This window comes from Flavobacterium sp. NRK1 (assembly GCF_024054175.1).
GTDB lineage: Bacteria > Bacteroidota > Bacteroidia > Flavobacteriales > Flavobacteriaceae > Flavobacterium.
On the sequence record NZ_JAMXLA010000001.1, the window covers coordinates 3,209,666 to 3,318,095 of the forward strand.

The 108,430-nt window shown below is 34.6% G+C and carries 114 protein-coding genes, 2 tRNA genes and 1 pseudogene (1 of these 117 only partly in view); 67 read left to right on the forward strand and 50 right to left on the reverse strand.

What is annotated here, in order from left to right:
• Together NHE85_RS14770 and NHE85_RS14775 are read left to right on the forward strand one after the other, a co-directional pair.
• A protein-coding gene (locus tag NHE85_RS14770) for a DNA mismatch repair protein MutS (RefSeq protein WP_252812915.1) crosses the window boundary here: on the forward strand, positions 1-1,542 show its 3' portion. The gene continues 633 nt to the left of window position 1, outside the view; 1,542 of the gene's 2,175 nt are visible here — the last part of the coding sequence; the start codon falls outside the window, past its left edge; it ends in the stop codon at positions 1,540-1,542.
• Between the two features lie 7 nt (positions 1,543-1,549).
• Positions 1,550-1,963, forward strand: coding sequence for a thiol-disulfide oxidoreductase DCC family protein (locus NHE85_RS14775; protein ID WP_252812916.1), 414 nt, complete (start codon positions 1,550-1,552; stop codon positions 1,961-1,963).
• Between the two features lie 53 nt (positions 1,964-2,016).
• Here NHE85_RS14775 and NHE85_RS14780 read toward each other — a convergent pair whose 3' ends face one another.
• From NHE85_RS14780 to aroC, 3 genes are all read right to left on the reverse strand, one after another.
• Positions 2,017-3,522: a T9SS-dependent choice-of-anchor J family protein gene (locus NHE85_RS14780; protein ID WP_252812917.1), complete on the reverse strand. Its 1,506-nt coding sequence runs from the start codon at positions 3,520-3,522 to the stop codon at positions 2,017-2,019.
• A 124-nt stretch (positions 3,523-3,646) separates the two neighbouring features.
• On the reverse strand, positions 3,647-4,501 hold the full coding sequence (locus NHE85_RS14785) for a T9SS-dependent choice-of-anchor J family protein (protein ID WP_252812918.1): 855 nt from the start codon (positions 4,499-4,501) through the stop codon (positions 3,647-3,649).
• Positions 4,502-4,645: 144 nt separating this feature from the next.
• Positions 4,646-5,701, reverse strand: coding sequence for a chorismate synthase (gene aroC / locus NHE85_RS14790; RefSeq protein ID WP_252812919.1), 1,056 nt, complete (start codon positions 5,699-5,701; stop codon positions 4,646-4,648).
• A 151-nt stretch (positions 5,702-5,852) separates the two neighbouring features.
• Here aroC and NHE85_RS14795 point away from each other — a divergent pair, with 151 nt between their 5' ends.
• The 4 genes from NHE85_RS14795 (at position 5,853) to NHE85_RS14810 (ending at position 8,579) form a co-directional block, all read left to right on the forward strand.
• Positions 5,853-6,680, forward strand: coding sequence for a UDP-2,3-diacylglucosamine diphosphatase (locus NHE85_RS14795; protein ID WP_252812920.1), 828 nt, complete (start codon positions 5,853-5,855; stop codon positions 6,678-6,680).
• 43 nt (positions 6,681-6,723) lie between these two features.
• Positions 6,724-7,518: a hypothetical protein gene (locus tag NHE85_RS14800; RefSeq protein WP_252812921.1), complete on the forward strand. Its 795-nt coding sequence runs from the start codon at positions 6,724-6,726 to the stop codon at positions 7,516-7,518.
• A 99-nt stretch (positions 7,519-7,617) separates the two neighbouring features.
• Positions 7,618-8,118, forward strand: coding sequence for a porin family protein (locus tag NHE85_RS14805; RefSeq protein ID WP_252812922.1), 501 nt, complete (start codon positions 7,618-7,620; stop codon positions 8,116-8,118).
• Positions 8,119-8,180: 62 nt separating this feature from the next.
• A complete protein-coding gene (locus tag NHE85_RS14810; protein ID WP_252812923.1) occupies positions 8,181-8,579 on the forward strand; it encodes a glyoxalase in 399 nt (132 codons plus the stop codon).
• Between the two features lie 22 nt (positions 8,580-8,601).
• Here NHE85_RS14810 and NHE85_RS14815 read toward each other — a convergent pair whose 3' ends face one another.
• The 4 genes from NHE85_RS14815 to fabG form a co-directional block, all read right to left on the reverse strand.
• Positions 8,602-9,210, reverse strand: coding sequence for a DUF2461 domain-containing protein (locus NHE85_RS14815; RefSeq protein WP_308219362.1), 609 nt, complete (start codon positions 9,208-9,210; stop codon positions 8,602-8,604).
• Between the two features lie 58 nt (positions 9,211-9,268).
• Positions 9,269-9,700, reverse strand: a complete 432-nt coding sequence (locus tag NHE85_RS14820; protein ID WP_252812924.1) for an META domain-containing protein — start codon at positions 9,698-9,700, stop codon at positions 9,269-9,271.
• A gap of 80 nt (positions 9,701-9,780) precedes the next feature.
• Positions 9,781-11,808, reverse strand: a complete 2,028-nt coding sequence (locus NHE85_RS14825; RefSeq protein WP_252812925.1) for a hypothetical protein — start codon at positions 11,806-11,808, stop codon at positions 9,781-9,783.
• Between the two features lie 43 nt (positions 11,809-11,851).
• Positions 11,852-12,598 (reverse strand): 3-oxoacyl-[acyl-carrier-protein] reductase, encoded by a 747-nt coding sequence (gene fabG, locus NHE85_RS14830; RefSeq protein ID WP_252812926.1) that lies wholly within the window; start codon positions 12,596-12,598, stop codon positions 11,852-11,854.
• A 133-nt stretch (positions 12,599-12,731) separates the two neighbouring features.
• On the opposite strand from fabG, the gene NHE85_RS14835 reads away from it, so the two are divergent.
• From NHE85_RS14835 to NHE85_RS14860, 6 genes are all read left to right on the forward strand, one after another.
• Entirely contained in the window at positions 12,732-13,094 is a 363-nt protein-coding gene (locus NHE85_RS14835; RefSeq protein ID WP_252812927.1) for a VOC family protein, read from the forward strand.
• Positions 13,095-13,096: 2 nt separating this feature from the next.
• The gene (locus NHE85_RS14840; protein ID WP_252812928.1) at positions 13,097-13,639 is read left to right on the forward strand and encodes a GNAT family N-acetyltransferase; all 543 of its coding nucleotides are present in this window, start codon (positions 13,097-13,099) and stop codon (positions 13,637-13,639) included.
• 159 nt (positions 13,640-13,798) lie between these two features.
• Positions 13,799-14,026 carry a hypothetical protein gene (locus tag NHE85_RS14845; RefSeq protein ID WP_252812929.1) on the forward strand — a complete coding sequence of 76 codons (228 nt, stop codon included), beginning with the start codon at positions 13,799-13,801 and terminating at the stop codon, positions 14,024-14,026.
• 246 nt (positions 14,027-14,272) lie between these two features.
• Positions 14,273-14,557, forward strand: a complete 285-nt coding sequence (locus NHE85_RS14850; protein WP_252812930.1) for a hypothetical protein — start codon at positions 14,273-14,275, stop codon at positions 14,555-14,557.
• 82 nt (positions 14,558-14,639) lie between these two features.
• Complete coding sequence (locus NHE85_RS14855) at positions 14,640-15,077, forward strand: DUF6146 family protein (protein WP_252812931.1); 438 nt, start codon at positions 14,640-14,642, stop codon at positions 15,075-15,077.
• A 115-nt stretch (positions 15,078-15,192) separates the two neighbouring features.
• Positions 15,193-15,510: a DUF6787 family protein gene (locus NHE85_RS14860; RefSeq protein ID WP_252812932.1), complete on the forward strand. Its 318-nt coding sequence runs from the start codon at positions 15,193-15,195 to the stop codon at positions 15,508-15,510.
• A gap of 23 nt (positions 15,511-15,533) precedes the next feature.
• Here the strand turns inward: NHE85_RS14860 and msrA are convergent, their stop codons facing one another.
• Entirely contained in the window at positions 15,534-16,079 is a 546-nt protein-coding gene (msrA, locus tag NHE85_RS14865) for a peptide-methionine (S)-S-oxide reductase MsrA (RefSeq protein ID WP_252813317.1), read from the reverse strand.
• A 245-nt stretch (positions 16,080-16,324) separates the two neighbouring features.
• On the opposite strand from msrA, the gene NHE85_RS14870 reads away from it, so the two are divergent.
• Together NHE85_RS14870 and NHE85_RS14875 are read left to right on the forward strand one after the other, a co-directional pair.
• Positions 16,325-17,008 (forward strand): ABC transporter ATP-binding protein, encoded by a 684-nt coding sequence (locus NHE85_RS14870; RefSeq protein ID WP_252812933.1) that lies wholly within the window; start codon positions 16,325-16,327, stop codon positions 17,006-17,008.
• 62 nt (positions 17,009-17,070) lie between these two features.
• Entirely contained in the window at positions 17,071-17,835 is a 765-nt protein-coding gene (locus NHE85_RS14875) for a TIGR02757 family protein (protein ID WP_252813318.1), read from the forward strand.
• Here the strand turns inward: NHE85_RS14875 and NHE85_RS14880 are convergent, their stop codons facing one another.
• Complete coding sequence (locus NHE85_RS14880; protein ID WP_252812934.1) at positions 17,836-19,752, reverse strand: amino acid permease; 1,917 nt, start codon at positions 19,750-19,752, stop codon at positions 17,836-17,838.
• Between the two features lie 227 nt (positions 19,753-19,979).
• Here NHE85_RS14880 and NHE85_RS14885 point away from each other — a divergent pair, with 227 nt between their 5' ends.
• The 13 genes and pseudogenes from NHE85_RS14885 to NHE85_RS14945 all read left to right on the forward strand — a co-directional run bounded on the left by NHE85_RS14885 (position 19,980) and on the right by NHE85_RS14945 (position 31,036).
• Positions 19,980-20,618, forward strand: coding sequence for a peroxiredoxin (locus NHE85_RS14885; RefSeq protein ID WP_252812935.1), 639 nt, complete (start codon positions 19,980-19,982; stop codon positions 20,616-20,618).
• Between the two features lie 15 nt (positions 20,619-20,633).
• Entirely contained in the window at positions 20,634-20,948 is a 315-nt protein-coding gene (locus tag NHE85_RS14890) for a thioredoxin family protein (protein WP_252812936.1), read from the forward strand.
• Positions 20,929-21,189 carry a hypothetical protein gene (locus NHE85_RS14895; RefSeq protein WP_252812937.1) on the forward strand — a complete coding sequence of 87 codons (261 nt, stop codon included), beginning with the start codon at positions 20,929-20,931 and terminating at the stop codon, positions 21,187-21,189. Before NHE85_RS14890 ends, NHE85_RS14895 begins: the two co-directional genes overlap by 20 nt.
• Positions 21,190-21,272: 83 nt before the next feature.
• Positions 21,273-22,103 carry an alpha/beta hydrolase gene (locus tag NHE85_RS14900; RefSeq protein ID WP_252812938.1) on the forward strand — a complete coding sequence of 277 codons (831 nt, stop codon included), beginning with the start codon at positions 21,273-21,275 and terminating at the stop codon, positions 22,101-22,103.
• On the forward strand, positions 22,103-22,663 hold the full coding sequence (locus NHE85_RS14905; RefSeq protein WP_252812939.1) for an AraC family transcriptional regulator: 561 nt from the start codon (positions 22,103-22,105) through the stop codon (positions 22,661-22,663). The genes NHE85_RS14900 and NHE85_RS14905 overlap by 1 nt, the downstream gene beginning before the upstream one ends.
• An 86-nt stretch (positions 22,664-22,749) precedes the next feature.
• Complete coding sequence (locus tag NHE85_RS14910) at positions 22,750-23,496, forward strand: heavy-metal-associated domain-containing protein (RefSeq protein WP_252812940.1); 747 nt, start codon at positions 22,750-22,752, stop codon at positions 23,494-23,496.
• Between the two features lie 69 nt (positions 23,497-23,565).
• Positions 23,566-24,063 (forward strand): thiol peroxidase, encoded by a 498-nt coding sequence (gene tpx, locus NHE85_RS14915; RefSeq protein WP_252812941.1) that lies wholly within the window; start codon positions 23,566-23,568, stop codon positions 24,061-24,063.
• A gap of 21 nt (positions 24,064-24,084) precedes the next feature.
• On the forward strand, positions 24,085-24,459 hold the full coding sequence (locus NHE85_RS14920) for a diacylglycerol kinase (protein ID WP_252812942.1): 375 nt from the start codon (positions 24,085-24,087) through the stop codon (positions 24,457-24,459).
• A 38-nt stretch (positions 24,460-24,497) separates the two neighbouring features.
• Positions 24,498-26,990 carry a DNA translocase FtsK gene (locus NHE85_RS14925; protein ID WP_252812943.1) on the forward strand — a complete coding sequence of 831 codons (2,493 nt, stop codon included), beginning with the start codon at positions 24,498-24,500 and terminating at the stop codon, positions 26,988-26,990.
• Between the two features lies 1 nt (position 26,991).
• Positions 26,992-27,645 (forward strand): outer membrane lipoprotein carrier protein LolA, encoded by a 654-nt coding sequence (locus NHE85_RS14930; RefSeq protein ID WP_252812944.1) that lies wholly within the window; start codon positions 26,992-26,994, stop codon positions 27,643-27,645.
• 6 nt (positions 27,646-27,651) lie between these two features.
• Positions 27,652-29,094 (forward strand): annotated as a pseudogene (locus tag NHE85_RS14935) (LptF/LptG family permease); the annotation flags it as partial.
• Positions 29,095-29,666: 572 nt separating this feature from the next.
• A complete protein-coding gene (gene ribB / locus NHE85_RS14940; RefSeq protein ID WP_252812945.1) occupies positions 29,667-30,800 on the forward strand; it encodes a 3,4-dihydroxy-2-butanone-4-phosphate synthase in 1,134 nt (377 codons plus the stop codon).
• Positions 30,801-30,948: 148 nt separating this feature from the next.
• Positions 30,949-31,036, forward strand: a tRNA-Ser gene (locus NHE85_RS14945).
• Positions 31,037-31,304: 268 nt separating this feature from the next.
• Here the strand turns inward: NHE85_RS14945 and NHE85_RS14950 are convergent.
• The 4 genes from NHE85_RS14950 to NHE85_RS14965 form a co-directional block, all read right to left on the reverse strand.
• Positions 31,305-31,682 (reverse strand): hypothetical protein, encoded by a 378-nt coding sequence (locus NHE85_RS14950; RefSeq protein WP_252812946.1) that lies wholly within the window; start codon positions 31,680-31,682, stop codon positions 31,305-31,307.
• A gap of 985 nt (positions 31,683-32,667) precedes the next feature.
• Positions 32,668-32,742: transfer RNA gene (locus tag NHE85_RS14955), tRNA-Val, on the reverse strand.
• Positions 32,743-32,834: 92 nt separating this feature from the next.
• Positions 32,835-33,212, reverse strand: coding sequence for a DUF4258 domain-containing protein (locus tag NHE85_RS14960; RefSeq protein ID WP_252812947.1), 378 nt, complete (start codon positions 33,210-33,212; stop codon positions 32,835-32,837).
• Between the two features lie 17 nt (positions 33,213-33,229).
• Entirely contained in the window at positions 33,230-34,402 is a 1,173-nt protein-coding gene (locus NHE85_RS14965) for a proline dehydrogenase family protein (protein WP_252812948.1), read from the reverse strand.
• Between the two features lie 89 nt (positions 34,403-34,491).
• Between NHE85_RS14965 and aroB the strand changes: the two genes are divergently transcribed.
• From aroB to NHE85_RS14990, 5 genes are all read left to right on the forward strand, one after another.
• Positions 34,492-35,559, forward strand: a complete 1,068-nt coding sequence (aroB, locus tag NHE85_RS14970) for a 3-dehydroquinate synthase (protein WP_252812949.1) — start codon at positions 34,492-34,494, stop codon at positions 35,557-35,559.
• Positions 35,560-35,858: 299 nt separating this feature from the next.
• Positions 35,859-37,265, forward strand: coding sequence for an arginine decarboxylase (locus NHE85_RS14975; RefSeq protein ID WP_252812950.1), 1,407 nt, complete (start codon positions 35,859-35,861; stop codon positions 37,263-37,265).
• Positions 37,266-37,290: 25 nt separating this feature from the next.
• Positions 37,291-38,262: a deoxyhypusine synthase family protein gene (locus tag NHE85_RS14980; RefSeq protein ID WP_252812951.1), complete on the forward strand. Its 972-nt coding sequence runs from the start codon at positions 37,291-37,293 to the stop codon at positions 38,260-38,262.
• Between the two features lie 7 nt (positions 38,263-38,269).
• Entirely contained in the window at positions 38,270-38,686 is a 417-nt protein-coding gene (locus NHE85_RS14985) for a DNA primase (protein ID WP_252812952.1), read from the forward strand.
• An 83-nt stretch (positions 38,687-38,769) separates the two neighbouring features.
• On the forward strand, positions 38,770-39,240 hold the full coding sequence (locus tag NHE85_RS14990) for a hypothetical protein (protein ID WP_252812953.1): 471 nt from the start codon (positions 38,770-38,772) through the stop codon (positions 39,238-39,240).
• Between the two features lie 84 nt (positions 39,241-39,324).
• On the opposite strand, the gene NHE85_RS14995 is transcribed toward NHE85_RS14990, so the two are convergent.
• The 6 genes from NHE85_RS14995 to NHE85_RS15020 all read right to left on the reverse strand — a co-directional run bounded on the left by NHE85_RS14995 (position 39,325) and on the right by NHE85_RS15020 (position 43,873).
• Positions 39,325-39,783, reverse strand: a complete 459-nt coding sequence (locus NHE85_RS14995; protein ID WP_252812954.1) for a DUF5362 family protein — start codon at positions 39,781-39,783, stop codon at positions 39,325-39,327.
• A gap of 32 nt (positions 39,784-39,815) precedes the next feature.
• Positions 39,816-41,060: an ornithine--oxo-acid transaminase gene (rocD, locus tag NHE85_RS15000; protein ID WP_252812955.1), complete on the reverse strand. Its 1,245-nt coding sequence runs from the start codon at positions 41,058-41,060 to the stop codon at positions 39,816-39,818.
• A gap of 175 nt (positions 41,061-41,235) precedes the next feature.
• The gene (locus NHE85_RS15005) at positions 41,236-41,724 is read right to left on the reverse strand and encodes a DinB family protein (RefSeq protein WP_252812956.1); all 489 of its coding nucleotides are present in this window, start codon (positions 41,722-41,724) and stop codon (positions 41,236-41,238) included.
• Between the two features lie 57 nt (positions 41,725-41,781).
• Positions 41,782-42,744: a YafY family protein gene (locus tag NHE85_RS15010; RefSeq protein ID WP_252812957.1), complete on the reverse strand. Its 963-nt coding sequence runs from the start codon at positions 42,742-42,744 to the stop codon at positions 41,782-41,784.
• Between the two features lie 84 nt (positions 42,745-42,828).
• Complete coding sequence (locus NHE85_RS15015; protein ID WP_252812958.1) at positions 42,829-43,245, reverse strand: OsmC family protein; 417 nt, start codon at positions 43,243-43,245, stop codon at positions 42,829-42,831.
• A gap of 79 nt (positions 43,246-43,324) precedes the next feature.
• Positions 43,325-43,873 carry a DUF1697 domain-containing protein gene (locus tag NHE85_RS15020; protein ID WP_252812959.1) on the reverse strand — a complete coding sequence of 183 codons (549 nt, stop codon included), beginning with the start codon at positions 43,871-43,873 and terminating at the stop codon, positions 43,325-43,327.
• A gap of 67 nt (positions 43,874-43,940) precedes the next feature.
• On the opposite strand from NHE85_RS15020, the gene rlmD reads away from it, so the two are divergent.
• From rlmD to NHE85_RS15035, 3 genes are read left to right on the forward strand one after another with little or no spacing between them, the layout of a single operon-like run.
• A complete protein-coding gene (rlmD, locus tag NHE85_RS15025; RefSeq protein ID WP_252812960.1) occupies positions 43,941-45,359 on the forward strand; it encodes a 23S rRNA (uracil(1939)-C(5))-methyltransferase RlmD in 1,419 nt (472 codons plus the stop codon).
• Between the two features lie 15 nt (positions 45,360-45,374).
• Positions 45,375-45,908 (forward strand): DUF6452 family protein, encoded by a 534-nt coding sequence (locus NHE85_RS15030; protein WP_252812961.1) that lies wholly within the window; start codon positions 45,375-45,377, stop codon positions 45,906-45,908.
• Positions 45,880-46,611, forward strand: coding sequence for a DUF6048 family protein (locus tag NHE85_RS15035; protein WP_252812962.1), 732 nt, complete (start codon positions 45,880-45,882; stop codon positions 46,609-46,611). Before NHE85_RS15030 ends, NHE85_RS15035 begins: the two co-directional genes overlap by 29 nt.
• A gap of 34 nt (positions 46,612-46,645) precedes the next feature.
• Here the strand turns inward: NHE85_RS15035 and NHE85_RS15040 are convergent, their stop codons facing one another.
• Positions 46,646-47,311: a DUF4294 domain-containing protein gene (locus NHE85_RS15040; protein WP_252812963.1), complete on the reverse strand. Its 666-nt coding sequence runs from the start codon at positions 47,309-47,311 to the stop codon at positions 46,646-46,648.
• A gap of 80 nt (positions 47,312-47,391) precedes the next feature.
• Between NHE85_RS15040 and NHE85_RS15045 the strand changes: the two genes are divergently transcribed.
• Positions 47,392-48,483, forward strand: coding sequence for a M42 family metallopeptidase (locus NHE85_RS15045; protein ID WP_252812964.1), 1,092 nt, complete (start codon positions 47,392-47,394; stop codon positions 48,481-48,483).
• A gap of 52 nt (positions 48,484-48,535) precedes the next feature.
• On the opposite strand, the gene NHE85_RS15050 is transcribed toward NHE85_RS15045, so the two are convergent.
• From NHE85_RS15050 to NHE85_RS15065, 4 genes are all read right to left on the reverse strand, one after another.
• Complete coding sequence (locus tag NHE85_RS15050) at positions 48,536-48,925, reverse strand: ankyrin repeat domain-containing protein (RefSeq protein WP_252812965.1); 390 nt, start codon at positions 48,923-48,925, stop codon at positions 48,536-48,538.
• 203 nt (positions 48,926-49,128) lie between these two features.
• A complete protein-coding gene (locus NHE85_RS15055; RefSeq protein WP_252812966.1) occupies positions 49,129-50,076 on the reverse strand; it encodes a phosphoribosylaminoimidazolesuccinocarboxamide synthase in 948 nt (315 codons plus the stop codon).
• 162 nt (positions 50,077-50,238) lie between these two features.
• Positions 50,239-50,691, reverse strand: coding sequence for a DUF5063 domain-containing protein (locus NHE85_RS15060; protein ID WP_252812967.1), 453 nt, complete (start codon positions 50,689-50,691; stop codon positions 50,239-50,241).
• A gap of 44 nt (positions 50,692-50,735) precedes the next feature.
• Complete coding sequence (locus NHE85_RS15065; protein ID WP_252812968.1) at positions 50,736-51,683, reverse strand: PhoH family protein; 948 nt, start codon at positions 51,681-51,683, stop codon at positions 50,736-50,738.
• Positions 51,684-51,787: 104 nt separating this feature from the next.
• On the opposite strand from NHE85_RS15065, the gene NHE85_RS15070 reads away from it, so the two are divergent.
• The 5 genes from NHE85_RS15070 to dnaN all read left to right on the forward strand — a co-directional run bounded on the left by NHE85_RS15070 (position 51,788) and on the right by dnaN (position 56,642).
• Positions 51,788-52,615 carry an S-adenosyl-l-methionine hydroxide adenosyltransferase family protein gene (locus NHE85_RS15070; protein ID WP_252812969.1) on the forward strand — a complete coding sequence of 276 codons (828 nt, stop codon included), beginning with the start codon at positions 51,788-51,790 and terminating at the stop codon, positions 52,613-52,615.
• Positions 52,616-52,680: 65 nt separating this feature from the next.
• On the forward strand, positions 52,681-52,977 hold the full coding sequence (locus tag NHE85_RS15075; protein ID WP_252812970.1) for a putative quinol monooxygenase: 297 nt from the start codon (positions 52,681-52,683) through the stop codon (positions 52,975-52,977).
• Positions 52,978-53,023: 46 nt separating this feature from the next.
• Complete coding sequence (gldF, locus tag NHE85_RS15080) at positions 53,024-53,749, forward strand: gliding motility-associated ABC transporter permease subunit GldF (RefSeq protein WP_252812971.1); 726 nt, start codon at positions 53,024-53,026, stop codon at positions 53,747-53,749.
• Positions 53,749-55,428, forward strand: coding sequence for a gliding motility-associated ABC transporter substrate-binding protein GldG (gene gldG, locus NHE85_RS15085; protein WP_252812972.1), 1,680 nt, complete (start codon positions 53,749-53,751; stop codon positions 55,426-55,428). The genes gldF and gldG overlap by 1 nt, the downstream gene beginning before the upstream one ends.
• 95 nt (positions 55,429-55,523) lie before the next feature.
• Positions 55,524-56,642 (forward strand): DNA polymerase III subunit beta, encoded by a 1,119-nt coding sequence (gene dnaN / locus NHE85_RS15090; RefSeq protein ID WP_252812973.1) that lies wholly within the window; start codon positions 55,524-55,526, stop codon positions 56,640-56,642.
• Positions 56,643-56,731: 89 nt separating this feature from the next.
• Here the strand turns inward: dnaN and NHE85_RS15095 are convergent, their stop codons facing one another.
• Positions 56,732-58,969, reverse strand: a complete 2,238-nt coding sequence (locus NHE85_RS15095) for a bifunctional alpha,alpha-trehalose-phosphate synthase (UDP-forming)/trehalose-phosphatase (protein ID WP_252812974.1) — start codon at positions 58,967-58,969, stop codon at positions 56,732-56,734.
• 81 nt (positions 58,970-59,050) lie between these two features.
• Here NHE85_RS15095 and NHE85_RS15100 point away from each other — a divergent pair, with 81 nt between their 5' ends.
• Positions 59,051-60,850, forward strand: a complete 1,800-nt coding sequence (locus tag NHE85_RS15100) for a glycoside hydrolase family 15 protein (protein ID WP_252812975.1) — start codon at positions 59,051-59,053, stop codon at positions 60,848-60,850.
• A gap of 80 nt (positions 60,851-60,930) precedes the next feature.
• Here the strand turns inward: NHE85_RS15100 and NHE85_RS15105 are convergent, their stop codons facing one another.
• The 4 genes from NHE85_RS15105 to NHE85_RS15120 form a co-directional block, all read right to left on the reverse strand.
• Positions 60,931-61,779, reverse strand: coding sequence for an alpha/beta fold hydrolase (locus tag NHE85_RS15105; protein ID WP_252812976.1), 849 nt, complete (start codon positions 61,777-61,779; stop codon positions 60,931-60,933).
• 102 nt (positions 61,780-61,881) lie between these two features.
• On the reverse strand, positions 61,882-63,654 hold the full coding sequence (locus tag NHE85_RS15110) for a DNA mismatch repair protein (protein WP_252812977.1): 1,773 nt from the start codon (positions 63,652-63,654) through the stop codon (positions 61,882-61,884).
• Positions 63,655-63,711: 57 nt separating this feature from the next.
• On the reverse strand, positions 63,712-64,548 hold the full coding sequence (locus tag NHE85_RS15115; RefSeq protein ID WP_252812978.1) for a universal stress protein: 837 nt from the start codon (positions 64,546-64,548) through the stop codon (positions 63,712-63,714).
• A gap of 137 nt (positions 64,549-64,685) precedes the next feature.
• A complete protein-coding gene (locus NHE85_RS15120; protein ID WP_252812979.1) occupies positions 64,686-66,335 on the reverse strand; it encodes a hypothetical protein in 1,650 nt (549 codons plus the stop codon).
• A gap of 165 nt (positions 66,336-66,500) precedes the next feature.
• On the opposite strand from NHE85_RS15120, the gene mnmE reads away from it, so the two are divergent.
• The 3 genes from mnmE (at position 66,501) to NHE85_RS15140 (ending at position 68,854) form a co-directional block, all read left to right on the forward strand.
• Complete coding sequence (gene mnmE, locus NHE85_RS15125; protein ID WP_252813319.1) at positions 66,501-67,898, forward strand: tRNA uridine-5-carboxymethylaminomethyl(34) synthesis GTPase MnmE; 1,398 nt, start codon at positions 66,501-66,503, stop codon at positions 67,896-67,898.
• Between the two features lie 411 nt (positions 67,899-68,309).
• Complete coding sequence (locus NHE85_RS16770) at positions 68,310-68,693, forward strand: helix-turn-helix domain-containing protein (RefSeq protein ID WP_256474596.1); 384 nt, start codon at positions 68,310-68,312, stop codon at positions 68,691-68,693.
• The gene (locus tag NHE85_RS15140; protein ID WP_252812980.1) at positions 68,690-68,854 is read left to right on the forward strand and encodes a hypothetical protein; all 165 of its coding nucleotides are present in this window, start codon (positions 68,690-68,692) and stop codon (positions 68,852-68,854) included. The genes NHE85_RS16770 and NHE85_RS15140 overlap by 4 nt, the downstream gene beginning before the upstream one ends.
• A gap of 252 nt (positions 68,855-69,106) precedes the next feature.
• On the opposite strand, the gene NHE85_RS15145 is transcribed toward NHE85_RS15140, so the two are convergent.
• The 3 genes from NHE85_RS15145 to NHE85_RS15155 form a co-directional block, all read right to left on the reverse strand.
• Positions 69,107-70,060: a cation diffusion facilitator family transporter gene (locus NHE85_RS15145; RefSeq protein WP_252812981.1), complete on the reverse strand. Its 954-nt coding sequence runs from the start codon at positions 70,058-70,060 to the stop codon at positions 69,107-69,109.
• The gene (locus NHE85_RS15150) at positions 70,050-70,487 is read right to left on the reverse strand and encodes a transporter substrate-binding domain-containing protein (RefSeq protein WP_252812982.1); all 438 of its coding nucleotides are present in this window, start codon (positions 70,485-70,487) and stop codon (positions 70,050-70,052) included. The genes NHE85_RS15145 and NHE85_RS15150 overlap by 11 nt, the downstream gene beginning before the upstream one ends.
• Positions 70,488-70,645: 158 nt before the next feature.
• Complete coding sequence (locus tag NHE85_RS15155) at positions 70,646-71,119, reverse strand: DUF421 domain-containing protein (protein WP_252812983.1); 474 nt, start codon at positions 71,117-71,119, stop codon at positions 70,646-70,648.
• A gap of 326 nt (positions 71,120-71,445) precedes the next feature.
• Here NHE85_RS15155 and NHE85_RS15160 point away from each other — a divergent pair, with 326 nt between their 5' ends.
• Entirely contained in the window at positions 71,446-72,042 is a 597-nt protein-coding gene (locus tag NHE85_RS15160) for a ferritin-like domain-containing protein (protein WP_252812984.1), read from the forward strand.
• Between the two features lie 55 nt (positions 72,043-72,097).
• A complete protein-coding gene (locus NHE85_RS15165; protein ID WP_252812985.1) occupies positions 72,098-72,682 on the forward strand; it encodes a flavodoxin family protein in 585 nt (194 codons plus the stop codon).
• Between the two features lie 177 nt (positions 72,683-72,859).
• Here NHE85_RS15165 and NHE85_RS15170 read toward each other — a convergent pair whose 3' ends face one another.
• Positions 72,860-73,111, reverse strand: a complete 252-nt coding sequence (locus NHE85_RS15170) for a hypothetical protein (protein WP_252812986.1) — start codon at positions 73,109-73,111, stop codon at positions 72,860-72,862.
• A gap of 190 nt (positions 73,112-73,301) precedes the next feature.
• Between NHE85_RS15170 and NHE85_RS15175 the strand changes: the two genes are divergently transcribed.
• Entirely contained in the window at positions 73,302-73,556 is a 255-nt protein-coding gene (locus NHE85_RS15175) for a hypothetical protein (protein WP_252812987.1), read from the forward strand.
• 41 nt (positions 73,557-73,597) lie between these two features.
• Here NHE85_RS15175 and NHE85_RS15180 read toward each other — a convergent pair whose 3' ends face one another.
• Together NHE85_RS15180 and NHE85_RS15185 are read right to left on the reverse strand one after the other, a co-directional pair.
• Entirely contained in the window at positions 73,598-74,041 is a 444-nt protein-coding gene (locus NHE85_RS15180) for a response regulator (protein WP_252812988.1), read from the reverse strand.
• A 10-nt stretch (positions 74,042-74,051) separates the two neighbouring features.
• A complete protein-coding gene (locus NHE85_RS15185; protein WP_252812989.1) occupies positions 74,052-74,618 on the reverse strand; it encodes an AraC family transcriptional regulator in 567 nt (188 codons plus the stop codon).
• Between the two features lie 1,259 nt (positions 74,619-75,877).
• Here NHE85_RS15185 and NHE85_RS15190 point away from each other — a divergent pair.
• From NHE85_RS15190 to NHE85_RS15205, 4 genes are read left to right on the forward strand one after another with little or no spacing between them, the layout of a single operon-like run.
• Entirely contained in the window at positions 75,878-76,726 is an 849-nt protein-coding gene (locus NHE85_RS15190) for a DNA-formamidopyrimidine glycosylase family protein (RefSeq protein ID WP_308219364.1), read from the forward strand.
• Complete coding sequence (locus NHE85_RS15195) at positions 76,723-76,956, forward strand: DUF72 domain-containing protein (RefSeq protein ID WP_252812990.1); 234 nt, start codon at positions 76,723-76,725, stop codon at positions 76,954-76,956. The genes NHE85_RS15190 and NHE85_RS15195 overlap by 4 nt, the downstream gene beginning before the upstream one ends.
• 56 nt (positions 76,957-77,012) lie before the next feature.
• Positions 77,013-77,453, forward strand: a complete 441-nt coding sequence (locus NHE85_RS15200; RefSeq protein WP_252813321.1) for a DUF72 domain-containing protein — start codon at positions 77,013-77,015, stop codon at positions 77,451-77,453.
• Between the two features lie 3 nt (positions 77,454-77,456).
• Entirely contained in the window at positions 77,457-78,026 is a 570-nt protein-coding gene (locus NHE85_RS15205) for a 2'-5' RNA ligase family protein (RefSeq protein ID WP_252812991.1), read from the forward strand.
• On the opposite strand, the gene NHE85_RS15210 is transcribed toward NHE85_RS15205, so the two are convergent.
• Genes NHE85_RS15210 through NHE85_RS15240 form a run of 7 tightly spaced genes read right to left on the reverse strand, consistent with a single transcriptional unit; the run spans position 78,004 to position 85,158 of the window.
• Positions 78,004-80,226: a hypothetical protein gene (locus NHE85_RS15210; protein WP_252812992.1), complete on the reverse strand. Its 2,223-nt coding sequence runs from the start codon at positions 80,224-80,226 to the stop codon at positions 78,004-78,006. The two genes, NHE85_RS15205 and NHE85_RS15210, sit on opposite strands and share 23 nt — an antisense overlap.
• Positions 80,227-80,252: 26 nt before the next feature.
• Positions 80,253-81,002 (reverse strand): SDR family oxidoreductase, encoded by a 750-nt coding sequence (locus NHE85_RS15215; protein ID WP_252812993.1) that lies wholly within the window; start codon positions 81,000-81,002, stop codon positions 80,253-80,255.
• 10 nt (positions 81,003-81,012) lie between these two features.
• Positions 81,013-82,182 (reverse strand): zinc-dependent alcohol dehydrogenase, encoded by a 1,170-nt coding sequence (locus NHE85_RS15220; protein ID WP_252812994.1) that lies wholly within the window; start codon positions 82,180-82,182, stop codon positions 81,013-81,015.
• A gap of 14 nt (positions 82,183-82,196) precedes the next feature.
• Positions 82,197-82,427, reverse strand: coding sequence for a hypothetical protein (locus NHE85_RS15225; RefSeq protein ID WP_252812995.1), 231 nt, complete (start codon positions 82,425-82,427; stop codon positions 82,197-82,199).
• 18 nt (positions 82,428-82,445) lie between these two features.
• Entirely contained in the window at positions 82,446-84,017 is a 1,572-nt protein-coding gene (locus tag NHE85_RS15230; RefSeq protein WP_252812996.1) for an FAD-dependent oxidoreductase, read from the reverse strand.
• A gap of 15 nt (positions 84,018-84,032) precedes the next feature.
• Positions 84,033-84,917 (reverse strand): SDR family oxidoreductase, encoded by an 885-nt coding sequence (locus NHE85_RS15235; RefSeq protein ID WP_252812997.1) that lies wholly within the window; start codon positions 84,915-84,917, stop codon positions 84,033-84,035.
• A gap of 25 nt (positions 84,918-84,942) precedes the next feature.
• Positions 84,943-85,158 carry a hypothetical protein gene (locus tag NHE85_RS15240; protein ID WP_252812998.1) on the reverse strand — a complete coding sequence of 72 codons (216 nt, stop codon included), beginning with the start codon at positions 85,156-85,158 and terminating at the stop codon, positions 84,943-84,945.
• 899 nt (positions 85,159-86,057) lie between these two features.
• Here NHE85_RS15240 and NHE85_RS16845 point away from each other — a divergent pair.
• Positions 86,058-86,369: a PAS domain S-box protein gene (locus NHE85_RS16845; protein WP_374676579.1), complete on the forward strand. Its 312-nt coding sequence runs from the start codon at positions 86,058-86,060 to the stop codon at positions 86,367-86,369.
• Positions 86,370-87,250: 881 nt separating this feature from the next.
• Here the strand turns inward: NHE85_RS16845 and NHE85_RS15250 are convergent.
• Positions 87,251-87,640: a hypothetical protein gene (locus tag NHE85_RS15250; RefSeq protein ID WP_252813000.1), complete on the reverse strand. Its 390-nt coding sequence runs from the start codon at positions 87,638-87,640 to the stop codon at positions 87,251-87,253.
• Positions 87,641-87,910: 270 nt separating this feature from the next.
• A complete protein-coding gene (locus NHE85_RS15255; protein ID WP_252813001.1) occupies positions 87,911-88,738 on the reverse strand; it encodes a tetratricopeptide repeat protein in 828 nt (275 codons plus the stop codon).
• A 384-nt stretch (positions 88,739-89,122) separates the two neighbouring features.
• On the opposite strand from NHE85_RS15255, the gene NHE85_RS16850 reads away from it, so the two are divergent.
• The 4 genes from NHE85_RS16850 to NHE85_RS15270 all read left to right on the forward strand — a co-directional run bounded on the left by NHE85_RS16850 (position 89,123) and on the right by NHE85_RS15270 (position 90,966).
• Entirely contained in the window at positions 89,123-89,416 is a 294-nt protein-coding gene (locus tag NHE85_RS16850; RefSeq protein WP_374676580.1) for a hypothetical protein, read from the forward strand.
• The gene (locus NHE85_RS15260) at positions 89,304-89,576 is read left to right on the forward strand and encodes a hypothetical protein (protein WP_252813002.1); all 273 of its coding nucleotides are present in this window, start codon (positions 89,304-89,306) and stop codon (positions 89,574-89,576) included. The genes NHE85_RS16850 and NHE85_RS15260 overlap by 113 nt, the downstream gene beginning before the upstream one ends.
• 60 nt (positions 89,577-89,636) lie before the next feature.
• A complete protein-coding gene (locus NHE85_RS15265; RefSeq protein ID WP_252813003.1) occupies positions 89,637-90,413 on the forward strand; it encodes a sterol desaturase family protein in 777 nt (258 codons plus the stop codon).
• Between the two features lie 277 nt (positions 90,414-90,690).
• The gene (locus NHE85_RS15270) at positions 90,691-90,966 is read left to right on the forward strand and encodes a hypothetical protein (protein WP_252813004.1); all 276 of its coding nucleotides are present in this window, start codon (positions 90,691-90,693) and stop codon (positions 90,964-90,966) included.
• A 341-nt stretch (positions 90,967-91,307) separates the two neighbouring features.
• On the opposite strand, the gene NHE85_RS15275 is transcribed toward NHE85_RS15270, so the two are convergent.
• The gene (locus tag NHE85_RS15275) at positions 91,308-92,270 is read right to left on the reverse strand and encodes an aldo/keto reductase (RefSeq protein ID WP_252813005.1); all 963 of its coding nucleotides are present in this window, start codon (positions 92,268-92,270) and stop codon (positions 91,308-91,310) included.
• Between the two features lie 167 nt (positions 92,271-92,437).
• On the opposite strand from NHE85_RS15275, the gene NHE85_RS15280 reads away from it, so the two are divergent.
• The 4 genes from NHE85_RS15280 to NHE85_RS15295 all read left to right on the forward strand — a co-directional run bounded on the left by NHE85_RS15280 (position 92,438) and on the right by NHE85_RS15295 (position 95,144).
• Entirely contained in the window at positions 92,438-92,749 is a 312-nt protein-coding gene (locus tag NHE85_RS15280) for a helix-turn-helix domain-containing protein (RefSeq protein ID WP_252813006.1), read from the forward strand.
• Between the two features lie 57 nt (positions 92,750-92,806).
• Positions 92,807-93,661 (forward strand): AraC family transcriptional regulator, encoded by an 855-nt coding sequence (locus NHE85_RS15285; protein WP_252813007.1) that lies wholly within the window; start codon positions 92,807-92,809, stop codon positions 93,659-93,661.
• 173 nt (positions 93,662-93,834) lie between these two features.
• Positions 93,835-94,320, forward strand: a complete 486-nt coding sequence (locus tag NHE85_RS15290) for a hypothetical protein (RefSeq protein WP_252813008.1) — start codon at positions 93,835-93,837, stop codon at positions 94,318-94,320.
• Positions 94,321-94,892: 572 nt separating this feature from the next.
• Positions 94,893-95,144 carry a nuclear transport factor 2 family protein gene (locus NHE85_RS15295; protein WP_252813009.1) on the forward strand — a complete coding sequence of 84 codons (252 nt, stop codon included), beginning with the start codon at positions 94,893-94,895 and terminating at the stop codon, positions 95,142-95,144.
• Positions 95,145-95,454: 310 nt separating this feature from the next.
• On the opposite strand, the gene NHE85_RS15300 is transcribed toward NHE85_RS15295, so the two are convergent.
• Genes NHE85_RS15300 through NHE85_RS15310 form a run of 3 tightly spaced genes read right to left on the reverse strand, consistent with a single transcriptional unit; the run spans position 95,455 to position 99,249 of the window.
• Entirely contained in the window at positions 95,455-96,726 is a 1,272-nt protein-coding gene (locus tag NHE85_RS15300; RefSeq protein ID WP_252813010.1) for an MFS transporter, read from the reverse strand.
• Between the two features lie 26 nt (positions 96,727-96,752).
• Positions 96,753-98,321 carry an ABC transporter permease/substrate-binding protein gene (locus NHE85_RS15305; protein WP_252813011.1) on the reverse strand — a complete coding sequence of 523 codons (1,569 nt, stop codon included), beginning with the start codon at positions 98,319-98,321 and terminating at the stop codon, positions 96,753-96,755.
• Positions 98,314-99,249 carry an ABC transporter ATP-binding protein gene (locus NHE85_RS15310; RefSeq protein WP_256474582.1) on the reverse strand — a complete coding sequence of 312 codons (936 nt, stop codon included), beginning with the start codon at positions 99,247-99,249 and terminating at the stop codon, positions 98,314-98,316. Before NHE85_RS15310 ends, NHE85_RS15305 begins: the two co-directional genes overlap by 8 nt.
• Before the next feature lie 406 nt (positions 99,250-99,655).
• Between NHE85_RS15310 and NHE85_RS15315 the strand changes: the two genes are divergently transcribed.
• The 4 genes from NHE85_RS15315 to NHE85_RS15330 are packed head-to-tail and all read left to right on the forward strand — an operon-like array spanning position 99,656 to position 104,756.
• Positions 99,656-100,327, forward strand: a complete 672-nt coding sequence (locus tag NHE85_RS15315; RefSeq protein ID WP_252813013.1) for a TetR/AcrR family transcriptional regulator — start codon at positions 99,656-99,658, stop codon at positions 100,325-100,327.
• Between the two features lie 4 nt (positions 100,328-100,331).
• Positions 100,332-102,005 carry a peptidase domain-containing ABC transporter gene (locus tag NHE85_RS15320; protein ID WP_252813014.1) on the forward strand — a complete coding sequence of 558 codons (1,674 nt, stop codon included), beginning with the start codon at positions 100,332-100,334 and terminating at the stop codon, positions 102,003-102,005.
• On the forward strand, positions 101,998-103,362 hold the full coding sequence (locus NHE85_RS15325) for an HlyD family secretion protein (protein ID WP_252813015.1): 1,365 nt from the start codon (positions 101,998-102,000) through the stop codon (positions 103,360-103,362). Before NHE85_RS15320 ends, NHE85_RS15325 begins: the two co-directional genes overlap by 8 nt.
• Positions 103,363-103,364: 2 nt before the next feature.
• A complete protein-coding gene (locus NHE85_RS15330) occupies positions 103,365-104,756 on the forward strand; it encodes a TolC family protein (protein ID WP_252813016.1) in 1,392 nt (463 codons plus the stop codon).
• 67 nt (positions 104,757-104,823) lie between these two features.
• Here NHE85_RS15330 and NHE85_RS15335 read toward each other — a convergent pair whose 3' ends face one another.
• Positions 104,824-105,192 carry a helix-turn-helix domain-containing protein gene (locus NHE85_RS15335; protein WP_252813017.1) on the reverse strand — a complete coding sequence of 123 codons (369 nt, stop codon included), beginning with the start codon at positions 105,190-105,192 and terminating at the stop codon, positions 104,824-104,826.
• A gap of 111 nt (positions 105,193-105,303) precedes the next feature.
• Here NHE85_RS15335 and NHE85_RS15340 point away from each other — a divergent pair, with 111 nt between their 5' ends.
• Positions 105,304-105,915 carry an FMN-dependent NADH-azoreductase gene (locus tag NHE85_RS15340; protein ID WP_252813018.1) on the forward strand — a complete coding sequence of 204 codons (612 nt, stop codon included), beginning with the start codon at positions 105,304-105,306 and terminating at the stop codon, positions 105,913-105,915.
• 581 nt (positions 105,916-106,496) lie between these two features.
• The gene (locus tag NHE85_RS15345) at positions 106,497-107,243 is read left to right on the forward strand and encodes a hypothetical protein (RefSeq protein ID WP_252813019.1); all 747 of its coding nucleotides are present in this window, start codon (positions 106,497-106,499) and stop codon (positions 107,241-107,243) included.
• 330 nt (positions 107,244-107,573) lie between these two features.
• On the opposite strand, the gene NHE85_RS15350 is transcribed toward NHE85_RS15345, so the two are convergent.
• The gene (locus NHE85_RS15350) at positions 107,574-108,350 is read right to left on the reverse strand and encodes a zinc-dependent peptidase (protein WP_252813020.1); all 777 of its coding nucleotides are present in this window, start codon (positions 108,348-108,350) and stop codon (positions 107,574-107,576) included.
• Between the last annotated feature and the right edge of the window lie 80 nt (positions 108,351-108,430).

Here is a 108,430-nt window from a genome sequence, read left to right on the forward strand (position 1 = left end):
GGTTCAATATTAGGAAGCTCTAAAACAGGAAGTATTACCTACATAGAGCCTGAAGCAACATTAAATTATTCTCGTGAGCTCAATAATTTTGAGTATGAGGAAAAAGAAGAAATAAAACGTATTTTACTTCAATTGAGCAACATAATACGCCCTTATGTATCTCTTTTAAATGATTATCAGGAATTTTTAAGTGATATAGATGTTGTGGCGGCTAAAGCAAAATATGCAAAAAGGATAAACGGGCTTTTGCCTAATATAACTGAAGAAAAGCGTCTATATTTCAGAGAGGCTTTTCATCCTATTTTATATGTTAACAATAAAAGGAAAGGAGAAACTACTTATCCCCAAACTATAGAGCTAACTCAGGATAACAGAATTATAGTAATTTCCGGCCCTAATGCCGGCGGTAAAAGTATAACATTAAAGACAATAGGCCTTTTACAGCTAATGCTTGAAAGTGGGTTGCTTATTCCTGTACATGAACGTAGTGAAACGTTTTTATTTGATCGCATAATGACTGATATTGGAGATAATCAATCAATTGAAAATCATTTAAGTACTTATAGTTACCGACTTAAAAATATGAACTATTTTCTGAAGAAATGCAATCAGAAAACTTTGTTTTTAATTGATGAATTTGGTACGGGCTCCGATCCTGAATTAGGAGGTGCTTTGGCTGAAACTTTTCTTGAAGAATTTTATCACAGGGAAGCTTTTGGTATTATTACAACACATTATACTAATCTTAAAATATTAGCCAACGAGCTCCCCTATGCAACTAATGCAAATATGCTTTTTGATGAAAAGTCACTCGAACCAATGTATAAACTTATATTAGGGCAGGCAGGTAGTTCATTTACATTTGAAGTGGCCCAAAAAAATGGTATCCCTTATGGATTGATAAACAGAGCTAAAAAGAAAATTGAAGGAAGTAAAGTTCGCTTTGATAAAACTATTGCAACATTACAGAAAGAACGTTCTAAACTTGAAAAAACTTCGCAAAACCTTAAAGAAGAAGAAAGTAAAGCTCGTGAAGAAGGCAAAAAAATGGAAAGCATCAATACAAAAATTCAACAAAAGCTGGAAAGTTACCAGGAATTATATGATGCAAACCAACGCCTAATTTATATGGGACAAAAACTTGATGATATAAGCGAAAAATATTTTAGTAATAAAAACAAAAAAGAGCTTATAGGGGAATTCCTTAAAATGGTTGAAATAGAAAATTCTAAACGTAAAAAGGCAACACCAAAAGAAAAAAAGGAAAAAGAAGTTCAGCAAAAACAGATAATTGCAGAAGTAAAAGAAAAAGTTGAAGAAATTCGCAAAGAGAAGAAAGAGAAAAAACTTAAAGCATTAAAACTGGAAGCTGAAAAACCTAAAATACCACTTAAAATTGGTGACAGGGTGAGAATGATCGATGGTAAAGCTGTAGGTACTCTTGATGCAATTGAAAAAAAGAAAGCCACTGTAAATTATGGCCTTTTCACTTCTAAAGTTGATATTGAATCTCTCGAGCTAGTAGAAGCTAAAAAGAAATAAACTTAAAATGGAAAACCTACCAAAAGATAAAAAAATAATATTATTTGACGGTGTCTGCAATTTATGTGATGCTACTGTACAATATATTATCAAACATGATAAAGAAGATGTTTTCCGTTTTGTTGCTTTACAATCAGAATTAGGCCAGGAAATTATTAAGCATATTGGTGTTGATACTTCAAAAACAGACTCAATTATTTTATATGAACAGGGACATGCTTATTATTACAAAGCCGAAGCTGCTTTAAAAATTGCCGGTAAACTGGGAGGAATATATACTTTACTATCTGTATTTTCGATATTCCCTAACTGGATTTCTAATAAAATTTATGATTACGTAGCCAAAAATCGTTATAAATGGTACGGTAAAAAGGATGCGTGCATGATTCCTACTCCTGAAATTAAATCGAAGTTTTTATAAATCTATAAATAAGAAAAGCCCCATAAAGGGGCTTTTTTTTAAAAATATATGTCTTAATTTTTTATAACTTTCTTAATTACCTTACCATTATCGGAAGATATAGTCATCATGTAAACTCCTGAAGCAAGGTCTGAGATATTGATTTCTGCATTAGAAACACCATCTAAAGTAAATGATTTTACAGTGCGTCCATTTAGATCAGTAACAGCTATAGTATCGATCAAAATGTTTTCTGAATTATTAATATTCAAAACACCATCGGTAGGATTTGGAGAAACTTTCAATTTTGAAATTAATTCTTCGTTAAGTCCTGCTGAAACATCCACACTGAAATTATCGAGGGCAAGTACACCATAATTAGTTTCAATATGCGCCGGAGCTGTATAATTAAAAGCAATATAATAAACTCCGGTTTCAGGTACATCAAAAGTATGAGATTGCATAACATATTGTTCTTCTGAATAGTCATTTAATGTCGCAATGACGGTGCTTTGTCCTTCTACAGTAGCTTCAGTTCCAATAGTAACGGTTAAATTGTTAACATTTCCCGCGCCTTCTAAAGCAAACTTTTTAAGATAATAACTCACATTGTAATTTGTCCCTCCTGAAAGGTTTAATCCTCTTGAAAACAACCATGCGTCAGATGCCGCATCATACGCACCTGCAGTAGCATAAAAGTCACCTTCATAAGCATTCACAAATTCATCACTTCCTTCCACCGACCATGGACTGCCGCTAGCCGCATTGAATAATGACCATCCATCGCCTGTTTCGTCTTCAAACCCAAAGGCATATGGTATAGATGCAGGAGCTACCGGAGAAGTAAAATTAATAGGGCCTATCCATTCACTATAATTATCTTCATCACATACAGTTCTAACATAAAATGCATAATCAGTATTGCCTGTTAATGGTGATAATGTAACTTGTGGAGCAGTAAGATCTTGTATTAACGTTCCTTCTGTTTCAGGATCAAAAGCAGATTCACCCCATAATATTTCATAACCTTGAGGTGAATTTATTGCAGGATTCCATTCTATAGTAACTTCAGTAGATGTTGGTGTGCCCACAAAAGCGAATCCGCCAGTAACAGGAAAACAGCTAAGAGCAGTAAAACTCACTTCAACCTGAAAGCCTAAATCATTCCAGTTATTATCAAAAGCAATATAATATGTCTCTCCTGCTAAAACCTGAAATTCAAAATTTGTAAGATAGTTTCCTGTTTCAAAATCTACGTCATCAGAAAACATCCAACAAGTAAGTTCATCACAAGTTCCGGTATACACCGAAACCCTGGTATCATCACTATATGTTTCACCATCATTTGCAGCAAGATCGGTGTTTATCCTAACCGCACCATTTTCTGTTGCAGAAAAGTAGTACCAGTTTGCAGCATCTGCAGAATCGGGAGCAAAACAATTGTCGGTATAAGAACCTGTAATATCCCCTACAGTTGTTGTGCCAATTGAAATTTCTAAAGCAGTATCACAAGAAGATTGAGCTTTAACCGTTAAAAAGGAACCTAAAAAGAAAGCTCCTAAAAGTAGATTTTTTTTCATGATTTGTATTTTTTAGGTTTGCATTTACTCAAAGCTAGTAATAAAAAATACCAATCCGATTTACTTTAACAAAAAAAAAGCAGACCATAATGGTCTGCCTTAGTTATAATATCTTAAAAACTAATTAGTTTTTTACGATTTTTTTAGTTGTAGTACCTTTATCTGAAGCAATAGTCATCATATAAACTCCAGAAGCAAGATCAGATACATTTACCTGAGCTTCAGAAACACCGTTGAATTTTACAGCTTTAACTGTACGACCGTTAAGGTCAACAATAGTGATGTTATTAACAAGAGTGTCAGCAGTAATATTTACTAAACCATTATTAACTGGGTTAGGGAATACAGAAAGGTTAGCGATAGTGTTATCATTAACACCGGCAGTGTTACCAGTCGTCACTTCAACATCATCAAGTACTAAATATAATTCATCAGTAGATTGATAATGCCTAAAAACAACTCTTACAGACTCACCAACATTATCAGAAATAACGAAGTTTTTAGATACGGCATTAGGTCCAGCCAAAGTTTCTTCAATCTTTGCTTCTCCTAAACCATTTATTAAATCTGCTATTGTATTTCCTTCTGCAGAGAAAAATTCATCCGTTACAACATACACAGCATAATGCTCAGCGAAATACTCGTCATTAAGACCACCAACTTTGAAAGATACAGTAGCGCCTTCAGCAGGTACTTCAAAAGCTTGAGTTACAAACATGTTATCAGGAGTAAGTGCACCAGCATCATCACTATAGGACGCAGAAAAAGCAAATCCTCCATCAAAACCATATGCAGTAGATGCATCAACAGCAGTTGTCTGAACGCCCCAATTATCAGTATCTCCATCTGCGTCTATTAAATACCAATCTCCTAAAGTAGCCTCATCAGCAACGCTAAAGTCTACACTAAAAATTGTTTGTGCCTGTGCGGCGAAAAAAGAAGCCAATACAAAGGCTCCGGCAAGTAATTGTTTTTTCATGATGATAAATAGTTTTTAATTTTTTCCAAAAATAGGAAAAGTTTTCAGATTATAAACAAACAAAACCTACAAAATTTACAAAAAAGATATTTTTTTCTTTATTACACTATATTAAGTTATTGAAAATTAAGCTTTCAACTAAATTCAAATATCACTAAGTAAATATAGATCAGCAATTACTAATGCAGCCATTGCTTCAACTATTGGTACAGCTCTTGGTACTACGCAAGGGTCATGTCTTCCTTTTCCCTGCATTTCTACAATATGACCTTTATTATCTATAGTCAGTTGTTTTTGCATAATAGTAGCCACCGGCTTAAATGCGACTCTGAAATAAATATCCATTCCGTTGCTTATTCCGCCTTGTATTCCGCCGGAAAGATTAGATTTTGTTGAACCATCAGGATTAAATAAATCGTTATGTTCACTTCCTCTCATTTTGGCACCACAAAATCCACTGCCATACTCAAATCCTTTTACAGCGTTAATAGAAAGCATTGCCTTACCAAGTTCTGCATGCAATTTATCAAACACAGGTTCACCTAAACCAACAGGCACATTTTTAATTACGCAGGTTATAGTTCCTCCTACCGTATCACCTTCCTTACGAATCTGTTTTATATACTCTTCCATTTTTTTTGCAGTTGCAGGATCCGGGCAGCGAACGTCATTAGTTTCGATTAATGAAAAATCTAACGCCTGATAAGGCTTATCTATAAATATTTCTCCAACTGAAGACACAAAAGCATTAATGCTAATGTCAGGAATTACTTGTTTTGCTATGGCTCCTCCCACTACCCTGCTTATAGTTTCCCTTGCAGAACTCCTGCCACCGCCCCTGTAATCCCTAATACCATATTTTTTATCATATGTGTAATCTGCATGGGAGGGCCTGTAGGTGTCTTTTATATGAGAATAATCATCCGATTTCTGATTAGTGTTCGGAACTGTAAAGCCTATCGGAGTTCCTGTTGTAACACCTTCAAAAATACCTGAAAGAAATTCAACCTTGTCAGATTCTTTTCTCTGCGTAACAATAGCAGACTGCCCAGGCCTTCTTCTGTCAAGCTCTGTCTGTATAGCTTCCATATCTAGGGTTATACCCGGAGGGCAACCATCTATCACTCCACCTATGGCTGTTCCGTGTGATTCGCCAAAGGTTGTGAGTCTGAATATTTTTCCAAATGTATTTCCTGCCATCGAGAGTGTTTTTAACAAAAGTAAGATGTTCCTTTATATTAAGGAAATAAAACATATTAAAACAATCTACTCAACAGAATCATTTTAATAACATTGTCATAAACATACGTTTATATATAAGCTCTTAATTTGCAGAAGAAAAAACACTCTGATGAAAAAAAGGAATGTTGATCTTGTAGTCTTATCAGATATACATTTAGGGACATATGGCTGCCATGCTAAGGAAGTCCTTAACTATCTGTCTTCCATCAAGCCCAAAACTCTTATACTTAACGGTGATATTATTGATATATGGCAGTTCAGAAAATCTTATTTTCCTAAATCACATTTAAAAGTAGTTAAGAAATTACTTGATTTTGCTTCAAAAGGGACTAAGGTTTACTACATAACAGGAAATCACGATGAAATGCTGCGTAAATTCAGCGGTACCTCTATGGGGAATTTTTCTATAGTAGATAAAGTATTGTTAGAATTAGATGGCAAAAAAGCGTGGTTTTTTCATGGCGATGTTTTTGATAGTTCTGTACACCATGCTAAATGGATAGCGAAGTTAGGCGGAATTGGCTATGATTACCTAATACTCCTTAACAGATTTGTAAACTGGTTACTTAAAAAAATGGGCAAAGAACCGTACTCATTATCTAAAAAAATAAAATCAAGCGTAAAAAAAGCAGTTAAATTTATCTCTGACTTTGAAGAAACCGCTTCAGACCTTGCTATAGAAAACAATTATGATTATGTAATTTGCGGGCATATACATGAACCTATAATAACTACCAGGGAAAATAAAAAAGGTAGTGTTATGTATCTTAATTCTGGCGACTGGATAGAAAATCTTACGGCTTTAGAATACAATAAAAAGAAATGGAAGCTTTACAGGCATGAAGAAATAAACACTGTAGTTGAAGACGATTATTTTGAGCTTGAAACAAAACTAAGTGAACAGCTTGTTACTACAATGCTGTTTACAAATAAATAAGTTTGATTTAAAATTGTTAGATTAGCGCAAAATCCTAACTAACATGAAAAACAATTATTTATTATTAATTTTTAGCCTTTTAATTATTTCCTGTTCCAGTGATGACAGTAATGGAGATAATAATACTTCTACGGGTTCTTTTATACCGACAACACAAGGAAATTACTGGGTATATGATGTACAAAGTAATATTTTAAGCGGCAGAGATTCTTTGTATATGTCAAATGATACTATTATTAACAACTTGGTATATCAAAAATTAAAAACGAAACAATTACCTTACGGTTTTCTGTCTAATGCTCTTAATAATAATGGTATCAGGCAGGCTGATGGTAAAATTTATCTTTCAGGGTCTGCCGGATTAAACTTTTCTCAGGATTTACCTTTTAATCTTTCTGTAAATGACTTTGTGATTTTTGATGAAAATGCCTCAGACAATACTCAGCTTGCAACAATTTCCGGGACTATAAATCAGGAAATAGAAGGATATACGCTAACTTTAAATTACAATCTGACTTCTACTTCAAAACCTTCTATAGAAAACTTTATTTCAGGCAACAACCAATACAATATTGTAAAACCAGTTGAAATTACTCTTAATCTGGGAATTGATGTTACTGTTCAATTGCCCGAAATCCCCATTCCATTCACTTATCCTTTAATGCCGCAGCAAAATGTAGTTGTTTCAACACAATATTATGCCCAGGGTATCGGTGCAGTAAAAACAATTACAGACCTATTCTATAATCTGGCACAATTGCCTAATATTGAATTACCTATACCACAATCAGGAACAGAACACCAGGAAGAAATACTGGTTGACTACAGCGTAGAATAATTTCTTTAACATAATGATAACTGTTAAAAAATTAACGTTCAATTATCCTTACCAAAGAGAGATGTTAATTTTGAAAGCAAATAACCTAATAAATCATTTATGAAAAAAGTATTGTTATCAGCTTTCTTGCTAATAGGTTTAGCATTTAGCTCGCAGGCACAGGAAAAAAATGCTATAGGTCTTCGTTTAGGAGACAATGATGGCTTTGGAGGAGAAGTATCTTACCAGCGCAGACTAAGTACAGACAACAGATTAGAACTTGACTTAGGATGGCGTGATTCTGACTATTATGATGCTGTAAAAATTGCTGCCTTATATCAATGGGTATGGAATATTGAAGGTGGATTTAACTGGTATGCAGGTGTTGGTGGTGGTGTAGGAACATGGGATTTTAACGATCGTGTACCTAACTATTATCATGGAGATGATGATAGCGGAACTTTTCTTTTTGCTGCCGGTGATATAGGTATAGAATATAATTTTGATTTTCCTTTACAATTATCATTAGATTTCAGACCTGAACTTTATTTTGGAGATGATGATTTCCGTGAAAATAATTTCGGACCGGATATTGCACTTGGTGTCCGTTTCAGATTCTAAAATATTTTACTTTAAAAACCCTGTTTTCTTACAGGGTTTTTTCTTATCTTTAAAATAAAAACATGAACCAACGCGACCCAAAAATACTTTCCATCCGTGGTGAAGCATTAGGAGAAATCCACCCTCAATCCTCTCAGGAAGAAACCTTTCAAAACAAAACAATACGCCCCATATTAAAGCTTCAGAATGATTTGTTTGTAGAGTCATTCATTAATTATGTAAACAAATCAAAAAGCGATTTTTATTCTTTTAATATTGATAAGAAATTAAATTTTATAGACAATGCAGTACATAAAGATATAAAGTTTAGAAATGCGTTAAAAGGGATGGTAATTGCCTTTTTTACAATTGAGGAATTCAGGGAGTACATTCAAAACTCATCAAATCTTAATAAACGTATGATGAACCTGCTTATAGAAAGATTAAAAGATCAGGTTCAGCTTATGATTAAAACAGAATAAATAAAGAGGTGTGTAAACCTCTTTATTCTATAATGCTTTCTCCATTTAAATTCGTAGTGAGCACATCGCTCATATAATCAAAGTACGGACGCATAGCCACAAAAGTTGCAAGTATTTCATCTTTAAAACTTTTATCAAGTACTTGTTTATCTGAGAACCTTCTCACTATTAAAAACTGTTTTTTACGTATAAGATCTATCGCTTTATGGTTTTTATCAAAATCTTTAGGAGCGGTCTTTAATTCTTCACCCTTAATATCTCCAAAGTATTTTTTAAAATCAGAAGCGTTTATGATAGATCGTATCTCACTATCATCAAGTTCAAATTCTTTACGAATGCGCTTCAGATCATCCGGGTTAGGCTGCCAAAAACCTCCTTCTACAAAGCTGTTGCCGGGTTCTATATGCAAATAATAGCTTCCTCTATAAAAAGGTTTTGTACGGGAATACCATGCGCTTAAATATTTTTTATAAGGGGATTTATCTTTTGAAAAACGGATATCTCTATAAATTCTGTAAATCTGGATATTTTCTATTGAATCCTGTTTTTGAAGATCAGTACCAATCTCATTAAAAAAATTTTTAGTGATGCTTTCTATAGTCCTAAACTCTTCTTTATTATCAGCAAACATTCTCTATTATTGTTTTTATCAAGCTGTACTAAAAAATCCAATACCGGTTTTGTAATCATTACTCTCCTTTTTTGGGCATAAAAACCAAAAGTTCTTTATCACCATTCAATAAAATAAGTTTATTGTTTGAAATTTTTGCTTTGTTTACCTCTCCCAAAGCTTTCATATATTCACCTTCTCCATTCCCGGGACAAAACATTTTGGTAGAAATCATCATTCCAAAACTCAGATTACCCTTTTCATCCAGTGTATAGGGGCCACTATAGCTATTACATCCGCCATTACCGCTAATTCTGTTCTCTGTTGTAAAAGTAGCGTCAGGCACTCCTTTAGCATCATCAGAAGCTGTAATTTCTTTGCCCATAATATTTGTTAATTGCCAGGCTGAGGCAGTTATAGCTTCTTTAGATATTGCTGTTTGTGATGTTTTGCAACCGGACATAGTTACCATAATTAAAATAACACTAAAAGAATACAGTATTTTTTTCATACAATTTATTTTTTGAATTACATCAAATTTAAAGACTATTAGGCCTTTAAACTATTATTTATAAAAAATTTAAGGATAGATTAAAGTAAGCCGTTGTATTTTCTTGTAAACCACTCAAAAGCAAGCGATATAGATAAGATTATAAGAAGCCACATCCAGTCGATTAAAGGCGATTTCTTTGTAATCTCTTTTTGAACAGCTTTGTAATCTTCATTTTTAAGGAGAGTATCAATAAGTTTATCTGTATTATCTGCGTAGTAAACTGCACCATTTGTATTAGTAGCAACTTGCTGTAAGCGTTTCATATCAGGATTAACAAATTGTTTTTCTATTTCAAAATCTAAAACCTCAAACGAACCTGTATAGCTTGTTTTAGAGGCGTTTTCATTGACTACAATAGAATATACTCCCGGTTCAAGTCCATCGAGATTAACCTTATATTCTCCATTACCCTTTAAGAAATCATAAGTCTTTAATGAATTTGTCTTTTTATTTTTTAATTGGATTGTCAGCCTGGCATTTTCATCAAATTCATAATTCTTATTAAAATATTGTGCAGTAATGGGAATTACCTCTCCTGAATTATAAAAACTTTCATGATTGACAACAAGTGATTTACGCTTCGAATTTGATGCAAGATATTGTATGATCTTATCAATAAACACATCAAATTGTTCAAATGATTTATTGTTAAGATTACTTTCCATTCTCCATTTCCAAATATTCTCACCCAGGATGTATGCTTCACGAGTTGCTCCATTTTCGGTGAAAAATAATAAAGGACTATCTATTTTTACATTTCTTATACGTGCCTGAAGAAGTGTATTTATATTTGTTTTTACAGTAATAGTACCAAATGGATTTTGTAATGGTGGAAATTGCTCAAAACCAATATTATCTATAGCGAAAGAGTTAAACCCTGATTCGAAATCTGCAAGATAATCCTCTTTCTGAGATGTCATCTTAAAGTTTAAAATATTTTGAGTTTGGTTTAATACATTAAAATCAGTGCTTAGCCCTGTTATAGTTAAAGTATTTAATCCTGCATTTTTATTTTTCTCAAGCAGTGATTTAAATGAACTGTCCGGCTGGTACAAAATCAACACGTTATAGTCCTGAAGGTTTTTAACTTCATTGGGTTTAAGTATAGTAACCTTACGTTGTTGATTTGTTTCTATAGCACGCTTAATAGCCCCAAGGTCAGGATGGTTTATTGAAGAAATAAGGGCAACTTCAGAACGCTGATCTATAATTTCTACTGCAAAGTTTTTTAAATTGTTATATTTATTTTTCTCAGCTTCAGAAGAAGTTATTACAGCCCTGTAAGTTTGTACTCCTACCTTATCTGCGTTTAGCAGAACAGAAACAGATGCCGCCTTTTTATCTTTAGAAAAATTAATGTTTTGCTTATGCAGTACAGTATTCCCCTGCATGATATTAAATACTCCATTTACATTTTTATTTCCGCTATATTGTAGAAAAACTTCTACCGGAAATTTGTTTTTTAAGAAGGCATACTTATTTACATTTACCTGATTTACCCGGAGATCTGTAAATGTTGTTGTATCACCCAATATAATCGGATATACCGAAGTATTTTCACGGAAACTGTAAACATAGTCGTTACCTATAGTCTGATTGCCATCAGTAATCAATACAACAGGGTAATTAGTATTTCTGTATAATTGTTTAAGATTTTGGGCAACCTGATCGATATGAGTTTGTTTACCTTTAAATTCTAAAGTTCTAGCGCTTTCAAAACCATCAGAAAAACTATACAGCTGAACTTCATATTTATCTTTAAGCTCTTTATTTGAAGATATTTTTTCAGAAAGTTCTGTAGCTATTTTATCGACTCCTAATTCTCTTATTGATTGTGAATTATCTACAACAACAGGAAGTGGTGTTTTAACTGTATCTAAATCTTTTGTTGTAATTACAGGATTAATAAGCAACAAAAAAATAGAAAACAAAGTGATAAAACGAAGAAAAGCCAAAAAGAAGAATAACCTGCCCTTCTTTTTGGCTTTAAATAAATATTGATAATAAGATAACCCTAACGCTGCAAATGCAGATAATACTAACAATAAAATTGTAGATGCAGTCATTTTAAATTATCGGGTATTTATAATTATTATATTATTTCCTGGATTAAGTGAGCATACCTCCATCCACATTAAGTGTCTGGCCTGTTACATAGGCAGACATGTCTGATGCCAGGAAAAGACAGGCATTAGCCACGTCTTCTGTAGTACCGCCTCTCTTTAGAGGAATATTTTCCGCCCATCCTTTTACAACATCTTCAGGTAGCTTAGCTGTCATTTCAGTTTCAATGAAACCAGGAGCTATAGCATTGCAGCGGATATTTCTTGAACCTAATTCCAAAGCTATTGATTTAGTAAAACCAAGAACTCCGGCTTTAGATGCAGCATAGTTAGACTGTCCTGCATTTCCTTTAACTCCTACTACAGAACTCATATTTATAATTGAGCCTGAACGCTGTTTAAGCATTGGACGCTGAACAGCTTTTGTCATATTGAAAACTGATTTAAGATTTACTTCGATTACTTTATCGAAATCTTCTTCAGAAATACGCATTAAAAGATTGTCTTTGGTAATTCCTGCATTATTGATAAGGATATCAATTGTTCCAAAGGCAGCAAGAACATCATCTACAAGCTTTTGAGCTTCATTAAAATTGGCAGCGTCAGACTGGTAACCTTTAGCCTGTACACCATATTCTTTTAGCTCATTCTCAAGCGATTTTGCAGCCTCTGCAGAAGCGCTGTAAGTAAAAGCAACATTGGCACCATGTTTAGCAAAAACAACAGCAATGCCACGGCCTATACCTCTGCTCGCACCGGTAATAATAGCCGTTTTTCCTTCTAATAGTTTCATAGATTTGTTTCAGTTTGTTTCTTTACAAAGTGACAAATATAGTAAATTGTTTGGGGTTTAAAATGACACCTTTTTTGTTTTTGCCTTAATTATCTTAACTACTTTTGTAATATACAAACATAAACCCTTAAGCATGAAAACAATACTGGGACTAAGAACTGTTGGCTACAAAGTTAATGACATTAAAAAAGCAAAGGAATGGTATGCCAGAGCTTTTAATACAGAACCTTATTTTGATGAACCTTTTTATGTAGGTTTTAATGTTGCAGGTTATGAACTTGGTTTACAGCCTGATGATTCTGTCAAAGGAGATAACGTTGTAACTTACTGGGGTGTAGAAAATATAAATACTGAATATGAGAGGTTTCTTAATCTTGGTGCTACGCCACATGAGATGCCTCAAAATGTAGGAGGTGAAATAATGGTAGCTTCAGTAAAAGATCCCTGGGATAATATTATCGGACTAATTTATAATCCTGAATTTAAACTGCCTTAAAAATGAAAATACAGCCTGTAACACATTTTACAAAAGACGGTAAAGAGATTATTATCAGAGAGGCGACTGAAGATGACGCAAAATCTCTTATTGAATTAAAAAAGGGATATTTAAAAAATACTACAAGTATTCCGTTGTATGAGTGTGAATACAAAAACAATGTACAAATGGAAAAAGAATGGATACAGAAATTTATTACTGAATATAACAGCCTTTTATTGTTAGCTGAATATAACGACAGACTTATTGGAAATTTAGATCTTACAGGCAACCAGCGTAAAAAACTTTTTCATACCGGAATGATTGGTATGGGCATAGCTTATGAATGGCAGAACAAACAAATAGGCAGTTTATTATTAGAAAGTGCTATGAAATGGGCAATAAACAAGTCACAGTTAAGTATTATATGGCTGGAAGTATACAGTACAAATACAGCCGGACGAAAACTTTATGAAAAATTCGGATTTGAACAATGTGGTATTATCAAGAACTTTTTTGAAGAAGATAATCCGGCGGATAAAATAATTATGGTCAGGCACATTTAATGATTGTATTAATTTTAATAAGGATTATATAAAATTTCATACTTCTATTATAAATTTTTGTTTCAATAAAAGCCTTCAAAATTTCATTACAAGAAATCTCCTTTTCATTTCAAAAGAAGCTTTTATTTATTAAAATTTTGCTAAATAACCCTGGCAGAAATGTGGTTATTCGTAAATTCAGCCTACAAAACAATTGATAATTTAAAAGCCATGAAAAAAAACATTAATTTTAAAAGTAAGGACGACATGAAACTCTTTAAATTTTTATTAGCAGCTATGGCCGGATTCGGTTTAGTAAAAATCTTCGGATATATTACCGAAGCAGAATTAGATGAAGAAGGTGAATTTGATATGCATGATGAAGATGAATATCCATTATTTGTTTAATTGCCTGTTAAATTCTTAAAATACCTGCACCTCTCCCATAAGGTGCTTCAGCTGTTTATGCTTCTTATTACCCATACTATTTTTAACAAATTACTCCCTCTTCTCTCCTTTATAATTAATTAAAAGTTAAATCATAAAACTTTAAGAGAACCTTAGTAAACCTTCTGTTTATCAATGATTAACTTAGTAATGAAATAAAAAACGATTAAAATTAATCAATAATTAAATCATTAAAAAGTAAAAGCTATGAGTAACAAAAAAGTAATTTTAGGAGTTGCAGCAGGAGTTGCAGCCTTAGCAGTAGTAGGAATTATTCTTAAAAGAAGAGGCCATTTAGACGGTATTATTAGTAAGGCAGAAGAATTTGGTAGTGATATTGCAGATAAATACTCAAACATTAAGGAATCTGCACGCAAAAAATTCGATGAAGTAGTAGAAAAAGGTGGTGAAATTGCAGATAAAATGAAATCTCATAACGAAACTACTGCCCAAAAAGCTATAACAGGCACTAAACCTACAGCAACAGCTTAATTAATAGGTATTTATACATATAAAGGCGCTCACATTATTTGTCGGGCGCCTTTTATTGTTTAAATTTATAAGCAAAAAGTGTATGAAGACATATATTATAATAATCGCAGCAATGTTATGTATCATTGTTGGCTGTGGCAGGGCCTCTTCTCTACCTAACAATAATCAAGATAATAACAAGTTACTTGCAGTAAATGACACCGTACGTATTGCAAATGATTCACTTGAATATGAAATTATAATTATAGATCCAGGATTTAATAGCTGGCTGGTATCACGTGCCCGGCCGAGAGGTTATTACAATCAACCCTATCTTGAAAATAAAAACAGACTTTGGGTAATGGAATGGAATACACGCGTAATGAGCCCTCAACGATTTGGTGATATGTATCAAATGACAATTGATTACAGCCCCAGAATTGATTATGGTTATGAAGTAAATTACTTACTTTATAATTACCTTGTTTACTTTCAGGTAACTAACCGACAGAAGTTCGGAGGTATAGTTCCTCAGTTCTAGATCTTTTTGGCTAAAATGAACCAGTTTTATAATTTGGAATAATTTTAAATAAAGAAGTTAAAAGATTGCGCTGCAATAGTAAAACCAATATATTTGTGCTACTTTATTAACCGGAATGGGAAATCTTAAACAACGCTGGGGCATAACCAGCAACTTTCAGTTTGTTGTTATATTTATTGTGTTTGCTATTACAGGCTCCACATCTGCCTATCTGTCAAAACCAATATTAGCATGGATAGGTATTACTAAGCAATCGGTTTCACCCTGGTTTTATTATCCTTTATATATAATTCTCATTTTCCCTGTTTATCAGATACTTTTAGTATCAATTGGATTCCTTTTCGGACAATTCAAATTCTTTTGGCGGTTTGAAAAAAAAATGCTCAAATCTTTAGGATTAGGTTTTCTCTTTAAAACAGAAAAGCCCTCATAAATGAGAGCTTTTGTTTGCAAAAATTATTGTTTTAATTTTGATTTATAATTCTTTTTAAGCTTTTCAAGCTTAGGCGTAATTACAGCTGAACAGTATGGCTGATTAGAGTTTTGTGCATAATAATCCTGATGATAATCTTCCGCAGGATAAAACACAGGAGCCTTTGTTACCTTTGTTACTATCTTTTTATCATAAATATGCTGATCTGTAAGTAATTTTATAAAATTTTCAGCAGTATCTTTTTGCGCATCAGTAGTGTAAAATATTTCACTTCTATATTGTGTTCCCACATCTGCCCCTTGTCTGTTTAAAGTTGTTGGATCATGAGTAGCAAAAAATATTTCCAGTAAATCTTCATAGGCTACTTCGTCCGGATTAAAAGTAATTTTTATAGCTTCAGCATGACCTGTATATCCACTGCAAACCTCTTTATAAGTAGGGTTTTCAGTCTTACCGCCTATATAGCCGGATACCACTTTTTCTACTCCTTTTAAATCTGTAAAAAACGCTTCAGTACACCAAAAACAACCGCCTGCAAAAATGGCAGTTTCAAATTTTTTGTCATCCATTTTAATTTCTCCTTTGTTAGATTTCACAATTGCCTTTTCAGGACTTGCTTTAGACTGGCAAGATAACGAAACAACCGCCAATGCTAATGTTAATGCCTTTTTCATATTATATTTTTTATAAATTAATTTATATAAGATGTTTTTATAGCTCTTAATTAAAGTTTATACTTATACATACGAAATATTATGCCAAAAGATTTATTATTTTTTAAAATGTTTGTTTCTTTGTGGGAAACGGCATATTAATGATACAGGCAAAGAATATTCAGAAATATTATGATCAGCTCCATGTTTTAAAGGGTGTTGACCTGCATATAAAAAAAGGTGAAATAGTTTCTATTGTAGGAGCATCAGGAGCAGGAAAAACCACGCTGCTCCAAATACTGGGTACGCTGGACAAGCCAAACAAACAGAACGATACTTCACTTGTCATTAATAACGAAGATGTTTTAAAAATGAAAGACAAAGCGCTTTCAAAATTTCGAAATCTTCAGCTTGGATTTATTTTTCAGTTTCACCAGCTATTACCAGAATTTACTGCTTTGGAAAATGTTTGTATTCCCGCTTATATTGCCGGCATGCCTAAAACTGAAACTGAGACCGAAGCCAAAAAGCTGCTTGAATATTTAGGGCTATCACACCGTATAGACCACAAACCGGGAGAACTTTCAGGTGGTGAACAACAACGTGTAGCTGTGGCAAGAGCGCTTATAAATAAACCGGCTGTTATTTTTGCAGATGAACCTTCCGGAAATCTTGATACCGCTTCCGCAGAAAACCTGCACCAGTTATTTTTCAAGCTTCGTGATGAAATGGGACAAACTTTTGTTATTGTAACCCATAATGATGAGCTTGCTGATATGGCCGACAGAAAACTTATAATGAGTGATGGTCAGATTGTCAGAACGGTAGATTCAATAACATTATAAATAGCACCCAAATTTCATTATTTTGAAACTTTACAGGTATGCGCTACTTTTGCAGCATGGATATGAATGCTGATGAATTACGTTCGTTTCTTAACGAAAAAGTACTACAATATAATAAGCCCGACTTTATAGAGAGTGACCCTATACAAATTCCCCATCTCTTTACTCAAAAGGAAGATATAGAAATAGCAGGATTTCTTGCAGCGACTATTGCCTGGGGCAATAGAAAGATGATTATAACTAATGCTAAAAAAATGGTGGATTTGATGGGCAATAGCCCTTATGATTTCATAATAAATCATAAAGATCATCATTTGGAAAATTTAGAAAATTTCGTTCACAGAACATTTAACGGATTGGACTTTTCTACTTTCATTAAAGCGCTCAAACATATTTATAATAACCACGGGGGACTTGAGGCTGTATTTGCTAAACATCAGCAACCCGAAGGCATGCAAAAGGCAATACATGAATTCAAAAAAGTATTTTTTGAAATAGAGCATCAAAACCGTACACAAAAGCATGTATCAGATCCATTAGCCGGTTCGGCAGCTAAGCGTATTAACATGTACCTTAGATGGATGGCAAGAAAAGATAATGCAGGAGTAGATTTAGGTATATGGAAAACTATTTCTCCGGCAGCCCTCTCCTGCCCTCTTGATGTACATTCAGGAAATGTAGCCCGAAAACTCGGTATCCTTACCCGAAAACAAAATGACGGCAAGGCACTGGCCGAACTTGATGCCCAGTTGCGCTTGATGGACAAAAACGATCCAGTAAAATATGATTTTGCCCTATTTGGATTAGGTGTATTTGAAAGCTTTTAATTAAGATGACTGGCTTGCAAAATTCAACTTACTATTCTTCCTGCTGAAACCAAAATATATGGCAAGCCCTATTAAAAGCCATACTGTAAAATAAATCCAGTTCCATACGCTAAGCTCGGCCATCATATACAAACAGCTTATAAGTCCTAAAAGCGGTATAAGTGAAAGATTTTCCCGATAAGACCAAATAGCAATAAATATGAGTGAGATAAGAAATACCCACATTGGTATTTTATGTTTAAACAAATCAAATCCGCTTTCATATTTAATACTGTCAGAAATAGGAAGCGCATCAACTATTGCAGTATATTCAGCACCTTCATATCCGCTTAATATTTGCTCTAAATCCTGATTTTCTCCTAACTTATTATCAGCGGTTAAATGATTATATAAAGATTTAGCTTCATTCTCAGTTAATGAAGTCACAATTGCTGAAGGGCTGTTTACCTGTCTTTCATTAGAAATAAAAGCCATTGTAGTTTCTTTATTGTAAGTAAAAGAAAATATTAAACCTGCAATAAGTGCTAATGGCATTATATACTTAGCATTTACATAAGGTGTTTTAAATTTACCTCTTGGTATATCTGGTTTATTTTGCAGCACCAATACACCTGCGCATACTAAAACAAAAGCAAATAAAGTACCTATACTACATAAATCAGTAACTGTAGTAAGATTAAGGAATAGTGCAGGTATAGCTACTACAAAACCTGTAACTATTGTAGCATACGATGGAGTTTTAAATTTTGGGTGTACTCTTGAGAATTTTTTAGGCAGCAAACCATCACGGCTCATGCTCATCCATATACGTGGCTGCCCCATCTGGAAAACCAGTAATACGCTTGCCATAGCAATTACAGCGCTAACAGCAATAATACCTGACATCCATTTTAAATCAAGCTTATTAAACACAAAAGCCAACGGGTCTCCTACATTCAAATCATTGTAATTCACCATTCCGGTTAATACCAAGGCAATTAATACATATAGAATAGTACAGACAATTATAGCCCACATCATACCTCTTGGTAAGTCGCGCTGCGGGTTTTCACATTCTTCAGCAGTGGTAGAGATAGCGTCAAAACCAATATATGCAAAGAAAACAGCAGATACTCCTTTAAGTACTCCTGCAGCTCCGTTTGGTGCAAACGGATCCCAGTTATCAGTATCAATATAGAAAACACCTACGGCTATAACCAATAATATAATACAGAGTTTTACAACCACCATTAAATTACTTGCATTACGAGATTCTTTCATCCCTCTATATACAAGAGCAGTTATAAGAACAATAATTAAAAGAGCCGGGAGATCGGCAATAAGATGAAGTGAACCTATAGCAGGTGAATTAGTATAAGCTTCATAGGCTATTTTTAATCCGCTATCAAGATTTTCAAATGTTTTCCCACCCTGCATTAATGCCATGGCTTCATGATAACCATTAGAAGCGGTTAAATAATCCATTTGAATCCATTGCGGTAAATATATACCGCCGCTTTCCAGCAATCCTGTAAAATAATCACTCCAGGAAATAGCAACCGTAACGTTTCCTATAGCATATTCCATTATAAGCGCCCATCCTATTATCCAGGCTATTAGCTCACCAAAAGCAACATAAGAATAGGTATAAGCACTTCCTGAAACAGGTACCATTGATGCAAACTCTGCATAGGCAAAAGCAGCAAAGCCACAAGCTAAGGCTGTAAACAGAAAAAGAAAAATAACAGCAGGGCCTCCGTCTGCACTGGCCTTACCTATTGTGCTGAATATACCTGCTCCAATAATTGCAGCAATACCAAAAGCAGCAAGATCTTTAACCCGTAAATGCCTTCCTAAAGATTGATGACCATCGGCATTATCAACCTGATTAAGTATGTCCTGAACGTTTTTTTTCCTGAATAGATCTTTTAAAGCCATTGATTGCAATTATTATTAGCAGCATTATTGTGTAATTAACAAATATAAAAACTTAATCTAAAAAAGATGTCTTTCTTTGCTTATTTCATAATAAATCTATAATTTATATAGTATAGTAAATTTCTATTTGTACATAAGGAAATATGATAATAGTCATTGTGAGATAATGCTTATAATGTCTATTTTTGCAATTGTAAAAAAATTATAACCCAAAAAAATAATACATTATGTCATTAGTAGGAAAAAAATTCCCAAACATTGCTGTAGACGCTATCTCTGAAATGGGAGACAATTTAAGAATCAACATTTTTGAAGAGGCTGTAAACAATAACAAAAAAGTACTACTATTCTGGTATCCTAAAGATTTTACATTTGTATGCCCTACTGAACTTCATGCTTTTCAGGCTGCTCTAGGCGAGTTTGAAAAAAGAAATACAATTGTAATAGGTGCATCATGTGATACAAACGAAGTTCACTTTGCATGGTTAAATACACCTAAAGATAAAGGTGGTATAGAAGGTGTTACTTATCCTATTCTTGCTGATACTAACAGAAACCTTGCAAATATTCTTGACATTCTTGATGTTGAGTCTTCTGAATACAACGACGAAACAGATTCAGTTATCCTTACAGGTTCAAATGTAACTTACAGAGCTACATACCTTGTAGATGAGACTGGAAAAATATTCCACGAAAGTGTTAACGATATGCCATTAGGCCGTAACGTAAATGAGTACTTAAGACTTATTGATGCTTATACTCACGTACAAACTAAAGGAGAAGTTTGCCCTGCAAACTGGGAAGAAGGAAAAGAAGCAATGACAGCAGACCGTAGTGGTGTAGCTAGCTACCTTTCTTCTAACTAATTAAAAATTAAAACTATGTTGCAAGAACTTGAAAAGGATAATTTAGCAGAAATCGTAGCCGATGCCCCTGTTGTAGTGGTGCAATATTCAGCCGGATGGTGCGGAAACTGCAGGATAATGAAGCCAAAATTTAAAAAAATGGCTAATGAAAATGAAAATGTAACATTTGTTATTGCCGATGCTGAAAATTTCCCTGAATCAAGGAAACTTGCAAAGGTAGATAACCTGCCTACATTTGCTGCATTTAAAAATGGTGTACTTGTAAATCAGGTGCAAACAAATAAAGTTGAAGTTTTAACTGATTTAGTCAATGAAATTACCAGTAATTAAGCATTTAACTCAATTTATTGAGGATAACGACCAGGATTATATTATTGAAACCCTTGAAGTACTTGAGGCTCTTACTGAGGTCCCTTCTCTTAAAGATGAAGAACTTGACGTAGTAGGAGAACTTATCTCTAATATGTATGGTGCGCTTGAGGTAAATAAAATGATTAAAGACGGAATGGATAAAAAAGAAGCCCTGAACAGTTTTATGATGCGTGTTCTGGGTGCTATAGATAAAAACTAAACTTCATTCGCTTTACATATAGTAAAAACGCTTCCGGAAACGGGAGCGTTTTTTATTTAACTTTACTTTTTTATTTTATCCCAATGAATATAATACGCAAAATAATTTCTTTACTCTTTTTCTTTATAGCTTTCAACCTTCAGGCTCAACATCAGGAAGACATCTTAAATTTGGCTTATGGTAAAAATAACCAGCAAACTCTTGATTTATTTCTTCCGAAAACATATACTACTTCTACTCCTGTGCTTGTAATGCTTCATGGTGGTGCCTGGTCTCTGGGTGGTAAAGAATATACCCATAAAACATCAAAAGATTTAAGAGACCGCGGTTTCATAGTCGCCAATGTTGATTATCGTTATGTAGGCGAAGCCGTTCATGCAACCGATCTGTTAGAGGACATTGACAATGCAGTTATATATCTTCAGAAAATGGCCGCCGAAAAAGGATTCAATACCAATCAATTTAATATGGCCGGTATTAGCGCAGGGGCGCACTTAGCACTGTTGTATGGATATACATCCGGTAGAAATATAAAATCAATTTCTGCATTATGTGCACCGTCTAAATTTGATGACATCAAAACATTTGAGCATATACAGAAACTCGGACTGATAAAAACAATTTCATTTTTGGCCAACGATAATTATACTGCGGATAACTTCATCTCAAAATTTACAGATATAAGTCCGTACCAGAAAGTAAAGCAGCTTCCGACATTACTTGTTCACGGAACAAAAGATGAATTGGTAGATTATCAGCAATCAGCAGATCTGTATAAAAAGCTACAAGAAAAGAATATAAAATCAAAGCTGGTAACAATGAAAGGTAAAGGCCATGATGTAGGAATGAACCAACCGGATAGCGAAGCAAAAGTTTTAGATGAAATTACAAACTGGATTAAAACATACAATTAATGCACTTATATATAAAAAACATGGTTTGTCCACGCTGTATAACGGCTGTACTTAACGAGCTTGAACAGATGAACCTCACTGTAAATTCTGTAGAGCTTGGTGAAGCTGAAATCACCAATGAGCTTACTCCTGAAGAACAAAGACATCTGGAACAATCTTTAAAAAAACTTGGTTTTGAGATTATTGAAGACAGAAAAAGCAGAATTATTGAGCAGGTTAAAAATGAGATTGTTTATCTTGTGCATCATTCTGATGAGATATTAAAAACCAATCTTTCTTCATGGCTTGCTGAAAGATTAAACTATGATTATACTTACCTGAGCAATCTTTTCTCTGAAGTTGAAGCCACTACAATTGAAAAATATTACATAACACAGCGAATTGAAAAAGTAAAAGAATTGCTGGTTTATGACGAGCTTTCTCTCGCAGAAATTGCTTTTTCCCTGGGTTACAGCAGTGCGGCATATCTTTCAAGCCAATTTAAAAAAGTAACGGGTCTCACTCCTACCTTCTATAAATCAATCAAAGAAATAAAACGCAGAAATATTAGTGAACTGTGAATATCATTAGCAATTTTAAAAATTGTATAATATATGCTCCCTGCAGCATTACTAAATTTGTATTATAAATTTTATTGACAAAAATTATGATACATATATATAGTGTTACGGGAATGACCTGTGAAGGATGCTCTGCAAAAGTAAGCCATTTACTTAAAAATATACCTTCAGTTACAGATGTGAATATTAATCTTGAAAAGGGAGAAGCTACTGTTACAATGGATAAACACATCTCTGCCGAAATACTTCAAAATGCACTAAAAGACTACCCAAAATATCAATTATCAGAACTGAAACAGGATCATATTTCTGAGAAAAATATATTTGAGACTCCTTTTGAAGATACACGCACATGGTTAGAAATATATAAACCTATAGTTTTGATTTTTGGATATATAGCTGCTATTTCTTTAATAATAGCTTTATATAGAAAAACGTTTGACCTAATGCTGTTCATGCGTGTATATATGGCAGGGTTTTTTCTAATTTTTTCTTTTTTCAAAATGTTAGATCTCCGCGGATTTGCTAGCAGTTATACTATGTATGATATAGTTGCAAAGAAGTTCTTAGCATGGGGTTATATATATGCTTTTTTAGAATTAATGCTCGGCATTGCTTTTGTTATTAATTTTAATCCTTTATTTACAAATACTTTTACTGCTATCTTAATGGGTGTAAGCCTTATTGGGGTACTACAAAGTGTGATAAACAAAAATAAGATACAATGTGCCTGTTTGGGAGCTGTATTTAATTTACCAATGAGCACAGTAACTATTATTGAAGATGGGTTAATGATAGTAATGAGTTTAGCTATGCTATATATGTATTTATAAAAATCTTATACCTGCCATAGGATACCATATATTTTCTTACTTTTGCTTTTCTAAAACAAATCACAGAAAATGGCTAATATCTTACTGGGCGGAAATCCCGTTACAACTTCAGGCGAATTGCCTAAAACAGGAACTCAGGCACCTGATTTTACTCTTGTAAAAACAGATCTTTCAACAGTTTCACTTGCAGACTTTAAAGGCAGTAAACTTATATTAAATATATTCCCAAGTGTAGATACAGGTACATGCGCGGCATCGGTTAGAAATTTCAATCAAAAAGCTTCAGCGCTTGAAAACACTAAAGTTTTATGTATTTCCCGCGATTTACCATTTGCACAAAATCGTTTTTGCGGAGCTGAAGGACTTGATAACGTTATATCACTTTCAGATTTCAGAGATGCAGGTTTCGGGAAAGCATATGGTTTAAACATTGAAGATGGCCCACTAAAAGGTTTACACTCCAGAGTTGTAATAGTTCTTGATGAAAACGGAACTGTAAAATATACAGAACAGGTTCCTGATATTAAAGATGAACCAAATTATCAGGATGCCCTTGCAGCATTATAAATTATAACCTGTAAAAGTTACATGAAAGATAACAGGTTTGTTAAAGGAAGGATGAAAAGTACTGTTTACTCGGTTAAAGGAGCTTATAAGCTTATTACTACCGAACATAGTATAATGGTTCAGTTTTCAATAGGTATCCTTATTACCGTTGCCGGTTTTTATTTTAATATTTCATCAACAGAATGGATGCTGCAGATACTGGCAATAGGGCTTGTGTTAGCTATAGAAGGTTTAAATACTGCCGCGGAAAAAATTGCCGATTTTATTCATCCGGAATACCATGAGAAGATAGGATTTATTAAAGATATTGCTTCCGGAGCCGTTTTTTTTGCAGCGATGGCAGCTATCGCTGTAGGAGCCATTATATATTATCCTAAAGTAGTGGTGCTTTTTTAAATTTATTGATATTTTTACAATAAAGACACTTATAATAAATGGCAAAGAGCAAAAAAGATACATCAGCAAATACTAAGGAAAAAGCAGCCGCAAACAGAAAAAAATGGGCTTTAACCCGTCAGCATAAAGTGTTGATAGGTGTGCTCTTTTTTCTTTTTTCTATAGCTCTGTTGCTTTCTTTTATTTCTTATTTTCTTTATTGGGAATTTGACCAGAGTGAACTTACGGCTTTTGGCGACAGAAAAGAAATTGTACATAACTGGCTGGGGAAATTTGGTGCATACCTTGCAGATCTGTTTTTATACAGAGGCTTTGGTGTAGCATCATTTATACTTATACGTTTCTTTTTCCTTACCGGAGCTTATCTTGTTTTAGATCTTCCTGTAAGGAAACTAAAGAAAACACTTTTCTGGGATCTTTTCCTTGTCATTATAGTATCTGTACTTTTTGGTTTCTTCAATCCTTATTTACCTGAACTTGGAGGTGTAATAGGCTTTGAGATGAACCTATTTATGCAGGATTATATGGGTAAAGCAGGAACTATACTGGTTTTGGTTTTTGGATTATTTATTTTCCTTATTTTCAGGATCAGAATTTCCCCTGATGCTATAAAAACTTTCTTTGAAAGAAAACCTGAAGAAGAAACAGATGAAAATTCAGAAATCTTAACAAATAATCAAACGCCGGAAATTATTAAAACAACTGATAATAAAATTATAGACGAAGTTGACAATTATAATGAGGAAGATGATGAAGAATTAAATAATATTGAACTTAAAACGATTATCCCTCCATCTCCTACCCCTTCGCAGTTTGAAATAAACCGCGATGCTCTTAAACCTACTATTGAAAAAACGTCTGAAATTAATCTCGATCCTGTTAAAACAAAACATCAGGAACCTGCATCTAAGATTAATGAAACGATAGAGACCGGAGATGAAAATTTTGTAATAGAAAAATTTGAAGAAGAAACTACTGTCGAAGAAAATCTTGCAGCTAAGCTGATAAAAGATTTTGGCGAATTTGACCCTACTCTCGAACTTTCAAATTATCAGTTTCCATCTATCGATTTACTGAAAGATTATTCTTCGGGAGGAATCACAATAAATCAGGAAGAACTTGAAGAAAATAAAAATCGTATTGTAGAAACATTACGGAATTATAAAATAGACATTGCACAAATTAAGGCTACAGTTGGCCCAACTGTTACTTTATATGAAATTGTACCTGAAGCAGGTATACGTATTTCTAAAATTAAAAGTCTTGAAGACGATATTGCGCTTTCACTTTCCGCATTAGGTATCAGGATTATAGCTCCTATTCCGGGTAAGGGAACTATTGGTATAGAGGTTCCTAACAAAAATCCTACTATGGTGTCTATGAAGAGTGTTATCGGCGCACCTAAATTTCAGACAGCCGAAATGGAACTACCTATCGCTTTAGGAAAAACCATTTCTAACGAAACGTTTGTGGTAGATCTTGCTAAAATGCCGCATTTACTTATGGCCGGTGCTACAGGGCAGGGAAAATCAGTTGGACTAAATGCTGTATTAACATCTTTATTATATAAAAAGCATCCTGCAGAAGTAAAGTTTGTGCTTGTTGATCCTAAAAAGGTTGAGTTAACTTTATTTAATAAAATAGAAAGACATTATCTGGCAAAATTACCTGATGATGGCGATGCTATTATAACCGATAATACTAAAGTAATCAATACTCTGAATTCTTTATGTATTGAAATGGATAACCGTTATAATCTATTAAAAGATGCAATGGTTAGAAATATAAAAGAGTATAATGAAAAATTCCGTCAGCGAAAGCTGAATCCTGAAAACGGACATCGTTTCCTTCCATACATAGTATTAGTTGTTGATGAATTTGCAGATTTGATTATGACTGCAGGTAAAGAGGTTGAAACCCCCATTGCACGTTTAGCACAGCTTGCACGTGCCATTGGTATTCACTTAATCATAGCAACACAGCGACCATCGGTAAATGTTATTACAGGTATAATTAAAGCCAACTTCCCGGCAAGGATTGCTTTTAGGGTTACATCTAAAATAGATTCAAGAACAATTCTGGACAGCCAGGGAGCTGATCAGCTTATAGGCCGTGGTGATATGCTATATACTCAGGGAAATGATCTTACACGTGTGCAGTGTGCTTTTGTTGATACTCCTGAAGTTGAAAAAATAACAGAATTTATTGGTTCACAAAAAGCTTATCCACAAGCTTATCTTCTTCCTGAATATTTTGGAGAGGAAACTGGCATTAATCTTGATATAGATATATCTGAAAGAGATTCAATGTTCAGGGATGCAGCAGAAGTTATAGTAACCGCTCAACAAGGTTCAGCTTCATTATTGCAGCGTAAACTTAAATTAGGATATAACCGTGCAGGACGCCTTATAGATCAGCTGGAGGCCGCCGGTATAGTTGGTCCTTTTGAAGGAAGTAAAGCACGAAATGTAATAATTCCCGATCTTACGGCTCTTGAGCAATTTTTCAAAAACGAAGAAAACAACTTTTAGCATGCGTACTTTTTACGGAATATTATTTTTATTTTTTTTCTCTTTACCTCCTTTACAACTTAGAGCTCAAAATGCTGAAAAAGCAAAAGCTTTACTTAATCAGGTAAGCAGCAGGGTTAAAAGCTATGAAAATATTTCTATAGACTTTAAGTATTCCATGAGTAATCCGGGTCAAAACCTTAATCAGGAAAGTAAAGGCAGCGTAGTCCTTAAAGGCAATTTATATGTTCTTGATTTTATGGGCACTACTAGAATTTTTGACGGAAAAAAAGTTTACAATATAGTTCCTGAGGATGAGGAAATATCCATTTCAAAATTTGATGACCAGAATGATGACAATCTTACCCCGGCAAAGATGCTCACATTTTTCAATAATGGTTATAAATATACCTGGGATATATTACAAAATATTAAAGGAAGAAAGATACAGTACATAAAATTAAACCCGGTTAATTCAAAAGATAAGACTAAAGAGGTTTTAATAGGGGTTGATGTGCAGACAAAGCATATCTACAATTTTATACAAATAGAAAAGGATGGTACTAAAACGATTATTACGATAAATTCTTTTAAAACAAATCAGCCTTTGTCGAAAAATCATTTTACCTTTACCGAAAGTAAATACCCTAATTACTACATTAATAGATTAGACTAATTTTTGGTGAAAATATTAGACCGTTATATCCTTACTTCGTTCATTACGACTTTTGCGTCGGTATTCATTATTCTGTTTTTCATATTCGTCTTACAGGCAATATGGCTTTTCATTGCTGAACTGGCAGGTAAAGATTTAGATGTCTGGTTAATTTTAAAATTTCTTGCTTTTTATGCTCCAAAAATAGTTCCTCTGGTATTGCCTTTATCCATTTTATTGGCATCTATTATGACTTTTGGAAATTTTGCTGAAAACTATGAGTTTGCGGCAATGAAATCTTCGGGAATATCGCTTAACAGAGCTATGAGAAGCCTTACAATTTTTATATGCTGTTTAAGCGTAGTAGCTTTCTTTTTTGCAAATAATGTAATTCCTAAGGCAGAATATAAATTCCTAAATCTCAGAAAAAATATTGTTCAGCGTAAACCTGCAATGGCTATTGTTGAAGGCCAGTTTAATGCTATTGGTAATTTCAATATAAAAGTTGATAAAAAATCAGGTGAAAACGGCGAAAAACTTACCGGCGTTACTTTACACAAAAGAGCTCCACAGGCTGCTAATGCTACAATAATACGATCTAAAAAAGGATTGCTGAAAAGTAATGAAAAATCTAACCTGCTTCAGCTCGAGCTTTATGACGGGTATTATTATGAAGAAATTAATTCTAAAAAACCTTCTGAAAGAATTAAAAAACCTTTTGCAAAAAGCAGTTTTACTAAGCAAATAATGAATATAGACCTTACCATGCTCAACTCAAATGACATGAATGAGGAAAAAATAGCTAATACTAATACTATGCTCAATATTAGTGAACTAAATTACACTTTAGATTCACTTGAAAACACATATGTAAAAGAATCCAAAAGCATTACAGACAATATAGCACAGCGTTACAGTAGCGTTCTTACAGGTCCTTCTCTTCACAGAGCAAAAAATGTAAATACCGATACAATTACTAAAAAAGACAGCATACCTGACAATATACTCAATCTTGTTGCCTCAAAAGATGACAAGGCAAGAATACTTGAAATTGCGACCAATAATATAACAAGTTCCAGCTATATTTTAAATTCAGGAAAAGATCAGCTTTATGATAAAACAAAAAACATTAATGGTCACTGGCTTGCATTATATGATAAATTTGTAATAGCTTTTTCATGTTTGTTAATGTTTTTTATAGGAGCCCCTCTAGGTGCTATAATACGTAAAGGAGGACTTGGCTTGCCAATAGTATTTGCCGTATTAATATTTATTATTTTTCACTTTATTAATACATTTGGTAGAAAACTTGCCGGAGAAAATGGAATTCCACCTTTCTTAGGCTCCTGGATGTCTTCTTTTGTATTAGGCCCACTTGCAGTAGTACTGACTTACAGAGCTACAAATGATTTGGGCGTTAGTATCAGTTTTGACTGGCTAACCAGTCCATTCAAGAAGCTTTTTGTAAAAGATACTACTGATGACTTACCGATTTTGAATCTTGATACGGTAAGGATTGGCGATACTGAAGAATGGGAAAACTTAAAAGCTCTTGATAATTCGGAATTAATAAATTTGGTTAAAAATTCGGTACAGCTAAAACACAGTAAAGATTATAGAAAAAAAGCTTTAAAAATTTTAGAGATTAGAGGTATTACACAAGAAGAGCTTGAAGAAAATAATAATCTGTATAATATTGAATTTTTAAAGTCAGAATTTCTTTATAATAAACAAAAAATATCTTCTAACATTGCTTTAATAGCCTACATAATACTTGCAGCCCTTTCTATAAACTTATTAAACGGAAAAATGGGAACAGCCCTACCTGCTCTATTATGTTTAATAGTTTTTTATATAACAGTATTTAAGTCGGCTCAAAGTATTAGCCGAATCGGAAAAATTTTAAAAGAAAAAACATGTCCGGGCATCATACTGCAAATTATGCTATCCCTGCCTTTTTATCCTATACTTTATTTTTACAATAAATCTTTGCTAAAGAAAATTTTAGCACGCCATAATTATAAATTTTAAAGACAGTAAACATGTCACTATCAGAAATAAAATTAAATACAATCGAAGAAGCGATTGAAGATATACGCAACGGTAAAGTTGTTGTAGTTGTTGATGATGAAGATCGGGAAAATGAAGGAGATTTCATTGCAGCTGCAGAAAAAGTAACACCTGAAATGATAAACTTTATGGCTACACATGGACGTGGCCTTATATGTGCTCCATTAACAGAAGCCCGTTGTAAAGACCTTGAATTGCATATGATGGTAACTAACAATACTGTTTTACATGAAACAGCATTTACAGTATCTGTAGATCTTATAGGGCACGGATGTACTACCGGTATATCAGTTCACGATAGAGCAAAAACTATAAAAGCCCTTGTGGATGATACTACAAAACCCGAAGATTTAGGACGTCCGGGGCATATCTTCCCGCTTAAAGCTAAAGAAGGTGGAGTGCTGCGAAGAACCGGCCATACAGAAGCTGCTATAGACCTTGCAAGGCTTGCAGGATTTAAACCAGCAGGAATACTTGTGGAAATTTTAAATGAAGACGGATCAATGGCCCGCCTGCCCCAATTATATGAGGTAGCAAAAAAATTCGATCTTAAACTTATTTCCATTGAAGATTTGGTTGCTTACCGAATGCAGCATGATAGCCTAATTCAGAAAAAAGAAGATTTTGAGATTGAAACACGTTTTGGTACATTTCGTTTAAGAGCGTATGTACAGACTACAAACAAGCAGGTACATATTGCACTAACAAAGGGAAGTTGGAATATTGGTGAACCAATATTGACCAGAATAAATTCTACCCAGATTAATAATGATATTTTAGGAACTCTTACCAACGATGCAGATAAGAAGCTTGACAGCATGTTCCGACGTATTAATGAAGAAGGTAAAGGTGCTATTTTATTTATAAATCAGGAAATTCAGCCATCAGAACTTTTAACCCGTGTAAAAGAATTAAAAGAATTGCAGGCCAAAGGTGTAAAAAAAGCTCCACAATTAAAAATGGATGATCGTGACTTTGGTATAGGTGCACAGATTTTGCATGATATAGACATCTGTAAAATACGTCTTCTTAGTAATTCTGAACAAACAAAACGTGTAGGAATGATAGGTTATGGACTGGAAATAACTGAATATACAGAATTTTAAAAAAAAGTTTCATTCTTAAAGTTAAGGTAATGAAATGTTTATAAAATAGTATGAAAAAAAATGCATTTTTAGGTCTTATAGTTTTTGGAAAAACGAAAAAGGTTACTATATTTGCAACCGCAATGAGGAACTGATTGCAACACATACTGGAGGAATGGCAGAGTGGTCGATTGCGGCAGTCTTGAAAACTGTTGACTGTAACAGGTCCGGGGGTTCGAATCCCTCTTCCTCCGCCACATAAAGTTTCAAAAGAAACTTTAAAAGTCAAAAAGCCTTTAAATTCCTGGATTTAAAGGCTTTTTTGTTTTTATAGCAATGTCATTAGACATATTTATATAATTTCAAAGAATAGTTACTTTATTAGTTACCTTTTAAAAATATTATTATTTGATGATGCAAAAAAGTAACTAATTTCAGGGAATTCCCTGAGATTCCTAGGGACATACGAAGTTTTAAATCAATTTGAATGTTAATTTAGGTATAAACGGTAAATAATTACATAAATTAAAACTTCAATAAAACACGTTTTGAAACTGAAGCATCAATATTGGTATAATAATAAATATAATCGTCCTCTATTTTATATAACCATATGAGATTTTCTGAAATTCCAATAGTTTTAATTTTTAACGTATTTACATTTATCACTGCTATTTTAAATTTTTTACTAAAAAAATTGTTTATAAATAAAGGAATATAAAGATTATTTTTATCCTTCAAATAAGGACCTCCAAAAAGAAATTTTAATATTCTTTTTTCGTTAAAATATAACTCCCCTATTACTGGTCCACCTTGACCGAATTCTCGCAAATTTTTGTACTCGAGGCTAAATAAATTTTGACGTACTACTGTAATGAAACTTATAGGATTTTCATTTTTCATAATCAAGGAATTGTTGTACTTTGATTTATAACATTATTAGAATTGACTAAAAATTGTAACGATTCTTCTGGATATCTTATCTCCATCCCTGAGGTGCATTTATGCCAACACTAATTGGGTTTCCTTACGGAATAACACCTCTATATAATTTTAGTTAAACTATTCCACTCAGGCTTCATTGCGATAAATGTTCTGTTTAAAATTTATTATTTCCAAGTACTAACCCCTAATAATCTGGTTTTGACACAGTGAAATTATCGAATCTTTGAAAGCAATAGTTGTAGTGCCATCAGCATTTAAATTATAGTAATATGAACCATACTTAGCAAAAACATTTACACTTTATTAAACACATCCAATATTTGTATAAACTGCAGTCTCAGCTTCTGTATAATTATTTACATTTGGGTCAAATGTATGAATTTTAGTATCCTCATCATTTATAGTAGCAACCCAACCTATATCAATTTATAGGATTAGCGATATCCATAAGAACTCTTTTTTTGCCAGCAGATCCACCGATATAAATATACTCCATTTCCGATGTTAATATCTTTCGCTGTAGTAATAATTTTCGGTTTCCTCATCAAATTCTTTTCCGTTAAACTTAAACGGGATTAAATGGATTAGTATGTTCATCGATCAATATTTCCCAAAAAGGAAGGTATTCCATACACCGAACGCATTGTAAAGCTCACACTAACTAATGAAAAGGTCAGCTGTAATCACAGGTCAGTTTTTGAAATTCTTGTTTGTAAGCGTAATATACTCTCAGATATAAAGTAGTATTTATAAACAGGCAGATATGCCGAAAACGTGAATTTATAAAACATGGTATTTTATAGCATTTTACACTATGAAAACGGCAGCCGTCGAACACCTACGATACTAGATGTATTTTCACACAATACAAGTAAAATGGAGGGGAAAAGGATATTTTGATATACAATAAAAAAAGGGATAATCTTTCGACTATCCCTAAAAGTGGGCGATGAGGGATTCGAACCCCCGACCCTCTCGGTGTAAACGAGATGCTCTGAACCAACTGAGCTAATCGCCCTTTTATAGTTGCAAAACTCACTGTGATTAGTTCCGTATTGCGAGTGCAAATATACGCTTAGTATTTATATTTGCAAGAATTAAATGAGAAAATTAATGTTTTTTTATCGCTTTTAAAACAGCTCTATCGCTATGACTTACTATTTCTAATATAATGGGCTCATTTTTAGCAGTTCTTGATTCTATTACATAAATTTTCCCTCCACCAGGGTTTGGCTTTTTACTCTTAGAAAAATCAACATCACCATTTTCTAAACTGTTTTTTATATCGTCCATAGTAACCCATTTTTCATTTATGGTACTTTGGGCTTCTTTAGAAATAGTAAGTCCTTTAGTTCTGAAATCCTTTAGTACTCTGCAATTAGGAAGATAACAAAAATCCTGTCCACGTTTATTAAAAATGAATGCTACAAGAAAAAAACCTAAGGTTAATCCGAATAAATAGTAAGCAAGTCTGTATTTAAATTTCATTTATGTTCTATTAATTATTAATCCTGAAGTTTTCTTCTTTTTCTTTCTGCACTTATCAGGTTAAGTTCCCTACTGGTTTGCCCTGCTACAGAAGTGTTCTCCTCTGCCCTTCTTATAAGATACGGCATAACATCGCGAACAGGCCCAAAAGGAAGATATTTTGCAACGTTATAGTTGTGAGCAGCAAGATTAAAGCTGATATTATCACTCATGCCATAAAGTTGACCAAAGTATATTCTTTTATCATTACTGGCAATATTTTTCTGCGCCATTAATTCCATAAGTTTATATGAACTTTCTTCATTATGGGTACCTGCAAAAATAGCCATACTATCAATATGATCTATCATATATTTAATAGCTTCATCATAATTAATATCTGTAGCTTCTTTAGAAACACATATTGGAGAAATATAGCCTAATTCTTCCGCTCTTTTATTTTCTTTTTCCATATAGGCTCCCCTTACAATTTTCATTCCTATATAAAAACCTTCCTGTTTTGCCTGCTCATGCAGTTTTTTTAAGTAATCCAGCCTGTCCCATCGGTACATTTGAAGTGTATTATATACAATCGCCTTTTCATTATTGTATTTTCGCATCATATCTGCAACCAAATCATCTGCTGCATCCTGCATCCAGCTTTCCTCAGCATCAATAAGTAAAGCCACATCATTAGCATGAGCTGTTTTACAAACTATGTCAAAACGTTCCACTACCCTGTTCCATTCGGCAGTTTCTTCAGAAGTGAAAGTTTTTCCTTCTCCTAGTTTAACCCAAAGATCAAATCTTCCAAAACCTGTTGGTTTAAATACTGCAAAAGGAATTGCTTTTCTTTCTTTTGCAAATTCTATAGTTTTTAGGGTTTTCTCTAATGCTTTATCGAATTCCGATTCAGCTTCTTTAGCCTCCACAGAATAATCTAATACTGAACAAACACCTTTAGTAAACATTTTATCTACTACAGGTAAGCAATCCTCTTCAGTTGTACCTCCGCAAAAATGATCAAAAACCGTAGCTCTGATGAGTCCTTCAACAGGCAAGTGAACTTTAAGTGCAAAATTTGTAACTGCTGTTCCTATTTTCACTAAAGGTTCGGAAGCTATAAGTTTAAACAGAAAATAGGCTCTGTCAAGTTCAGTGTCGCTTTTTAATGCAAATGCATCAACAGTATTATTGAAGATTTTTTCCATTGTTTTTAAAAAATTTGTGCAAATATAAAGACTGTGCAAGAATTTATAGTATTAATTACTTTATTTTGCTTATTCTATAATACAAAAAAATGAAGCCTCTTAAAACTACAGACTATAATATATATTTTAATGATGAGTGCTACACTTATTTACAAGATGTTTTATCAGACAAAAGTTACTCTTTACTATTTATAATTACTGATACTAATACTTCTCAATATTGCCTTCCTGATTTTTTGGCCCGCGTTATTACAGAAATACCTATTGAAATTATTGAAATTGAACCGGGAGAAATTAACAAGTCAATGGAAACATGCATTGAAGTATGGCACACATTAATCGATTTAGGCGCTGACCGTAAAAGCATAATACTTAATCTTGGAGGTGGTGTCGTAACAGATCTTGGAGGCTTTGTTGCCAGTACATTTAAAAGGGGAATGGACTTTATAAATATCCCTACCTCTTTACTTGCTATGGTAGATGCATCAGTAGGTGGCAAAACCGGCGTGGATTTAGGTTCATTAAAAAATCAAATTGGAGTTATAAATAATCCGTTATCCGTATTAATAGACACAGGCTTTTTATCAACACTTCCATCAAAACAGATGCGTTCCGGTCTAGCAGAAATGCTAAAACACGGACTGATAGCCGATGAAAAATACTGGCAGCAATTTAGTGATCTTTCTACTCTTACAACTGATGATCTTGAAGCTTTAATATACCATTCGGTACAAATTAAAAATTCTATTGTAGAACGGGATCCTAAAGAAAATGGAATTAGAAAGGCTTTAAACTTTGGACATACCATTGGGCACGCTATTGAATCATATTTTTTAGAGTCTAACGAAAAAGAGACACTACTACATGGCGAAGCTATAGCTATAGGTATGATTTTGGAATCTTATTTTTCTTTAGAAAAAAAGCTTATTGCGGAGAGTCAATACATAGAAATAAAAAACTGTATCAATACTATTTTCGAAAGAGTAATTTTCAACTCCAATGATATAGAAAACATAATAAAACTATTGGTTCATGATAAAAAAAATGTACACGGAGAAGTTCAATTTGTACTACTTGATGGAATAGGAAAAACAGTTATTAATCAAAACGTAGAAAACACCTTGATTATCAAAGGTTTTGAAGACTATCAAAACTAACAATTTTTTAAGAGATTTGTTTTCAAATACGAAGTAATATTTTTTACATTTGCCGTAATGAAAACAAACCATAGCATGTTTTCCCTTTTTGGGACTATCAGTAAATTCAGGGCTTTTGCATCTGCAAATTGGCCTGTATTTTACCTGCGCAATATTGCAGACATGTTGGTATTTTATGATGAAAACACCTGCCAGGAAAAATTGCAGATTATATATGCTAATATAAGAGTTTGAAAATCAGATTATAATTTTAGGATATTAACTCTTATTTTTATAATCTATTTATCTATTCTATATACATGAACACAAAATATTCAGACCTTATAAATCAGACTTTTTACTTTCCACAGGAAGAATTCACCCTTAACAAAGATAACCTGCAGTTTCATAACATAGATCTTATGAAACTCGTTGAACAATACGGTACTCCTTTAAAATTTACATACCTCCCACAAATCTCTAATAACATCCGTAAAGCAAAAGGATGGTTTAGAAACGCAATGGAGAAGAACAAATATGAAGGTAAGTACTACTACTGCTATTGCACTAAAAGCTCGCATTTTGAATATATTATGAATGAAGCTTTTAAAAATAATATTCATATTGAAACATCAGCGGCATTTGATGTTAATATTGTTGAAAACCTGCTTGCTAACGGTAAGATTAATAAAAATACCTATGTAATATGCAACGGTTTTAAAAGAGAGCAATATGTAGAAAATATTGCAAAACTAATAAATGGCGGGCATAACAGAACAATACCTATTATTGATAATTATGAAGAGCTTGATCTTCTTCAGGAACAAATAACTGGTAAATTTAAAATAGGTATACGCATTGCGGCTGAAGAAGAACCAAAATTTGAGTTTTATACTTCCCGTTTAGGTATTGGTTATAAAAATATAGTACCTTTCTATAGGAAGCAAATACATGAAAATAAAAGTGTTGAGCTTAAAATGCTTCACTTTTTTATTAATACAGGTATTAGAGACACGTCTTACTACTGGAATGAGCTTTTAAAGTGTTTAAAAGTTTATATAAGTCTTAAAAAAGAATGTCCTTCACTTGACAGTCTTAATATTGGCGGTGGTTTCCCTATTAAAAATTCTCTTGCTTTTGAATATGACTATCAATATATGATAGACGAAATTCTTAATCAGATAAAAATTGCCTGTGATGATGCAGAAGTAGATGTACCAAATATTTTTACTGAATTTGGTTCGTTTACCGTAGGTGAAAGCGGCGGGGCAATTTATCAGGTTCTATATCAAAAACAACAGAATGACAGGGAAAAATGGAATATGATAGATTCCTCTTTCATAACAACACTGCCTGATACTTGGGCAATTAATAAGCGTTTTATAATGCTTGCCATAAACCGCTGGAATGATTCATACGAAAGGGTTCTCCTGGGGGGACTTACCTGTGATAGTGATGACTATTACAATTCTGAACAAAATATGAATGCAATATACCTTCCAAAATATAATAAAGAAAAACCATTATATATAGGCTTTTTTAATACAGGTGCATATCAGGAAACAATTGGCGGGTTTGGAGGCCTTCACCATTGCCTTATACCCCAGCCTAAACATATTCTTATAGACAGGGATGAAAACGGAATAATAGCAACCGAGGTTTTCTCGGAACAGCAAAAAGCCGAAGAAGTTCTTGCAATACTTGGTTATAATAAAGAAACGAAATAAATACTTGAATTTAAATACAACAATAATGAGCAAAGGACCAATTAGCCAGTTTATTGAAAAATACTACCTGCATTTTAACAGTGCAGCTCTGGTGGATGCCGCTAAGGGTTATGAAAAACAGCTTCAGGATGGTGCCCAAATGATGGTTACACTTGCCGGTGCAATGAGTACAGCTGAACTTGGAAAAATTTTCGCCGAAATGATACGCAAAGATAAAGTGCAGATTATTTCATGTACTGGAGCCAACCTTGAAGAAGATATTATGAACCTGGTTGCTCATTCTCATTATGAGCGTGTACCTAACTATAGGGATCTTACGCCTCAACAAGAGTGGGATTTACTGGAAAGAGGCCTTAACCGCGTTACAGACACCTGTATTCCTGAGCACGAAGCATTCCGTCGTTTACAAAAACATATTTATAAAATATGGAAGGATGCGGACGATAAAGGCGAACGTTATTTTCCTCATGAATTCATGTATAAAATGTTACTTTCAGGAGTTTTGGAAGAATATTACGAAATTGATCTTAAAGACAGCTGGATGTATGCTGCAGCAGAGAAAAATTTACCTATTATTGTACCTGGATGGGAAGATAGTACTATGGGTAATATTTTTGCTTCTTATGTAATAAAAGGAGAGCTTAAAGCCTCTACTATGAAATCCGGTATTGAATATATGACATTTCTTGCTGACTGGTATTCAAAAAACAGCAGCAATGGTGTAGGTTTCTTTCAGATTGGAGGAGGTATAGCAGGAGATTTCCCTATATGTGTAGTGCCAATGCTTTATCAGGATATGGAAATGCATGACGTTCCTTTCTGGAGCTATTTTTGTCAGATATCTGATTCCACAACAAGTTATGGTTCATACTCGGGTGCTGTACCAAACGAAAAAATAACATGGGGTAAATTAGATATTAATACCCCGAAATTTATAATTGAATCTGATGCAACTATTGTTGCCCCTCTTATATTTGCTTACTTATTAGATTTATAATAGATTTATGAAAAGAGTTATAGTTGACTATGCAAAGCTAACTAATGAAATTCTTACCTTACTGGTTGAGAAATTTCCTGACGGATATGATGATTCTAACATCATCCGGTTTAAAAATGCTAAGAATGAAACCATCGAAGCTGTTGAAGTAAGGACTGAAGACACTATTTATCTTGTAAAAGTTAGTACCAAACTTGCTGACAGAATTGAAAATTTTGATGATGATGAAATTGATGATCCTGCAGATGATATCGATGCATTAAAAGATCTTGAAATTGGTGACGACGATGCTGATGACGAGGTAGCTGAAAAAGAAAACCGCAGAAACAGTGATTCTGAAGATACTGATGATGAGGATGAGGATGACGATACTGAAGATCGCGAATACAACGAAGATGATGAAGACGAAGACGATGAAGATTAATTCTTTATCTGAAATACTATAAAGAACTCTTAACAGAGTTCTTTTTTTGTTCACAATATGTTAGTTTTATAAAAAGAAATCCAATGAAACAGTATATCTATATCATAGCTTGTAATATTTTATTATTTACAGCGTGTCAAAAAAAAGAAAAAGAAATTCAGGAAAATAAAGAAGAAACTATAGTTAAAAGCCAAAACCTTATTGATACTACTAATGGAGAAATGTGTTTTAGGCAAATAGTTTCTAAGGACACTATGTTACTAACAATGAAAAAGGATGGAGATATTGTCTCGGGTACTTATAAGTCTATACCATATGAAAAAGACAAAAGAACTATAATATTTAACGGTACAATAAATAACAATACAATCACTTCAACAGGAACCGCAATAGGTGAAGGTCAGACACAAAAAGAAGAATTTATTTTTACTCTTGAAAATAATCAGGCCGGAATAAAATTTGGTGAAATGATTGAAGGCGATGATGGTGTTTACAGATACAAAAACAAAAATAATACAACTTCTCTATTTTTAGATAAAGTGGAATGTCAATAAAAGCCTATATATGACATTTAAAAAAAATGAACCCCTATATATTAAAATATATAGGGGTTATTTATTAGGTAGCTTCGCTTAAAATTACATACTGCCTCTCATAGTAGCTGCAGCTGTTGCAACAACAATAATGAAGCCTATATAAGAAACTATCCATATAATAGTTAATATACCTGACCACATAAAATAGGACTTAAGATTACCTAAGGCTTTTGTAATACCCTCTGTACTGTTTTCATTAAGTGCCTGTCTTGTAGAAGTAGAAAATTTAAATAAAAAAAGTACAGGTATAAAAAACAGCACACAAAAAATGAGCAGAATCAAGCCTATTGCCATACCCGACATGCCTCCCATTGCAGCAGTAGCTGAAGCAAAGGCACTTCCTGCTGCCATTACAGCAAATGAAGATAAAAGACTAAAAGCTAAACCTATAAAGCCTATAATAGATAAAAACATTGACCAGCCTGCAGCCGTTTTTAAAAAACCTTTTGCAGATTCTGAAATTTGCATTTCGAAAGATTCAAATGGTGAATTTTGTTCCATAAAATAGATGATTGGTTATAATTGATTATTTATTACTTTTCAAATGCAGCAAGTGTTTTAGTTATTATAGATACACAATCTATAAGCTGCTCTTCATTCATTACCAGCGGCGGTGCAAAACGAATAATATTACCATGGGTTGGTTTGGCTAATAGCCCATTATCTTTTAAGCTAATACATATATCCCACGCTGTTGAGCTATCTTCATGGTCGTTAATTACAATAGCGTTTAGCAATCCTTTTCCTCTTACAAGTTTTACAATATTGCTATTAACAATATATTCATTTAGCTTATCTCTAAATAACCTGCCCATTCTTTCAGCATTCTCGGCTAACTTTTCTTCCTCTATCACTTCAAGTGCAGCTATAGCTACTGCTGCTGCAACAGGGTTTCCTCCAAAAGTTGACCCATGCTGACCGGGTTTTATAACATTCATTACAGCATCATCAGCTAACACTGCAGAAACCGGATATGCGCCTCCCGATAAGGCCTTCCCTAGTATAAGTATGTCAGGCTGTACATTTTCATGATTTACAGCAAGTAGTTTACCGGTTCTCGCAATACCTGTCTGAACTTCATCTGCTATAAAAAGTACATTATGTTCTTCACATAATTGTTTGCTCTTTGCAAGATAGCCTTCTGCCGGAACATAAACACCTGCTTCCCCCTGTATAGGTTCAACTAAAAATCCGGCAATATTTTTTTCTGTTTTTAAAATATTTTCAAGTGCAGTAACATCATCATAAGGTATTTTTATAAATCCGGCAGTATAAGGACCAAAATTCTTTCTGGCATTCTCATCATTAGAAAATGAAATGATGGTAGTGGTTCTTCCGTGAAAATTATTTTCACATACTATAATTTTGGCTTCATGCTCTGCAATACCTTTCTTTTCATATGCCCATTTCCGACAAAGCTTTATAGCCGTTTCTACAGCTTCAGCTCCGGTATTCATTGGCAATACTTTATCAAAACCAAAATATTTGGTTATATATTCTTCATACCTGCCAAGCATATCATTGTAAAAAGCACGTGATGTAAGCGTAAGTGTTTGCGCCTGATTTATCATTGCATTTACAATTTTTGGATGGCAGTGTCCCTGATTTACTGCTGAATAAGCCGATAAGAAATCGTAATATTTTTTTCCTTCTGCATCCCACACATTTACACCTTCTCCCCTGCTTAAAACTACAGGTAGCGGATGATAGTTATGAGCTCCGTATTTGTCTTCTAAAGCTATGGCATCTGCTGAGCTTAATTTTTGTAAAACTGACATTAGTTTTTAAATTTTTGTTTTTCAAACAGCTATTCCTTCTTAATGGAGAGAAATCATCCTTTTAAGCCTGCAAATTAATAAAAATAAAATTATTTGTAGTTTATTATAAATTAAATGCAAATTCAATATCCATCACTAAGGTTTAAGGATTATATAAACATATTGCTTAAAAATTTTATTCGTCTGCGCTTGGTCCATAACTTGCAGGTAAGGGTATATCAAGCAATCTTAAATACATGCCAAGCTGTGCCCTGTGATGAATTATTTGCGAATGTATCATTCTTATAACTTCATATTTGGTATTGCTGCTGTAAACATGACTGCCATTTCGTAAAGTCCATATATTATTCAAAGTCTTTATATCGGCTTTTACCAAAGCTTGTCTGCCTTTATCAAGTGATTCATTAAAAAAGTTTATAAGTTCATTTGTAGATGCTATATTTTTTGGTGTATAGGGATTATCTTTAAAATCAATTTCTTCGGTTGTAATCGCTAAATTAACCCATGCAGGAAATTCTGCAACATGTAGTGCCAGCCGTTTAAGATTTATACTACTGGGATGTGGCTGCCAGTTAAATTTTTCTGATGGAACAAGACTAAGCATTTTATAAGTGGTTATTGCCTCCTGCTCCATTTCTTTTTGCAATAGTGAAATAATTTCCATAGTCAAAGTGTCATTGTTTTGTTCACAAAACTATTCTCACTTTATGACACCCCTATGTCAACAGCTTTCCTGAAAAGTATTTTTCTGTAAAATTTTATCCAATATGTTTGCCACATTTGTTTTTAAACTTTCAGGTTCAATAATTTCAGCCTGATCAGCAAACATAATAAACCAGCGTGCAAAACCAAATTCAAGCCATTGGGTAAGAAAAGTCATTTCAACATACTCTTCTGTAACAATTTCAGAAATAAATCCATAGTAATGTTTGTGTTCCTGTAAATAAAGAGCCATATTTTTTTCAACTCGGATTACTGCTTTTTTTAGTTCGCAACCGGTTTTCATTTTACTCTGTAGTTCCTGAAATTCTTTTAATGTAGCTCTTTCCTGTTGTAATTGTTCAGTAAGCTTAATTTCGATTACCCTGTCTATTCTAAATTGCCTGTATTCTTTACGCAGGTGGCAATATCCTATTGTGTACCAGTTATCGTTTTCATAAAATATCCCTATAGGCTCAACAAGTCTTTCGCTTTTATCATTGCCAAAAGCCTTATATATCATTTTAACTGCTTTTTTATCAGCAACGGCTTTTAGTAAAGTATCAAGAATATTGTCTGGAGGCCTGTTACTTCGTGGACGTTGTGTAACTAAGATTTGTTCTTCAAGATTTTCAAGAAGGTCTTTTTCTGTACCACGTAATACTGACCTTACTTTATACATAGCAGAACTGAAATTTTTATTTACAGCATTATCTGTAAATTTTTCCATTAGTTTTTCTGCAGTAACAAATGCCATCGCTTCTTCCTGTGTAAACATAACCGGCGGAAGCCTGTAGCCATCTACAATAGAATATCCTATGCCTGCCTCTCCATATAAAGGCACACCTGCTTCTTCAAGCGTTCTGATATCACGATAAATAGTACGCAGGCTAGTACCGAACCTATCAGCCAGATCCTGAGCTTTTACAACCTTTCTTGATTGCAGCTGGATTAGTATTGCCGTTATTCTGTCAAAACGATTCATATAGATAATTTATACAGTCAAATATATAAATTATGTAAATGAAAAAGGCCCCTAAAGGGGCCGGATATGAAATCAAAATTAAACTTAACTCCTTACTAGTGTAGCGCTTGATGTTATTTCGGTATTTAAAAGCTTTGAAACAGGACAATTAGATTCTGCCTGCTTAACAAGCTGCTGAAAAACATCAGTATCAATATCATCTACCCGTGCCAGTACCGATAAGTGAGAACCTACGATACTTCCATTCTGAAAATCAATATCACATTTAGTTTCAATAGATGCCACACTAAAACCTGCTTCATTAATATATGCAGTCAATTGCATAGTAAAGCATCCTGCATGTGCAGCTGCTATAAGTTCTTCAGGGTTTGTGCCATTACCATTTTCAAAACGGGTTTTAAAGGAATACTGCGTATTGCTTAAAACATTACTTTGTGTAGTAATTTTACCTTCACCCTCTTTTATTGAACCAGACCATACAGCGGTAGCATTTCTTTTCATGATTTTGATTTTGAATGGATTTCTAAGTTACACATTTAGAATGTGATCATTTATATTTTAACAAAAAATTAAAATTTTCCTATTCCATCATAGATAACAATTTTAACATTGTATTCCAGTTACGCGTTGTAGCCTTTACCTTCAGTTTATTTTCTATAAGACTGTTGGATAATTTAGAATCTGAAGCTTTAGATTCAAGGTTAAAATATAAAATTGAATCGATTATCTCAATAAGATCATTACCTATCGGAGCCTGCTTTAATTTTTCAATATTTTCATCTGTAGGATTCTCCGATAATAACGTCACATATAACTTTTTAAAACCTGAAGGTTCTTCTTTTCTTTCATTAATAAACGGATTTTTGTCAATTGCTTTTTCAATATCTTTTTTATCCGCTATAAAAACCGTAACATCAAAACCATACTTCTTCTCAATAAGTGCTTCAATGTTATTACTCAATTTATCTTTTTGTTTCTGATCACTTTCAAAAACTACATTACCGCTTTGTATATATGTTTTAATGTTAGTAAAGCCTGCATCAGCCATATGCTTGCGCAGGTCTTCCATTTTAACTATTTTTTTACCGCTAACATTAATGCCGCGGAGAAGAGCAATATATTGAGCCATACTATTTGTTTAAGCAGATTACTAACAAATGTATTTAAATTTTAGAATAATACCTTATTTTTGCCGCATGGGAAGAAAGAGAACAGACAAGATTGTATTTGAAAACATATCGGTACTGGATGCCGGTGCAAAAGGTGTATCAGTAGCAAAAGCACCGGATGGAAAAGTAATATTTATTCCTAATGTAGTACCGGGCGACGTAGTAGATATACAAACTTTTAAAAAAAAGAAAGCTTACTATGAAGGCCGTGCAATAAAATTCCATGAGTTCTCCAAACACAGAATTGAACCTGTGTGCAACCATTTTGGTTCTTGTGGGGGCTGTAAGTGGCAGAATATGGAATATTCTCAGCAGTTATTTTATAAAAATCAGGAAGTTTATAATAACCTAAAGAGAATTGGTAAAATTGACCTACCTGATTTTGAACCTATTATGGGTTCTGAAAAACAATTGTTTTACAGAAACAAAATGGAATTTTCTTTCTCGAATGCGCGCTGGAAAACAGAAGCAGAAATACAAAGCGGTGAAGAAATAGAAAACAGTAATGCACTTGGCTTTCATATACCCAAGGCCTGGGATAAAATTCTTGATATTTCGCATTGCAGCCTGCAGGAAGACCCAAGCAATGACATTCGTAACAGTATAAGAGAATTTGCCAATGCAAATAATCTAAGTTTCTTTAACCCAAGAAACCATGAAGGATTATTACGTACGCTTATGATACGTACTGCTTCTACAGGAGAAATTATGGTGCTTATACAGTTTTTTGAAGATAATAAAGAAAAGAGAGAATTACTGCTTAATTATCTTGAAAAACGTTTTCCTCAAATAACTTCCCTTCAATATGTAATTAATAGTAAGGCTAATGATACTTTATATGATCAGGACATTATATTATATAAAGGGCGTGACTATATTCTTGAAGAAATGGAAGGGCTTAAATTCAGTATAAACGCTAAGTCCTTTTATCAGACCAATTCTGATCAGGCTTATGAATTATATAGCATTACACGTGAATTTGCAGGACTGACAGGAAATGAACTGGTTTATGATTTATATACCGGAACCGGCACAATTGCTCAGTTTGTTTCTAAAAAGGCCGGTAAGGTTATTGGGGTTGAAGCTGTACCGGAAGCAATTGCAGATGCTAAGGAAAATGCAAAGCGTAATAATATTACTAATTGCGAATTTTTTACAGGCGATATGAAAGTAGTGTTTAATGATGACTTTATCAATACGCACGGAAGGCCTGATGTAATTATTACTGACCCGCCGCGTGATGGAATGCATAAAGATGTAGTAGAACAAATATTGCAGATTGCTCCTGAAAAGGTAGTTTATGTAAGTTGTAATTCTGCAACTCAGGCACGCGACCTTGCCTTAATGAATGAAAAATATAAAGTAACGCGGGTTCGTCCGGTAGATATGTTTCCACAGACACATCATGTGGAAAATGTTGTACTTTTGGAAAAACGAAAATTCTAAACCGGCACGGCATATATGAAAAGACTAATTGCTTCAATAGCTATTTTACTAATAATTACCAGCTATCTTTTAAGTTGTGAAAAAGATGACCTCTGCGCTGAGGGTACTCCTACTACTCCAGGACTGGTTATTGATTTTTATAGAACTGAAAATCCCACAGCACTTAAAAGTGTAACTAATTTTAAATGTTATGTACCGGGTTCTACAGATACTATAAAAGTAAATGGCACAGGAGTTATATTGCCATTAAAAGAAGATGCTGATAAGGTACAATGGGCTTTAGAATATAATTATAAACCTACAATTGGCGATACAATATCCAACGTTGCACTTATGGAAATACGTTACAAAAGAACCGATACTTATGTTTCACGTGCCTGCGGATTTAAAACGACATTTTTGCTGGATAATAGTAGCGAACAAAGTCTTAATCCTACTGTTACAGACTACAATACTGAAGATAATCTTGACCTTTACATAGGTGAAACTATTGTAAATACTCCTATTATAGAAAACGAAGATGAAACACATATCAATATTTATTTTTAATCTCTTATTGTTTGCTTCATTTTCTGCATCTGCTCAGGAAAAAACAACAAATGATACACTTGCTGCTAAAGTTCCGCTGAAAAGTGACCGTTATGGCTTACGTATAGGTGCCGATTTGTACAGGCCTGCACGCTCTATCTATGAAGATGGTTTTAAAGGTTTGGAGATAGTGGCAGATTACAGGCTTTCTAAAAAAATATACGCGGCAGGAGAACTCGGAACCATAGATTATACAATAGATGATGATCAGGTAAATTTTACCACAAAGGGAAGTTACATCAAAATTGGTTTTGATTATAATGCCTATGAGAACTGGCTGGATATGGAAAATATGATTTATGTTGGTGTTCGATATGGATTTTCAACTTTTAGTCAAAATCTTAATTCCTATACAATTTACCATACACGTGATTATTTTGATGAAGTAACAATGTATCCGGATAAAAAATATGGTAGTCTTTCTGCACATTGGGCAGAAGTAATAGGAGGTATTAAAGCAGAGATTTTTAACAACCTGTATTTGGGTTTTAGTGTAAGACTCAATGTTCTTATAACCGAGAAAAAACCGCAAGGCTTTGATAACCTTTATATCCCGGGATTTAACCGAACCTATGATGGCAATTTCGGGGCGGGCATTAATTATACTATTTCTTACTTCATTCCATTTTATAAAAAACAGGCTAAACCCGACGAAAAAAAATAAAAGGAAAATTCTATTCTTTTATTCTCTAATTTTATTATTCAGTTCTGCTGTTTTTCTCCCTCCATTGCTTTGTAATCTCATAATAATTAATTTCAAAAGCAGGTTCCTGATTTACAAGTTTATGCTGTCTGAAAGCCTGAATAAGAAAACCTTCAATATGGTAGTCTTCCGGTACTGTAGCAGGACTATACTGTCTCTTAAGATCAATATTAAACATATGTGCTATACGGTTAGACCAAAATGCTTTCCAGCCACTTTTATGTTCTTTAATAAGATCAAAAGTACTTTCACCCGTTTGCCTGTAAATAAGTTTTACTAATATCTGCCCTTCTTTTTTTGAAAGCTTTTTTAAGCGTCCTTCAAATTCATCTTCAAGATATTTTTCTACAATTTTTGCATATTTCTTTTTTTCCTTCTCCGTTTTAAGTTTAGAAAGATTTGCGTTTAACATTGTAAGCCTGTCGGCGGCAGCTTTAGCATAAGGATAAACTTTAAGTGTTCTCCTTTTCAGCAGGGCAAGATTCTTTCGCTCATCAACGGTCAGGGTATCTTTTACATTAGAAATAACCAGTTCCTCCATATCCACATTAAAAGCAATTGAATCATTTTCAATTCCTTTTACGGTATCTTTAACTACTTCCTGGGCTTGTGCCGCAAAACATGTTAAAAGGAGAAACAACAGGCAAATCTGTACTTTCATTTATTAAAATTTTATCTCAAAATTATACAATAATACTTAACTCTGTAATGTTATTTATATTTTAGCGGAAAATTATATTTATGTCTTCAAAAACTATACTAAACGATACTTCTATATCTTTTTTAGAACAATATTTAAATAATCCCTCTCCTACCGGATATGAATCTGAAGGTCAGAAAATATGGATGGAATATCTTAAGCCGTATGTTGACACTTTTATAACTGACACTTACGGTTCTGCTGTTGGAGTTATAAATCCTGACGCTCCTTATAAAGTAGTTATTGAAGGCCATAGTGACGAAATTTCATGGTATGTAAACTATATTACTGAAAATGGGCTTGTATATGTAATACGCAACGGAGGCTCTGATCATATGATAGCTCCTTCTAAACGAGTAAACATACATACAAAAAACGGCATAGTAAAAGGTGTTTTCGGATGGCCGGCCATACATACCCGCAACCGTGCCAAAGAAGAGCCTGCAAAACTTGAAACTATTTTTATCGACTTAGGATGTAATACCAAAGAAGAAGTAGAAGCTTTGGGTGTGCATGTTGGCTGTGTTATTACATATCCTGACGATTTTATGATTCTTAATGAAAATAAATTTGTATGCCGCGCAATTGATAATCGTATTGGAGGATTTATGATTGCTGAAGTAGCAAGGCTTTTACATGAAAATAAAAAGAAATTGCCTTTTGGACTTTATATTACCAATTCTGTTCAGGAAGAAGTGGGATTGCGTGGTGCAGAAATGATTACCAAAACAATTCGCCCAAATGTAGCAATAGTTACAGATGTATGTCACGACAGCACTACTCCGATGATTGACAAGCGTATTGAGGGTGAAACCCAAATAGGCAAAGGCCCTGTTATTACTTATGCACCTGCCGTTCAGAATAATCTTAGGGAACTTATTATTGACACAGCTAATAAAAAAGAGATACCTTTTCAACGTCTTGCTTCTTCAAGAGTTACAGGAACAGATACAGATGCTTTCGCATATAGTAACGGAGGCGTGGCATCTGCATTAATCTCACTTCCATTGCGTTATATGCATACCACTGTAGAGATGGTTCACAGGGAAGATGTAGAAAATGTTATTAAACTTATTTATGAAACCCTTCTGAATATTGAAAACGAAGAAACTTTCTCATACTTTAAAGCATAAAAAAAAGCATTCGCCACGGCGGATGCTTTTTTTCTTTAAGGTCAAAAAATGATTAAGCATTCATTGCTTCCCTAAGTACAACAGCAGCATCTTTTGCATTTGATGCTTCAGCATACCTAAGGGCAGTAATACCTTTTTCATCCTTAACTTTCACGTCAGCGCCTTTTTCAAGCAATAGCCTGATAATTTCTACATGGTTATAACGTGCTGCTATCATAAGAGGAGTTAAACCGTTACATTTCTCGTTTACAGAAGCTCCGTATTCAAGAAGTTTTTTTACAGTTGCAATATCTCCTTTAGAAATTGCTAAACCAAGTGGTGTGAGCGTTTTTGTGCCCCTTACTAACTCAAATTTCGGAGCGGTTTCTACTACAGTGTTTGCAATTGTTACATTACTGAATGCTACAAGAGCCAGGCCTAAATAAATGATCGTTTTTTTCATGATAGATTGATTTTAATTTGATGATTGTTTTTAATTAACGACTGATGAGATCGTTTGTAATAATAGACGCATACGACCATAGAAACGTTACAGCTATTCTTTATTTTAACATAATTTTAACATTACTATTCTTGTTATGCCTGCATATAAAAACAAAGCCGTCCTGCTATTAACGGGACGGCTTAAATTATTTTATGTAAATTTTATTTATTCAAAAAAGCAAGAACATTTTTTTCAATACGTTCATTAATATTTGAAATATCAGCTTTAGCAAATTTTTCCCCTAGTATATTTTCATATAGCTCTATATATCTTTCAGATACACTCTCTATATATTCTTCAGTCATTTCAGGAATCTGCTGGCCTTCTTTTCCCTGAAAGCCATTAGCTATAAGCCACTGACGTACAAACTCTTTAGAAAGCTGCTTTTGATTCTCACCATTATTTTGGCGTTGCTGATACCCTTCTGCATAAAAATAACGCGATGAATCAGGGGTATGGATTTCATCTATAAGAACAATTTTACCATCTTTGGTTTTACCAAACTCATATTTAGTATCTACAAGTATTAATCCACGTGACGCAGCAATTTCAGTACCTCTCTGAAATAAGGCACGGGTGTATTTTTCAAGAACAATATAATCTTCTTCAGAAACAATTCCGTTTGCCAATATATCTTCTCGGGATATATCCATATCATGCTCACCGTTATCTGCTTTAGTAGTAGGTGTGATTATGGGTGAAGGAAATTTATCGTTTTCTTTTAAACCTTCTACAAGTTCTACACCGCAAAGTACTCTTTTGCCTGCTGCATACTCGCGGGCTGCATGACCTGAAAGATAACCGCGTATAACCATTTCAACTTTAAAAGGTTCACACAGGTGGCCTACAGCAACATTAGGATCCGGAGTATCAATAAGCCAGTTAGGCACTACATCTTCAGTAAGGCGCATAAATTTAGTAGCTATCTGATTAAGTATCTGCCCTTTATAAGGAATACCTTTTGGCATTACCACATCAAAGGCAGAAAGCCTGTCTGTAGCTACCATTACCAGTAACTCATCATTAATATTATATACTTCCCTTACTTTACCGCGATAAACCGATTTTTGTCCCGGAAAATTGAAATCAGTGCTTGTGATGGTGTTCATGAAACTTGATTATACGTTATTGTTTTTTGAAGATGCAAAAATAAGAAAGTTAATCATCTAATCTTTTATTTTATTATACATTTTATATATCATGGCAAAACCATCTTTATTAAAAAAGAAGATATTTTACTATAGTGGCTACTAATAATAGATTAATCGACGTTATTTGTTTTTAACATAATTTAGTAGATTAATTAAGTGTTGTTCAGAATGACTTTTGAAAATAAATTTGAAATACCAAAGTGCATCATTTATGCTATTGTTTTCAATTCTCCATTTAACTTCCATCAAATCTTTAATTATATCTGAAAGATCATCAATAGCATCCCCTAAAACAATTTCTGTTATATTTTCAAATGTAAAATCTGATACTGTATTATAAAAACCAAAATCAGGAAAATTGTATTCTACATTTTTCCTGATTAAATTATAATTAAAATCAGGTGAATCAGTATATTCAGTTTCATCAAATACATAATTTATATCCAAACTAAGTACATATAATTTAATTAAATAGTTTTTCAAGTATTCAACCTTATCAATACTTTCAATCTGATGAGAAAATCCCCATTTTATTATAGAGGCAATTACATTATTAAATTCTTTTACATCCATTGTCACAAGCAGTAAAGCCTTTGATTAACAAAGGCTTTACATCATTAATCGTGATTCTCAATACTTTTATAAGCATCAATAATTTTCTTAACAAGGCGGTGGCGCACTATATCTTTATCATCAAGATATAATATACCCACACCATCAACATCTTTAAGTATAAGCAAAGCTTCTTTAAGGCCTGATGTGGTTCTGCGTGGTAAATCTACCTGCCCGGGGTCACCGGTAATCATAAATTTAGCGTTCTTTCCCATACGGGTAAGAAACATTTTCATCTGTGAGTGTGTTGTATTCTGGGCCTCATCAAGTATCACAAAAGCATTATCAAGCGTGCGTCCTCTCATAAAGGCTAAAGGGGCAATCTGAATTATACCTTTAAGAAGATAATCTTCTAATGATTGTGGAGGAATCATATCTCTAAGTGCGTCATATAAAGGTTGCATATAAGGGTCGAGTTTTTCCTTCATGTCCCCGGGAAGAAAACCCAGGTTCTCTCCTGCCTCTACCGCAGGACGGGTAAGGATAATACGTTTAACCTGCTTTTCTTTAAGCGCTTTAACAGCCAAAGCAACACCTGTATAGGTTTTACCTGTACCGGCAGGACCTACAGCAAATACCATATCATTTTTAGACATAGAATCTACCAGTTTCTGCTGGTTAGGGGTTAGTGCTTTTATGAGCTTCCCACCTATGCCATGTACAAGGATTTTATCACTGGGGTCCATTTGCTCTACCTGAGAGTCGCTTTGTATTACCCTTTCAATAACATTATCGTCAATATTATTGTAGCGTGAAAAATGCAGCATAAGCCTTTTAAAACGTTTTTCAAACTCATCCAGCAGTTCCTTTTCGCCAAAAGCTTTAAGAGTTGTGCCTCTGGCAACAATTTTAAGCTTAGGATAATATTTTTTAATAGTTTCAAGATGAGAATCCTGAGTACCCCAAAAATCTTTTGGGGCGATGTCTGTGAGTTCAATTATTCTTTCGTTCAAAAGCAGTTGATTTTAATTAGAGAAATGAGCCATATAATTATTAGCTTTGCAATCAAATTTAGTGAAATTAAATCTCGCTTTTTGTAAAAGTTTTACACAATTTTATGTCAATAATTACCCTTACAACCGATTTTGGCCTCAAGGACCATTTTGTGGGCTCTTTGAAGGGAAAAATTATTTCCGGTTATAACGAGGCGGTAATTATTGATATATCGCACGATATAGATTTATTCAATGTATCTGAAGCCAGTTATATAGTGGGAGCCGCTTATAACAGTTTTCCAAAAAACAGTGTACACATAATAGGTGTAGATGCAGAGCTAACCAAAGACAACAGGCATATTGCAATGCAATGGAACGATCACTATTTTGTATGTGCAGACAATGGCATATTAAGTATGCTCACACAAAAAATAAAGCCTCAAAAAATTGTTGAGATAAATATTCACGACAGATTGGCTGATGGTTCCACAGAAATGGATGCTTTTGTTGCGGTAGCATGCCATTTAGCCAAAGGCGGACAGTTAAGTGTTATAGGGCGTGAAATAAAGGAAATTAAAGAAATAAGCGAACTTCAGCCCGTAATTTCCAATGATAATAATTCTATCAAGGGCTATATTGTTTATATAGATCATTTTGGAAATTGTGTTACCAATATTTCCCACAAACTTATAAAAGAGGTTGCAAAAGGAAGAGATTTTGAGATAAGGTTCAGTACTAAAACTATAAAATCTGTAAGGAAAAATTACTCTGATTTTATCATAAGAGAACCCTTTACAATTAAAGATCATGAAGGAGATAAATTAGCCTTATTTAATGAAGCCGGCTATCTGGAAATTGCTATTTACCGAAGCAATCCGAGTACTGTAGGAACTGCCCGTACATTATTAGGGCTTAAATTCAGGGATGTTGTTAATGTAGTATTTAAATAATGCTCTTTACAGGGATTAGCTATAGATCTAAATAAAATAAAAAATAAAAACTATAAAAAAACTGTATGTTTGTACGCATAGTGAAAATGGGGTTTCAGGAAGATAAAATTGATGCCTTTCTAGATAATTTTGAAGAAGTCAAACAACATATACGAAATTTTCCGGGTAACCGTTTCTTAGAGTTATACCGTGATAAAAATGACCCTACTATATTTTTCACTTATAGCTATTGGGAAACGGAAGCTGATTTAGAGAACTACAGGAATTCTGAGCTTTTTAATGGAGTATGGACGTTTACTAAACAGTTCTTTAATAAAAAGCCCGAAGCCTGGAGCGTAGATAAACTGGTTACTTTAGAATAAATCTGTCTTTACAAAGCAAATAATGATTAATAAAATTAATAGTTAAATGAAAGCATTGTTACTACGAGAAATCAAATCCTTTTTCGGTTCGCCGATAGGCTATTTGGTTATTGCTATTTTCCTTTTGCTCAATGGCCTGTTTTTATGGGTATTTGAGGGAGATTTCAATATTCTTAATAGCGGATTTGCCGATTTAAGTCCATTTTTTACAATTTCACCATGGATACTTATATTTCTTATTCCGGCAGTAACCATGCGAAGCTTTTCCGATGAAAAAAAACAAGGAACTATTGAGTTACTGTTTACAAAACCATTAAGTGTTTGGGAAATAGTAAACGGAAAGTTTTTTGGAGCATTAACACTCATTGTTTTAGCATTATTACCTACAATTATTTATGTTATAGTAATATCATGGTTAGGCAGCCCTCAGGGAAATATTGATATGGGAAGTACTTTAGGGTCTTACTTTGGACTATTGTTTTTAATTGCCGGATATACTGCTATTGGAATTTTTACTTCTACCCTGTCTGATAATCAGATCGTAGCTTTTATAGTATCTGTATTTTTATGCTTTATATTTTATTTCGGTTTTGAAGGCGCATCTGTTTACACTGGCAATTTAAATAATTTTGTAGCTAATTTAGGAATGGACTACCATTACAGAAGTATAAGCCGGGGTGTAATAGACAGTAGGGATATTATATATTTCCTGAGTATAACTGTATTTTTTATGTCGTTAACTGTTTTTAAACTTAAATCAATAAAAGGGTAATGGAGAAAATGGCTGACAAAAATGCAAATCTGAAACAGTTAGTTATAACCGTAATAATATTACTTGCTTTTAACTTTGCCGGTAACTATTTTTTTAGGCGTTATGATCTTACAAATGACAAACGCTACACGCTTTCTGAAACTACAATAAATACATTACAAAATCTTAAAGATCCTATATACATTGATGTTTTTCTTGGCGGAAACGATTTGCCACCAGAATTTAAGCGTTTAAAAGATGAGACGCGTCAAATTCTAGAAGAATACAAATCCCGCAGTCAAAACATAATTTACAATTTTATAGATCCGTTGGAAGATGAAGAAAATGCAGAAAAATATATACAGGAACTATATGCAATGGGATTCAATCCCACAAATATTAATTCTGTTAAACAGGGAAAAAAATCTCTTGTACAGATTTTCCCATGGGCATTAGCCAATGTTGGTCAAAAGTCAGTACGTGTACCTTTGCTGGTTAATAATTTTGGTGTTTCAGCAGATGAAAACATTAACAAATCTGTTCAGCTGCTTGAATATGCATTTACTGATGCAATAACAAAACTAACTGTAGATAAAAAGAAAAACATAGCAATTCTAAAAGGGAATAATGAAATAGCAGATAAATATTCCGCTGATTTTTTATTAAGCCTTAAAGAATATTATAACATACTAGATTTTAATCTCGATTCACTTCAAAATGACAGGCAAAAAACATTAGAAAATCTAAAAAGATGTGATTTAGCCATTATTGCTAAACCCACACAGCCTTTTGATGAGAAAGAAAAATATGTTTTCGATCAATATATAATGAATGGTGGTAAATGCTTATGGCTGATTGATAAGGTTGCAATAGATCTTGATAGTTTAAGAAACGAAACCAGATCAACATTGGCATATCCTCAAGATTTGAACTTAGACGATATGTTTTTCAAATATGGGGTAAGGATTAATTATAAATTAATTCAGGATTTACTTTCTACACCGGTTAGTGTACAGTCACCAAATGGCGAAACTGCTATAGACTGGTTATATTCGCCAATAGTTAAATCGGAAGAAAATCATATAATAAACAAGAATATTAATCTTGTTAAATTAGAATTTGCCAATCAGATTGATACTTTAAAAAACAAAATTAAAAAAACAGTATTACTCAAAAGTTCACCACAATCAAAAGTAGTAGGTACTCCAGTAGAAATAGGATTGTTTCAGTTTATGGATAAATTAAATGAAAGTGAATTTAATAATACTACAGGTAACCAGATTATTGGGGTTTTACTTGAAGGTAAGTTTACTTCTGCATATAAAAACAGGGTTAAGCCTTTTACACTCAAGAACAATATTGATGATGGAAAAAGTGGAAAAATGATAATTATTGCTGATGGGGACATAATTAATTATACCTATGTAAATAAAAAGCCTTTATCAGGAGGTATAGATCAATGGACACAGCAAGCTTACAGCAACAAAGAATTTTTACTCAATTGCGTCAATTACCTTCTTGATGAAAATGGACTTATTAACATAAGAGGTAAAAATGTAGAGTTACAATTCCTTGATAAGAAAAAAGTTGCAGATAATTATACAATTGCTCAATTTATAACTGTCGGATTACCAATACTGATTTTAGCACTGTTTGGGCTATTATTTACTTATATTAGAAAAAGACAATATTCAAAGTAGTGTTAATAAAAAATGTTGCACTATTTGATTTGATTACGATATATTTGTGAAACGTAAAATCTTGTGATTTTACCATTAAATAAACAAAAAAGAAGATGAAATTTATAGTATCCAGTTCCTATTTGCTAAAACAATTACAGGTTTTAGGAAGTGTTATTAATAGTAGTAACACCCTACCTATTCTTGATAATTTCCTTTTCGAATTAGACAATACTGAATTAAAAGTATCTGCATCAGATCTAGAAACAACTATGTCTGCTACACTTGAAATTGATTCTGAAAGTAAAGGAAGTATTGCTGTGCCTGCAAAACTATTACTGGAAACCTTAAAAACTTTTCCTGAACAGCCTTTAACTTTTACAGTAGAAGATAATAACACTATAGAAATAAGTTCTAATTCAGGAAAATATGCGCTTGCTTATGCTTCAGGTGAAGAATTTCCGAAAGCGGTAACGCTGGAAGACCCTTCTTCTACCCTCGTGCCTGCTGAAGTATTAGCTACTGCTGTAAGCAAAACAATTTTTGCAGCTGGTAATGATGATCTTAGGCCTGTTATGTCTGGCGTATTCTTTCAGTTTTCACCGGAAGGATTGATTTTTGTAGCTACAGATGCTCATAAACTAGTAAAATACTCAAGAACAGATGTTAAAGCTTCACAGGTTGCCGATTTTATAATGCCTAAAAAGCCTTTAACAATACTTAAGGGAATACTGGGATCTTCGGATGCAGAGGTTAAAATAGAGTACAACGATTCGAACGCTACTTTTTCTTTTGATAATTATATACTTACATGCCGATTAATAGATGGAAAATATCCTAACTATGAAGCTGTTATACCTAAAGAAAATCCAAATAAATTACTTATTGACAGAACGCAGATATTAGCGTCTGTACGCCGTGTTGCAATATTTTCAAATAAAACAACACATCAGATACGTCTTAAAATTGCAGGAACAGAATTAAACATTTCTGCGGAAGATATTGATTACTCAAACAAAGCTGAAGAGCGTTTAACCTGTGATTATCAGGGAGACGACATGCAGATAGGGTTTAATTCACGTTTCTTAACAGAAATGCTCACCAACCTTCAGAGCGATGAAATAATGCTTGAAATGTCTTTGCCTAACCGTGCAGGTATACTCACTCCAGTAGATGGCCTTGATGAAGGAGAAACTGTTACCATGCTGGTAATGCCTGTAATGCTTAATAACTAGTAAAAGAGTTATTTTTTAAAAAGCTATTTAACCATCCTTTTTATAAAAAACCCGTATCGCTTTAAGCTTTACGGGTTTTTGTTTTTATGCTAATTGTAAAGTTCACTTCCATATTTTTCTTTTTTAGCAAAACCTTCAAGAATTTTCCTTACATCATTATTATCTTTTATATAATACCTCGCCTGCGTTTTTTGCGCCCCTACTTTTACAGTATAGGCAGATTGCGGTAATTCTTCAAACATATATTCATCGGTCCAGTCATCACCAATAGCAAAAATAAAGTCATAATCTTCAGCGGCTAATAACTTAGCAGTTGCACGTCCTTTATTTACATTGCTGTTTTTAATTTCCAGTACTTTATTACCTTCAAGCACCGCAAGTGAATTATTACTTATAAGGCTTGTTAATACAAGTCCCAGCTCTCTTGCACGTATTACTGCGAGTTCACTGTCCGATTTTCGGTAATGCCAGGCAAGTGAATAATTTTTCTCTTCTAAGAATGAACCTGGAGTCCTGTCAACAAAAGTTTCAATAATCGGCCTGATCTTATCCTTCCAATCACTTTTAATACGTTCAATTGCCTCCCAGTCTTTACTCTTTTTCCTCAACCATACCCCATGATCAGTAATAAGCGTATAGTTTTTATGGCTAAACCATTTTTCAAGAGTATTTCTGTCACGGCCACTAATTATTGCTACTTCATTATTTTCATTAGCAGCAAGCCTGTCTAAAATATCATACAAATCATCGTCGGGCATTGCAGCTTCAGGATTATTTTTAAATCCTACCAAAGTACCATCATAGTCCAGTAAAAACAATCTTTTTTTTGAGTTACTGCAACTATCGGTCATATCATTTATAATATTTTCATCCAGTTTTTTTGAAACCAGCATATCCGGCGTATTTTTACCGGATTCTAAGGCCTTCATAAACTCTTCAGCCCATTTTTCTACATTATATCTGGAAATTCTTTTCTTTAACTCTTTAATCCTTACATGCTGTTCTGCATGCGGCATTTCTAAAGCCTGTTTCAAAGTATCTGCTATCTGTTCAAAGTTATTAGGATTAATAAGTAATGCTTCATGCATTTCTTTTGCTGCTCCTGCCATTTCGCTAAGCACAAGTACTCCATCATGATTAGCTCTTGAAGCAATATACTCTTTAGCTACAAGGTTCATACCATCTCTTATAGGCGTTATAAGTGCAACGTGTGATGATGCATATAAATCCACAAGATCTTCAAAAGGCATAGATCTGTAAAAATACCATATAGGAGTCCAGTTTACGGTAGCAAATTTTCCGTTTATCCGGCCTACAAGCTCATCTGTTTCGCTTTTTAACTTTTGGTATTGCGGCACATTAGAGCGTGAAGGAACAGCAAGCATAACAAGCCGTACCCTTTCCTTATATTCAGGATATTTATTTAAAAAATATTCAAATGCCCTAATTCTGTTAGGTATACCTTTTGTATAATCCATTCTGTCAATAGACAGAATAAGCTTATTATCAGAAAAATGCTGGCTATGTTCTTCCAGCTTTAACATAAGATCAGACTTTTTGTCTTCGGGGCGGGTTTTATGTTCAAGAGCTGCTTCATGGAAACGGTCATAATCTATTCCCATTGGAAAGGAGTCTACTTTTACAATACGTCCATTATATAAAACATCATTAAATTTTGTTTCCAAACCGGTAATTCTTTTTACAGAACTTAAAAAGTGGCGTACATAATCGTAAGTATGAAAACCTATAAGATTAGCGCCCAATATACCGGCCAGTAGTTCTTCACGCCAGGGAAAAGTCCTGAAAATTTCATAGGAAGGATATGGTATATGCAGAAAAAAGCCAATAGTAAGATTAGGGTTTCTGTCTCTTATCATCTGCGGAACCAGCATTAACTGATAATCATGTACCCATATAGTATCTCCATCATTGGCGTGCTCTAATACAGCATCGGCAAATTTTTGATTAACCTCTTTATATGAATTCCATTGATCAAGTTCAAATTCAGTATATTCCATGAAGTAATGGAACATGGGCCAGAGAGTCCGGTTACTGAAGCCATAGTAAAAATTTTCAACATCATTTTCATTCAGGCTCACTGTTATGCACTTTTCTTTTTTAAGAGCCTGATCAACTTCTTCCGTAAGCTTTTCATTCAGCTGTTCTTCTGTAAGGCCGGACCACCCTATCCAGATGCCATTTCCTTCAGAATGTACCGATTTCATTCCTGTTGCCAGTCCTCCAATGCTTGTCTCTGCATGTAAATGCTGATTATCAATTTTAAAGCTGACAGGCAAACGATTAGAAACAATAATTGTTTTATTCATACTAAAGTATTTGTGGTTCAGGTTTAATTTTTATAAATTTAGTGAACAACGAGCCAAAAAGGCTGGTAAAATTAATACTTTATGAAAAATTTAAATTATGGTATCATAGGTAATTGCCGTAGCGCAGCTCTGATTTCTGCGTCAGGATCTATGGACTGGTGCTGTCTTCCAAAATTTGATTCATCATCTGTTTTTGCAAAATTGCTTGATGAAAAAATTGGCGGCAGCTTCGAAATAATTACCGACGAAACCTATACTACACGCCAACATTATATAAAAAATACTGCCATATTAGTTACCGTTTTCAGCAATGGTACCGATACTTTTGAAGTAAATGATTTTATGCCAAGATACCTTAAAGAAGATGGCTCTTATAACACGCCTCCTGAAATTATACGGTATATAAAGAAAGTTTCAGGAAATCCTGTCTGTAGTTTTAAATATAACCCAAAACTTGAATATGCTGCAGGTGAAACCCACACCTATATAAAAGATGATTATATTGTAAGCCTTACCCAAAGTGAAAAGTTCAACTCAATTTTTCTTCATACTAATTTAGACAAAGAAATACTGGCAACAGGAGCGCCAATAGCAATTGAGGAAGACAGCTTTTTTCTTTTAGCCTATAACGAAAAAATTTTCAAACAGACTGTACATAAAATTTATCTTGAATTTGAGCGTACAAAAACATATTGGCTAAACTGGACAGATAATACCACATCATATAAAAGGTATAACGAAGAAATTATTCGAAGCGCAATAACACTTAAATTGCTTACCTATGATAAAACAGGTGCTGTTCTTGCAGCAGCAACAACATCTTTACCGGAAACTATTGGCGAAGTGCGTAATTGGGACTATCGTTTTTGCTGGATACGCGATGCATCAATGGTAGTAAAAGTAATATCTGATATAGGCCATAAAAATCAGGCAAGGGATTATTTAAAGTTCATTATTGATATAATGCCTGATAAAGACGAAAAACTCCAGATCATGTATGGCATTAATAAAGAAAAGAATTTAAAAGAAGAAACCCTTGACCATTTAAGTGGCTATATGAATTCTAAGCCTGTACGTACAGGTAATGCTGCATTTACGCAGCGCCAAAATGACATTTATGGTATTTTAATGGATGTAATATACCTACAGCTTGTTAACTTTAGCAATGACATAGAGAATGCGGAAGAACTATGGAATATAACTAAAGGAATAGTTTGGGTAGTGAGCAATCACTGGGAAGAACCCGATAAAGGTATCTGGGAATTCCGTACTGAAGAAAGACACTTCACTTTTTCTAAAGTTTTATGCTGGACAGCTATAGACAGAGCTATTAAAGTAGCCCGCATACTGGGCAGAAAATCGAAACTATCCAAATGGGAAATACTTGAAGAAACCATACGAAAAGATATTATGGAAAATGCATGGAATGAAAAGGCTCAGGCATTTACACAGTCATATGGTTCTGAAGATTTGGATGCATCTGTGCTGCTTATGGAAAACTATGGATTTATAAATGCAAAAGATCCTAAGTATATTTCAACAGTATATGCTATTGAAAGAGATTTAAGTAACGAAGGTTTACTATACCGTTATAAGAATAAAGATGATTTCGGGCTGCCATCTTCTTCATTCACAATCTGTACTTTTTGGTTTATAAACAGTATGTATAAAATAGGCGAAACAAAAAAAGCTGAGAAACTTTTTGAACAACTATTATCTTATAGTAATCATTTAGGTTTGTTTAGTGAAGATATTGATTTTAAAACTAAAAGGCTTCTTGGAAATTTCCCTCAGGCTTATTCACATCTTGCATTAATTGAAACAGCAATTAATCTTTCTAATATTACACATGAGGAGAAAGTAATGGATGCTGTGAGGTAATTAACAAAAATAAAATAAAGAGGCTGGCTAAAAGTTATACGACTTATTTAGCCAGCCTCTTTTACTTATTGTTTATCATACTACGAATTTATAAAATCAATTATATCTTCGTTAAACTTAGTTTTATGGGTATAAAATAATCCGTGCGGTGCATCATCATAAACTACATATTTGGCATGCGGAACGATTTTAACCGTTTCTTCAGCAGATGCATCAATTGGAACTGTTTCATCTGCTTTTCCATGCAATACTAACAAAGGAACACGGATAGCAGCCAAATCTGACCTGAAATCAGTAGTTGACCATGCCTGCATTGATTTGATAGTAGCATATCCAGCCGAATTTAAAGCCAGTGCAGCGTTTCTTTGAAGATATTCATCACTAACAGGGTGATTAAATAAATGAACCCCATAAAAAGTCTTTGCAAATCCTTCCAGAAATTTAGGCCTGTCATCTTCCAGCTGGTCTTTTATATCAGTAAACATTTCCTGAGGGAGGCCACTAGGGTTATTATCTGTTTTTAGCAAGTAGGGAGTAACAGAACTTATTAAAGCTGCTTTTGTTACCCTTCCATCTGAATTATATTTAGATAAGTAGCGGGCTACTTCTCCCCCACCCATAGAAAATCCAACAAGAGTAACGTTAGTAAGGTCCAGTTCTTCCATTATAAGCCGAAGATCTGTTGCTAAAGTGTCATAATCATATCCTTCCCAAGGCCTTGAAGATTTTCCAAATCCCCTTCTGTCATATGTTATTACCCTTATATTATGTTTTGGAAGTTCATTAAGTTGATATTCCCACATTTCGTGGCTAAGGGGCCATCCATGAATTAACACTACAGGCTTCCCTCTTCCTATATCCTGATAAAATAATTTTACTTCTTCATAGCTTCCTGATAAGCTTACAGAGTTGGTTGTAATAAAAGGCATAATATTGTTTTTTAGTAATTAATATTATAAAATTACTAACTGTAAAAACAGTATCAGGCTAATTAAGAAATCATTAGGTGTTAATTAAAAACTAATTGGCAATTATATTACTCCCATTTTTTCCATTAAAAAAGTAGCGCTTTTATTTTTACAAATACCATCGCGAAGACAATAATCAAAATAAAGCTCATTATTTTCAATCTGAGCTTCAAAACAACGATTTATAAGTTTTTGCGGATATTCATCGGTAAGATTGCACACTTCAATATCATGAGTTGCAATTGCCCCTACAGCGTTAAGAACAATCATTCTTTTAATAACCTTAATTGTCCCGGTTCTTTTGTCTTCAGAGTTCGTACCTCTCAGTATCTCATCGAGCAATACAAATGCCTTATTCTTTTTCAATTCATCCATAATAAAACGCAGTCTTTTTACTTCAGCAAAAAAATACGATTCACTATCGGATAGTGAATCAGAAAGCCTCATGGATACTAAAACCGGCAATGGATTAATATTAGCTTCTTCTGCACAAACAGGTGCTCCTGCTCCTGCAAGTATCATGTTAATGCCTAAGCTTCTTAAAAATGTGCTTTTGCCTGACATATTTGATCCTGTGAGAATCATGAAATCAGGGTCAAAATTAATATTATTACCTATTCTGCCTTCTTTATTTAAAAGAGGATGAGCAAGATTTTTAAATTCAATTTTATTCTCATCATTTAGTAAAGGAAAAGTAAAATCAGGATTGTTATAGTGAAGATTGGCAAAACTGTTAAGGGCTTCAATTTCAGCTATTATATCCAGCCACAAGATAATAGCCGCCGAATGTTCTTTTTTCCATTTTAAAAGGCTTTTAAGTGCGTGAAAATGATAAAGCATAAGACCATTCAGCAATGCTGCTCCAAAAGCATTATTAATACTATCCAGCTTTGAAAATAACGAAGCCAGCTTTTTGATCTGACTGCCGGCTGTCTTACCTTCGTAAACTAATTTGTCCTGTAACGATTTTAATTTTTCATATTCAAATTTTTCGTTTTCAATTTGATCTATAATTAATCCATAATTGTGAATGATGTTATGAATATCTGTAGTGTGTTGTGTCTCCTGTTTTATCATCTTAAGGTAACTCAAAATGAAAACCAGGTTAAAACCAAAAATCCAGCCTGATAAAGTTGAAAATAATGAATTGTTAGTGATAAAATAAATAGCTAAACTAATTATAAATAAAGCAGGTGTAGTTAAAGCTATAATTACAGATAACGGAGCTATTTTACCTAAGGGAATGTTTATCCAGTTTAAAAGTCTTTCATGTATTTCTTCACTATCCCTATAGGCTTTACCTAATGCCATTATTTCCTGCCTGAATTCAGGTTTGCCTGATAATTCCTTAACAGCATGCTGATTAAGTAAAATTTCTTCTTCAGGAAGTAGTTTTTTTAAAAGAGCAGCGAGCTTTTGTTTTCCTTTAAATGTCTGGGTACGGTTAATGTTATGAAATAAAGATTTGTTTCCGAAAATATCCAGATCGTATGAATACGGATGGGTATGATCTGTAAATTCATTTCCTTCTTCAAATGGAATTTTATTATGCAAAAGATAGTCAATTTCATCCTCATTAATTTTAACAATTGCTTCAGCCCTTAATCGTTTATTACGAACAAGTACATGACGGTTCATTAAAAGTATGAATTCAACAATACAAAATAGTAACAAACAGACTATGACTGTTGTATGTTTTGAATTCAGTATAAAATATAAAAGAACAATTGTAGCAATCGCTATTATAAGTCTGGACAGGCTTATAAAGTTATAACGCCTGTTTAGCTTTTTTAATTCGCTGATATAAATTTCTTTCTGCTTTTTGTAGAATTCCATAAAGTTATGTTGAATAACAAATATAGAATAAAAAAATCCTGCCGAAGCAGGATATCTTTAACCCTCATGAAATACCAGCAATGGTATTTTAGAGTGATAAGCCATTTTTTTGGTAAGGCTTCTATGAAACAAGCTCTCAAAAAAGCCTCTCTTATGCGTTCTCATAACAAGCATACCTACATTTTGGTTCTGGATAAAATCAAGTATAGTCTGTTCAATATGATCACCTGCTATATTAAAAAAATCTATTTTCTCGCTTCGGTAAAATATTTTCCATTCATTTATTCTTTCTTCAATATCTTCCGGATCATCATCATTTTTAATATACAGGCATAATACTGATGCTTCAAATTTCCTGGCAATTTCAAGGGTCTGAGCTAAAGCATCGTTATCTTTATCTTTATATTGTGTGGTAAAAGCTATGCTTTTTATAGGATGATATTCTGCTTCGGCAGGAATACCCAATACAGGAACTTTAGCATTTGCTATTACTGAAGCGGTAGATGAACCTAAAAAAGTTTCTTTTAACCCACTGGCTCCTTTTGTACCCATCACGATAAGATCTATGCCTTCATCAGCGCAAACCTTATTTATATTGTAAATGAGATCTCCATATAGCAAAATATTACGCATTCTCACATGGCCAAGATTTTTTCTCTCTGCAAGTTTATGCAATTCCGGAAGTTGTTCCCTGAAACTTTCAAACTGATTCATTTCTACAATATCAAAAATTTCTTTGGTAGATTCCGGTAATGGCGGAGTTTCAACTATAGGAAGATCATATACGTGAAGTACCACCAATTCTGCACCGAAGGAATCTGCAAAACGAAGTGCGTATATAAATGCAGTGTTTGCTGCCTCAGAAAAATCAGTCGGGAAAAGTATTTGTTTCATATTAGTTGTATTGATATACTGTAAAGTTACAAAATTTACACTCCTAATTTAGGATAATTATTACCCTTGTTTGTAAGGTTTTTGTTAAAAAAAAGCCGGCTTAATGCCGGCTTTTAAATATTATTTACTGATTTTACTTAATTCAGTTTATTAAATGTATCTGTATATGTACCGGAAATAGTTACATTACTTCCTTTAATTACACTTCCATATATAGTGATTGATGAACCTGAACCAACAAACTCTATAGTTGAATTACTATTTAATATTAGATTACCATATATAACAACACTACCTTCTACCCTGAAAACAGCATTACTGTTTACACTAAGAGATAACCATGGGTTATTTGCCTGACCCTGAGATAAAGATCCTTTCATATAAAAAGTACCATTGCTGTTTACATTTAAGGATTGAGATACTGATAATGAGCCACAAAAAGTAAGGCTTGCATTAGAGTTTACATTAATTCCGTAAAGTGAAGCAGACCCTTGATATTCTTTAGTCTGGTTAGAATTCACATTAAGCCAAACTGATTCGTTATAAGTTGGAAAACTTGTACAATTTACAGTTTGTGAAACTGGCAAAATATGTGCTATTTTAAGTCCTCCGTTACCCATTGCAGCAAAAATATAATTGTCTTTACTTACTACATAGTTACAAGATCCGTTTAAATTTAAGTATCCTAAAGCGGAAAGTGTCTGGTTTGTATTTTTATAGATATAAAGACCGGCACCACCATTAGCAACATACACTTTGTCACTATTCACCGAAACTGCATTTGTGGTAATGTCTGAAGCATTCACCCCACCTACAGATGCCGGCACTGCAATAGTTTGTGTTTTACTACCTGAATTAAGATTATAAACTCCTAAGCCATTATATCCTTCAGATACAAGTAATGAATTATTCCCAAGAAAATCTATTGTTCTTTTAGCTCCCGCAACATCCTGAGAGGTTATAAATGAATTTTGAAGGTTAAGGTTATTAGCGTTATATACCTTCACTCCCTGAGTTCCGCTTAAAATAACAATTTTATTGCTATTGTATCCAACAGCCCTTAAATCATTAACCGGAATGGTCATTTCAACCTGATGAGTAGATTTATTAAGCTGTGCAAGAACTCCGTTATCACCTGAAACCGCAAAGTATTTATTACTTGTAGATGTAACAGATGTACCAACATTTCCTGTTAAGGTTGTCTGAGTATAATTAGTGCTTAAAAGTCCGTTAGATAAAGTCATTGCAGCTACAAAGGCAGGCGACTGCAATTGAGGATTAGCATCTACACTAGCAGCACCAGCAATGTATAGTACTCCATTATCATAGTTTACAGCACTAACATCTGTATTAGGTAAAATTGCCTGCACTACTATTTGCGGTGTTGCAGGGTTAGATATATTAATTACATCTATAGCACCTGAATAAGTTTCTCCCTGTGTATTGTATGAAACATACGCATAATTACCATTAATAGCTACATGAGTAGCTTTAAGAGTCAATCCTCCATAAACCGGTGGTGCTACTTCCGCTACCAATTCTAAAGGAAAACTCCCCGCTGTAGGTTCTCCGCCCCTGCCATCAATCATACCTACCTGAGCGATATCTAAAACTCCTGAATTATCAAAACTAATTCTGTCATTTAAAGATTGAGAATCTGTATTTAAAATAATTTTTTCCTGTGAATTATTATTATTCACACCATCATCATCGTTATTACAGGAAACTACTAAAAAAATTCCTGAGAACATTACACATAAACGTAAAAAGCTAAAATTCTTTTTCATTTAAATTAATATGGTTTAGTTTTTATACTATAATTATACAGCAAAAGTAAAATATAACAAATATTAAATAGTTAATGTTTAGCTAATTGACCATTTTGTTGCGACGAATGGCAAGATTTTTAAGTTATATGTTATAATACTTATCTTTGCATGAAATATTTCACTATGATATCAGAAGATACAATAGTAGCACTTGCAACACCATCAGGATCAGGAGCAATAGCAATTATAAGAATATCAGGCAACGATGCCATAAATATAGCTTCACAGGTTTTTGCTTCCATTAGCGGTAAAGATATTACACGCCAAAAAACACATACTATACACTTAGGACATATTATAGATGACAACAAAACCTATGATCAGGTTTTATTATCGTTATTCAAAGGCACAAATTCATACACAGGAGAAAATACTGTAGAAATTTCATGCCATGGTTCAACTTATATACAGCAGCAAATTATTCAGCTTTTACTTAGGAAAGGTTGTAGAATGGCCAATCCGGGCGAATTTACACTACGTGCCTTTTTAAATGGAAAATTAGACCTTTCCCAAGCTGAAGCAGTAGCAGATCTTATTGCTTCAGATAATGAAGCTTCACACCAAATTGCAATGCAACAAATGCGTGGTGGGTTTTCAAATGAAATTGCTAAGCTGCGTGAAGAACTGCTAAACTTCGCTTCGCTAATTGAACTTGAACTCGATTTTGCCGAAGAAGATGTTGAATTTGCAGATCGCTCACAGTTTACCGATTTGCTTGACAGAATAAATTTTGTACTGAAACGTCTAATAGATTCATTTGCTGTTGGGAATGTTATTAAAAATGGTATACCTGTAGCTATTGTTGGTGAACCTAACGTTGGTAAATCTACATTACTTAATGCTTTACTCAATGAAGAGCGTGCAATAGTATCAGATATTGCAGGTACAACACGTGATACTATTGAAGACGAACTTGTTATAAACGGAATTGGATTTAGGTTTATAGATACAGCGGGAATTCGTGAAACTCAGGATGTTGTTGAAAGTATTGGAATAAAAAAAACTTTTGAAAAAATAGAACAGGCACAGGTTGTAATTTATCTTGTAGATAGTTTTCATCTTATGAATGACAGGTCTGAATTGGATCACCTGAAAATTGAAGTTGAAAAAGTAAAAAATCAGTTTCCTTTAAAACCTCTAATAATAATCGGTAACAAAGCTGACAGACTTAACCAATCACAAAAATCCGATATCTTAAAAGAGATTCCTGAATTATTGCTGGTCTCAGCAAAAGAAAATATAAATATTGAAACCCTTAAAGATAAACTGATTTCATTTGTTAATACCGGAGCATTGAGAAACAATGAAACAATAGTAACTAATACACGTCATTACTCTTCATTACTTAAAGCATTAGAGGAAATACAAAAAGTGCAATTTGGTCTGCAATCCGGAATTCCTGCCGATCTTATTGCTATTGATATACGACAAGCTTTATATTATTTCGGAGAGATCACAGGACAGGTCACTAACGATGAGCTTTTAGGTAATATTTTTGCTAATTTTTGCATCGGTAAATAGCAGGCACAAAACATCGCAAGACAACACAAACAAAACCAGTTAAATTGTTATAAAACAGCAATTTAACTGGTTTTTCATTTTTAGCCACTTTATCTTTATTTGGTGATGTTTGGCTCAAATTTGTACCCCATTTGTACCTCGTCCTAAAAGTTGTCCTTCGGGACCTTTTTTGGCGAAATAATGGCACACAGAGACACACTTAGGCACAGGGAGGCACAAAATATTGGGAGAATGAGCACCAACATCAGGATTAAGAAAATCTGTGAGTTCTGTCTGCAGGAATTCACGGCTAAAAAAACAACGACGAAATACTGTTCCCATAAGTGCAACAGTAAGGCCTACAAAGCCGCACAGCGACAGGAAAAAATAGACAAAACCAATGCGTAGACCAGCCGCTTGTTAAGTAGCGATTTGGAGAAAATTACCCAGCGGGAATTCCTTAGCATTACCCAGGCAGGAAGAATCTTCGGAATCAGCAGAAGGACAATTTACCGGTTAATTGACCGGGGACATCTCAACATTGCCAAGTTCGGAACCCGAACCGTGCTTAGAAAATGCGATATGGAAGCTTTTTTTGCCGTACCCATCATTCCGCAAAAACTGGAACCGGTTCAGGCTTTTCCGGGTATCGAGCACTGCTATACTATAAGTCAGGTACAAGCCGAATTTAACGTGTCCCCTGCGGCACTGTACCATCTGTTGCACCGCCATGGAATCGTAAAGTACTGCATAGGTAAGTTTACCTATGTTCCCAAAGCTGAACTTGATGTTATATTTAATGCAGTAGCGCTATGAAAAAGACACGTGTAACATTACGAAGCAAAACACTTAGCGGTGGCAGGAAGTCGCTATATCTTTACTTTTATCCGCCTGTAACCGATCCGGAGACCGAGATCTTGACACGCAGGGAATTCCTGAAACTGTATATCTATGAAAAACCGAAAAAGGTGTTGTAAAAAGCGTTCCTAAAATTGCAAAAAATAGGCTATTTGCAAGGGTGCCCGAATGTATAATAAGGTATTCAACTCTTTTACATTTATACAGCTTTTTTCGCTATGACAGCACACTGTTACTATTCTTATCCGTTTACTTCATTCTGGGCCAAAAAGAAAAAGCTGCTCAAAGATGGAAGCCCATTGATAGACGTTAGGCTTTTTAGTATCAAGAGTTTCAAAATCCAATTGTAACAGAATAATTTTAAATATTCATTATTTCCATTGTGGGGTATTTACAACTATACTGATTGTCACACCATATAATTTCCAGTCTACTGATTTGATCTTCAATACAGCTTCTTCTACTTTCTGCGGTATATTGCCATAATCAGTATTGGGTACAATAAAGACTTCACAGAAAAAAACCTGCCCATGTTCACGCATGCGCACAGCAACATCTTTTACCCAATTCCACTCTTTCACTAAAATCGTCAATTTTTCAACCATTTCTTCTTTTTTCCCACTTTTTGTATGTACCGGGTGACGATCCATTAAGTCTAATACAGCCGTACGAAGTTGTGTAAAGCCATCTTTTACAACAGAAAATCCAATGAATATAGCCGCCAATGCATCTGCCCACCACCAGCCAATACCGATACCAATTATGCCCGCCATGGCCGCAAAGGCAGTCATATAATCGGCTTTTTGGGCATCTGCGTCAGTAAATAGTATTTTATTATGAAGTTCGACTGCAATTGGCAGCTTTTTAAAGCCTAAAATCATAGCAGGTAAAGAACTATATATAAGCGCGGCAATCATTACCCACCCCAGCCATATCTGATGATTGTAAACCATAATACTGCCAATGGTTGCATGTTCAGCATCTACAAGGCTTGTTACAGAATCAGTAATTATATAAATCCCCATCGCAAATAATGCTAATGAGCCGGCTAAAAATGCTATACCAAATACGCGGTGATAACCGTATGGAAAATTACTATTTGGTGATCGTGAATAAAAATTTGCGCCTACCAAAAAACTTATACAAGGAACAAGACCAAGAGCATCCTCTAAAGTTGCAGATTTCATGGCATGTGAAGACCCCATTACAAAATACATAAGTAAAACAACACTCAATAAATAAAGCAATGTTATCCATTCCAGCTTTTTTGCTCTTAAAAAAAGAGGAATAAGATGCTCCGGAAGTTCAAACTTTTTAATTTCCATTTTTATTTCTGTAGTTTAAAAGATAAGATTCAAGCTTGTACAAAAGTGCATTTTCACCTTTTGGCACAAGCATACAATTATCAGTATTGCTATAGGTTGTTGTAACACCGGCTTTCTTCTTCCATATCGTTTTCTTTTTAAAACCGCCAACAATAATGTGTATCTTATATTTTTCTAATTCTTTAATTAATGTAGTTTCTGTACCATATACATAATTGACATTAAGATTCTCAGAAATTGCAAATTCATCAATAATGTTAATTTCACTACCCGCTGCCTTGCCATTTTTAATAAAAGAAAAAGGAGGATGATGAACATACCCAACAATCAGATTACGTGAACGGGCATTTTCAAGAGAATTATTAGGATCTTTAGGAATTGAGCACCCAGTTAATGTAAATAAAAAAAGTAAAATAAAAATTTTCATTTTTTTTGATTTTATATAAAAATAAAGTGTTTAAATACGAAATAAATATACTTAACGTAAGTTTAGGATTATTAAGTCTCCTAACAGATTACTACTTGGCAAATTTTAAGTAACGTGGAAACTTCTCGCACCTTACATATAATGGTATAACAACAATATTACTTTGTAATTACTGTTATATTTCCGGCAGTTTCTAAAATTACAGCCCTGGTGCCTGAAATATCAGTTATTCCGCTTTTTCTTAGCGCTTCCTCAAGTTCATCATAGGTTATTCGTTCCTTTATTAATGTATCATCATAAATATTGCCATTATAAGCTAACAGCGCAGGCTTGTTTGTAATAAGATTATTTACATATTTATATCTGACCGAGAGCCAGGTTATAATATACTGTAATAAAATTAACAGGGCTAATACAAGCAGCCCATCGGCTAATACTACATCTTTATTAAGAGTAACCGTTGCAAAAGCAGAACCAAGTGCAATAGTTATTATAAAGTCGAAAGCGTTCATTTGCGTAAGGGTTCTTTTACCTGAAATTCTCAGCATAGCAACAAGTGCAATATACGAGAGAATGGTAATTATAAATGTACGCAACAGACTTTCCCATGTATCAAAGAATATTTTATCCATACTATATTTTTAAGTCTAAAAAAAGCGTATTCTAAGCTTCATTCCATTTAAGATACATACCTAGAATAACACAAATATTTCAAATCATAATATAATAGATATACTACTGTTTGTTAAATAATTCAAGTTAAACTTAGTCTAAATTTACAGTACCTCCATGTAACAATAATGCATAATCATGTAAATAGGAAAACTATATTATTACGATATTACATCTATAATAGCAGCGTGTTAAATGCTCTTGCCATACATAAAAAAGCAATTTAAAAACATGGTAGGAATAACCACTGTATAATTATTTGTAAAACAACTAAATTTATAGAATTATGAAAAACACACCAACAAATTCTGTTTCAGAAGGAAGAGGCGCGCGCAAGGTCGCACCTAAATCAAGTGCTGCAGAAGGCCTAAGAGAATTATTTGTAGATGAACTCAAAGATATTATTTATGCAGAACGTGCTTTGGTAAAAACATTACCAAAGATGGCAAATAATGCCAGTGATACAAATCTAAAATCTTCCATAAATGAGCATGTTGCAGTAACTGAAGGTCAGGTTGAAAGACTGGTACAGGTATTTCAGATTTTAGGAGAATCTGACAGAGGTAAAAAATGCGACGCGATGGAAGGACTTATTAAAGAAGGTGAAAGCATTCTCGAAGAAACAGAACCAGGACCAGTTCGTGATGCAGGTATAATATCTGCTTCGCAAAAAATAGAGCATTACGAAATTGCCTCTTACGGAACTCTTGTTGCTTTCGCTAAAATTTTAGGTGAAGATGAAGTGGCATCATTACTGGAAGAAACTCTGGCAGAAGAAAAAGATGCAGATGTTAAACTTACAGATGCGGCATACAATAGTATAAATCTTGATGCCGCCGGCGAGGAAGCAGAAAATACCGCAGCCGAAGAAGAGGAACTGTAAGCAAATTTTAATCACTGTCTCCATTGAAATGGGGACAGTTTTTTTTAAAACTAATATGAAAGCAGTTATTTTACTAGGAACACTTAAAGAAAAAGGAATTTCAAATACCCAGACACTCACCGAGTTTGCAGTAAGTTACCTTGAAAAAAGCAACATCAGCTGCGAAGTTATTAAGCTTGCTGAACATAAGATAATAAGGGGAACTTACATACAAGCTGAAGTACCGGATGATTTTCCTGCAATCTATGAAAAAATTAGAGCAGCAGATATACTAATTTTTGCTACTCCAATATGGTGGAACAATCATTCCTCTGAAATTCAGCGTGTAATAGAACGGCTGGACGAAGTATTTGATATAATAAATGAAGGAAAAGCTTCACCACTGGATGGAAAGCTGGGTGGAATGATAATAACCGGAGATTCTGACGGTGCTGAACACGTTACAGGAAATATAGCAAATTTTTTCTGCAGCATAGGAATTTCTATTCCGGCGTATGCAACCCTAGGTGTAATTTGGGAAGGACACGCAAAGAAGAAGAAACAGAAAAAGGAAGATATTTTGGAATATTACGCAAAAAAATATGCTAAAGATGCAGAAGCTATGGCAAAATCTTTCGCACAACTCGGAAAAAATAATTAATCAATTCTGAGACTAAATTCATAATGATTCGCCAGTTATTAAAATAATTTTTCCCGCAACTGACTGCGTATGATAATCCTTAAAACTATTCATAAAAAAGTTTAGCGTAAAACATACAAGTAGCGAAGGGTTAGTTAAAATAAATCTTAAGCCTGGCATTATCTATATTAATTGTAATTATTTACAACATGTAAAATTTTTCATGAACGCAGAAATTACTTTATTTTTGATATAAATAGGTAATGAGCTATCTATAAAGTTAATTGTGATATTTTCCGACTGTGTAAGAAAGAAGAAACTGTTTAGTGTTCGTGTTGAAAAAAAATCCGGGTTTTCATTTTCAATAGCCAGCATCTCATCATGAAAACTTTTTATTTTCTTTTTATCAATTAAATACCTGTAAACAGGTAATGGGTTGGATGTAGTCATGATTAAAATTTATATGGATTAATAATTCTTCTTTCTCAAATTTCGCGATATATCACTTATTTAGTTTACATGATTTATTTAAATGATTGTATAATTAAGTTTGGTAAATATTTAATAAACAATATTTAAGAAGAATTATATAAATAGAAATAATATACATATTGTAAATTGTAGTATAAAATTTTACAATATGAAAAAGAAAGTATTTATTACAGTTTCTGCGTTATTTTTATTTGCCTTTACAGTTAACTCCTGCATTGAACACAATAAAAACAGCAATAACGACCCCCAAAATGGCCAAGATAGTGATTACAGAAATGATCCTCCAACGTATAATCGAACAAGAGAAGATATGGAAGAAGCTTTAGACACAGCTTCGTCAGATAAACGTATTCCGAAGGATTCTGTTGAGATAAATTCAAAAGGAAATGCCTCTTCTCAATAAATTGTATAAAAGAATAAAAGCTCCATACAGGAGCTTTTATTTTAACAACTAATCATAAAATTTTCTTTGTTTAAACCTTCGGTAATATACTGCCAGTTTATATGAATAATATCTGTGAGAGTTTTTTTTAGTTTATTAAAATCATACGGCTTTTTAATATAAACATTGGCGCCTAATATAAAAGTCTGCTCAATAACTTCACTCACTAAAGATGTTGAATAAATTGCTATCGTGATATTCTGCAATCGCAAATCTTTTTTAATTTCTTTTAAACACTCTACACCTGACATACCGGGCATGTGCAAATCAAGAAAGATTATATGGGGGAGTTCTTCAACATTTTTCAGGTATTGCATTAATGACAAACAATCTTCATAAATATGAAGCGTATGTTGCATTTTAATATCCTCAAACGCCTTTTTAAAAAGTATGCGGTCATCAGAATCATCTTCTGCTAAAACTATATGTAATTTTTCCGGGTACATAGTATTACTTTTAGTTAACTGCTGCTAAAGTTTTAAACCTTCTTTTACGGTGTGCCAGCTTTTGAAAAGTAGTAGGTGTGAGTCCGGTGATTTTTTTAAATTGATGCGAGAGATGTGCAACGCTACTGTAATTAAGTTTAAACGATATTTCTGTTAGTGACAAATTTTCAACAACCAATAATTGTTTTACCTTTTCAATTTTATGGATGATAATAAAACTTTCAATAGAGATATAACATACTTCCTTAAAAATTAATGAAATATTCCGGTAACTTTCCTGAAGTTCATGCGATAGAAAAGCTGATATTTTAACTAAAGGAATGTTGCAATTATTTAACATTGAAGCAATTAACATTTTTACCTTTTGGACTAGTAGTGCTTTTTTATTGTCAACTATTTCTATACCATATTTATCTAATTGCGACCTTAGGCTGCAATACTGGCTAAATGGTATATCTCCTTTAAATTTTACACATCCGCTATCTGTTATACTATATTTAAAATTTAATCTGTCAAGCTGTTCCTGCAGGATTACACGACATGTTTTGTCAATATTATATCTTACATACAGGTTCATAAAAGGTGGGTTTTAGACTGATAAATTTATACTGAACATCTTGAACTCTACACTAAAAATTAATCTTTAAGATATAAATAACAGAAAATGTTAAAATTTTAAGAAACGTTTATGAATAAAAGGTATTTTATAAAGAAATAACTCACAATACTAAAACAAAATTTCTTAAAATATTTTTGTACGCTGTATTTACGGTTAATGCGTTACGATTATCTATAATTTAATTTTACAAATAACTAACTGAAATACAATAATTTAATAAATAGGTAAATTTTATTTAATTGTTGTGGCAAAATAAAAAAATCAAAATAATAACAAGTCTCCCTACGATCGTATTTATTATTCTTATATAAACGTTTGTTAGTGAATGTTAAATACCTGATACACCATCTTAACATTTAAAGATAAATTTTAGACGCAAAATGTATAATTTACGCATTATTATGCAACTTAAACAAAATATAAGTCTAACTTAGATAAGGTAAGTACAGTATTTGCCGAAAGTCAAAAAGTATTTTTATGGATAATAATAATATGTAATCACGGCAGATTAAGCAATTTAAACGGGATATCTCAGAACGTTAATCATACGGAAAATCCCTAAAAAATGATTCGTTGATTAAATTAGACTTGAATATTTACAATATTTTAAATTCAGAGGATTATATGGGCGAAACAATCATCTTTCGCTTTTACCAGGGAATTCTGCCCTACTGGGTTCACATTTTCTCCAATAATGTATCGGCAGGAATGCGGGGACTGTCAATACTTAATTTTGGAGAATGCCAAACCTATACCCAAACTTGTTTTGATATTAATAATTTTAATAAATATCAATAGCCGTGTGGCAGCTGGACATAAGGAGGCCAGCAACTAGCTTTGCCATAAAATGAAGAGAATTTTACAGACAGAATACCCTGAAGATGCTTATATCGCTACTACTAGCTTAGGACAGTAAATTATTGAATGTGCCGATACATCTGCTTTGCAAATATTCGTATGCATAAAGTAACAGGCCCAAATATAGGATTGAGGGATTTACTTTTTCGGTTACTTTCTGGCGATAACAGCATCGCTATTATTTACCATTTATTTATACTTTTTATATTTTTTACTTCCTAACTTAGAGATGAATAACATCTCAAATTATGGAACTGTTACTTATACCTCAAAAATTGTACAAACTAAAACTATCTAAGCTATCAAAACAGAATGCACAAGGATGCTGATGGTTGGAACAAGCGGGCGGGAATTGTTATATGGAAACTGTTTTAGAACAACATAACAATTCGCCGCATAACAGTAGATACGGCTATTATCGTCAATTGGCAAGTTATAAAGGGCTTGAATATAATAAAGATTTAAAAAAAAATACTATGCCGGAGGGTCCAAGTATCGTTATAGCCAAAGAAGAAATGACACAATTTATCGGTCATAAAGTTATCTCAGCTAGGGGTAATGCCAAAATCGATATATCCAGGCTTGAAAATAAGAAACTACTTGAAATAAAAACATGGGGAAAGCACCTGTTGTTATGCTTTAATGGTTTTACGATTCGTATACATTTCCTGCTCTTTGGTACTTATCGCATCAACGAAACCAAGGAAGCTTTATTGCGATTAAGGCTAACCTTTAAAAATGGCGAAATCAACTTTTACACCGCTGCGGTAAAAGTAGTGGAAGGTGATATAAATTTGCATTATGACTGGACGGCTGATGTAATGCGGGAAGAGTGGAATGAAAAAGCTGCCATCGGGAAATTGAATGCAAAGCCGGATAGGCTGATCTGCGATGCCCTTCTGGAACAGGATATATTTTCAGGAGTCGGAAACATCATCAAAAACGAAGTTTTGTACCGCGTGCATGTTCATCCTGAATCCCTAACAGGGAATATCCCCGGCAAAAAACTTAAGGAAATAGCTCAGCAGGCAAGACAGTATAGTTTTGACTTTCTGAAATGGAAAAAGGAGGGCACATTAAAAAAACATTGGCTTGCGCACACCAAAAAGATATGTAAACGCTGCGATTTGCCAATGCATAAAGAATATACAGGAACTAAAAAAAGACGCAGTTTCTTTTGCACCAACTGCCAGGAATTTTACTCATGAAAAATTCAAATATACATATCGGATGTTCAAGTTATACAACAACATTATGGCAGCCACTTTTCTTTCCGGAAGGACTGCCCAGAAAACAGTGGTTCGGCTATTACTGTAAATTCTTTAACACTTACGAACTCAACGCTACTTTTTACAGGTTTCCAACTATAAAAACCCTGCAAAACTGGTATGATAAGACACCCAATGAATTTATCTTCAGCGTTAAGATGAATAAATAGTTACCCATATTAAAAGGCTGCAGGACTGTAATGAGGAAATTTCAAAATTCTATAACATAACACGTGAAGGCCTAAAAGATAAATTGGGATGTGTTCTGTTTCAGCTGCCGCCAAACTTCAGCTTCAGTCCGGAAAGGCTTGAAGCAGTAATTGCAGGCTGCAATCCTGAATTTAAAAATGTTATTGAATTCAGGAATGAAAGTTGGTGGCGGCAGGATGTAACGGAACGATTAGCTGAAAATAATATTGGTTTTTGTAGCGTCAATTATCCAAAGCTGCCAACAGAAATAATAAAAACTACCCCAACGGGCTATATGCGGATGCACGGTAATCCCAGGTTATTCTATTCAGAGTATTCAAAAGAGCAAATCGAAGGTCTGTACAATGCGATGATAAGGCAAAACTTTGACCAGGCATACATCTATTTCAACAATACGGCGTCTACAGCCGGTATTATTAATGCTTTACAGGCAAGAAAGATAAATGACGAATTATAAACCATGAAAAAGCGAATTTATAATCAGACATCACTATTTGGTCCGTTGTACGCTTATCTGGTAGTATTATCTCCTCCTGACGCTATTAAAAATGCCATTACTATAATTAAGAAAGAACTCAATGCTATTTCAGCTATAGGCGAGCGTAACCTACATTCCATAGCGCACATTACCCTGGTTGATAAATTAACAGATGATGTATTATTTCCTGAAACAATTGAAGAACTTATAGAGGGTCGAAAATCTTTTCCTATAACAGTAAAAGGCTGGGACTATTTCGATCATGGCCATAGTATTACAGTATACTTAAAGGTCTTGAATCCTGAGCCTATAATCGATCTGATGGAAGACGTAAAATCTCCCGCAAGATCCCCGCATATCAGTCTTGTTAAAAAGATCCCGCACCATACATTCCAATCGCTCCGGCCCTATCTTGAAACTCTGAATTATTCATTTAATTGGGATTGCACCGAGGTTATTGTGCTTAAAAAACTAATGTCGGAGAAACATTTAGGCTTTAAGGATAAGATTACCATAGCGCTTGCTGGCTTTAATCCTTCCACTGCACTTTAACATTACTATTTCCCCGAATGAAATATACCAATGATTTTTTATTCTTTACAGGTTTAATTTCAAGAGATTCTTTGGCTTTACCAACTGTTACGGAAATGCTTTTTAACTTCGCGCCTTTTTCTACTGGAACCAGTACCATGCTGAAAGACAACCGTTCGTCCCCTCTTGTAAAAAAGGATACAGTTGTACCATTGATCTTGAACTGGGTGGCGGGATATTCCGTAAAGATCATAAATCCTGCTTTTTCAATCTTATAGTATTGTCTGGGCAAAATACCAAAAGCTACACCTGCACCATACACTTCCTGACCTACCTGCCCTGATTTTTGCCAGCCATCCTGCAAATCTTCCAGTGCGATCCACAGGTTTGGGTCGATCTCTCCGGTTTTGACACCTTTCCTCTCGGCAACGGCTTCCTTCGGCAGCATTGGCGGGTAATAGTAAGCGACCCGGTTTATAATGAATTTAACGCATTCTGCCAGTAATAATTTTAGTGAAGGAAGTATATCTTCCACCTCATCGGCCTCTCTCAGAAAAGTATGTATCCCGGCAAATACTTCCTGCTCTTCATAAGCTGCTGTATATGGTGCGTCTTTAAGGGGATAGATTGAAAAAAAAGTCGGATAGTTTTTTGCATAACCGTAACCGAATTCCCAAAGCTGTACATTTTTGAGAATGGCAGCTATACAGAGATAACTAAGGTTCAGATAAAGTTCATCTTTAGTCTCTTTAAACAAACGCAACAACGCCCCTGCAGAAAATGCCGTATTGTTAGCCTGGTAAAAAATATCAAACCCGAGGCCGTCCAGTTTTTTGGCAGCCTTAAGGGCTTCATCAAAGTAACGCTTTTCACCTGTGAGCTGCCAAACCTGTATCATAAGATGAGCGTAAGCGCCCGGGACGTCTTTTTCTCCTCCTTTGCCCTCTTCAGTTTCTTCCTTAAGAACTTCAAGAGTAGCCATTTTATAAAATACAGGCCAATCATATTTAAAGTGATGTGCCACCTTAATAACGTAATCTATTGAATCCAAAACCAGTTTTTTCGCCAGTTTGTCTCCATTCAAAGCAAGCCTTGATAAGTTGAGTAGTGGATGGTGCAGATACCAAGAATCCATCACTTCTGGCCTTTTTTGTTCCTCACTCCAATCAAGGTTTTTTTGTAATGCCGGCAACCATCGTACAACCGTTCCAAGCTCTTTGTCGTAAAAGTTTTCCAACCCATCATGTATGGTATCTGTAATATCTTTGTGGGCTTGCCCGCTCCAGGCATCAAAATCCATAAGAGGCAGTAGTACTGCGAGCTGGACCATACTCTCTGGAGGGGTTTTGTAATCGCTTACATAAGCATTGAGGTAACTGCGCCCATCAGCAAATTTCCAGCAGCCCGGATGCTCTTTAAGGTCTGCAAGCCCTTTTTCTACGATAGTTGGCCAATCGTGATAAATGGTTTCAGGCTTTGGAAGCAAAAGGTATATATCTGCCAGTTGATTTAAAAATGATTTTGCCATCTGGTAATTGTCCTTTATAATACTGTCGCTTAGCGCCACAAAAGCATCAGAGACAATATACTCCTCTCCTTTCTTTAAAGGCCGGTCTTCCGATACTGGTAATTTTAGTCCAATGTCGGGCCAAATGCCGCCGACAAGATCTGAACCTGACGTTCCGGTAGCCTCAAAAAATTTATTCAATGCCGTGAGGTTTTGGAAATATAAAACCGAACCTGTCTGCGGCTTTTCGAGACTAAAAAATAACAATCCGGAACGGTTGCCGACCTGACTCGCATGAATGGTGCCTTCAGTATTTTGGGTTTTTCCTTTGGTACTGAACAATGGCATAATATCCCTTGGCCAGTAGGGCAGAACCACATCAAGTAAAGGAATTATTGTAGTGGTATACCTGAAGATCTGCTTTGCCTGATCATGAAAAGAAAGCACAACCTCTAGTCGCATTGTAAAACTTTCTAATAAAAATTTAATAGTATCAGGATTCTCTTTAAGGCTTTTCAGCTTCAATTCAGAACCTGCTGCCTGTGCCGCCCTGAATGCCACCCTCCCCTTATTTTTCCATTGTACGACAAACCAAAGGTCATAATCATCAAAAATAACCTTTATAATGTAACCATTAAATTCCTTTTCGATAATAAGCGTACCGCTTTCCAACTTCAACTGTGCGGCAGCTGTCCATGCAGAAACTGGTTTCATACAATATTGTTTGGTTATACTCCTTTTTAAATTAATTGCAGGTGTGGCCTTATCTTAAGGTCTACCACATCGCAGCGCTTAGGCTGTGACAGGCAATATAGTACACTCACGGCAATATCATCCGCTATAAGCATTTCAAGCTTTTTTACCTTTTCTTTCTTCTCATCAGTAGGCTGTTCCTGCATATCAGTATCAACTGCTCCCGGTTCAATAAGGGTTACTTTAATCCCTTTTTTGTTGATTTGCTTGCGAAAAGCCTCACTGAATCCCTGGATAGCAGATTTGGTGGCTACATATACTGAACCAGTTTCTTCCCGTACATCAGCGCTCATAGAGCCTATATTGATAATGTGGCCCTCACCATTCATTTGTTTCACGGCTTCCGCCGAACAGGCAATGTAGGCAGTAAGGTTAGTATTGATAACCTTTTGCCATTCTTCATAGTTGCCATCCTCCGTATTGCCGGCAGCTAGGGCGGCGTTATTGACCAGCACGTCCAATTTTGCAAAATGAATATTTACCTGATCGAACAAATTCATAATTCCCTCTTCAGTACTTAGGTCAGCTTTAATGCTGTAAACTTCACCTTTTGCTTTTTTTGACAAATCTGCCCGGCTATCGCTCAAATGCTGCTCATTCTGGCCAACGATTATTACATTAGCCCCAAGTCCCGAAAGTAATAATGCAGTTGCGCGGCCAATGCCTGTTGAGCCTCCCGTTATAAGAATATTTTTTCCGGTAACCGATTGCGGTAAGTAGTCATTCAGATTTTCCATAATTATAAATTTAGGTCCATGGATCTAATACTACTTTTACGCATCCGTCCTCCCTCTTTTTAAAGATGTCATAGGCATGGGCAATATCAGTAAGTGGCAGTCTGTGGGTAATGATATCATCCAGAGTAACTTTTCCCTCCTTCACATAATCTAGAAGCTTGTCGATATGCTTGTGTGCCGGCGCCTGGCCCCCTTTCAGGATAATACCTTTGTCAAAGAATTGACCTATTGGGAAGTTGTCATAGGTAGTCGGGTATACTCCCAATACCGAAACAATTCCACCTCGGCGGACAGCGCTCATACAGGCTTCTAATACTTTAACCGATCCCTTTTCGAAATTGACAACTGCCTTAGCCCTGTCCAGGATACTCCGGTCCGGTTCAAAGCCTACAGCATCAACTACAACATCAGCACCACGCCCCTGAGTCATTTCCCTAATCTGTTCCACTACATCTTTTGCCCCGTCTTTCCAAAGGATAGTTTCACAATTTGCCGTTGCTTTTGCTTTATCAAGCCTATATTGAAGAGTGTCTATAATTACTACCCTGCCAGCGCCTCTAAGCCAGGCACTTTTTGCTGTCATAATGCCCACAGGGCCTGAACCGAAAATGGCAACGGTTTCCCCTCCGTTCACTTCACCCCAGTCGATGCCAGTATATCCTGTGGGAAAGATATCTGTTAAGAACAGTACCTGCTCGTCAGTAAGGTTATCCGGCACTACGCGGGGTCCGAAGTTTGCATAAGGTACACGTACGTACTGCGCCTGCCCCCCATCATAGCCGCCATAAAGATCAGTATAACCAAAAAGGGCACCTCCCTTTTGGGTAAGCAGACCGCCTTCGGGTCCGTAATTCTCAGGATTACTGTGCTCACAATGGCCAGGCAGCTCATGGTTACAGAAAAAACAGGATCCACAGGCTATTGGAAACGGAACTACTACCCTATCGCCGCGCTTCAGGTGGGTAACGCCTTTACCTACTTCTTCAATAATTCCCATAAACTCGTGTCCTAATACCATAGGCCTTGGCTGCGGAATGCCTCCTGAATAAATATGTAAATCTGATCCGCATATCGCGGTAGATGTAACTTTAAGAATTATATCATCCTGATTTTTAATAATCGGATCGTCAATGCTATCACAGGTAATGGTACCCGGACCGTGTATAACTGCTGCTTTCATATTGGTTGCATTTATTAGTAGTTATTTTTGTTAACTGTATCGCCGACCGTTGCCGAACCCGGTCCGGTTTCATGTGCAGAAGTGTCCATTGTAGCCTCATCGTTTTCGGTGGGTGTAGCATCTCTCGATGTTTCTGTTGGCCCATAGGAATCTTCATTAGTAGAGGATTTGTCCTTGCAGGAGAAGCATATGAATGCAACTGCCAGAGCTGTCATAAACAGCATTTTAGATTTTAGCATTTTCATAATGTAGAAGTTTTAAAATTAAACTGATTTTTTAAGATCGCTGATGGCAGGCCCGTTAATTACCGTACCAAAAGCAGTAAAACGGGATCCGTGCAATGGGCAGTCAAATGATTTTTCATCATCGTTCCATTGCAATACACCGCCAAGATGTGGGCATACTCCGCTACACGAATGGATTGTACCGTCTGTATCTTTGTATACTGCTATTTTATTAAGGCCTTTAGATATAACGACTCCTTTACCGGCCGGTAAGTCATTCACTTCTTTTACATTACCCGATGAAAGCCAGTCTTTAGCCATGACATACGTCATATTTCCAACTTCTTTCAGATAATCAATACCGGTTGGTAGTGTTATCCTTGACGGATCATAGAGATTACTATATTCGTTAGGATTACCCATTATAATATCATGAATAATAAGTCCTCCCAATGTGCCATGAGTCATTCCATTCCCTGAGTCGCCAGTTATAATGTAGATATTATCATCTCCGGGATTTTTACCGATAAATGCAAGTGAATCTACAGGCTCCATTACCTGCCCTGACCATTTATATTCAATATCGTCGAAATAAGGAAAGTGCTCTTTTGTCCATACTATGAGATTTTCATAGCGTTGCTCTTCAGTACTATTTTCCTGATCGGCTTGCCCTGTCTTGTGGTCTTCTCCTCCGGAAATAAGCAGGTCGAAATTCTTGTCAAGAGGTTCCAGCCTAACATAATGGTAAGGCTTAGCTACCCATTTAGAGTTTTGGTTCCCGGTATCCCACCACATCGCATAAGGCAATATTCCTTTTGGCACTTTAGCGGCGATTACATAGGTACGATACGCAAACTGTTTGGTGTGCATCGTTACGATATCATTGACTGGCGTATTGGTAGCCATAACTATATGGTTTGCCCTGATTGTATAGCCATTAGCTTTGGCCCCGGTTTTGTCAATACTATCGGCATGGCTGTTAGTATATATCTTTCCTCCCATTGTAATGATGGCATCTGCCAACCCCTTGAGGTATTTCATGATATGGAATTGTGCCTGATTTGGGAAACGTAATGCCCTACGTTTCTTGCTTTGTGGAAGCCCCGGTATGTACTTCACCAAATCTACAGGCAACTCCGCTCTTCTTGCAGCATCAAATTCCTTATCAAGGTTCTCTTCCTTGTCGGACGGATCCGTAAACAAGTAACCATCAACACGGTTAAAGTGGCAATCTATATCTTCTATAGTCACAACACTGTTAATCCATTCTATGGCCTGTTTATGGCTTTGTGCTGCAAGTTTAGACTTTTCTTCGCCGAAAAATCTCTCAAGGTCATAATAGCGGTCGTCTAACGCATAGGTTATCTGGGCAGTTGTCCTGCCGGTTTCACCGCTTCCCAGGTAACCATCTTCAAGAAGTATGACCCTCCTGCCCGATTTACTAAGGCAGTAAGCTGTAGTTAGCCCTGCGATACCGCCGCCAACTATCAATACATCGGCAATCGTATCGCTGTCGAGTGTATTATATTCCAATGGTGCTGTCGAATCATTCCAATACGAATGGTGATAGCCACTGGTTATCTTATCATCAATAGGATCATTAGCACTCATAACTTAACATATTAATTAATAATCTCCGTTCACTCCCTCTTTTTTAGAGTTAATGCTGTTCCTTTCACGTTGTGAAGCGGGGTGAGAACTATTCTCCCTTCCCTCTTCCTTCATGCTCGATTCCATTTGCCTGTGCATGTTTGCAGCGATAGCGCTATCCGGCATAATGGTATTCATAACTTTTTGTGTTTTATTCATAAAGCCCGGGCTTATAATCGTTGTTCCGCTCATAAGGGCATCATAGCCTGCCTGTGCAACTTCTTCAGCAGAATACAGGTCGGTTTCTTTATAGGTAACCGTATTTTCAGCTTTTGCTTTGTGAAAGAAATCGGTATCTGTCGCACCGGGCTGCAATGCCGTAATGCTTACATTGGTGTCTTTCAGCTCTTCGCTCAATGCTTCGGTGAATGACAACACGAATGCTTTGGTAGCGGCGTAAACTGAAAGGTATGGTGATGGTGCTTTAGACACCGAAGAAGCCAGCTGAAGAATCTTTCCTTCATTTCTTTCAACCATTTCCCTAAGGTAAAACTTGGTAAGGCTGATTAGTGAAATTATATTCAGCTGCACAATATCAATTTCCCGTTGCAGTTCGGTTTTAATGAACCTACCCCACTCTCCCTGTCCGGCGTCATTAACCAACACATTTACCGTAATACCAAGTTCAGTTGTCTTGTCATATACTTTTTGCGCAGCATCTTTTTCAAATAAATCTACAGGTATTATATGGGTGTGTATACTTGAGCTAAATTGCTCCATTTCAGCTGCTGTCTGCCTTAAATTTTCCTCATTACGGGCAACCAGTACCAAGTTGTAGCCTTCTTTCGCCAAAAGCTTTGCCAGTTCGTAACCAATGCCGCTAGTTGCTCCTGTAATCAGTGCGTGTTTTTTAGTATCCATAGTGTTTTTATTTTAACTTTGAATTTTATAATTCTCCCTCCGGTTCGGCAAAATTGCTTATAGGATGTTCCTCTCTGTTTCCATTTGCTGCCGATAGTTTTTTGTTAGACTTCTTGTCACTACCTTCCACTTTCACTATCTTATTATAAATGCCCAACAATAAGAATGGTGCTGCCCACTGGCCAACAAAAAGGGCTGTTTTGTCTTTATTAAGGCATTTTAAGGTAGCCGATACCCCCATTGATCCTAATGCTGCCCATAAGAATAGGTCTGAAGGAAGTTTTGAAGTTTGTTTTTGATAGCTTTAGCAACAGGCCCTTCGGAATGATCGTTTTGAATAATTGACATGATGTAATTTTTAGGTTATAATTTATTTTCGAAATAGTGTAAAGTTAACCGCGCTGATGTTAAGCATTTTACATAATGTTGTTAATAAGTTGTAACACTGCGTTAAAGTCCGGTTGTTAAATTATGATGGCGTTAATTATCAGTTAATTTTAGTTTGATGAGGCTACCGAGAAGTAATTTAATGTGCATAAAAGTAAAGCTAAAATCACAGTTATTAACACAAATGGCACCTCCTCCAATTCTGCGGATCTTTAGCTCACAATATCTATAAAAGAACAATTAAATAGTGAGAAAAGGAAGTTTATCGAAATCCGTTAAAGGCAAGAGTTAAAAATTATTTTAAGCTGTTCTGAAATTTAGGATGTCATTAAGGTCATCATAAATGCATTGCGCAATATGATCAGATTAGCTACCTTTAACTCAAACAACCAAAATTTTTCCCAAAAGCAATGGAATTAGCTAAAAATGAAAATCTTCTTCAGACTATCTTTGATTCTGCATCAAATGGAATAGCGCTTATGCAATGAGTATGACGAGAAAGGTGAAATTGAGGATTTTTTGATACTGCTTGTTAATGCATATAGCCTAAATTGGTTTGGTGATACCGACTATGTAGGAAAACGCTATAGCGAAGTTTTTCCGATGGTAAAGGAAAACTGCATGCTTGAAAAATTAATAAATGTTGCTAAGACTGGTATAAAAGCAAATTTTGAAAAGTTCCATTCAGGTGAAGGAATAAATAAATGGTTTCATTTTACTGCAGTTAAACAGGATGACTTGCTTGTTGTTACTATGGAGGATATTACCGAGCAGAAACAATCAGAGATAAGTCTTAAAAATGCTCTTGATAACGCTGAAAAACAACGACGTCTGTACAGCTCTATAACTAACAATACACCTGATCTTGTCTATGTCTTTGACCTGGATTATAAATTTACGTATGCTAACAAAGCCCTTCTGGCAATGTGGGGGAAAAGTGAAGAGAATGCAATAGGTTATGGCCTGAGAGAAAATGGGTACGAGGAATGGCGTCATAAGATGCTCCAATCGCACTCATTACAGGGGAGGTATTTACACCGGAATCAGAAACAAGGAAGGCCCTAAACTCATTATTCGCTATTCCATGCAACATCACCCATATCTGGTTCCCATCGGAGTGATAAGCTGCTGTGATCCTGCCGTAGTAGCTCCCCGCTAGAAAATTTGGCTCGTCACTACTGTCTATAATTACGTTTTTATTAATGGTTCCCCCCCCAAGTCCCTCATCCAGGGCCATATCAACTTCAGAGTATACAACCCTCCAGCTGTAAAGGGGATTACCAATTGGAAAAGGATAGGGAAATGTGTAATAATTAGGTTCTTTGATTGAAAATATATAATATTTATCAGAATTTCCAGGCGCTGGTACAATTATAGTATTCTGCTTACCCCATGGCGCGCACAGTAAATCAGTTCCATTGACCATCACCTGATGATTTTTATTCCAAACTATGTTCCCATCGGTATAAAACAATAGATTTCCTGCAGCATCAGACATAACTACAGAGCCGCCAAAAGCCTGATATGCAGTATCAGACATTATAACACCGTCCTCATTGGTCTGGTATTCGGTAATAGCAGCGACATTTCCATCAGTTAACGGTACAGGTGGTACCTGAGCGAAATTTAAACCTGCGTTCATACAAAAATACCAGTTGTAAGCCTGCTTTTGTGTCCAAAGCCCATTTTGCCATTGGGCACTACTTTCGGGGCCTGTAAGCATAAGTAAAAATGCAATGCAGCATAGTAATTTTTCTTTCATTTGTTTGTTAGTTAATAGTTAGCATAAGTTATCAGTTAAAAAATTCAAACTGATTCGTTTAAAAATTTCTTAACAAATATTGCTATTAGTCATCCCTCAACAATCTAAACAGGATGGAAATAACTAGCCAAACAAAGGGAAATAAATAGCCGTATCAATGAAAACTAAAATATACACCTGACTATCAATATATTGTAATCAGGTACTCATGCAGTGATATTTTCTTCTCAATTTTCATCTTTTCTTTAATACGTCGCAACCTTTTTACCGCTGCATTGTAAGTTATATTATAAATATTACCAATTTCTTTCACATCAAGATTCATATAAACGTAACATAAAAAACGAATGTCTGCTGGATTCAGATCCGGAAATTTAGTGGTAAGGGTTTTAATAAATTCAGGATTGACCTGCTCAAAATAGGTGATGAACTCATCCCATTCCTGATCTGATTTCAGATAGTTTTTAAGCGTCTTTATATAATCCAGGACCTCTTTGTTACTGTTAACTTCGGGAACTTGTGATAGTGAATTCATGACTTCTTCGATCAGTTCATTACGTCCTGACAGATACAAAGCCTAGCGCTTAATTTTCTGTTTTTCTCGGCAATATTATTCTTTAAGCTTTCTAACTCCAGATTAACGATCTGCTGTTGCTTATCTGCTATAACTTTCTCCTGTGCTTGACGGGCGATTTTGTGCTTTAACCCCCGATAGATAGCAAGGGTGATAATTATGACTATTGTAATTAAGGCTGCAAATATATAGTATTGTTTTTGCTGTCTTTCGGTCTTTAGCCTGATCTGATCCTCGTATTCGTTAACCTTTAGCTTAACCTTATTACTCTCAAAAAGCCCCCTGTTGATCAAAGCGATCTTTATACTTCAATGCCTTATCATACTCTCTTTTTTTAGAATACAGGGAAGAGAGCTGGTTATAAAGTTTAAGCTTATCGGACATGTCAGTAGCGTTATCAAATCCTTTTTGGGCATAGGATATGGCTACGGCATTATTATTTTTAGCATCAAATATTTTAGATAGCAGCTCTACTACGCAGATATAACATGCCAGGTTTGCCGGAATTTTGCCTTCAAGCTGTCTCATAATTTCATGCGCCCCATTAACCTTACCCTGAATTAAAAGGCTTTCTGCATAATTTATGTTGTACAGTTGTTCAAATTGCTTTTCTTTTTTTAAGTTTTCAACTGATTTTAAATAAAATTGAGCCTGTTTATAATTACCCAAATGATTATAAACATCGGAAATATTTACTGCAAGAAGTGTTTTCGAATAATCCGAATTTATTGCATTGGCAATTTTAAAGGCCTCTTTATAAATCGTGATAGCACTCTTGTAATCCTTTTCAAGTGAATACAGTATACCTATATTACACATAACATTCACCTGATCTTCCAAAAGATGGTGTTCTTCTGCAATTTCCATGGCCTCGCTATAAACATTTAAGGCCTCACCGTAATTAGAAAGATAGCCATAGCAAATACCCATAATATTTTTTATATTGAAGAGTTTTTTATAATTATTCTTATCAACCAGTGATTGTGCCTTTATAAAATACTGCAATGCTTCAATATAATTACCTTTTTTATATTCAACTGCGCCCCGATTCATACTTCTCTGGCACTCATCAATTGGTTCGGGAGTGAATTGGGCCACTACTGTAAAATTGATAAACAGGAACAGAAGAAAAATAAATTTTTTCGGTATAATTATACGATGCATATGATAGTTATATAGGATTAGCAAGTTTAGCATAAAATTATTAAATCCAAGTACATTTTAAGGCTACAATATATAACCATATTTTAATTCTGGTTAATTGCAGGATAGCAACTTTTATTTATTAACATTTGTTAATTTGACAACTTCATAAAAGGTTTAACTTCGGAATTTAAATTTCAACCAAATGTTATCAGAAGAAAAGCTCTTCTATTTTGCAAATGTGTTAAGCGGATTTTCTGTAGAAGATCTCAGTAGCCTATTTGGAAAGCATCAGCCCGGCATCTACGTTCGGGAGAAATATATATACGTAGTAATGAAATAAATAAAAAACTTGCATATATAGAAAAAGGTATTATCAGGGCATATACTCATAAACAAAACAGTGATGAAGCTACACTTTTACTTCGTTGGGAGGATCAGTTTGTTGGGTCACATAATTCCATTTTGCTGGATAAACCTTCTAATTTTATATACCAGGCACTTGAGGAAACATATGTTCTTGAAATCGATTACAGTGAGGTTGAAAGGATTCATGCAGGAAGATCCAAAATACGAACCTGTACGCAGCCACGTCCTTATGTCTATGTTAAGTGCGTCCCTGGAAATGATTGAGGATTTTATTCTTTTAACCCCGGAGGAACGCTATAAAAAACTTATTGCAGAAAAGTTTGATATAGTTAACCGCGTACCCGATAAATATATAGCCTCGATGTTAGGCGTTACACCTGTTTCGTTAAGCCGTATCCGAAAAAGAATAATTAAAGCAAGATAAATTATCTTTTGTTATCTGCTTCTACCTCTGCAATATGATAATTTAGTATTAAAAACTAAAATGATAGAGATTATTAGAAATGCAAGTATTATTCTGGGAGCTACATTATTACGATATTTTTTCATTGCAGGTGTGGCGTTCCTGTTTTTTTACATCTTTTTAAATAAGCGATTTAAAACCGGAAAAATTCAGGCTAAGGTTTTGAAAAAAAAGGATATCATACGGGAGGTGTTGCATTCTTGTCAGAGTGCAGCAGTATTTACCGGTATTACCCTGCTCATTTTGTTTAGCCCAATAAAAGAATATACACTTATTTACGATAATGTAAATGATTATAGTTATTGGTGGCTGATTATAAGCATTGTAGTAAGTTTTGTGATTCATGATACATATTTTTACTGGATGCACCGCTTATTACATCATCGAAAAATTTACAAATATACCCATGTTGTCCATCACAGATCGATCAATCCTTCACCCTGGGCCTCCTATTCTTTTCATATATTAGAAGCAATACCGGAAGGCCTGGTACTGCTGCTATTGGCCTTTATTTTACCGATGCATATAATTGCCATATCGCTTTTTACTATAATTGGATTGATTATCAATGTATATGGGCATCTTGGGTATGAAATTGCCCCCAAGGCATTTCGTGGGACAGTATTTTTTAAGATAGTAAATACCTCTGTGCATCACAACCTGCATCACAGCCGTTTTCACGGAAATTACAGTTTGTATTTCAGATTTTGGGACCGTATAATGAATACTGAGATTACCGATTACGAAAAGCACTATGACCTTCTACAGAAAAAGAGATTTCCCAATGAAAAAGCCTAGATCTTATAAGAGACCCTTCGCCTAAGAATATTTATGCGCAGCTCGTTTGCAGCATACCGATGCAAAACCGAGAACCGCTGAAATAGCGCAACATATCTTACTATGCCGATTCATAGGTCGACAATCGATTGATGAAAGATCTAAAGTCTGTTTCTGACTTCACATATAAGATCAAACTTTAACTTTTTCTTACATGTATAGTTTTTTATAACATATTAATTTTAGATTAGTCAACTAAAAAATTTACTGAATAATTACCTTACGTTATTCAGTACCTATGCCATTTAAAAAAGAAGATTTAAAATATAAGTACAAATGGGAGAAGCCATTTAATGAAAAAAGCTTTATTGGAATGGACGATTACATAGATCGTGAAAACGGACAGCAGATGCTGGCTTTTTTTAACCGTTTCCTAAAACTTCATGGCCTGTTTTCACTGGGTTCGCTACACAGGCTTGAAAAGCTATTTTGTAAATATATGCCAAAACACATTACCACACGATCTGAAATCAAAGACTGGCTTGGGGAAAATTGGAACAGGCATTTCAACTGATCTTTTGTTCAGGACATTTCAGTACCCCGTCAGGATATATATAAAACTATCGTGGATTTTAAGCATTTTAAAGGAGGTACCGCAAAGACGACCCTTATAGCTATGGAAAAGAGTTACTGGAAGAATGTCCTTGTAATTCAGAGATCGTATTAATGCGAGTTTCTCTTTTTCATTTGCAACTCAATAAAAGGAGTAAGCTTATACAACCAATGCTGCATAGTAGCATGGTCAACATGGATACTGCGCATCTTGATTATCTATTCGACATCCCTATAGCTCAATGTAAACCTAAGCTTAAAATATACTGCTTGAAAAATAATAAATTTCGGAAAGCAAATAAATCACGCTCGTCCCGAAGCCAACAAATCGTGAGGATAACCTAGCGGGATAGCACTTAAAACATCCAGTTTTTCAATATGGTCAGCACTCGATGAAATAGATAATGCTTTCATACCTTCGCTAAAATGATGAAGTCTACGTGCACCAAGTATTGGGAATGCGCCTTTCGATAATACCCAGGCAAAGGCCACCTGTCCGGGAGTTGCTTCTAGCTCTTCAGCAATGACGCAAAGCTGGTCGATAATTGCTTTTGTAGAATCGCTTTCCTGATAATCGAAAGTAGTACTAAGAGTCATTCTTCCGGTTTCGCCATTTCGGTATTTCCCGGTTAATGTGCCGCCTGCCAATGGCGAATACATCATCGTTCCTAAACCAAAATGACTGGCCATTGGAAGAAATTCACGCTCAGCGGTACGCTGCAAAAGGTTGTATTCAACCTGGATTGCTGCCAATTTTGTCGAGCTGGCAATTGTGGATGCTTTCCAGGCGGGAAAGTTAGTGAGGCCAGTGTATATTACTTTTCCGCTTTGCACCAAGTCTTCAAGACCTCTTGATATCTCATCCAGTGGGGTAACTCCGTCATCAAAATGTGGCATGTAGATATCGATATAATCGGTTTTCAGCCGCTTTAAACTGGCCTCAACAGCCTGTCGCATTGCCTTACGGTGATTTCCATAATTGCTGATTTTGGGATTACTCCCACTGCTTTGGGTGTACTTGGATGAGATAATAAAATTACTGCGTTGGTGTTCGATGAATTTACCAATGAGCTCTTCAGATTCACCAAGCTGGTAACGATCGGAAGTATCTATAAAATTTCCACCAGCATCAGCGTATGCAGATAATATCGCATGGGCTTCTTCAGGAGTTGTACCGTGTCCTTTACGTGTTCCGAAGCTGGCTGCCCCTAATATGACCTCGCTGGAATATAATCCTGTACCTGTACCAAATAACTTATATTTCATGGTATTTATTTTTTCCAAAATTATTTACAGTCTCCAAATAAAACAAGTACGGCTGAATTTAGCCGTATTAAGAAATTTAATTTTAATAGGTATCTTTGATACATAATCTACAGATGATGTACAAAAAAAAGATTCCGGTTTCCCTGGATTGTGGACTACATTTATTCATGGAAGTGATCCACGGCAAATGGAAAATCAGCCTGATCTGGTGTATCCATTCCGGGATTAAGCGTCCAGGCGAATTGCAACGTAAAATACCAAAAGCTTCACGACGCATACTGGATACACAGCTGAACGAGCTTGTCAGTCACGGAATCCTGAACAAAATCACCTATGACCAGCGCCCGCTAAAAGTAGAATATGAACTGACTCCTCTCGGAGAATCACTGATCCCTGCCATCGAATACACTGCGCGTTGGGGTGAGGATCACAGAGAAGAATTGGAGCAATTAATACGCTCACAAGGGCAAAATACCTAATGCAACCATTGTATTTTACATGCCAACAATTATGACTTAAAAACACAGGATAAATTTATGATACTTGACTATAAGAAACATGATCTTTATGGGAAGACACTTATTCAAAAAATTGCGTTGACCTCTCCATTCCGGTTTGATTTTCCCGTCAGTGAACAGGCTTGTTTTTTATACGTGAAGAAAGGGGAATTTAATTACCGGATAGATGATATAGAGATCAATATTTCCACAGACTATTCCTTATTTCTTAACTGCATCAGTTCCGGAAAACAGATACATAATGCTAATTCCGAAAGTAGTTGTGAGATTGTGATCGTAACCTTTTATCCTGAAATACTGAAAAAGATATATGACAGGGAACTACCGTTGATACTACAAGAACCGAAAAACAAAATATCAAATAAATCAAGTGAAAAAATAAATAATGACTTCCTGATACAAAAGTATATTGAGGGGCTATTATTTTATTTTGAAAATCCCTCTCTTATCAATGAAGATATATTGGTACTTAAAGTAAAAGAAATCATACTTTTATTATCCCAGACACAAAATGCGGAAGCGGTACAACTTATACTATCACAGCTGTTCTCCCCCTCCACTTACACCTTCAAGCAGATTATTGAAGCACATCTTTTTTCTCAACTGACCATTGAAGAGCTCGCCGCGCAAAGCAACTTAAGCGTGTCTTCATTTAAGCGCGAATTTGCAAAATTGTATAACGACAGTCCCGCCAATTACATCAAAACCAAAAAGCTGGAAAAAGCAGCCGAACTGCTTTTGGTATCCGATCAGCGTATTACTGAAATAGCGTTTGATTGCGGATTCAGCGACCTGGCCAATTTCACAAAAAGCTTTAACGATAAATATAGTACAACACCAACAAACTATCGTGTGCAACGACGAAATGCGTGATTGGTACATCACAATTTATAACCAGTAGCCTTAGTAATATACATTCTGACACAGAATGCTTTTTTATGGTCCAAATTGCCAAATAATTGAACTGATTTACAAAACGTTTATGCTGCAACAGCGGGATATTTGCACTGTATATATTCAATTTTAGTAATTTAAAATAAAGCAAAATGGGACTATCAAACTTGGGGGGTTTTCATACGGTTGTCGGGGTTGCCGCAATTATAGCAGCAGTTATATCATATGTAAGATATGGCAAGATCAACGTAAGCACATCATCGGGAAAAATCTATTTTTACGGAACAATTGTAACTTCATTAACTGCTCTCGGCATCTCAAAACATGGAGGTTTCAATCCTGGGCATGCTTTCTCGATATTTATTGTAATCTTGATTTTGGCAGCCTTCTATCTCCACAGGAGAAAAAAAGATAGCGGTAAAGCCCGTTATTTTGAAAACTTCTGCCTGTCTTTTAGTTTTTTCTTATCACTTGTGCCTACCGTTAATGAAACTTTTACCAGAGTACCTATAGGACATCCTTTGGCAAAGGATATTAAAGACCCCATAATCGGCACTACCCTTTTGATTTTACTGGTTCTCTTTATTGCAGGCTCAATCTATCAGTTCGTAAAACAGAAGAATAAAATCATACATTGAGATTAATATGATAGATTTGTATATATATGCAAAATATAATCCTTTCTTTGATTATACATATGCATCTGAATGCAAACAAAATGGTTAGTTAGTTATGTTCTGTATACTTTGTTCAAAATCGTACCTTATTTGCACTTCATGGTATCCTAATCCTTGGTATTAATGGAAAGTCGATTTCTGCATAGTTATATAGCAGGCACACAACATCGCATAACAACACCATTTAAATTATTATAAACAGCAATTTAACTGGTTCACTTTTAACCATTTTATCTTTATTTGTAGATATTTAATAAAAGTTTTTACCCTAGGGTGATCTAATGAAAAAGCAACAACTGACTGCATAAAATGCGTTTCCATTTTATATAAATACTGCTTTATCATAGATTTAAGGGATTAGAACCAGGGAAGCTCTGACATCATAAAGCTATCTGACAGGGACTGAATATGTAATCGATGGCGGTACAGTGCCAACAATTTAATAATCTTGAAAATAATAACATGAACTTACCGAAAGTAATAACAGACCTAGTTAATGCGCAAAACAGTTTTGACAGCATTGCCTATGCGGATTGTTTTCTGAAACCGGAGTGGTATTTGATGAAGGCAAGACCCATAAGGGGAAGCCAGAAATCCAGCAGTGGGTTGACGAGGCCAACAAAAAATACATGACCGTGATGAAACCCCTTGAATATACTGAAAATGGCACGACAAGTATATTGTCAGCAGAGTGTTCCGGCACATTTCCCGGAAGCCCCATTGTATTAAAATTTCATTTTGATATTGTTGGCGGACTAATCCAGCATTTGAAAGTAACAGAATAAGAAAAAAAGGGAGGGGTGTCTGGTTTTCAGTCACTCTCTTGTATTAACAGCTTAAATCATGAGTTATTGCAAAGCCATATAGAGGCAATGCAATTCTAAGATAAGAAAGCATTGCATTAAATTACCACAATAATAAGATTATCAATATCGGCCTGTGTCAAAAAATTGAATATCATAAACAAAATCAATAATCTAGCAAACTGTCGTTTTTAAATCTAAAAACATATCATAAGAAGAATTATATCGAAAAAACCCATCTCAAATCAAAAGAGACAATATCGGCAATACTATAAATTGAGCTTGACAATACTCATAGCTTTTTCTCAATTTTTATCAGCGGGATACTTATTAAAGAAATAAAGGCCATAAATGCAGCAGTTACAAAAAATATATTACCCTTGAGCATGTCATAAATAAAAGCCCCGCTTACTAAGCCTATTATACTGGCAAGACTACCCGCACTACTTGCTGTACCCTGAATAGACCCCTGTGTGTTTTCATCACCTGTATTAGATAATAAAGCAACAAAAGAAGGCCACATGATTCCATTACCTAATGCAAAAAACAAAGCACCGGTATACATTATAACAATAGTATTAAATGCCAGACATATAAAGCAAATAGCCAGCAATAAACCACCTGCAATTACCAGACTGGCTCCTGAAAATTTCTTCCCTAAAAAAGACAGCACCGGTCCCTGGACAATAACCAATGCACCACTCAGAAACGAGAAAAATACACCAAGCTGTAATACACTCCATTTCAGTTCGCCTGCGGCATAAACAGGAAAGGCCACATAAAAAAAATTAAAAGCCAGAAAGATTAGAAAGTACAGCAATAAAAAATACGGAACCATAGGTATGTTAAAAACCTTAAAGAGCGGCAGCTTGATGCTTCTTATTTTCTTAATCAATTGAGCTTTGGGTTGTTCCATAACATTTGCTTCTACTTTAATAATGCGGCTTTCATGTACATAAAAATAAATTACAAATATTGCCGCGAGCGATATTAATGAGGTAGCTATTACAGGCAAAAGATTACCTAGTTTTGTAGCGCCAAGCAATCCTGCCAAAAGCGGACCGAAAATTAACCCAAGGTTTGATGCCGCTGATATTTTTCCGAAATTCTTTTTCCTGTCTTCCTTTTTAGAAATATCTGCTACATAAGCATTAGCAACAGATATACTTCCCCCTGTAAGTCCGTCCAGCGCCCTGGCAAAAAATATCAGAATAAGTGGTATACTAAATACCATAGGTCCGTTTATATGTAAGGTAGCTGTAAGCTTGGGCGGTACTAATAAACCTGCTGTAAAAATAAGCCATCCGGTAAATGTCCCTACACTGCTTAGAAGTAAAATCTTCTTCCGGCCTATCCTGTCAGACCAATTACCCAGTACAGGCGCACCTATTAGCTGAAATATAGAATACATTGCGCCTAAGAGTGCGTACATGTATTCATTACCACCCATGTTTAAAACAATAATAACTAAAAATGGCAATACAACACTCATTCCGAGCATATTGATAAAAGTTACAAGCAGAACAGGAAATAATCCGGGCTTAATTGTAGTATCTTCTGTCATTTGTTACCAATTTATTGTTTAACAATTCATTTTTTATCGAGATAATTTTTTAATTGAGTGATAGTATTTATGGTAAGCTTTTTTGCCTGTTCTTCCCGCATCATCAGAGCATAGGCATTGTTAAATCCAATTGGTCTTAGCCAGCGAATACCATACTTTTTCTGAAATTCGGTATTCACATAATTATATGTTTTATCACTACTTTTAGTAACATTATTGGCAGTTTTCTTATCGGTATTTAATATTGCCAATAGGCCGGTACCAGTATATTCAGGATAAAAATCTATCTGATCGTTTACTAAAGCATCAAAACATATTTTTGTACCACCCAAACCTGTTTTTGTAGCCACCTGATAATTAGTATTTCCTTTTATAAGCATACTGTACATTTCGGCAAGTATATATTGTTCTCCAAAAACTTTTGAACCTATCCTTATCATCTGGCCTTTTCCATTTTTAGGCTTTTTATATAATCCTGCTTCAATCAAAAATTCACGGGCCACTTTTTTAGGGCTTTGATGCATATAGTCAGTTTTATAATTAAGGCTTGTCATAACAGAATCATTGATCTTTCCTGCTAATAAATTCAATGCATCTTCAAGTCCGGGGAATTTATTTAATACCGATTTGGATATAATTGGAGCTGCATAATAAGGCGGAAATATTTTTTTATCATCTTCAAGTATTTTCAGATTAAACGCTTTCAGCCTTCCGTCTGTAGAGTAACCGCTAATCACGTCAATTTCCTTTTCAAAAACAGCCTTATACATTACTGCATCATTAAGCACTGTAGTATGTATTTTAAGGCCGTATACAGACCGTAGGCCTAGATCTCCATCAGAACGGCCCATAAACTCAGGTGTAAAACCTGCAGATAATTTAGATGTATAATCTCCTGGCAAAAGATAAAAGCTTCCAAGCACAACTATTGTTACCGGAAAAATATACAGTACTCTTTTAAGCTTTTTAAACTTTAATTTTTGAACCAATGCCAGCAACATATCAAGAACAATGGCAAGTAACGCAGCCGGTATTGCCCCGGCCAGTATCATATTTGTATTATTAAGCGAAATTCCACCAAATATGAATTCTCCCAATCCACCTGCCGCTATATAAGATGCGAGAGTTGCTACCCCCACATTTATAACAGTTGCTGTACGAATACCTGCAAGGATAAAAGGCATAGATAAAGGAAGTTCAACATTAAAAAGTATTTGCTTTTTACTCATTCCCAAAGCCCTGGCCGATTCAATAACATAACGGTCTACACCGATAATGCCTGTATAAGTATTACGAATAATTGGCAACAAGGCATACAGCAATAAAGCAACTATGGCAGGCTTTGCCCCTATACCTAAAGCAGGAATCATAAAACCTAAAAGGGCAATACTCGGAATAGTTTGTAGAATACCTGCTGAACCCAGAACCACTCCCGAATATTTTTTATGGCGGGATATAAATATTCCTAATGGGAGGCCAATGGCTATAGCCAGGATCAATGACATAAATGTAAGCCCTACATGCTGTAAAGTCTGAGTAATCAGTTTATCTGATTCGGAACTCATAAATTCCCACAAAGTTTGTTCGTTACTCATAGCCCTGTGATTGCTGATATTTATGAAATGCGTTTGTTATTTCTTCAAAAGCGCCCCTTTCTTTAGTTGCCATTTTTTCATTAGAAAAGCGCTGAAGGGTATCCCAAACGCTCGTATCTTCTGATAATCTCATCTGTTTCATATAAGCTGTATCCCTCGGAAGGTAGGATTTTATGTCTCCCAGGGTAACTGTCTTAAATTCCAGGGTAAGCCTAAAGTTTTCTAAAAATCCCTTAGCAAAATCATTCACAGGCTTGTAAAGCAACTCTTTGGGAGCACCTATCTGAACAATTTCTCCTTTATCCATGAGGCATATTCTATCACCCAGTTCAAAAGCTTCCTGCACATCGTGCGTTACCATAATAATGGTTTTTCGCTTCAATTCATCCAGTTCCTTAAACTCAGCATGTATACTGGAACGAGTAATATTATCTAAGGCTCCGAAAGGCTCATCCATAAGCAATATGGAAGTGTCGGTCATTAGTGCCCTGGCAAGACCAACCCTTTGCTGCTGGCCTCCACTCAATTCATGTGGATACAATACAAGATTATCTTCAGATAAATGAAGCTTATCTATGAGTTCTCCAGTACGTTGTTTTATTTTATTAGTGTCCCATCCTAAAAGTTTTGGACCAACAGCAATATTCTCTGCAACAGTATAATGGGGAAATAAACCTATATTTTGCATCAAAAAACCGATATTCTTACGAAGCGCTTCGGGCCTTTGATTTGCTATATTCTTACCGACAATCAAAATTTCACCCGAATCAGGTTCAATAAGCCGGTTGATCATCTTTAAGGTGGTCGTCTTGCCACAACCACTTGTTCCCAAAAGTACCATGGTCTCTCCTTCCTCTACCGTCATAGAAATATTTTTTACAGCTAAAGAGTACCCAAAACTCTTGCTGACAGCATTGAATTCAATCATGGTGATACGCTGTATACCAGCTCTACGCTTTTATTTATAATTAAAAAACTAAAGATACCAAAAACGGAGTTAAAGTGCTATGAGCAAAATCAAATTATATCTTAACCTTATCGGATACCGTAACCGTTTTTCAATATTACCCTGCATTTAATCATATATTTTTACCTGAATAAGAACATCCCATGCTAATGCGAAAAAATTAAATGATGTTTGTCTCAAACTTGTACTTTATTTTTACCTCGTCCTAAAGTTGTCCTCAGGAATCCTTTTGAGGCGAAAACATGGCACACAGAGACATACTTAGCCAACATTATGACTAATCTTTACTATCACAAAAAAGTTAAAATTAGAATTAATACCTAAAATTAAAAGTAATACTATTAAATTTGTGAACAAATATTTTAAAATGCGAGTTATTCTATCTAATGTTAAGCTAATCATTAACGAAAATATTTATTTAAAAGATCCCGAAAGTTCAGCATTGGGTAAAAGAATATTGAATGAAAGTATCTTACTTATAGATGAAATAGGTTTTGAAGCTTTTACTTTTAAAAAACTTGGACAAAAAATTGACAGTAATGAAAGCTCCATATACAGATATTTTGAAAACAAACATAAATTGTTAATATATCTCACTTCATGGTACTGGAGCTGGATGGAGTATCGTTTGGTTTTTGAAACTGCTAATTTTGAAGATGCCGGTGAACGGTTGAAAAAAACAATTTTATTATTTACAGAAGAGATTAAGGACGATTTATCTACCGACCATATTAATGAATCTGTATTACAGCGAATAATTATAACCGATTTTACAAAAACAATTTTAACAAAGGAAGTCGATCTTGAAAACAAAGAAGGTTTCTTTTTAATTTATAAACGTGTAATACACCGTATTTCACAACTCATAAAAGAGGTAAACAGTAATTATCCATACCCCGACTCACTTGCAAGCTCTATAGTCGAAGGGGCTCTGCATCAGCATTTTTTAAAGCAGCATTTAAAATCTATAACTAACTGTGATGATTCTGTTACACCTGCCGATTTTTATATGGATTTGGTTAACAAAGTTTTAAATTAAAGATATGACTCCATTAAAACGATTTTATAATTTACTTAAACTGGATAAAAAAGATATATATCAAATTATTTTTTATGCAGCTTTTTCAGGGCTTATAAGCCTCTCTTTACCTTTGGGTGTACAAGCCATCGTAAATTTTATACAGGGAGGACAGGTAAGTATATCATGGATAGTACTAATAATAATAGTAACCCTTGGTGTAGCATTGGTAGGTATATTAACACTTATGCAGTTAAGGATAACTGAAAACCTTCAGCAGAAAATATTTATACGGTCTTCATTTGAATTTGCATACCGCCTACCTAAATTAAGCTTTAATGCACTTTATGATAAATACCCACCTGAAGTGGCTAACCGCTTTTTTGATACTCTTACAATACAAAAAGGAACATCCAAACTGTTACTGGATTTTACTACTGCCCTGCTACAGGTAAGTCTGGGTTTAATATTATTATCACTTTATCACCCCTTCTTTATAATATTTGGTTTGTTACTGGTTGTAATACTTTATATTATCTTTAAATTTTCATTTCAGGAAGGATTGAACACCAGCCTTAAAGAATCTACCTTTAAGTATAAAGTAGCATACTGGTTACAGGAAATAGCCCGAAATAAAAATACTTTTGGCAGGAAAAGTAATTTTGATTACTCCCTTAATAAGACTGATAAACTGGTAAACAACTATGTTTCATTTAGAGAAAAGCACTTTAATGTCATAAAAAGACAGTTTTCCCAGCTTATAGTCTATAAGGTTTTTATAACAGCCGGACTTCTGTCTGTAGGTGGGTTTTTAGTACTTAGCCAAAAAATGAACATCGGGCAGTTTGTTGCTGCCGAAATTATAATACTGCTTATCATCAACTCGGTAGAGAAAATCATCATAGGTCTTGAAACCTTATACGATGTACTTACAGCTGTCGAGAAAATTGGAGTAGTAACTGATCTTGAAATTCAGGAAGATTTTAAAAGTACTAAAGCTGATCTTTTTGAAAATGACATTACTTTAGAAACTGAGGAAATGAGCTACCGTTATCCGGATAACGATATTGATATCATCAAAAAAGTAAACCTCAAAATTCTTCCTTCTGAAAAAGTATTTATTACCGGTAATAATAATTCAGGTAAAACAACATTAGTAAGGCTGCTCTCCGGTTTTTTAGCTCCTTCATCCGGAACTCTATATGCCAATGACAATATCATAAAAAAATCAGACAATGGATGCTACAAAGACAGAATAGGTGTTGTTATGCAGGATGACTCGCTTTTTGAAGGCACTCTTTTGGAGAATTTAACTTTTAATAATCCGCATATTCAGGGTGAAGATATTAAATGGGCTTTAAATGCTGTTGGCCTTACTACAATAGTAAAAAGGCTGCCTATGGGACTGGAAACACCAATTAATCCTGACGGAAGACAGTTAACAAGATCTGTAATCCAGAAGATAATGATTGCACGGGCAATAATTACCCGTCCTAAAATATTGTTCCTGGAAGAGCCAACAATAAGTATGGATGCAGAAACAGCACAAAAGATTACTGATTTCCTGGTAAATCCACAAAACAACTGGACAGTTATAGTATCATCTGTAGATGAGTACTGGAAAGGAGCCTGCGACAGGCATATTAAAATGAGTAACGGAGAGATTGTTAACGATACTAAAAATAGAGACAATGCTTAATATATCTGACAATAACCCGGTTAATATTGAAAATGCTGAAGTATACAAAACTATTAAAGTGCTTAATAACAGGCCGCATTATAAAATATTAAACAGGATTATAATTGCTGTCTGTATTATATGTTTTGCCGGTTTGTTCCTGCCATGGACACAAAATATTAGAGGTACAGGTGCTGTAACAACATTAAAACCTGACCAAAGGCCACAAACAATTCACTCTGCCATAGGAGGACGGATTGAAAAATGGTATGTGCAGGAAGGCGATTTTGTAAACAAAGGAGATACTATTGTATTCATTTCGGAAATTAAGGAAGAATACTTTGACCCAAACCTTGTAGAAAACACAAAACAGCAGGTAGATGCCAAAAAGATGGCTAAAGTGTCTTACGATAACAAAGTAGAAGCTTTGGAAAATCAGATGCAGTCTTTAAATACAGAACTGAGGTTAAAACTTGAACAGGGACGTAATAAAATAAGACAGGCCCAACTAAAAATTAAGAGCGACAGCATTGACCTTATTGCTGTTAATACACAACTCACAATAGCACAAACTCAGTTTGACCGTGCTGTAACACTAAATCGGGAAGGTTTAAAACCTTTAACTGACGTTGAAGAAAAAAGGCTTAAGTTACAGGAAGTCCAGGCGAAGATAATTACACAAGAGAACAAGATGCTTGCTGCCAGAAACGAACTTATTAACGCGCGTGTCGAAATTAATCGTATAAAGGCAGAATATGCAGAAAAAATAGCAAAGGCAGGGAGCGATAAATATACTGCAATTAGCAGTCTTTATGATACGGAAGCCCAGGTAAGCAAACTTGAAAATCAATATGTTAATTATAGTATACGCAACGGATTATATTATATCAAAGCCCCACAAGATGGTTATATTAATAAAGCTTTACTCAGCGGTATAGGTGAAACAATAAAAGAAGGAACCTCGGTTGTAAGTATTATGCCTGCAGGGTATGATATAGCTGTAGAAACTTATGTAGACCCAATAGATCTACCTCTAATTAAGAAGGGATCAAAGATCAGGGTTTGGTTTGATGGATGGCCAACCATTGTATTTTCAGGATGGCCCGGCATATCTTATGGTACATTTGGAGGACGTGTAGTGGCAATAGAAAACTTTATAAGCCCCAATGGTAAATACCGGGTACTTGTATCACCTGATAAAGATGAGCAGGCCTGGCCGGAACAATTGAGTATAGGTGCAGGCGCACAGACAATAGCCTTACTTGATAATGTACCTGTATGGTATGAAATTTGGCGAAATCTTAATGGGTTTCCGCCTAATTATTACAGTACACAAACGAATAAGTCAGCTTCTTCTAAAGATAATCAAAAGAAATAATAATGAAAACGTTTCTCTTTCTTGTCTTTATTACTTTAATGCCTCTTGAAGCATTTCCGCAGGAATTTGATAAAGACATACTTAGTTTTAGTGAATATTTAGGCTATGTAAAAAAATATCATCCAATGGTTAGCCGCGCTAATCTTGAAATTGATAAAGCCCAGGCACAACTTATGCAGGCGCGCGGAGGTTTTGATCCTAAGATTGAAGTTGACTTTGATAAAAAGCAATTCAGGGATAAAGAATATTACACTATTTTAAATAGCAGTTTTAAAATTCCTACCTGGTATGGTATTGAAATAAAAGCGGCTTTTGATAACAGTGAAGGTGTATATGTTAATCCTCAAAACTATACTCCAAATCAAGGGCTTACGTCTTTGGGTATTACTGTACCTGTCGGACAGGGGTTGTTTATCAATCAGCGAATGGCTGATTTAAGAAACGCAAAACTACAAATAAACCTGAGCCAGTCACAACAGCGGATTTTAGCTTTAGATGTACTATATAATGCATCCGAAGCTTATTTTTCCTGGCTTAAACATTATAATGAGGTACAAATGTATAATGAGTATCTTACTTATGCAGAACAGCGCTATCAGGGAGTCTTAAAACTTATAGAACAGGGCGATAAACCTGCCATTGATAGTATTGAAACCGGTATATCTCTAAAAAATCGTAGGCTAAGTCTGGAAAATGCTACACTTAAGCTGAATAAGGCCAGGCTGGAGATGGCCAACTATTTATGGATTAACGATACACCTATTGAACCTTCGGAAAAATTAAAGCCGGAAACAGGACTCAGTAAAGATATTGAGAATATACTAAAGACCGGAGAATTAAATAATAGTGAAGCTATCATTTTACAGCATCCTAAACTTAAAATGCTTGAAACAAAAATTGAGATGCTGGATGTTGAAAGGAAACTAAAAGCCAATTATTTACTGCCAAAAATTGATCTGGGTTACTATTATCTTTCAGAGCCTTCCCATATTGAAAATTTTCGTACAGATGATTATAAAATCGGACTTAACTTCTCCTTCCCTATTTTTTTAAGGAAAGAAAGAGGAGCGCTTAATTTAACGAAGCTTAAATTACAGGATACAAAGTTTGAACTTAAACAGGAACAGTTGCAGATTAAAAATAAAATTGATGCACAACTTACTGAAATTGCATCGCTTAAAAAACAGGTTGAAATTTTGGAAAGCTTAGTAAAAGATTATCAAACAATGCTGGAAGCCGAAGACCGCCTTTTTTCATTTGGAGAAAGTTCAATATTTATTATTAATTCCCGTGAAACCAACCTTATAGCTGCAAGAATACAGCAAATTAATATGGAGAACAGTTTATTAATGAGTAATGCCGGTCTTTTTAAAATTATGGCTGTTCTTAATTAATTTTGATCTTACCAAAAATCCTTAAGGATTCGTAGTGATTACCGTTACTCTCAGTATATCCAAAAGTCTAAATAGTTTTTCCTTTTACTTTATTCCTATGATTTTCGCCCCATGAACTTAATTCATTCAGAACATTTTTTAGTGAATGACTATACGCAGTAGCTTCATAAATAATACATACAGGAGTAGTTGGATATACGTTCCGTTTAATGAGAAAATTCAACTCTAAATCTTTCAACTCGTTGGCTAGCACTTTGGGTGATATATTTTTAATTTCTTTCTGTATTTCATTAAAACGTTTGGATGATTGCATTAAGCAAAGTATTATGGGCAGTTTCCATTTCCCATTCAAAACAAACATCGCATCAAAAACATTTTTAAGGGAACCTGCACATTCTGTTTTTGTGGGAAGTAATTTATTTTCAAATATTTTCATAGGTATAAAGATATAAACTTTCCTAAAAGTAACCGCTTTCCTTTAGGTAACTACTATCTTTTTCATAGTATAACGCGCTAAATTTGTTACCATAATTTTAAATAAAAAATAATGGCTTCAAAGCACATATTACAGCTTAACTCAAGTATCATGGGTGAGCAATCCTACAGTAGAAAATTAGGGAACCATATTGTAAAAAAAATTCAGGAAAAATATCCTGGCAGTACTGTTGAACAATTGGATTTGGTGGCAAGTAATATTCCACATCTCACTCCTGATGTTTTAAGTGCCATGTTCACACCTGCTGAACATCAAATTGATGAAATTAAACAAAAGCTAGCCTTGTCTGACAAGTTAGTAAAACAATTATTTGATGCTGATATTATTGTAATTGGTGCACCTCTTATTAATCGCACAATTCACTCGGCTCTCAAAGCATGGATAGATCATATTACGCGTCGCGGAATTACGTTTGGCTATAATACAGATGGTTTGCCTGTTGGTTTAGTATCTGATAAGAAAGTATATATTGCTATGAGTTCGGGAGGCGTTTATACAGATGAAGAAGGAAAAAACAATGATTTTGTAGCACCTTATCTACAATCATTTTTAGGCTTTTTGGGAATGACTGATGTTACAATCTTCAGAGCAGAAGGTCTTCATGTACCCGTTATACAGGATACTGCATTAGAAAAAGGAATAAATAGCATCAAAATTGATTGATATAAATTTAATCTCACTAGGGTTAGGCTTTTACTGATGCAAAGAAACGGGTTAGAAATTAAATGTAATTTTTATTCTATTGTACCTCTCTAACCTTAAATTTAGGCAAGATAAAAACCGGCTAATTTCTGCATAGAAAAACAGAGACTTTCTCATAGACTAAGTATGTAAGCTATTTGTAAATTCACGTCAATTTATCTTCTCTTTTACGTGTTTTTCTATTTCTGTTTATTATAGAATATATATCTCCCTGCAATTGCTGTATAATATAATCTCATATTACAGCTATATATGATTTATGAGAAAATTATAAAAAGCTTAAGGAAATATAAACATCATCCGATTTGCTAAAAGACTAATTTTGATGTAGTACCTAAAACTAATATAGGGTTACCGGGCAGTAAGCCTCAAACTCATATTTCAATATAATAAAATTGTTATTCGGGGACTTATCATCTTACTTCGGTTATGATGAGACCTGGCTATCTGTCCCCAAAGTGCCAATGTCTCAAAAAGCCTTCCTAAGGAAGGCTTTTACTAACAAAATATATTAGACCTAAATTAGATAATCATCAACAATTATGAGAACAGTAGATATTGTAATACGCTTGAAAGGTCATCAACAGGAGATGGAATTGGAAATAGGTGAAAGAATAAATAACGGCATTTTTTATGCTCAGGTGCAAAAAGCAGTAGCAGATCAGGCAGCAGTTATTGTTTATAAGGGAGATTATTTCCGATATGACCAAAATTTGTTACCACATGATGATAAAGAATTTAGCACATATGTCCTTTTTAGAAATATAGTCCTTAATGATACAGATGATAACGATCTAATATGGCAATCATTAGCAGAGCATCTCAAAAATGAGAGATTTCCGGAGGTCCGGGAAAAAAATTCACATCATCAGCTAATAGAACTCTCTTCACTCAATGAAGATTTTGCATTCCAAGATAAAAATAATACAGAAAATTTTGAAGATATACTTGTCAGGGTACCCGGAACTCGTGAAGAACTTGAATTTGATCCTTCAGGACCGGAAGCCAACAAGATACTCTACGACAAGCTGGCAAAACTGATTTATAACAGAGAAGCTGAAATAATGTATAAAGGTCCAAGGCTTATTTTTGAAGAAAACAGGGATCTATTTATTAATGCAGACGATTTTTCTATTTACGTATTATTTAGATCTGATAGAGATTACAATTATGAAAACAATGAGCAGTTATGGAATAACCTAAAAAGTGATTTAATGATACTTACTTCTATAAGTTTATACAAATCTGCAGATAATTATCAGGTTATACTTTTTAAACATGACCTGTAACTGATTTTATAACTTCCCTCGCCAATAGTGAAGATGACGGGTAGTCAGCTTTGCCGAGGAGGCTGTAGTGGGATCATACACTTTCCACCCGTTCGTGTATGATATAAATCCTAACGCCGGCGCACAAAATGCGGAAACCGGTCAGCAACACGGCAAATTAAAGGCGAGGGGAGTTTTTTTCATTTTCAATATGGAATTATCCTAATTCTACCTCAACAGTTGACAAAATAGCAAACATACCAAAGTACGATGCGTTATTAATGTATTTGCTAATAGCGTCAGATTTTCGTTTATCAGAAAACAATATTAAATAATTGTGCCGTACAAAAGTTATTTATTCCCTTTTGTATTGAAACATACTTCCAGCATTTTGTAAAGATGAGGGTGTTTGCGCTTCAGCAGGTCGGGACGTTCAAAAAAATATTCAGCTGCAACTGCAAAAAATTCAGCCTGGTTAGTACCAGCATATTTACGTATATCAGACTTATCTTCATTTATGGCTTCCATTTTTTTATGTATCATATCCAGCCAGGGCATAGCATATTGATGGTTAAGCAGCCTTTCAGGCACCCCGTCTACCAAGCCGTCCATTTTATCAATAAGATGTACAAACTCATGAATTCCTGTGTTGCCTTTATCGGTTGTGTTGGCAAATCCGTGATATAATGCCCTTCGGGATAATATCATTTGGTTTTCAAAACGCCCTGTTCCTACAAGTCCACCTATATTTCGTGATTTAGCCGTATCGGCAAACTCCAGGTCTGTATTAAAATAATCCGGGTAAAGTAAAACACTGCTTAGATTATAATAGTGCCATTCTTTAAAGCCAAAAACAGGAATAACAGCACTACAGGCTATTAATAGCTTATCTAAATCGTTAATTTCCAGTCCCACGCCTTCTATATAAACTTCGCTGAGAAATTGCATAAGCCGCCGTTCAAAAGCAGCTTGCTTTATCGGTTTTAGATTACGGTAAAAATGTACATTATCCAGCAATAGATTGCGCCAGTTCTCAGGAAAGGATTGTACAACAGCCTGTTTCTTTTTTTTGCCTATAAAAAAGCCAACAGCAATAAAAAATAACACCAACACTAGAATGTAGATCATGAAGATATTTATTTGTTGATAAAGATACTACAAGATTTGTTTTTCTTTCATTTTAACAATTAGATACCACTCCCCTTTTT

Bases quoted from the DNA above. Each gene is read 5' to 3' on its own strand.
- fabG (WP_252812926.1), bottom strand. From the start codon at position 12,598: ATGAAACTATTAGAAGGAAAAACGGCTATTATTACCGGTGCGAGCAGA.
- NHE85_RS15060 (WP_252812967.1), bottom strand. From the start codon at position 50,691: ATGGATGTAAAAGAATTTAATAATGTAATTGCCTCTATAATAAAATGG.
- NHE85_RS14840 (WP_252812928.1), top strand. From the start codon at position 13,097: ATGAAAATACAGCCTGTAACACATTTTACAAAAGACGGTAAAGAGATT.
- NHE85_RS14780 (WP_252812917.1), bottom strand. From the start codon at position 3,522: ATGAAAAAAAATCTACTTTTAGGAGCTTTCTTTTTAGGTTCCTTTTTA.
- NHE85_RS14890 (WP_252812936.1), top strand. From the start codon at position 20,634: ATGTTGCAAGAACTTGAAAAGGATAATTTAGCAGAAATCGTAGCCGAT.
- NHE85_RS15040 (WP_252812963.1), bottom strand. From the start codon at position 47,311: ATGAAAGTACAGATTTGCCTGTTGTTTCTCCTTTTAACATGTTTTGCG.
- NHE85_RS16845 (WP_374676579.1), top strand. From the start codon at position 86,058: ATGGAGGATATTACCGAGCAGAAACAATCAGAGATAAGTCTTAAAAAT.
- NHE85_RS14775 (WP_252812916.1), top strand. From the start codon at position 1,550: ATGGAAAACCTACCAAAAGATAAAAAAATAATATTATTTGACGGTGTC.
- NHE85_RS15215 (WP_252812993.1), bottom strand. From the start codon at position 81,002: ATGGAAAATCTGAATGACTACTTACCGCAATCGGTTACCGGAAAAAAT.
- aroB (WP_252812949.1), top strand. From the start codon at position 34,492: ATGAAGCCTCTTAAAACTACAGACTATAATATATATTTTAATGATGAG.
- NHE85_RS14875 (WP_252813318.1), top strand. From the start codon at position 17,071: ATGAATGCTGATGAATTACGTTCGTTTCTTAACGAAAAAGTACTACAA.
- NHE85_RS15335 (WP_252813017.1), bottom strand. From the start codon at position 105,192: ATGAAAATATTTGAAAATAAATTACTTCCCACAAAAACAGAATGTGCA.
- NHE85_RS15275 (WP_252813005.1), bottom strand. From the start codon at position 92,270: ATGAAATATAAGTTATTTGGTACAGGTACAGGATTATATTCCAGCGAG.
- NHE85_RS15300 (WP_252813010.1), bottom strand. From the start codon at position 96,726: ATGACAGAAGATACTACAATTAAGCCCGGATTATTTCCTGTTCTGCTT.
- NHE85_RS15045 (WP_252812964.1), top strand. From the start codon at position 47,392: ATGTCTTCAAAAACTATACTAAACGATACTTCTATATCTTTTTTAGAA.
- NHE85_RS15155 (WP_252812983.1), bottom strand. From the start codon at position 71,119: ATGGATAAAATATTCTTTGATACATGGGAAAGTCTGTTGCGTACATTT.
- NHE85_RS15230 (WP_252812996.1), bottom strand. From the start codon at position 84,017: ATGAGTGCTAATGATCCTATTGATGATAAGATAACCAGTGGCTATCAC.
- NHE85_RS15050 (WP_252812965.1), bottom strand. From the start codon at position 48,925: ATGAAAAAAACGATCATTTATTTAGGCCTGGCTCTTGTAGCATTCAGT.
- NHE85_RS15170 (WP_252812986.1), bottom strand. From the start codon at position 73,111: ATGACTACATCCAACCCATTACCTGTTTACAGGTATTTAATTGATAAA.
- NHE85_RS14925 (WP_252812943.1), top strand. From the start codon at position 24,498: ATGGCAAAGAGCAAAAAAGATACATCAGCAAATACTAAGGAAAAAGCA.
- gldG (WP_252812972.1), top strand. From the start codon at position 53,749: ATGGAGAAAATGGCTGACAAAAATGCAAATCTGAAACAGTTAGTTATA.
- NHE85_RS15220 (WP_252812994.1), bottom strand. From the start codon at position 82,182: ATGAAAGCAGCAGTTATACACGGTCCGGGTACCATTACCTGTGATAGC.
- tpx (WP_252812941.1), top strand. From the start codon at position 23,566: ATGGCTAATATCTTACTGGGCGGAAATCCCGTTACAACTTCAGGCGAA.
- NHE85_RS14885 (WP_252812935.1), top strand. From the start codon at position 19,980: ATGTCATTAGTAGGAAAAAAATTCCCAAACATTGCTGTAGACGCTATC.
- NHE85_RS14835 (WP_252812927.1), top strand. From the start codon at position 12,732: ATGAAAACAATACTGGGACTAAGAACTGTTGGCTACAAAGTTAATGAC.
- NHE85_RS15310 (WP_256474582.1), bottom strand. From the start codon at position 99,249: ATGATTGAATTCAATGCTGTCAGCAAGAGTTTTGGGTACTCTTTAGCT.
- NHE85_RS15235 (WP_252812997.1), bottom strand. From the start codon at position 84,917: ATGGATACTAAAAAACACGCACTGATTACAGGAGCAACTAGCGGCATT.
- NHE85_RS15185 (WP_252812989.1), bottom strand. From the start codon at position 74,618: ATGAACCTGTATGTAAGATATAATATTGACAAAACATGTCGTGTAATC.
- NHE85_RS14855 (WP_252812931.1), top strand. From the start codon at position 14,640: ATGAAGACATATATTATAATAATCGCAGCAATGTTATGTATCATTGTT.
- NHE85_RS14950 (WP_252812946.1), bottom strand. From the start codon at position 31,682: ATGAAAAATGAAAATCCTATAAGTTTCATTACAGTAGTACGTCAAAAT.
- NHE85_RS15100 (WP_252812975.1), top strand. From the start codon at position 59,051: ATGAAAAATTTAAATTATGGTATCATAGGTAATTGCCGTAGCGCAGCT.
- NHE85_RS15105 (WP_252812976.1), bottom strand. From the start codon at position 61,779: ATGCCTTTTATTACAACCAACTCTGTAAGCTTATCAGGAAGCTATGAA.
- NHE85_RS14980 (WP_252812951.1), top strand. From the start codon at position 37,291: ATGAGCAAAGGACCAATTAGCCAGTTTATTGAAAAATACTACCTGCAT.
- NHE85_RS15350 (WP_252813020.1), bottom strand. From the start codon at position 108,350: ATGATCTACATTCTAGTGTTGGTGTTATTTTTTATTGCTGTTGGCTTT.
- NHE85_RS14845 (WP_252812929.1), top strand. From the start codon at position 13,799: ATGTGGTTATTCGTAAATTCAGCCTACAAAACAATTGATAATTTAAAA.
- NHE85_RS14785 (WP_252812918.1), bottom strand. From the start codon at position 4,501: ATGAAAAAACAATTACTTGCCGGAGCCTTTGTATTGGCTTCTTTTTTC.
- NHE85_RS15005 (WP_252812956.1), bottom strand. From the start codon at position 41,724: ATGGAAATTATTTCACTATTGCAAAAAGAAATGGAGCAGGAGGCAATA.
- NHE85_RS15110 (WP_252812977.1), bottom strand. From the start codon at position 63,654: ATGGAATTCTACAAAAAGCAGAAAGAAATTTATATCAGCGAATTAAAA.
- NHE85_RS15330 (WP_252813016.1), top strand. From the start codon at position 103,365: ATGAAAACGTTTCTCTTTCTTGTCTTTATTACTTTAATGCCTCTTGAA.
- ribB (WP_252812945.1), top strand. From the start codon at position 29,667: ATGTCACTATCAGAAATAAAATTAAATACAATCGAAGAAGCGATTGAA.
- NHE85_RS15285 (WP_252813007.1), top strand. From the start codon at position 92,807: ATGATACTTGACTATAAGAAACATGATCTTTATGGGAAGACACTTATT.
- NHE85_RS14905 (WP_252812939.1), top strand. From the start codon at position 22,103: ATGCACTTATATATAAAAAACATGGTTTGTCCACGCTGTATAACGGCT.
- NHE85_RS15345 (WP_252813019.1), top strand. From the start codon at position 106,497: ATGAGAACAGTAGATATTGTAATACGCTTGAAAGGTCATCAACAGGAG.
- gldF (WP_252812971.1), top strand. From the start codon at position 53,024: ATGAAAGCATTGTTACTACGAGAAATCAAATCCTTTTTCGGTTCGCCG.
- NHE85_RS14995 (WP_252812954.1), bottom strand. From the start codon at position 39,783: ATGGAACAAAATTCACCATTTGAATCTTTCGAAATGCAAATTTCAGAA.
- NHE85_RS15035 (WP_252812962.1), top strand. From the start codon at position 45,880: ATGAAACACATATCAATATTTATTTTTAATCTCTTATTGTTTGCTTCA.
- NHE85_RS15120 (WP_252812979.1), bottom strand. From the start codon at position 66,335: ATGAAAAAGAATTTTAGCTTTTTACGTTTATGTGTAATGTTCTCAGGA.
- NHE85_RS15280 (WP_252813006.1), top strand. From the start codon at position 92,438: ATGGAAGTGATCCACGGCAAATGGAAAATCAGCCTGATCTGGTGTATC.
- NHE85_RS14860 (WP_252812932.1), top strand. From the start codon at position 15,193: ATGGGAAATCTTAAACAACGCTGGGGCATAACCAGCAACTTTCAGTTT.
- NHE85_RS15165 (WP_252812985.1), top strand. From the start codon at position 72,098: ATGAAAGCAGTTATTTTACTAGGAACACTTAAAGAAAAAGGAATTTCA.
- mnmE (WP_252813319.1), top strand. From the start codon at position 66,501: ATGATATCAGAAGATACAATAGTAGCACTTGCAACACCATCAGGATCA.
- NHE85_RS15315 (WP_252813013.1), top strand. From the start codon at position 99,656: ATGCGAGTTATTCTATCTAATGTTAAGCTAATCATTAACGAAAATATT.
- NHE85_RS14825 (WP_252812925.1), bottom strand. From the start codon at position 11,808: ATGACTGCATCTACAATTTTATTGTTAGTATTATCTGCATTTGCAGCG.
- NHE85_RS14900 (WP_252812938.1), top strand. From the start codon at position 21,273: ATGAATATAATACGCAAAATAATTTCTTTACTCTTTTTCTTTATAGCT.
- NHE85_RS14960 (WP_252812947.1), bottom strand. From the start codon at position 33,212: ATGAAATTTAAATACAGACTTGCTTACTATTTATTCGGATTAACCTTA.
- NHE85_RS15205 (WP_252812991.1), top strand. From the start codon at position 77,457: ATGAAAAAGCGAATTTATAATCAGACATCACTATTTGGTCCGTTGTAC.
- dnaN (WP_252812973.1), top strand. From the start codon at position 55,524: ATGAAATTTATAGTATCCAGTTCCTATTTGCTAAAACAATTACAGGTT.
- NHE85_RS15210 (WP_252812992.1), bottom strand. From the start codon at position 80,226: ATGAAACCAGTTTCTGCATGGACAGCTGCCGCACAGTTGAAGTTGGAA.
- NHE85_RS15140 (WP_252812980.1), top strand. From the start codon at position 68,690: ATGAAAAAGACACGTGTAACATTACGAAGCAAAACACTTAGCGGTGGC.
- NHE85_RS15095 (WP_252812974.1), bottom strand. From the start codon at position 58,969: ATGAATAAAACAATTATTGTTTCTAATCGTTTGCCTGTCAGCTTTAAA.
- NHE85_RS14810 (WP_252812923.1), top strand. From the start codon at position 8,181: ATGAACCAACGCGACCCAAAAATACTTTCCATCCGTGGTGAAGCATTA.
- NHE85_RS15075 (WP_252812970.1), top strand. From the start codon at position 52,681: ATGTTTGTACGCATAGTGAAAATGGGGTTTCAGGAAGATAAAATTGAT.
- NHE85_RS15175 (WP_252812987.1), top strand. From the start codon at position 73,302: ATGAAAAAGAAAGTATTTATTACAGTTTCTGCGTTATTTTTATTTGCC.
- NHE85_RS15265 (WP_252813003.1), top strand. From the start codon at position 89,637: ATGATAGAGATTATTAGAAATGCAAGTATTATTCTGGGAGCTACATTA.
- NHE85_RS15195 (WP_252812990.1), top strand. From the start codon at position 76,723: ATGAAAAATTCAAATATACATATCGGATGTTCAAGTTATACAACAACA.
- NHE85_RS15240 (WP_252812998.1), bottom strand. From the start codon at position 85,158: ATGGGGGTATCGGCTACCTTAAAATGCCTTAATAAAGACAAAACAGCC.
- rlmD (WP_252812960.1), top strand. From the start codon at position 43,941: ATGGGAAGAAAGAGAACAGACAAGATTGTATTTGAAAACATATCGGTA.
- NHE85_RS15305 (WP_252813011.1), bottom strand. From the start codon at position 98,321: ATGAGTAACGAACAAACTTTGTGGGAATTTATGAGTTCCGAATCAGAT.
- NHE85_RS15320 (WP_252813014.1), top strand. From the start codon at position 100,332: ATGACTCCATTAAAACGATTTTATAATTTACTTAAACTGGATAAAAAA.
- NHE85_RS15020 (WP_252812959.1), bottom strand. From the start codon at position 43,873: ATGGCTCAATATATTGCTCTTCTCCGCGGCATTAATGTTAGCGGTAAA.
- NHE85_RS14895 (WP_252812937.1), top strand. From the start codon at position 20,929: ATGAAATTACCAGTAATTAAGCATTTAACTCAATTTATTGAGGATAAC.
- NHE85_RS14815 (WP_308219362.1), bottom strand. From the start codon at position 9,210: ATGTTTGCTGATAATAAAGAAGAGTTTAGGACTATAGAAAGCATCACT.
- rocD (WP_252812955.1), bottom strand. From the start codon at position 41,060: ATGTCAGTTTTACAAAAATTAAGCTCAGCAGATGCCATAGCTTTAGAA.
- NHE85_RS14805 (WP_252812922.1), top strand. From the start codon at position 7,618: ATGAAAAAAGTATTGTTATCAGCTTTCTTGCTAATAGGTTTAGCATTT.
- NHE85_RS15145 (WP_252812981.1), bottom strand. From the start codon at position 70,060: ATGGAAATTAAAAAGTTTGAACTTCCGGAGCATCTTATTCCTCTTTTT.
- NHE85_RS15325 (WP_252813015.1), top strand. From the start codon at position 101,998: ATGCTTAATATATCTGACAATAACCCGGTTAATATTGAAAATGCTGAA.
- NHE85_RS14870 (WP_252812933.1), top strand. From the start codon at position 16,325: ATGATACAGGCAAAGAATATTCAGAAATATTATGATCAGCTCCATGTT.
- NHE85_RS15015 (WP_252812958.1), bottom strand. From the start codon at position 43,245: ATGAAAAGAAATGCTACCGCTGTATGGTCTGGTTCAATAAAAGAGGGT.
- NHE85_RS15070 (WP_252812969.1), top strand. From the start codon at position 51,788: ATGTCAATAATTACCCTTACAACCGATTTTGGCCTCAAGGACCATTTT.
- NHE85_RS14910 (WP_252812940.1), top strand. From the start codon at position 22,750: ATGATACATATATATAGTGTTACGGGAATGACCTGTGAAGGATGCTCT.
- NHE85_RS14880 (WP_252812934.1), bottom strand. From the start codon at position 19,752: ATGGCTTTAAAAGATCTATTCAGGAAAAAAAACGTTCAGGACATACTT.
- NHE85_RS14965 (WP_252812948.1), bottom strand. From the start codon at position 34,402: ATGGAAAAAATCTTCAATAATACTGTTGATGCATTTGCATTAAAAAGC.
- NHE85_RS14795 (WP_252812920.1), top strand. From the start codon at position 5,853: ATGAAAAAAAGGAATGTTGATCTTGTAGTCTTATCAGATATACATTTA.
- NHE85_RS14850 (WP_252812930.1), top strand. From the start codon at position 14,273: ATGAGTAACAAAAAAGTAATTTTAGGAGTTGCAGCAGGAGTTGCAGCC.
- NHE85_RS14985 (WP_252812952.1), top strand. From the start codon at position 38,270: ATGAAAAGAGTTATAGTTGACTATGCAAAGCTAACTAATGAAATTCTT.
- NHE85_RS15160 (WP_252812984.1), top strand. From the start codon at position 71,446: ATGAAAAACACACCAACAAATTCTGTTTCAGAAGGAAGAGGCGCGCGC.
- NHE85_RS14975 (WP_252812950.1), top strand. From the start codon at position 35,859: ATGAACACAAAATATTCAGACCTTATAAATCAGACTTTTTACTTTCCA.
- NHE85_RS14820 (WP_252812924.1), bottom strand. From the start codon at position 9,700: ATGAAAAAAATACTGTATTCTTTTAGTGTTATTTTAATTATGGTAACT.
- NHE85_RS15180 (WP_252812988.1), bottom strand. From the start codon at position 74,041: ATGTACCCGGAAAAATTACATATAGTTTTAGCAGAAGATGATTCTGAT.
- NHE85_RS14800 (WP_252812921.1), top strand. From the start codon at position 6,724: ATGAAAAACAATTATTTATTATTAATTTTTAGCCTTTTAATTATTTCC.
- NHE85_RS15270 (WP_252813004.1), top strand. From the start codon at position 90,691: ATGCCATTTAAAAAAGAAGATTTAAAATATAAGTACAAATGGGAGAAG.
- NHE85_RS14990 (WP_252812953.1), top strand. From the start codon at position 38,770: ATGAAACAGTATATCTATATCATAGCTTGTAATATTTTATTATTTACA.
- msrA (WP_252813317.1), bottom strand. From the start codon at position 16,079: ATGGATGACAAAAAATTTGAAACTGCCATTTTTGCAGGCGGTTGTTTT.
- NHE85_RS15340 (WP_252813018.1), top strand. From the start codon at position 105,304: ATGGCTTCAAAGCACATATTACAGCTTAACTCAAGTATCATGGGTGAG.
- NHE85_RS15290 (WP_252813008.1), top strand. From the start codon at position 93,835: ATGGGACTATCAAACTTGGGGGGTTTTCATACGGTTGTCGGGGTTGCC.
- NHE85_RS14930 (WP_252812944.1), top strand. From the start codon at position 26,992: ATGCGTACTTTTTACGGAATATTATTTTTATTTTTTTTCTCTTTACCT.
- NHE85_RS15115 (WP_252812978.1), bottom strand. From the start codon at position 64,548: ATGAAACAAATACTTTTCCCGACTGATTTTTCTGAGGCAGCAAACACT.
- NHE85_RS15190 (WP_308219364.1), top strand. From the start codon at position 75,878: ATGGAAACTGTTTTAGAACAACATAACAATTCGCCGCATAACAGTAGA.
- NHE85_RS15055 (WP_252812966.1), bottom strand. From the start codon at position 50,076: ATGAACACCATCACAAGCACTGATTTCAATTTTCCGGGACAAAAATCG.
- aroC (WP_252812919.1), bottom strand. From the start codon at position 5,701: ATGGCAGGAAATACATTTGGAAAAATATTCAGACTCACAACCTTTGGC.
- NHE85_RS15010 (WP_252812957.1), bottom strand. From the start codon at position 42,744: ATGAATCGTTTTGACAGAATAACGGCAATACTAATCCAGCTGCAATCA.
- NHE85_RS14920 (WP_252812942.1), top strand. From the start codon at position 24,085: ATGAAAGATAACAGGTTTGTTAAAGGAAGGATGAAAAGTACTGTTTAC.
- NHE85_RS15150 (WP_252812982.1), bottom strand. From the start codon at position 70,487: ATGAAAATTTTTATTTTACTTTTTTTATTTACATTAACTGGGTGCTCA.
- NHE85_RS15225 (WP_252812995.1), bottom strand. From the start codon at position 82,427: ATGAAAATGCTAAAATCTAAAATGCTGTTTATGACAGCTCTGGCAGTT.
- NHE85_RS15030 (WP_252812961.1), top strand. From the start codon at position 45,375: ATGAAAAGACTAATTGCTTCAATAGCTATTTTACTAATAATTACCAGC.